The organism is Klebsiella sp. M5al (assembly GCF_002090195.1).
Lineage (GTDB): Bacteria > Pseudomonadota > Gammaproteobacteria > Enterobacterales > Enterobacteriaceae > Klebsiella > Klebsiella grimontii.
Genome location: NZ_CP020657.1, coordinates 4,756,337 through 4,871,425, shown reverse-complemented (window position 1 = coordinate 4,871,425; position 115,089 = coordinate 4,756,337). Strand labels below are relative to the sequence as shown.

The window sequence follows — 115,089 nt, the reverse complement described above, 5'->3', positions numbered from 1 at the left end:
CCGGAGGTGCTGTTCGACAACGGCAAAGCGCGGCTGATTCGTCGTCGCCAGACCATTGAAGAGCTGTTGGCGCTTGAGCTGCTGTAAAGTGGTACCCGAAGGCCTTTTGCGTTTCTGTCGGGTGGCGGCTGGCGCCTTACCCGCCCTACAGGGGATTGCGGATTTTTGTAGGCCCGGTAAGGCGTTAGCCGCCACCGGGCGATTCCAGCTAATTATTTGTAATACGGGCCGGTTGTCACCGACTCGCGCAGCACCAGCTTGCCGGTAAACGGCGGTATGGTCTCGATCGGCTGACCGTTGGCAAGCTTAATGGCCTGATCGATAGCGGTGGTGATCATGTTGTCGATCGGCAAATAGACCGTCGATAGCCCCGGCTCCAGCCATTTCGCGCTCGGCGCGTCATCAAAACCAAACAGCGAAATATCCTGCGGGATCCGCAGCCCTGCCTGATGCAGCGCTTTCGACGCGCCCAGCGCCATATCATCGTTACAGGAAAACAGCGCGCTAAACGGCGTCTTCTCTTCCAGCAGCTCGCAGCACAGCTCATAGCCGCGGCTCATGGTGGAGTCACCGTATTTCACTTTCGCCGGATCCCACTTGATGCCGTGCTTTTTCAGCGCGTTACGATACCCTTCCAGGCGGGCTTTGCCCGTCGGCGTGTGCATCGGCACGGTTAAACAGGCAATATCGCGATGGCCCTGGGTAATCAGGTACTCCACCGCCTGGAACGCCGCATCCTGCTGTTCGAAGAACACGCAGCGCTCCCGCGCCTGGCTAACGTCGCGGTTAATCACCACCAGCGGCATGGCGATGGACTCAATCAGCGACATGATCTTCTTTTCGCTCATATGGCGGGTGTAGAGCACGATGGCGTCGCACTGGCGATCGGCCAGCATCTGCACCGCCTCTTCTTCACGCTCCGGCGCATCGTGGCCGTCGGTGACGATCAGCTGTTTGCCCCAGGCTTCCGTCTGGCGGGAGGCCTGCTGCAGCAGGCGACCAAAATAGAAGCCGTCAAAGGTGGAAACCACCAGACCGATGCTGTTGCTGGTGCGGTTCGCCAGCGAGCGGGCGAGAAAGTTAGGCCGATAGCCCAGCTCTTCCATCGCCTTAAAAACCTGTTGGCGGGTGCTCTCTTTCACCTGACCCGTGCCGTTCAACACGCGGGAAACCGTCGCTTTAGAGACGCCTGCGCGAATTGAGACATCCAGCATTGTAGCCATTCATCCGATTCCTGATATCACGTGGTAACCCGCAGTTTATCACAGACATTCAGGGGGATATGGCCTCATGGCGCGGCAAAAAAACCATCGCGATCACGCTTTTACAGGAATTGATCGGGTGGAAAGTAAAACCGCCAATGCGGTATGCCAATTATCACCTTTCTGGAATACCAATGAGCGGGTTGGGAGCTTAATCACAGAACTTATTTTCACCAGTCGCTATTTTTTGGTATGCCAATAGGTGTTTGGCTGTACACCTGGTGCGCTATAAGCCCTTAAACCTGAGGTATCCTCTATGGCATTGCAGGACAAACTGATCGACTCACTGGGGAGTTTCGCCACGAAATTCAACAGCTACCGCTATATCATGGCGATAAAATCCGCTTTTATTACCCTGATGCCGGTGATCATCGTTGGCGCCTTTTCGGTGCTGATTTCCAATATGGTGCTGGATCCGAAAAACGGGCTCGCCAGCTTTCAGGCGCTCTCGTTTCTGGCGGCGCTGAAACCCATTACCAGCGCCATCAATTACGCCACCCTTAACTTTCTCAATATTGGCGCGGTCTTTCTTATCGGCATCGAACTGGGGCGGATTAACGGCATCAAGAGCCTGTTCCCCGGTCTTCTGGCGGTGATCTGCTTTATCTGCGTCACGCCAACCACCGTCGAGATGATGGTCGACGGCCAAATGCATGAAGTGAAAGATGTGCTGCTGCGCCAGTTCTCCGATACCCGCAGCCTGTTCCTCGGTATGTTTATCGCCATTCTGTCGGTGGAGATCTACTGCTGGCTGGAGGGCCGCAAGGGGCTGAAGATCAAGATGCCGGATACCGTGCCGCCCAACGTCTCGGCGTCATTTTCCGCGCTGATCCCGGCCATTATCACCACCACGGTGATTGCCACCTTTGGCTTTATTTTCCATCAGGCCACCGGCATGTACCTGTATGACGCGGTCTATCAGGTGGTGCAGCAGCCGCTGGAACGCGTGGTGCAAAGCCTGCCGGGGATCCTGCTGCTGATGTTTGTCGCGCAGCTGTTCTGGGTTATCGGCATCCACGGCAACCAGATGATCAAACCGATCCGCGAACCGCTGCTGCTGGGAGCGATCGCCGTCAATATGAGCGCCTTTGAGCAGGGCAAAGAGGTGCCGAATATCATCACCATGCCGTTCTGGGATGTTTATATGAGCATCGGCGGATCGGGGCTGACGATTGGCCTGCTGATCGCGGTCATGATCGCCACCAAACGCAAAGAGATGAAAGAGATCGCCAAGCTGTCGATTGGACCGGGCCTGTTCAACATCAACGAACCGGTGATTTTCGGCATGCCGATCATGCTCAATCCGATCCTCGCGATCCCCTTTATTATCACACCGCTGGTGACCGGCAGCATCGGCTACTTCGCGACCGCCGCCGGTTTTGCCGGTAAAGCGGTGGTGATGGTGCCGTGGACCACGCCGCCGCTGATCAACGCCTGGCTCTCCACGGCGGGTTCGATGGGGGCGGTGGTGACGCAGCTTATCTGCATCCTGACCGCGGTGCTGATCTATCTGCCGTTCGTCAAAATTGCCTCCCGCCGCGCGGAAAACGCCCAGCGCCAGGCGGAAAACACACCCACTAGCCAACAGATATGAGGACACGATGACGACAGTAAGGATGGCGATCCCCCACGACTTTATCCTCGGTGCCGCCGCTTCGGCGTGGCAAACCGAGGGCTGGAGCGGCAAAAAAGAGGGCCAGGACTCCTGGCCGGATCTGTGGTACAAAAACGACCGCCACGTCTGGCATAACGGCTACGGCCCGGCGGTGGCGACCGATTTTATCAACCGCTTTCGCGAAGACGTGCAGCTGATGAAGCTGGCGGGGCTGACCCACTACCGCACGTCGATTAACTGGTCGCGCTTTCTCACCGATTATGAAAACGTCACGGTCGATGAAGACTATGCGGCGTACTACGACCAGCTCTTCGATGAACTGCTGGCCAACGGCATCGAGCCGATGATCTGCCTTGAGCATTATGAACTTCCCGGCTATTTGCTGGAGCAGTACGGCGGCTGGGCGTCGAAAAAGGTGGTTGAGCTGTTTGTGCAGTACGCGGAGAAAGTGTTCGCCCGCTATCACCACCAAGTCACGCGCTGGTTTACCTTCAATGAACCGATCGTCGTGCAGACCCGCGTTTATCTGGATGCGCTGCGCTGGCCTTACGAGCAGAACACCGGCACCTGGATGCAGTGGAATCACCACAAGGTGCTGGCGACGGCAAAAGTGGTCCGGCTGTTTCGCGAGAAAGGCTATCGCGGCACGGTCGGCTGCATTCTTAACCCGGAGGTCACCTACCCGCGTTCAAACGCGCCGCACGACGTGCGCGCCGCCGAACGCTACGATCTGTTTTATAACCGGGTTTTCCTCGATCCGCTGGTCCACGGCGTCTACCCGCCCGAGCTGTTGAACCTGCTCGAACAGCACCACGTCTCATGGGATTATGACGCGCAAGAGCTGGCGCTTATCCGCGAAAACACCGTCGATGAGCTGGGGATTAACCTTTACTACCCGCATCGCGTCAAAGCCCCCTCGCGCGCCTGGCATCCGCAGACGCCGTTCCACCCGGCTTACTATTATGAGCCCTTTGAGCTACCGGGGCGGCGGATGAATAGCTCTCGCGGCTGGGAAATTTATCCGCAAATCGTTTTTGATATGGCGATGCGGATCAAGCAGGACTATCGCAATATTCCGTGGTTTGTGGCGGAAAGCGGCATGGGCGTGGAAAACGAAGGGCAGTTTCGCAATCGCGAAGGCGCCATCGCCGACGACTACCGGATCCGTTTTATCAGCGAGCATCTGTGGCAAACGCTGCGCGCGAGGGAAGCGGGGGCCAACTGTCACGGCTACATGCTGTGGGCCTTTACCGACAACGTTTCGCCGATGAACGCGTTTAAAAATCGCTACGGGCTGATTGAAATCGATTTACAAAATAATCGTGCCCGGCGGCCCAAGGCTTCCGCCAGCTGGTTCCGTAAGCTAGGCGAGAGTCGCGAATTGACGCTGGATATTGACGATGAGTGGCGCTAGGCGGACGGAAATTTTGCTAAGATAGCGGCCGATATTGACTCGCAGGTTCATAACGCACAGGTGATATTGTGGAGAAGGCTATCATTCCGCCGGAAAAGAAACCCTACCAGGAAATAGGTGATGATTTACGCGCACAGATTGCGCAGGGGCGCTACCCCATCGGGTCGCGCCTGCCGCCGGAACGCAATATCGCCGAGACCTACGGCGTGAGCCGGACCATCGTCCGCGAAGCGCTGCTGATGCTGGAGCTGCAGGGGACGGTCGATATTCGCCAGGGCTCCGGGGTGTACGTCATGCGCATCCCGCACGAGGACGATAGCGAGGAAGAACAGATGCTGAGCAGCGACGTCGGGCCGTTCGAAATCCTGCAGGCCCGCCAGCTGCTGGAGAGCAATATCGCCGCCTTTGCTGCCAAAATGGCGACCCGCGCCGATATCGATAACCTGAAGCGCATTATCGAGCAGGAGCAGCGGGCCATTGCCGCCAACGATACCAGCCAGGATAACGCCCGTCTGTTTCACCTGGTGCTGGCCGGGGCGACGCAAAATCAGATGCTGCTGGCGACGGTCGAGCGTATCTGGCTGCAGATGGACAGCAGCCCGCTGTGGCAGCAGTTCAACGTGCATATCGCCAGCCGGGCGTACCGGCTGAAGTGGCTCGGCGACCGGCAAACGCTCCTCGCCGCTCTGCGCCGACGCGATGTGATGGGGGCCTGGCAGGCAATGTGGCAGCATCTTGAAAACGTCAAAAACAGCCTGCTGGAGCTCTCCGATGAAGACGCGCCGGACTTTGACGGCTATCTGTTTGAATCGGTCCCAATTTTTCAGGGGAAGCTGGTGTGATCATTCAGCCCCTCCACGCCGCGCCGCAGCACGCTTCACGGGTGACGGAATGGCTATGGCAGGTTTTTGGCGGTGAAACGCTGCCGCAGGCGTTCTTCGCCAGCATTGTCGGGCATAGCCAGACCCCGGGGGCGCTGCCGATAACCTTTATTGCCGCTGAAGGGGAGATGCTGCTGGGCACCGTCGGCCTGTGGCGCTGCGATTTAATCAGCCGTCAGGATCTCTATCCGTGGATGGCGGCGCTCTACGTGGCTCCTGAAGCGCGCGGGCGGGGGCTGGCGGGGAAACTACAGCAGCACGTTATCGGCTATGCCCGAACGCAGGGCTATAGCGAGCTGTTTCTCTACTCCGCCTGCCGCGATTTTTATGAACGTTTCGGCTGGCAGTATATCGGCGAAGGCCTGGATTATCCGGCCGTCGCCGTCAGTTTATACCGCTACGATTTATCGCTATCGAGAGGCGCAATCACCGAGTGACGGCGGACCAGCGTGGGGCTGAAAAGATGGGTAATCTCCGGCGGCGGGCGATGTTCCGCCAGCGCTAACGCCAGCTCCGCGGCCTGCGTCGCCATGGTGACAATCGGATAGCGTACGGTGGTCAAACGCGGGCGCACGTAGCGCGAAATCAGCACATCATCAAAGCCAATCAGCGAAATCTCGCGCGGCACATCAATCCCGTTATCGTTTAATACGCCCATTGCGCCGGCGGCCATTGAGTCGTTATAGCAGGCGACGGCGCTGAAGTTTCTGCCGCGGCCCAGCAGCTCGGTTATGGCCTGTTCTCCACCGCTCTCATCGGGTTCGGCAAAGGTCACCAGGCGATCGTTACACGGCAGATCGCTCTCTTTTAACGCCGCGTAGTAGCCCTGCAGGCGGTCTTCGGCATCGGAAATAGCGTGGTTTGAGCAGAGATAGCCGATGCGGGTGTGCCCCTGCTGAATCAGGTGGCGGGTCGCGAGCCATGCGCCGTAGCGGTCATCCAGCGCAACGCAGCGCTGCTCGAAGCCGGGGAGGATGCGGTTAATCAGCACCATGCCGGGAATTTGCTTCATCAGCGAGGCCAGTTCGTCATCGGGGATGATTTTGGCGTGGACCACCAGCGCGGCGCAGCGGTGGCGAATCAGCTGTTCGATCGCCTGGCGCTCTTTATGGAGGTTGTGATAGCCGTTACCGATCAGCAAAAAATTACCGGTATTGTAGGCGACCTGCTCGACGGCTTTCACCATCGCGCCGAAGAAGGGGTCGGAGACATCACCTACCACCAGGCCGACGGTTTCCGTTGACTGCTGCGCCAGCGCGCGGGCGTTGGCGTTGGGATGATAATTTAGCGTTTCCATCGCGGCGCCTACCGACTGGCGCGACGCTTCGCTGGCTTTCGGTGAATTGTTGATAACGCGGGAGACGGTAGCGACGGAAACTCCTGCGAGCCGGGCTACATCCTTAATAGTCGCCATACCAGGCCTTTTTTAGGGTAAGCGTTTACATAACGTTTATGTTACGGGAAAGCGCGGCAGATTCAAGGCTTGCGACTTTTGGGTTCATGCAATTGTGACGCAGATTAGCGTTGCGGGTGAAATAGTTACCCACAGGCGAGCGGAGAATGATTCCGGGAAACGACAATTCACACCTTTGCTTACACTTTGCGATTGGCTGTTGCGAATGTTCGCTGGTTTACCCATTCATTGCATTGATACTCTGGCTATCCCAGAGGTATTGATAGGTGGAGTCAACTTCAGGTTGACCACTTAATTACACCAGCCTGCGCAGATGCGCAGGTTTTTTTTTGCCCGCCGTTGGCCATTGTTACAGTTCGCGAAAAAAGTAATAACTGGTTGCACTTAGGCTCATTCACTTGCGTTTTATGGCTGGCGCCAGCGGCGGAAAAAACGAGACAATCAGGATCCCAGAGGTATTGATTGGTGAGTTTTTTAAGTACGCTTTTCGTACTGATTATCTTGCACCGACCTGCGCGGATGCGCAGGTTTTTTTTGTCCTGAATTCCGCTCCTCCTGGTGCATTTTCCGCCCCTTCTCATGTAACCTGCTTTGACTGATTAACCGGTCAAACGGAGTTGTTATGCTTTTGGGATTTTTTAGACTGCTTTTCAAAGGATTGTATCGGGTAAGGCTTACCGGTGACACGCAGGCGTTGTACCAGCAAAAGGTACTGATCACCCCAAACCATGTCTCTTTTATTGACGGCGTACTGCTGGCGCTTTTCCTGCCGGTGCGCCCGGTCTTCGCGGTCTATTCCTCAATCAGCGATCGCTGGTTTATGCGCGCGCTAAAGCCGATTATTGATTTTGTGCCGCTGGACCCGACCAAACCGATGTCGATAAAGCATCTGGTCCGCCTGATTGAGCAGGGGCGTCCGGTGGTGATTTTCCCGGAAGGGCGAATCTCGGTGAGCGGTTCACTGATGAAAATTTACGACGGCGCCGCCTTTGTGGCGGCGAAGTCACAGGCGACTATTGTGCCGCTGAGAATCGAAGGCGCTGAATTAACTCCCTTCAGCCGCCTGAAAGGGCTGGTCAAACGCCGTATGTTCCCGCGCATTCAGCTGCACCTGCTGCCGCCGACGCATCTGCCAATGCCCGATGCGCCTCGCGCCCGCGAGCGGCGTAAAATTGCCGGTGAAATGCTGCATCAGATCATGATGGAAGCGCGGATGGCGGTGCGCCCGCGCGAAACGCTGTATGAGTCGCTGCTGGCGGCCCAGGACCGCTTCGGCGCGCGCAAAAACTGCGTGGAAGATATCAATTTTCAGCCGGACACCTACCGTAAGCTGCTGACCAAAACCCTCTTCGTGGCGCGCATTCTGGAAAAATACAGCGCCCAGGGCGAAAAAATCGGCCTGATGTTGCCGAACGCCGGAATTAGCGCGGCGGTGATTTTCGGCGCGATTGCCCGCGGGCGGATCCCAGCGATGATGAACTATACCGCCGGGGTCAAAGGCCTGAGCAGCGCCATTACCGCCGCGGAAATCAAAACCATCTTTACCTCACGCACCTTCCTCGATAAAGGCAAACTCTGGCACCTGCCGGAGCAGCTGACCCAGGTGCGCTGGGTGTTCCTCGAAGATTTAAAAGGCGACGTCACCGCCGTCGATAAGCTGTGGATTTTTGCTCACCTGATGATGCCGAAGCTGGCTCAGGTTAAGCAGCAGCCGGAAGACGCGGCGATGATCCTCTTTACCTCCGGCTCGGAAGGCAATCCGAAAGGGGTGGTGCATAGCCATAAAAGCCTGCTGGCCAACGTCGAACAAATTAAAACCATTGCCGACTTTACCGCGAATGACCGCTTTATGTCGGCGCTGCCGCTGTTTCACTCCTTTGGCCTGACGGTTGGCCTACTGACGCCGCTGTTTACCGGCGCGGAAGTGTTCCTCTATCCCAGCCCGCTGCATTATCGCGTGGTGCCGGAGCTGGTGTACGACCGAAACTGTACCGTGCTGTTCGGCACCTCCACCTTCCTTGCCAACTACGCCCGCTTCGCAAATCCGTATGATTTTTACCGCCTGCGCTACGTTGTCGCCGGGGCGGAGAAGCTGCAGGAGAGCACGAAGCAGATCTGGCAGGACAAGTTTGGTCTGCGCATTCTTGAAGGCTACGGCGTCACCGAATGCGCGCCGGTAGTCTCGATCAACGTGCCGATGGCGGCGAAAGTGGGCACCGTTGGCCGAATTCTGCCGGGGATGGATGCGCGTCTGCTGGCGATGCCGGGAATTGAAGAAGGGGGCCGTTTGCAGCTTAAAGGGCCAAACATTATGAACGGCTATCTGCGGGTGGAAAATCCTGGGGTACTGGAAGCGCCAGCGGCGGAAAATCAGCACGGCGAAGTTGAGGCCGGCTGGTACGACACCGGAGATATCGTCAGCTTTGACGAGCAGGGCTACGTGCGGATTCAGGGCCGCGCGAAGCGCTTTGCCAAAATCGCCGGTGAGATGGTGTCGCTGGAGATGGTCGAACAGGTGGCGCTGGCGGTTTCGCCGGACAAAATGCACGCTACGGCGATTAAACAGGATGCCAGCAAAGGCGAGGCGCTGGTGCTGTTTACTACCGATAATGAACTGAATCGTGAAAAACTGCTGCGCTATGCCCGTGAACACGGCGTACCGGAGCTGGCGGTACCGCGCGACATTCGCTGGCTCAAGCAGCTCCCGGTTCTGGGCAGCGGCAAGCCGGACTTTGTCACCCTTAAAGGCATGGTTGAACAGACGGAAGATTCGGATGAGTGAGTCAGTACACACTAACGGTTCGCTGTATTCGAAAGGGATGATGGCGGTTATCTGCGCCCAGTTTCTTTCGGCGTTTGGCGATAACGCGCTGCTGTTCGCTACCCTGGCGCTGATGAAGCAGCTGTTCTATCCGGAGTGGAGCCAGCCGGTATTACAGATGTTGTTTGTGGGCGCTTACATTCTCTTCGCGCCGTTTGTCGGACAGTTTGCCGATAGCTTTGCCAAAGGGCGGGTAATGATGGCGGCTAACGGCCTGAAGCTGGTCGGCGCGGGCTGTATCTGCTTCGGCGTGAATCCGTTTATTGGCTATACGCTGGTGGGTATCGGCGCCGCCGCCTATTCTCCGGCTAAATACGGCATTCTCGGCGAGCTGACCACCGGCGATAAGTTAGTGAAAGCGAACGGCCTGATGGAGTCATCGACCATTGCGGCGATCCTGCTCGGCTCAATGGCGGGCGGTATCCTCGCCGACTGGCACGTCGTGGCGGCGCTCAGCGTCTGCGCGGTGGTGTACGCCGGGGCGGTGGTCGCCAACCTGTGGATCCCGAAGCTGCCGGCGGCTCGTCCCGGACAGTCGTGGCGCTTCAGGCCGATGACCCACAGCTTCTTTAGCGCCTGTACGACGCTATGGCGCAACGGTGAGACGCGCTTTTCGTTAGTCGGCACCAGCCTGTTCTGGGGGGCGGGCGTGACGCTGCGCTTTCTGCTGGTGCTGTGGGTCCCGGTGGCGCTGGGCATTACCAGCAACGCCATGCCGACTTACCTTAACGCGATGGTGGCGGTGGGGATCGTACTGGGGGCCGGCGCGGCGGCGAAGCTGGTGACGCTGGAAACGGTGTCGCGCTGTATGCCTGCCGGGATATTGATTGGCGTGGCGGTTATCTTTTTCGCCATCCAGCAGGCGCTGCTGCCGGCGTTTGCTCTGCTGCTGCTGCTCGGGGCGTTCGGGGGCTTCTTTATCGTGCCGCTGAACGCGCTGCTTCAGGAGCGCGGCAAACATACGGTTGGTGCGGGCAACGCTATCGCGGTGCAAAACCTCGGTGAAAACGTGGCGATGCTGCTGATGCTGGGCCTCTATTCGCTGGCGGTGAGCATCGGCATTCCTGTCGTCGGCGTGGGGATTGGCTTTGGTACGGTGTTTGCTCTGGCGATCGCCGCCCTGTGGATTTGGGGACGGCGTAAATAATCTCCCGGAGGCGGCGCGTTGCGCCTGCCCGGGCTACAAAACCGCACGAACGTGTAGCCCGGACAGATGCGCAGCATCGCCTCCGGGAAAGCGGCCAGCGCGGTTGCGCAATTTCGTCGCCCGGGTACGGGAAATATCCCCGGCTAAGCGCAGAGGGAGTAGCCCGTATAAGGCGTTAGCCGCAATCCGGGCGCTTTTACGGCCTTACGGCGCCGGGTAGGTATAAACCTGATGCACCGCTTCAATCTCGGCTAAAACCTCTGCGCTCAGATCCAGATGCAGGCTTTCGACATTGGTCTTAAGCTGCTCCATGGTCGTTGCGCCGAGCAGGGTGCTGGCGACAAAAGGCTGACGACGCACGAAGGCCAGCGCCATCTGCGCCGGATCAAGATTGTGCCGCCTGGCGATATCGACATAGGCCGCCACTGCGTTTTGCGTTTGCTCGCCGCTGTAGCGCGTAAAACGGCTGAACAGCGTATTGCGCGCGCCCGCCGGTTTCGCGCCGTTGAGGTATTTCCCGGTCAGCGTACCGAACGCCAGACAGGAATAGGCCAGCAGCTCAACGCCCTCATACTGGCTGACTTCCGCCAGCCCCACTTCATAGCTGCGGTTCACCAGGCTGTACGGGTTCTGAATCGTCACGATGCGCGGCAGATCGTGCTTATCCGCCAGATGGAGATAGCGCATCACGCCAAACGCCGTTTCGTTGGAGACGCCAATATAGCGAATCTTACCGGCGCGCTGGAATTCGGCCAGCGCGTCCAGCGTATCCAGCAGGGTGACGACCGGCGCGGAATCGGCCCAGGTGTAGCCCAGCTTGCCGAAACAGTTGGTCGGGCGCTGCGGCCAGTGGACCTGATAGAGGTCGAGATAATCGGTCTGCAGACGCTTCAGGCTGTCGTGCAGCGCATCGCGGATGTTTTTGCGATCCAGCTTGTGGTCAGGACGAATGCTGCTGTCGTTATTGCGGGCAGGGCCGCTGACTTTAGAGGCGACAACCAGCTTTTCGCGATTGCCGCGCTTCGCCAGCCAGTTGCCGACGTAGGTTTCCGTCAGGCCCTGGGTTTCCGGGCGCGGCGGGACGGGATACATTTCAGCGACATCAATCAGGTTAATGCCCTGACTAACCGCGTAATCGAGCTGCTCGTGCGCGTCTGCCTCGCTATTCTGCTCACCAAACGTCATTGTGCCCAGCCCCAGCGTGCTGATCTCAAGAGAACTGTGTGGGATACGGTGATACTGCATAGCCGGCTTCCTTTTTTTATCAACAAGGTCAGGCGTTCCCCGACAAAGGAATATAAAAATGGCAGAGGGGGAGAAAAAGGGGAAGTAAAAAATCAAAAAAGCCGGGTTGACGCGCTCCGGCCCGCTTAATCCTGGCGGGCAGATCCGGTATGTCCCGACTCTTTTCTTAAATCTGAAGAATAATGAAAGCTGCTCAACCCGGCGATAAAGGAGACATCGCTGCCTGTCGGCGGGTCTTAACGTTTAATAATCTGCGAAACGTCGTCACGATTGATCTGCATTTTATTACCCTGCTGATCTTCGTAGCTGATAAGGCCGGTATCGTCATCTATGGCGGGCTTACCGTCGGTCAGAATCATGCGACCATCTTTGGTTGCCATGACGTAATCGCTGCTGCAACCGGAAACCGAGAACGCCAGTCCTACGGCGGAAATCAATACTGCCCATTTTTTCATCGTTATCACCCCTATTATAGCCGCACCTCGCACCAGTATATTAATAGCCTGATTTATGAGACATAAAAAGCAGTTAAGTCTTAAAAAAGGATTGCAGCCCGTTTCAGGGCTGCATTTTAGCGGGCTACAGCGGATTTTTTTTATTGCGCAGCAGGTTGAGGCTTTCAACCGCAATCGAAAAGAACATCGCGAAGTAGATGTAGCCTTTCGGTACGTGCACGTCGAAACTTTCGAGCATCAGCGTGAAGCCGACGAGGATCAAAAACGACAGCGCCAGCATTTTCACCGAAGGATGGCGGTCAACAAAATCGCCTATCGGACGGGCGGCGACCATCATCACCAGCACCGCGATGACCACTGCAGCCATCATGATAAACAGATGGTCTGACAGCCCGACGGCTGTGATCACCGAATCAAGACTGAAAATAATATCCAGCAGCATAATCTGCACGATGGCGCCCATAAAGGAATGGACGTTGGTTTTCAGCCCTTCTTCTTCACCTTCGATCGATTCGTGAATCTCTTTACTCGCCTTCCAGATCAGGAACAGCCCGCCCAGCAGGAGGATCAGATCGCGAAACGAGATCTCCTGGCCTAGCACGGTAAAGAGCGGATTGGTGAGCTTGACGACCCACGCGATTGACGCCAGCAGCGCCAGACGCATGATCATCGCACCCATTAGCCCAATGCGGCGAGCGTGAGCCCGTTGCGCCGTGGGCAGCTTAGCGACCACCAGAGAGAGGAAAATAATATTATCGATCCCGAGCACTATCTCCAGCAGCGTCAGCGTACCAAGCGCCAGCCAGGCGTTAGGATCGGTTACCCATGCAAATAACATCGTTCAAAGTCCTGCAAAATAGAAAGATGCGATTATATGCAACCGTCACGACAGAACAAAAAAATAATCATCTGCAGGCCGTTATTTAGGAGGAGAGAAGAAAATGGCGGGCCAGCAGGGCGGCGGTAAAGTTTTTCTTCAGGTAGAAACCGCGCGGTAAGGTGAGGATCGGCTCGCCGCGGGCGCCTACGGCCTCGGTCAGCGCTTTGCTGTTTGCCGCTTTCGGGCGCAGCTGCAGCACTTCGCCGTGGCGGGCGGTAATGCGTTCGACCTGGCCAAGCACGATCAGATCCATCAGCTCTTCCCAGTCCATCCGCAGTTGGCGATCTTCTTCTTCGCTGGGGCTCCACAGCAGCGGAGCGCCGACGCGGCGATCGGCCAAAGGGATCGTACGCTCGCCCTCTACCGGCACCCACAGCACGCGCTTGAGCTTATGGCGCACGTGGCTGCTCTCCCAGGTCACGCCGCTGTTGCCGGTGAGCGGCGCGACGCAGACGAAGGTGGTTTCCAGCGGGCGGCCTGAAGAATCGATGGGGATCGTTTTCAGCTCGACGCCGAGGGCGGCGAAATCCTGCTCCGGCTTGCTGCCTGCGCTGGCGCCCAGCCATATCTCCAGCAGAATGCCGATCCAGCCTTTATCGCGTTTTAAATCGCGCGGAATCGGAATCCCGGCAAGCTGGGCCAGTTCACCCAGCGAATAGCCTGCCAGCTGCTGCGCCTGAGCCAGAAGCTGCTCCTGGCTTTGCGGAGGGGATAAGAGCGGCGCGATGGTCGGCATAACGTAAAACCTCTGACTAAAAAGTGAGCAGTAATTTCATCCGTTGTGGATAGAGTTTACCTTTTCTTGAGTAAGTATGACAATTTGATGATTCGTATGACTTTTTTTTCGTTTTTTTGCCGCGGTGAAAATGGTGAAACGGGGTTTTCCAGAACTGGTCACCGACAATGAACAGGATCTTACACCCTGTTATCCACAGAAAAATGGGATAACTGGGGAAAAGCCCCACTACTGTTTCCATTTACAGCCTTGACGTGAGAGGAAAATCGAGTTTTTAGACAAAATATGCCCAGCTCGCTTGCGTAATCTGTGGATAAAACCAACATTGCTCGATCTTTCATCAGTTCCAGGATCGCTTATGTGATGATCATCACGTTATACTGTGAATTATGAAATTTAAACATGCTAACATAATGAAAATTAGGTCATTATTATTAAGGGTTATGACTACGCCGTTCGGATGATTCCGGGTTTTCCCTGGTTAATTCCATACTTCTTCACAACTCTATCCACAGAAAAAGTGAATAAAATCGTCCGGGTATGGCTTTCGCTGTTTATAACTCTGGGTATTACTGTGAGTTATTCAAATGTTATTCGAACTCATCGCTCTCACAGAGTGGTTTACCGTTTCCAGCGAGTGTGAAACAATCATTCACATTGAAGCTTATTTTGAGGTAGTCCGGTGATTGATGACGATGGCTACCGCCCAAATGTCGGTATTGTAATCTGTAATCGCCAGGGCCAGGTTATGTGGGCCAGGCGCTATGGTCAGCACTCGTGGCAGTTCCCGCAAGGGGGCATAAATCCAGGAGAATCAGCAGAGCAGGCGATGTATCGGGAATTGTTCGAAGAAGTGGGGTTAAGCCGTAAAGATGTGCGGATCCTTGCTTCAACCCGTAACTGGTTGCGTTACAAATTGCCTAAACGTTTGGTGCGTTGGGACACAAAGCCGGTATGTATCGGCCAGAAACAGAAGTGGTTTCTCCTGCAATTGATCGGCAGCGATGCGGATGTCAATATGCAAACCAGCAGTACACCTGAGTTTGATGGCTGGCGATGGGTAAGCTACTGGTACCCGGTGCGCCAGGTGGTGTCGTTTAAGCGCGACGTATACCGCAGGGTGATGAAAGAGTTCGCCAGCGTCACAATGGCGCTGGCGGAAAGCACGCCTAAGCCGCAAAGCGCGCCTGCATATCGACGTAAAAGAGGTTAAGCCACGCACATTATGCTCACTCGGTTGCGAGAAATAGTCGAGAAGGTCGCGAGTGCGCCGCGTTTAAACGAGGCGCTGGATATCCTGGTCACCGATATCTGCGCCGCGATGGAGACGGAAGTCTGTTCGGTTTATCTGGCTGACAATGACCGACGCTGTTATTACCTGATGGCGACGCGCGGGTTGAAAAAGCCCCGCGGGCGCATCGTTGCGCTCGCTTTTGACGAAGGTCTGGTGGGCCTGGTGGGCCGCCTGGCGGAACCCATTAACCTCGCCGACGCGCAAAAGCACCCCAGCTTTAAATACATTCCCGCAGTAAAAGAGGGCCGTTTTCGCGCCTTCCTCGGCGTGCCGATTATCCAGCGGCGTCAGCTGCTCGGCGTGCTGGTCGTACAGCAGCGCGAACTGCGCCAGTTTGATGAAAGCGAAGAGTCATTTCTGGTCACCCTGGCTACGCAAATCGCCGGCATTCTCTCTCAGTCCCAGCTAAACGCGCTGTTTGGTCAATATCGTCAGACCCGCATCCGCGCGCTGCCCGCTTCGTCAGGCGTGGCGATTGCCGAAGGCTGGATGGACGTCAGCCTGCCGCTGATGGAGCAGGTGTATGAAGCCTCGACGCTCGATACCGCTTCCGAGCGCGAGCGGCTGACTGGCGCGCTGGAAGAGGCGGCGAACGAATTTCGCCGCTACAGCAAGCGCTACGCTGCCGGCGCGCAAAAAGAGACGGCGGCCATCTTTGACCTCTATTCGCACCTGCTTTCCGACGCGCGTCTGCGCCGCGAACTGTTCGCCGAAGTCGATAAAGGCGCGGTGGCCGAATGGGCGGTGAAGAAGATTATCGAGAAGTTTGCCGAACAGTTTGCCGCGCTCAGCGACGGCTATCTGAAAGAGCGCGCGGGCGATCTGCGCACGCTGGGCCAGCGGCTGCTTTTCCATCTTGATGATAGTATTCAGGGGCCAAACACCTGGCCGGAGCGTATCGTACTGGTGGCGGATGAACTGTCGGCCACCACCTTAGCGGAGGTTCCTCAGGATCGTTTAGCCGGCGTGGTGGTGCGCGATGGCGCGGCCAACTCGCATGCCGCGATTATGGTGCGCGCGCTGGGGATCCCGACGGTAATGGGCGCGGATATTCAGCCTTCGCTGCTGCACGGGCATACCCTGATTGTCGACGGCTATCGCGGCGAGCTATTGGTCGACCCGGAGCCGGTGCTGCTGCAAGAGTATCAGCGCCTGATCAGCGAAGAGAACGAGCTTAGTCGCCTGGCTGAGGACGATCTTGAACGCGCTTCTGAACTGAAAAGCGGCGAGCGGGTAAAAGTGATGCTCAACGCGGGCCTCAGCCCTGAGCACGAAGAAAAGCTCGGCAATTTCGTCGACGGTATCGGCCTTTACCGTACCGAAATCCCCTTTATGCTGCAAAGCGGCTTCCCGTCTGAAGAGGAGCAGGTTGCCCAGTATCAGGGCATGCTGCAGATGTTCAACGAGAAATCGGTCACCCTGCGCACGCTGGATATCGGGGCGGATAAACAGCTGCCGTATATGCCGATCAGCGAAGAGAATCCGTGCCTTGGCTGGCGCGGAATTCGGATCACGCTCGATCAGCCGGAGATCTTTCTGGTGCAGGTCCGCGCGATGCTGCGCGCCAACGCGGCGACCGGAAACCTCAGTATCCTGCTGCCGATGGTCACCAGTCTCGATGAAGTGGATGAGGCCCGTCGCCTGATCGATCGCGCCAGCCGCGAAGTGGAAGAGATGATCGGCTACGCCATTCCCCGTCCGCGTCTCGGCGTGATGCTGGAAGTGCCGTCGATGGTGTTTATGCTGCCGCAGCTGGCGAATCGCGTCGATTTTATCTCCGTTGGCACCAACGACCTGACCCAGTACATTCTGGCGGTGGATCGCAACAATACCCGGGTCGCCAGTATGTACGACAGCCTGCATCCGGGCGTTTTGCGGGCGCTGGCGATGATTGCCCGCGACGCCGAGCGTTTTGGTATCGACCTGCGCCTGTGCGGCGAAATGGCGGGCGATCCGATGTGCGTGACGATCCTGATCGGGATGGGCTATCGCCATCTGTCGATGAACGGTCGTTCGGTGGCGAGGGTGAAATATCTGCTGCGGCGTATCGATATTAATGAGGCTCAGGAGCTTTCCCAACGTAGCCTGGACGCGCAGATGACCGCCGAAGTGCGCCATCAGGTCGCGGCTTTTATGGAGCGACGCGGACTCGGCGGCCTGATTCGCGGCGGCCGGTAGCGGAGTCTACAGTTTGCGGGTTGGGTAGCCCGGACAGGCGCAGCGCGCCGCCTCCGGGAATGCTCAGCCGCGTATTCGCATTCGTATACATATCTTTTACATGTCCGGCGCGGATCGCCCTTCGCGCTTATGCTATCATTCGCAGCCTTTGGAGCGCCCGTTTCAAACGCGCGCGAACGATCCCCGCTGTCCACTTTCGGCGGAATAACAAGTGTTTATGGTGACAGATGAATAGTGGCTACCTGCATTTTCCGGAGTTTGATCCGGTAATTTTTTCCATTGGACCGGTCTCCCTCCACTGGTACGGCCTGATGTACCTGGTCGGGTTTATTTTTGCGATGTGGCTGGCCACCCGTCGGGCCAATCGTCCGGGCAGCGGCTGGACAAAAAACGAAGTGGAAAACCTGCTGTACGCCGGCTTCCTCGGGGTTTTCCTCGGCGGGCGTCTTGGCTATGTCTTCTTCTACAACCTGCCGGTGTTCCTCGACGATCCGCTCTATCTGTTCCGCGTCTGGGACGGCGGTATGTCCTTCCACGGCGGCCTGATCGGCGTGATTCTGGTGATGATCATTTTCGCCAAACGCACCAAGCGCACCTTCTTCCAGGTTTCCGACTTCATTGCGCCGCTGATTCCGTTTGGCCTCGGCGCCGGGCGTCTGGGCAACTTTATTAACGGCGAACTGTGGGGCCGCGTCGATCCGAACTTCCACTACACCATGATTTTCCCCGGCTCTCGGGCGGAAGATCTGGCGCTGCTGCCGTCGCATCCTGAGTGGCAATCGCTGTTCGATACCTACGGCGCGCTGCCGCGTCACGCTTCGCAGCTCTATGAGCTGGCGCTGGAAGGCGTCGTGCTGTTCCTGATCCTGAACCTGTTTATCCGCAAGCCGCGTCCGGCCGGTTCGGTTTCCGGTCTGTTCCTGATTGGCTACGGTTTGTTCCGCATCATCGTGGAGTTCTTCCGCCAGCCCGATGCGCAGTTCACCGGCGGCTGGGTACAGTACATCAGCATGGGGCAGATTCTTTCGATCCCGATGGTGCTTGCGGGTATCATCATGATGGTCTGGGCGTACCGTTGTCGTCCGCAGCAACAAAATTCTTGAGGAACCATGAAACAGTATCTTGATTTGATGCAGAAAGTGCTCGACGAGGGCACGCAAAAAAATGACCGCACCGGTACCGGCACCGTCTCTATCTTCGGCCACCAGATGCGTTTTAACCTGCAGGAAGGATTCCCGTTGGTGACGACCAAGCGCTGTCATTTACGCTCCATCATCCATGAACTGCTGTGGTTCCTGCAGGGTGACACCAACGTGGCGTATCTGCACGAAAACAACGTCACCATCTGGGACGAGTGGGCGGATGAAAACGGCGATCTGGGGCCGGTCTACGGCAAGCAGTGGCGTTCCTGGCCCGCGCCGGACGGCCGTCATATCGACCAGATTAGCACGGTGATGGAACAGCTGAAAAACGACCCGGATTCGCGTCGGATTATCGTCTCGGCATGGAACGTCGGCGAGCTGAACAAAATGGCGCTGGCCCCGTGCCACGCGTTCTTCCAGTTCTACGTCGCCGACGGCAAGCTCTCCTGCCAGCTCTATCAGCGCTCGTGCGACGTGTTCCTCGGCCTGCCGTTTAATATCGCCAGCTACGCGCTGCTGGTGCATATGGTGGCGCAGCAGTGCGACCTCGAAGTGGGCGACTTTGTCTGGACCGGCGGCGACACGCACCTGTACAGCAACCACATGGAGCAGACGCACCTGCAGCTGAGCCGCGAACCGCGCGCGCTGCCGAAGCTGGTCATCAAACGCAAGCCGGCTTCGATTTTCGACTACCGTTTTGAAGACTTCGAAATCGAAGGCTACGACCCGCACCCGGGGATTAAAGCGCCAGTGGCGATTTAACCCGGAAGTGACGACGAAAACCGGCGCCTGCGAGCGCCGGTTTTTTTATGCGCCAGCCAGGCCAAACGGTGCGGTAACCCACTGCCAGACGGCGTTTTTGCGAGCAGGTTTCCTGCGTCTCTGCAACCCGTTGCAATACCATAAATACTCTCCGAAGCGCGACGCAAACCCGTATTTTACCGTTCGAATAAAGCCTCAATGCTGCGCATACTCGGGCCATGAACAGAGAACATGGCTACACCCTGATTGAAACCCTGGTCACGATGGTCGTGGTCGTCATTCTTGGCGCCAGCGGGCTGTACGGCTGGCAGAGCTGGCAACGGCAGCAGCGCCTGTGGCAAACCGCCTGTCAGGTCCGCGACTACCTGGTGCTGCTACGCGATGACGCCAACTGGCACAACCGCGATAGAGTGTTAAGCATCGGCCAGGGCGCGGCGGGCTGGTGCCTGAGCGCCAGCGTGCCGATGGCCGACTGTAGCGTCAGGAACGCCTTCACGCTGCAGCCGCTCTGGCCGGAGGTTTCGCTCAGCGCGATGACGCCGGGGCTGGGATTTTATGGCCTGCGTAATACCGCCTGGGCCGGACATATCCGCCTGCAAAGCGCGGCCGGCGGCTGGAACATAATCGTTTCAAATTGGGGACGAATCCGCCTCTGTCGCGGCGAGGAGACGGCATCATGCCTGTAACATGCCGCGGTTTTTCGCTACCGGAAACGCTGATCGCGATGGCTATCAGCTCCGTGCTGCTGCTCGGCAGCGCGCGTTTTCTCCCGGCGCTGCAGTGGGCTACGCTTCGCCAGACCCGCCAGCAGTCGCTGGAAAACGAGCTCTGGCAGCGAATCTACACCGTAGCGAAGCATCTGCAGCGCGCCGGCTATTGCCGTGGCTTCTGTCGCGGGCAGGCGCTATATATCGCAGGCGGCGGTGATTGCCTGCTGGTGAGTTGGGACGGCAACAGCGATGGCGTCTGGAATAGCGCGCCGCCGTCGGAAGCGGATACCACCGGGTTCCGCCTGCGCGACGGCGCGCTGGAAACCCTGCGCGGAGCTAGCGCCTGTAGCGGTAAGGGCTGGGAGAAAATGACCAACCCGGCGGCGATTCAGGTCACCGCGTTTCAGGTGACGCGCCTGGAGAGGGCGGGCTTCTCGCCGGAATTATCGATTACGCTGGCGGCGCACTCGGTCGCCGACCCGCAAATCCGCGCGCGGGCGGAATACGCCGTGACGGGATATAACCTGTGAATCGCCAGCGCGGGCTCTCTTCGCTACTGATGGTGCTGCTGCTGTTAGCGCTCGGCAGTTTATTACTCCAGGGGCTGAACCAGCAGCAGCGTTCGCTGTTAGCGCAGACGGCCAGCGAAACGCAGGCGCTTCGCGATGCCGCCGGCGCGCAATCCGCGCTGCAGTGGGGGAAGGGGCTCTCCTGGCCGCTGCGGGAAGCGGTGAGCTGTCAGCAGGAGGTCGCGCTCGGCTGGCGCGCCTGCCTGCGGATCTTCAGCGACGCCTCGGTGTTGCTGATCGGCGGCAGCGGCGACATGCTGCTGTGGCAAACCGGCGCGGTTGAACAAAACCGGGTCCGCTTTTCGCCTCACGGCTGGAGCGATTTTTGTCCGTTAAAGGAGGCGAGCTTATGTCAGATGCCCTGAGGCGGCAGAGAGGGTTTAGCCTGCCGGAAACGCTGCTGGCGCTGGTGCTGCTGATCGTGACCGTGACCGCGCTGGCGGGCTATCAGCGCGGGCTGGCCAACGGCTTTATGCAGCTCAACCAGTACCGTCAGCTGTGGCGCGATGCGTGGCGATTCGCTCAGCTTAGCCCACCGGTGATTCCCGCGAATCGCCAGATATCCCGTATGCAGACATCGGTGCAAAGATGTGTCAGCATCACGGTAACGATCACCATGCCCGCAGCCAGGCGGGCGCAGATGACCCGGCTGCATTGCCCGGTCAGTCAGTAGCCAGGAGCGAATATGTTAAGGGTGTACCACTCAAACCGTCTGGATGTGCTTGAAGCGTTGATGGAGTTTATCGTCGAGCGCCAGCGGCTGGATGACCCTTTTATGCCGGAAATGGTGCTGGTGCAGAGTACCGGGATGGCGCAGTGGCTGCAGATGACGCTGGCGCAGCGCTTCGGCATCGCGGCCAACATTGAGTTCCCGCTGCCCGCCAGCTTTATCTGGGATATGTTCGTGCGGGTACTGAAAGATATTCCCGGAGAAAGCGCGTTCAGCAAGCAAAGTATGAGCTGGAAACTGATGACCCTGCTACCGCAGCGGCTTGATGATGAATCCTTTACGCTACTGCGCCACTACCTGCACGACGATAGCGACAAGCGTAAGCTGTTCCAACTGGCCGCCAGAGTCGCCGATCTCTATGACCAGTATCTGGTTTATCGCCCCGAGTGGCTGATGCGCTGGGAGGCCGACCAGCGCGTGGACGGCCTGGGCGATGCGCAGGAGTGGCAGGCGCCGCTGTGGAAAGCGCTGGTGGAATATACCGCCGAGCTGGGCCAGCCGCTGTGGCATCGCGCCAATTTGTACCAACGCTTTATCAGCGCGCTTGAAGCGGCCGAAGAGCCGCCTGCCGGGCTGCCGTCGCGAGTCTTTATCTGCGGGATTTCGGCGCTGCCGCCGGTATACCTGCAGGCGCTACAGGCGTTGGGTAAGCATGTCGACGTCTATGTCCTCTTCACCAACCCGTGTCGCTATTACTGGGGCGACATTAAAGACCCGGCATTTCTCGCGAAGCTGCTGTCCCGCCAGCGGCGCCACCACCGCGAAACGACGCGGGCGCTGCCGCTGTTTCGCGATACGGAACAGGCTCCGGGGCTGTTCAACGACGCCGGGGAGCAGGATGTGGGTAATCCGCTGCTGGCCTCCTGGGGCAAGCTGGGGCGCGACTATATTTATCTGCTGGCGGGTCTTGAGCGCTATGAAGAGCTGGACGCCTTTGTCGATATCGCGCCGGATAACCTGCTGCATAATCTGCAGGCGGATATTCTTGAGCTGCGCAATGCGGCGGTGGCCGGTCGCAGCGCCGAGGAGTTTGCCAACAGCGGCAGCAAGCGGCTGCTGGCCGCGGACGACCGCAGCCTGACGATTCATGTCTGTCACAGCCCGCAGCGCGAGGTTGAGGTGCTGCACGATCGGCTGCTGGCGATGCTGGAAGAGAATCCCGAACTCACCCCGCGCGATATTATCGTCATGGTGGCGGATATCGATAGCTACAGCCCCTATATCCAGGCGGTCTTCGGCAGCGCCAGCGGCGAGCGCTGGCTGCCGTGGGCGATATCCGACCGGCGCGCCCGCGAATCGCATCCGGCGCTGCAGGCGTTTATCACTCTCCTTTCGCTACCCGACAGCCGCTTCGCCAGCGAAGACGTGCTGGCGCTGCTCGACGTTCCGGTACTGGCCGCGCGCTTTAACATCGACGAAGAGGGGCTGCGCTACCTGCGCCAGTGGGTTAACGAATCCGGCGTACGCTGGGGAATGGATGACGACAACGTGCGTGAGCTCGACCTCCCGGCGACCGGCCAGCATACCTGGCGCTTTGGTCTGACGCGTATGCTATTGGGCTACGCCATGGACAGCAGCGAAGGGGAGTGGCGCTCGGTTCTGCCTTATGATGAGTCGAGCGGGCTTATCGCCGAGCTGGTGGGCAACCTGGCGTCGCTGCTGATGCAGCTCAATCTCTGGCGTCGCGGGCTGGCCCAGGATCGCCCATTAGCCGAGTGGCTGCCGGTATGCCGCGACCTGCTAAACGACTTCTTCCTTCCGGACAGCGAAACGGAGGCCGCGTTGGCGCTGATAGAACAGCAGTGGCAGGCGGTGATTGACGGCGGCGTCGACGCGCAGTATGGCGAAACGGTACCGCTGTCGCTACTCCGCGATGAGCTGTCCCAGAGGCTCGATCAGCAGCGTATCAGCCAGCGCTTTCTTGCCGGCCCGGTCAATATTTGTACCCTGATGCCGATGCGTTCGATTCCTTTCAAGGTGGTCTGCCTGCTGGGGATGAACGACGGCGTTTATCCGCGCACCCTGGCGCCGCTGGGCTTCGATTTAATGAGCCAGAAGCCGCAGCGCGGGGACCGTAGCCGTCGCGATGACGACCGCTATCTGTTTCTTGAAGCCCTGATGTCGGCCGAGCAGAAACTGTACATCAGCTATATCGGCCGTTCTATTCAGGATAACAGTGAACGCTATCCCTCCGTTCTGGTCCAGGAGCTGGCGGACTACATCGGCCAGAGCCACTGCCTGGAAGGGGACGAAGAGCTGGACTGCGATGCCAGCGAACGGCGGGTCAAAGAGCACATCACGCATCTGCATACACGCATGCCTTTCGATGCCGCTAATTTTCTGGCCAATGAAGATCAAAGCTATGCCCGGGAATGGCTGGCGGCCGCAAGCCAGCAGGGGGAAGCGCACGGCGCGTTCATCCAGCCGCTGCCGACGCCGGACATCGATCACTTACCTTTCGAACAGCTGCTGCGCTTCTGGCAGCACCCCGTTCGCGCCTTCTTTCAGCAGCGGCTGCGGGTGAATTTCCGCTCGGAGGAGAGCGAGATCCCCGACGATGAACCTTTTATCCTCGAAGGGCTGAGCCGCTATCAGCTGAACCAGCAGCTGCTCAACACCCTGATTGAAGAGCAGGACGCCTCGGTGATGTATCGCCGTTTCCGCGCCGCCGGCGAGCTACCCTACGGCGCTTTCGGCGAGCTGGCCTGGGAAACCCAGCGTCAGGAGATGCAAAACCTGGCCGAACGGGTAATCGCCTGCCGCCAGCCGGGGCAAAGCATGGAAATCGATCTGCAATGCAACGGAGTCAACATAACTGGCTGGCTGCAGCAGGTACAATCCGACGGTTTGCTGCGCTGGCGGCCTTCGCTATTAAGCGTGGCCCAAGGGATGCAACTTTGGCTGGAGCATCTTGTCTATTGTGCTAGCGGCGGTACCGGCGAAAGTCGGCTGTTTGTGCGTAAAGAGGGCGAGTGGCGTTTTCCTCCGCTGGCGCAGGAGCAGGCCCAGGGCTACCTCAACGATCTGGTTGACGGCTACCTGCAGGGAATGTCCAAACCGCTGCTGCTGCTGCCGGAAAGCGGCGGCGCATGGCTAAAAGTCTGTTATGACGCCGAAAAGGATGTCATGTTAATGGACGAAGAGACGCAGCAAAAAGCGCGCAGTAAATTTCTTCAGGCTTATGAAGGGAACATGGTGGTCAGCGGTGAAGGCGCCGACGTCTGGTATCAGCGCCTGTGGCGCACCCTGGAACCAGAATACTATGAAGAGATCCTGACGCAAACGCAGCGTTATTTGTTACCGGTGTTTCGTTTCCATCAGTCCGAATAACATTGTAATAGTATAAAAATTGCGCACTGGACGGCTGTTCATTTATGATGCGCAACGAATCACGGACTGATGTTTTATAAAGGCTGCCTATTGTGCAGCGCCAGGTTTGTTAATGATGAGGTCCGTGAATGCCCCGCAGTTTATGGTTCAAGGTTATTGTTTTACTGGCCGCCCTCTGGGCGCCGTTAAGTCAGGCAGACACCGGATGGCAACCGATCCAGGAAACCATCCGTAAAAGCGACAAAGATACCCGTCAATATCAGGCGATTCGCCTCGATAACGGCATGGTGGTTTTGTTGGTTTCCGATCCCCAGGCGGTAAAATCGCTGTCGGCGCTGGTCGTTCCCGTGGGATCGCTGCAGGATCCCGCCGAGCATCAGGGGCTGGCCCACTTCCTGGAGCATATGACGCTGATGGGGTCGAAAAAGTATCCCCAGCCTGACAGCCTCGCCGAGTTTCTCAAAATGCACGGCGGCAGCCACAACGCCAGCACCGCGCCGTATCGCACCGCCTTCTATCTTGAAGTGGAAAACGATGCCCTCGACGGCGCGGTCGATCGCCTGGCCGACGCCATCGCCGCGCCGCTGCTGGATAAAAAATATGCCGACCGCGAGCGTAATGCGGTCAACGCCGAGCTCACGATGGCGCGTACCCGGGACGGGATGCGGATGGCGCAGGTTAGCGCGGAAACCATCAACCCGGCGCACCCCGGCTCGCAGTTTTCCGGCGGTAACCTTGAAACGCTGAGCGACAAGCCCGGCAAACCGGTGCTTGATGCCCTGCACGCTTTCCGCGATAGCTGGTATTCCGCAAACCTGATGAAAGCGGTGATCTACAGCAACAAGCCTTTGCCGGAGCTGGCGAGCATCGCGGCGGCCACCTACGGTCGCGTACCGAACCACGATATCAGCAAACCGGAGATTACCGTTCCGGTGGTGACCGATGCGCAAAAGGGCATCATCATTCACTACGTCCCGGCGATGCCGCGCAAAGTGCTGCGCGTGGAATTCCGCATTGATAACAATAGCGACAAGTTCCGCAGCAAAACCGATGAGCTGGTGACCTACATGATCGGTAACCGCAGCCCCGGCACGCTCTCCGACTGGCTGCAAAAGCAGGGGCTGGTTGAAGGCATTCGCGCGGACTCCGACCCGGTGGTCAACGGCAACAGCGGGGTGCTGGCTATATCCGCGACCCTGACGGACAAAGGGCTGGCGCACCGCGATGAAGTTACCGCGGCCATCTTCAGCTACCTCAATCTGCTGCGCAGCCAGGGGATTGATAAACGCTATTTTGATGAACTGGCCCACGTGCTGGCGCTCGACTTCCGCTACCCGTCCATCAACCGCAATATGGATTACGTCGAATGGCTGGCGGACACCATGATCCGCGTGCCGGTCGAACATACCCTGGACGTGGTCAACATTGCCGATCGCTACGATCCGCAGGCGATAAAAGACCGCCTGGCGATGATGACGCCGCAAAACGCCCGCATCTGGTACATCAGCCCGAAAGAGCCGCATAACAAGACCGCCTACTTTGTCAATGCGCCCTATCAGGTGGATAAAATCAGCGAGCAGACCTTTGCCGACTGGCAGCAGAAGTCCAGCGCCATCGACCTCAAGCTGCCGGTGCTGAACCCCTATATTCCGGATGATTTCAGCTTAATCAAAAGCGACAAGGCTTACCCGCATCCGCAGCTGATCGTTGATGAACCGACGCTGCGGGTGATTTACGCGCCGAGCCAGTATTTCGCCAGCGAACCGAAAGCGGATATCTCGCTGGTGCTGCGCAACCCGCAGGCGATGGACAGCGCCCGCCGCCAGGTGATATTTGCGCTCAATGATTACCTGGCGGGTATCGCGCTCGACCAGCTCAGCAACCAGGCGGCGGTCGGCGGCATCAGCTTCTCTACCGGCGCGAATAACGGCCTGATGGTTAACGCCAACGGCTATACCCAGCATCTGCCGGAGCTGTTTAACGCCCTGCTCGACGGCTACTTCAGCTATACGCCAACCGAAGAACAGCTGGAGCAGGCCAAATCCTGGTACGCCCAGATGATGGATTCGGCGGATAAAGGCAAAGCCTACGATCAGGCGATCATGCCGATTCAGATGGTTTCGCAGGTACCGTACTTCCAGCGTGAAGAGCGGCGGGCGCTGCTGCCGTCGATCGCCCTGAAAGAGGTGCTGGAGTACCGCGCTAATCTCAAAGCGAAGGGGCGACCGGAGCTGATGGTCATCGGTAATCTCACCGCCGATCAATCCACCGCCATGGCGCGGCAGATCCAAAAACAGCTGGGCGCCGACGGCAACGAGTGGTGCCGCAACAAAGATGTGCTGGTCGACCGCAAACAGCTGGCGATTTTTGAAAAAGCGGGCAACAGCACCGATTCCGCGCTGGCCGCCGTCTTCGCGCCGCCGAACGTTGACGAATACGCCAGCTCCGCAGCCAGCTCGCTTCTCGGGCAAATCGTCCAGCCGTGGTTCTATAACCAGCTGCGTACGGAAGAACAGCTGGGCTACGCGGTCTTCGCCTTCTCGATGAACGTTGGCCGCCAGTGGGGGATGGGCTTCCTGCTGCAAAGCAACGATAAGCAGCCGGCTTACCTCTGGCAGCGTTTCCAGGCCTTCTTCCCCACGGCGGAAGCCAAACTGCGGGCGATGAAGCCGGAAGAGTTTGCGCAGATTCAGCAGGCGGTGATTGGCCAGATGCTGGAGGCGCCGCAGACTCTCGGCGATGAAGCATCGAAGCTGAGCAAAGATTTCGATCGCGGTAATATGCGCTTCGATTCACGTGATAAAGTAGTGGCTCAGATTAAACTGCTGACGCCGCAAAAGCTTGCCGACTTCTTCCATCAGACGGTGGTGGATCCGCAGGGCATGGCAATTCTCTCCCAGGTTTCCGGTAGCCAGAATGGCAAGGCGGAGTACGCGCATCCTCAGGATGGCAAAGTCTGGGAGAACGTCAGCGCATTGCAGAAATCCTTACCCCTGATGCGAGAGAATGAATGACCGACACCGCTGAGTCTCTTGACCCCCTGCGCTTGCCCCTGACCGGCGAGCGTCTGATAGAAGCCTCTGCGGGCACCGGAAAAACCTTTACCATCGCCGCGCTCTATCTGCGGCTGCTGCTGGGGCTGGGCGGTGAATCCGCTTTTCCCCGGCAGGTCAGCGTGGAAGAGCTGCTGGTGGTGACCTTTACCGAAGCGGCGACCGAAGAGCTGCGCGGGCGTATTCGCAGTAACATCCATGAGCTGCGTATCGCCTGCCTGCGCGACAGCGCCGACAACTCGCTTTACGCCGGGCTGCTGGCGGAAATTGCCGATAAAACCCAGGCCGCGCAAACGCTGCTGCTGGCCGAACGCCAGATGGACGAAGCTGCGGTGTTTACCATTCACGGCTTCTGCCAGCGAATGCTGAGCCTCAATGCCTTTGAGTCCGGCATGCTGTTCGAACAGCAGCTGATTGAAGACGAATCCCGCCTGCGCTATCAGGCCTGCGCCGACTTCTGGCGTCGCCACTGCTACCCGCTGCCGCGCGAAATCGCGGCGGTTATCCACGAAGCGTGGAAAGGACCGCGCGACCTGCTGAAATCCATCGACCGCTGGCTGCAGGGGGAAGCGCCGCAGCTTAAATCTCCACCGTCGGCTGATGAAACGCTGGCCGAACGCCATCAGCAAATTATCGAGCGTATCAACGCGCTGAAGCAGCAGTGGCTGGCGCAGGTGGGCGAGGTTGAGGCAGTGCTGGAAAACTCGGGCCTCGACCGGCGCAAATTCAATCGCGGCAACCAGGGGAAATGGCTGGAGAAAGTGACCGCCTGGGCCGAGGAAGAGACCCTGAGCTACCAGCTTCCGGATGCGCTGGAAAAGTTCTCCCAGGCCTTCTTGCTTGAGCGTACCAAAGCCGACGGCGCGCCGCCGGTACACCCGCTGTTCAGCGCGGTAGAAGCGCTGCTGGCGTCACCGTTAACCTTGACCGATCTGGTGATCGCCAGGGCGATGGTTGAAATCCGCGAAGCGGTCGCGCGGGAGAAGCGCCGCCGCGGCGAGCTGGGCTTTGACGATATGCTCAGCCGCCTGGATGACGCTCTGCGCGGGGAGAGCGGCGAAGCGCTGGCCAGCGCGATTCGCCAGCGCTTTCCGGTGGCGATGATCGACGAATTTCAGGATACCGACCCGCAGCAGTACCGCATCTTTCGCCGCATCTGGCGGCGTCAGGCGGACACCGCGCTGCTGCTGATTGGCGACCCCAAACAGGCTATCTATGCCTTCCGCGGCGCGGATATTTTCACCTATATGAAGGCGCGCGGGGACGTCACTGCCCATTATACGCTCGACACCAACTGGCGATCCGCGCCGGGGATGGTTGACAGCGTCAATCGCCTGTTTAGTCTCAGCGATAACCCCTTTATGTTCCGCGAAATCCCGTTTATGCCGGTGAAGTCGGCCGATAAAAACCAGGGGCTGCGCTTTACCGTCGATGATGCTGCGATACCGGCGATGAATATCTGGCTGATGTCGGGCGAGGCCGTGGGCGCGGGGGATTACCAGACGTTTATGGCTCAGCTCTGCGCGGCGCAAATCCGCGACTGGCTCAGCGCCGGCCAACAGGGCAAGGCGCTGCTGTGGCGCGGTGAAAAAGCCGAGCCGGTTCGGGCTTCAGACATCACGGTGCTGGTGCGTAATCGCCAGGAAGCGTCTTTAATCCGCGATGCCCTCCAGCTGCTGTCGATTCCTTCCGTGTACCTCTCCAATCGCGATAGCGTGTTTGAAACGCCGGAGGCGCAGGAGCTGCTGTGGCTGCTACAGGCGGTGCTGGCTCCCGAGCGCGAAAATACGCTGCGCAGCGCGCTGGCGACGTCGATGTTTGGTCTTAACGCGCTGGATATCGAAAATCTCAATCACGACGAACGGGCGTGGGATGAGCTGGTTGAGGAGTTTAGCCGCTACCGGCAACTCTGGCGGCAGCGGGGCGTCATGCCGATGCTGCGCGCGCTGATGAGCGCGCGGCGCATCGCTGAAAATCTGCTGGCGACCAACGGCGGCGAGCGACGCCTGACCGATATTCTGCATATCAGCGAGCTCCTGCAGGAGGCGGCGAACCAGCTGGAGAGCGAACATGCGCTGGTGCGCTGGCTGGCGCAGCATATCGCCGAACCGGACAGCAACGCCTCCAGCCAGCAGATGCGGCTGGAAAGCGACAAGCATCTGGTGCAGATCGTCACCATCCATAAATCGAAAGGGCTGGAGTATCCGCTGGTCTGGCTGCCGTTTATCGCGCGGTTCCGTAAGCAGGATCAGGCGTTTTATCACGACAGAAGCTCCTTTGCCGCCGTTCTTGACCTGGGCCAGGATGAGGGCAGCATGGCGCTGGCGGAGGCCGAGCGTCTGGCCGAAGACCTACGTCTGCTTTACGTCGCGCTGACCCGCGCGGTCTGGCACTGTAGCCTTGGCGTGGCGCCGCTCAGCACCCGACGCAGCGACAAACCCGGCGCCAGCGATTTTCATCACAGCGCGCTGGGCCGCCTACTGCAGGATGGGGAAGCGATGGATGCCGCGGGGCTGATGGCGCGCCTGCAGGCGTTCTGCAGCGGGGACATTGCCCTGCAGCTGCCGGATATGGCGGCGCAGACGCCGTGGCAGGCTCCGCAGGCGGCGCTGCCGCCGCTTTCAGCCCGTATGCTCGAGCGGTCGGTGACCGATGACTGGCGGGTCACCAGTTACTCCGGCCTGCAGCAGAATGGACACAGCGCGGCGCAGGACCTTCTGCCGCGACTGGACGTCGATGCCGCCGGCGTCGGTGAGGTCGTGGAGGAGCCGCAGCTTACGCCGCACCAGTTCCCGCGCGGTGCGTCGCCGGGGACGTTTCTGCACAGTTTGTTCGAAGATCTCGATTTTACCCAGCCGGTTCCCGCCGACTGGATGGCGGGAAAACTCCAGCTGAGCGGCTTCGAGGAAAAGTGGACGCCGGTGCTAACCGCATGGCTCGACGGCGTGCTGCGAACCCCTCTGCCTGGCGCGGAGATCGCCCTCAATCAGCTTAGCGCGCGTGATAAACAGGTGGAGATGGCGTTTTATCTGCCCATCGAACAGCCGCTGGATCCCCTGCGTCTGGATGCGCTGATTCGGCAGTACGATCCGCTCTCCGTCGATACCCCCACGCTCGATTTTCGCCAGGTGCGCGGTATGCTGAAAGGCTTTATCGACCTGGTGTTTCGCCACAACGGCCGCTACTACCTGCTGGATTACAAATCCAACTGGCTTGGGGAAAACCGCGAGGCCTATACCCAGGAAGCGATGAGGCAGGCAATGCGTTCGCATCGTTACGATTTGCAGTATCAGCTCTATAGCCTGGCGCTGCACCGCTATTTACGCCACCGTATTGCCGATTATGATTACGAACGCCATTTCGGCGGCGTTATTTATCTCTTTTTGCGCGGCATGGACGGGCAGGACGGCGGGCAGGGGATCTTCACCACCCGACCGGCGCTGCCGCTGATTGATGGCCTCGATGCGCTGTTTGCCGGGGAAACCCAGGAGGTTGTGCTATGACCATGGATGAACTGTTGCTGCAGGCGGTTGAGCAGCGCCTGCTGCGCCCGCTGGACGTTCAGTTTGCGCTCATGGTGGCGCAGGAGGCGCACCCGGCGGTGAAGCTGACCGCCGCCATTCTCAGCCGCGATGCCGGAGAGGGGCACGTCTGCCTGCCGATTTCACGTCTTGCCGACGATGAGCTCCTGAGCGCAAAGACAACGGCTCTGAGCGAGCAAATCCTTGAACTAACCGGCGCTGCGGAGAGCTGGTTGCCGCTGCTGCTCGATTCGGAAGCGGTGAGCCGCGGTGAGCGGCCGACGCCGATGATCCTCTGCGGCGAACGGCTCTATCTCAACCGCATGTGGCGCAACGAATTAACCGTCGCGCGCTTCTTTAACGAAGCCAATCAGGTGCTGGAGGTAGATGAAGCCCGGCTGGCCTCGACGCTCGACGCGCTGTTTCCGCCAGGGGATGAAATCGACTGGCAAAAGGTCGCTGCCGCGGTTGCCCTGACCCGACGGATTTCGGTGATCTCCGGCGGCCCCGGGACCGGTAAAACCACCACCGTCGCCAAACTGCTGGCGGCGCTGATTCAAACCAACGCCAGCCCGCGCTGCCGTATTCGTCTGGCGGCGCCGACCGGTAAAGCCGCCGCGCGCCTGACCGAATCCCTCGGCGCGGCGCTGCGCCGCCTCCCTCTTACCGACGAACAAAAGGCGCTGGTGCCGACCGAAGCCAGTACCCTCCATCGCCTGTTGGGCGCGCAGCCGGGGAGCCAGCGGATGCGCTATCATGCCGGGAACCCGCTGCATCTTGACGTACTGGTGGTGGATGAAGCCTCAATGATCGACCTGCCGATGATGTCGCGTCTGATCGACGCGCTGCCTGAACACGGGCGGGTGATTTTCCTTGGCGACCGCGATCAGCTGGCTTCGGTAGAGGCCGGCGCGGTGCTGGGAGATATTTGCGCGTGGGTTAATGCAGGGTTCACCCCGGCGCGGGCGGCGCAGCTTGGCCGCTTGACCGGTCAGCCGGTGCCGGCAGGCGAAAGCGAGATTGCCGGCGCCCTGCGCGACAGCCTGTGCCTGCTGCAAAAAAGCTACCGTTTTGGCCGCCACTCCGGTATCGGCCATCTGGCCTGGGCGGTGAACAGCGGTGAACGCCGCGCGGTCAGGGAGACGCTGCGTCAGTCGTTCGACGATATCGCCCTGCATCCGCTGAGCTCCACCGAGGAGTATGAAGCGATGCTCGTTCAGGCGCAGGCGGGCTACGGCCGTTTTCTGCAGCTGCTGCGTGAACGGGCCGAGCCCGCAGAGCTGATTGCCGCCTTTAGCGAGTTTCAGCTACTGTGCGCGCTGCGCGATGGCCCTTATGGCGTCAGCGGCGTGAACGAACAGCTGGAGCAGATGCTGAACCGCAAGCGGGCGATTGCTCTGCCGCGCCATTCGCGCTGGTATGAAGGCCGTCCGGTGATGATTTCCCGCAACGACAGCGCGCTGGGGCTGTTTAACGGCGATATCGGTATCGCGCTGGAAAGAGACGATGGCCTGCGCGTTTGGTTCCCGATGCCCGATGGCAGCATCAAGTCGGTACAGCCAAGCCGTCTGCCGGAGCACGATACCGCCTGGGCGATGACGGTGCATAAATCGCAGGGGTCGGAGTTCGATCACGCGGCGCTGATTCTGCCATCGCGCAGCGTGCCGCTGGTGACCCGCGAGCTGGTTTATACCGCTATTACGCGTGCCAAACGGCAGCTGTCGATCTATGCCGATGAGCAGGTGCTGACCCAGGCGGTTGTCGCACGTACCGAACGGCGCAGCGGCCTGGCGGATATCTTTTCCGCCCGGTGATGTTATCCCCGGTCAGCCGTGCGCTTTCCGGGGGAGAGAATCAGGCCAGGTCGGCCATCAGCACCTTGGAGCGGCGCTGATAGTTGTACATCTCTTTTTTGCTTTCCGGCAGCAGGTCGACGTCGACCGGCGTAAATCCGCGCTCCTGGAACCAGTGAATGCTGCGGGTCGTGAGCACAAACAGCTTGCTGAGGCCCATTTGCTTCGCCTGCGCGGCAATACGCTCGAGCAGCACTTCGCCGCGCGATGAGCTGCGGTAATCCGGATGCACCGCCACGCAGGCCATTTCGCCGATCTTCTCTTCCGGGAAAGGATAGAGCGCGGCGCAGGCGATAGTGGTGTTGTCGCGCTGAATAATGGTGAATTTATCGATTTCCATCTCCAGCTGCTCGCGCGAGCGCCGCACCAGAATACCCTGCTGTTCCAGCGGGCTAATCAGCTCAAGGATGCCGCCGATATCGTTAATGGTGGCGCGGCGGATCTGCTCGGCGCTCTCCATCACTATCTGGGTGCCGATACCGTCGCGTGAGAATAACTCCTGCAGCAGGGTGCCGTTTTCCTGGTAGCTGATCAGGTGGCAGCGACGCACGCCGCTGCGGCAGGCTTTTACCGCGCCGCGCAGGAAGCGCACGGTGCCGGAGCTGTAGTCTTCGTCCGCTTCTATCTCTTCAACCCGCGCCTGGGCTTCGTTGGGGAACAGCTCGGGGACGATCTCGCCATCCTGGTTGTAAACGCCCTGCGATGAACAGAAGCCAATCATTTTTTCGGCTTTCAGCTTAATCGCCAGCTGGGTGGCAATCTCTTCGGAGGTCAGGTTAAAGCTTTCGCCGGTGACCGACACCGCAACCGGGCCCATCAGCACGATCGCGCCGTTATCCAACTGGCGGTGAATAGCTTCTTCATCAATGCGGCGAATGCGCCCGCTGTGGCAGTAATCCACGCCGTCATCCACGCCTAACGGCTGCGCGATAATGAAATTGCCGCTGACCACGTTGATGTGGGCGCCCTGCAGCGGCGTATTGTTGAGGCTCATCGACAGGCGCGCGGTAATTTCCAGCTGCAGCATACCCGCCGCCTGCTTAACCAGCTCAAGCGTTTTGGCGTCAGTCACTCGGGTTTGTTTGTGATAAACCGGCTCATGGCGATGCTCCGCCAGGTTGGCGTCAATCTGCGGACGAGCGCCATAGACCACCACCAGGCGAATGCCCAGACTGTGAAGAAGACCAATGTCGTTGACAATACTAGAGAAATTATCATGCTCAATGGCTTCTCCGCCCAGCATGATGACAAACGTTTTACCCCGATGGGCGTTAATATAGGGGACAGAATGGCGGAATCCCTCTACCAGTTCGGTGCGACGTTCCTTCACCATGACACAACCTCAATGCATGATTATTCGTAATTACTGTATTTTTATTCTGTTTTACCGGCAAACGCAAGCCCCAATTTTGGGCGGAGCCAGGAAAAAGGTGTGAGCCAAATCAGGGTGTCAAAGATTGTTTACCCTTTTATTGATGACAGGTTATACGCCTTTCGTTAAAGTTTCCGGTCAATCTGTTTGTTTTCAATACGAATGATTTCTTACTGCTTGGGAGTGGCATGTCGGGATACAAGTCAGGATTAAGCCGCCGCCGTTTTTTACAAGGGGCGGGCGCCATGTGGTTAATGAGTGTGAGCCCGGTTGGCCTGGCTGCCGCGGCGCAGGTGGTTGCCGTACGCGTCTGGCCATCGTCGACCTACACCCGCGTGACCGTGGAGTCCAACCATATCCTGAAATATCGGCAGTTTGCGCTCAGCAATCCTGAACGTCTGGTGGTGGATCTGGAAGGGGTTAATCTCAATTCCGTACTTAAAGGCATGGGGGGGCAGATTCGCGGCGACGACCCCTATATTCAATCCGCCCGCGTGGGGCAGTTCGATCCGCAAACCGTACGCATGGTGTTTGAGCTAAAACAGAACGTGAAACCGCAGCTGTTCGCGCTGGCTCCGGTCGCCGGGTTTAAAGAGCGTCTGGTTATGGACCTCTATCCCGCTAACGCCACCGACGTACAGGATCCGCTGCTGGCGCTGCTTGAAGATTACAACAAAGGCGATCTTCAGCGGCAGGTTCCGCCGGCGGAGAGCGGGCCGAAACCGGGTAAAGCCGGGCGCGATCGGCCCATTGTTATCATGCTCGATCCCGGCCACGGCGGCGAAGACTCCGGCGCGGTGGGGAAATACCGCACCCGCGAGAAAGACGTGGTGCTGCAGATTGCCCGACGGCTGCGCGCGCTGATCGAGAAAGAGGGTAATATGAAGGTCTATATGACCCGCAACGAGGACGTCTTTATCCCGTTGAAGGTGCGCGTCGCCAAGGCGCAGAAGCAGCGCGCCGACCTGTTTGTCTCTATTCACGCTGATGCCTTTACCAGCCGTCAGCCCAGCGGATCGTCGGTGTTTGCCCTGTCAACCAAAGGGGCCACCAGTACCGCAGCTAAGTATCTGGCGCAGACCCAGAACGCCTCGGATCTGATCGGCGGCGTCAGCAAAAGCGGCGACCGCTACGTCGACCACACGATGTTCGACATGGTGCAGTCGCTGACCATCGCCGACAGCCTGAAGTTCGGCAAGGCGGTGCTGGAAAAGATGGGCAACATTAATAACCTGCACAAGAATCGGGTTGAGCAGGCGGGCTTCGCGGTGCTGAAGGCGCCGGATATTCCATCGATTCTGGTGGAAACCGCGTTTATCAGTAATGTCGAAGAAGAGCGTAAATTGAAAACGGCGAAATTCCAGCAGGAAGTAGCAGAGTCGATTCTGGCAGGGATTAAAGCCTACTTCGCCGACGGCGCGACGCTGGCAAGGCGAGGGTAACGCAACAGGAAAAGTACATGGCTCTACTGAAGAGCGCCCACGGCGGCAATATCCGCGAGGCCGCCGCGCTATTGGGCATCTGTGCGGAACAGCTGCTGGATTTTAGCGCCAATATCAATCCGCAGGGGATGCCGGAAAGCTTAAAGCGCGCCATCATCGACAATATGGCCTGCGCCGAACGCTATCCTGACGTTGAGTATCAGCAACTGCACCTCGCGCTGGCGGAACACCATCACATCCCCGCCTCGTGGATCCTCGCCGGAAACGGCGAAACCGAAGCGATCTTTACGCTGGTTCAGGGCCTGAAGCCGCGCCAGGCGATGATCGTCACCCCCGGCTTTGCCGAATACCGCCGGGCGCTGCAGTCGGTGGACTGCACGGTGCGGGAGTTTCTGCTGCGTGAAGAGGATGGCTGGCAGCTCACCGGGACGATTCTCGACGCTCTGACGCCGGATCTGGACTGTTTGTTTCTCTGCACCCCGAACAACCCAACCGGTCTGCTGCCCGAGCGCCGTCTGCTGGAACTGATTGCTGAACGCTGTAAGTCGCTGGGAATCGCCCTGATTCTCGATGAAGCGTTTATCGATTTTATCCCCGATGAGACGGGATTTATTCCGCTATTGAGCCACAACCCGCACGTGTGGGTGCTGCGTTCGCTGACTAAGTTTTATGCTATTCCCGGTCTGCGCCTTGGGTATCTGGTCAATGGCGATGCGCGGGCGGTAGCGCGAATGCGCGAGCGCCAGATGCCGTGGTCAATCAACGCCTTTGCCGCGCTGGCGGGGGAAATCATTCTCCAGGATAGCGTCTATCAGCAGAAAACCTGGCGGTGGCTGGCGGAAGAGGGGCAGCGCTTTTACCATCAGCTGCGCCACGTTCCCGGTCTGACGGTCTATCCCGGGCAGGCAAATTATCTGTTTCTGCGCTGCGAGGTGCCGGATCTGGATCTGCAATACGCGATGCTGCAACAGCGCATCCTGATCCGCAGCTGCGCCAACTACCCGGGGCTTGACGGGCGCTACTTCCGCGTCGCGATCCGCAGCCAGCAGGAGAATACGCAGCTGCTGACGGCTTTCAGGCGGGTTTTTAACGGGTAGATGTTCCGAGCGTCTGCCGCCATTGTTCGTCTGCAGTTCTTCCCGGTGGCGCTGCGCTGACCGGGCTACGGGTTCACCGTCGTCTGCGGACCGGTAGCCCGGACAGATGCGCAAGCATCGCCTCCGGGGAGGTATGGCTGCGGCAGAGTTAGCGCAGTTCGACGCCGCCCTGCACCATGCGCAGCAGATGCTGCCGGGGCCAGAGCTCGCTAAGCCTCGTTTCCTGCAGCCGCCGCTGCAAATACTCAATATCGTGACGCTGGCGGTCGAGCATCAGGCCGACCACGCTGCCGCTGTGCGCCACGTTAATGCCGTATAAATCGCACTCTTCCACCAGCGCCCGCAGCGTATCAAACCCCGGCTTCGGCAGCAGATGCTGGCTGGCGATGGCGCTAAGCGTCGCCGCCTCGCCCATCCGTCGGGGGTCATTGGTCTGACAGGCCTGCTGAACTTTCTCCCAGGCCTGATGCAGCGCGGCGGAATGGGCGTGCAGCTTTTCAAGACGGGGAAGGCGGTGGTAATCGGTGGTCAGCAGCGTGGCGGGGCTTTCCAGCACCAGCAGATCGAGCTGAGGCTGGCAGCCGCAGGTAATTTGCGTGGCGGCGGTATTGTGATCGAATAGCGTCAACTGGCGGAACAGGGTGCTGTCGGTGGGCTCCAGGGAAACGCAGAGCCGGGCGAGGGTGGTTTCATCCAGCGGATGGCCGAGATGATGCGCGGTGGCCACCGCCGTCGCGGCGATATCCGCGGTGCTGCTGGCCATCCCTTTGGCGACCGGAATCGTGGAGCAAATATCGATCCGAATCTCTTTGCCTAGCTCCGCCGGATAGCGCCAGTAGCCCAGCAGCCGGTCGACCATCGCCCGCGACAGCGGGCGTTCATCTGCGCGAGGCGAACCGTAGTCCACCTCGACGGTGCTGTACCAGTCAACGGGGCAGGAGACCAGCTTCTCGCTGCCGAGGATCCAGCCCTGGATGAGTTCCCCACAGGAGGCGGGGCATTGCGCTACGGCCACATATTCACCTATTGCTCAGGTTTCCAGGGCGCATAGTGTCATGCCGATCCCGCTATTACCATGATTCACCGCAACTTGCCGGGCGGCGAAATCAGGCTGAAACGGTTAAGGTTTCCGCCGCGGGCAGCGCGAGGCGCATCACGTCGCGGGCAATCATCAGCTCTTCATTAGTATTAATGACCGCCACTTTGACCAGCGCATGCTCGGCCTGGATAAAGGTGGCGTTGTGCTGGTTTTTCTCTTCATCGACCGACAGCCCGAGGAAATTCAGGTTATGGCAGATGGCGCTCCTGGCGCGGGCCGAGTTTTCGCCGATGCCGCCGGTAAAAATTAGCGCATCAATTCCGCCCATCTGCATGATATAGCTGCCGATGGTAGCGCGAATGCGCTCGGCAAACAGCGCCAGCGCCAGCGCCGCCCGACGATTACCGCCGTCCGCCGCCTGTTCGACATCGCGATAATCGTGCGAGACGCCGGAAACCCCCAACAGGCCGGATTCGTTATTCAGCAGCTGATTCAGCTGCTCCGGCGTTTGCCCCTCATGCAGCGCCAGCCACGGTAAAATCGACGGATCGATATCGCCGCTGCGGGTGCCCATCATCACCCCGGACTGCGGCGTAAAGCCCATTGAGGTATTCACCGAACGCCCGCCTTTGATTGCGCAAACGCTGCTGCCGTTGCCGAGATGGCAGCACACCACGCGCAGGGCGCTCAGCGGCACGCCCAGCTTTTCCGCCAGCGTCGCGCTGACGTACTTATGGCTGGTGCCGTGGAAGCCGTAGCGGCGAATGCCCAGCTCGCTGTAGTAGCGCCACGGCAGCGGATAGATAAACGCGCGCTCATCCAGCGTCTGGTGAAAAGCGGTATCAAACACCGCTACCGATGGCGTATCGGGCAGCAGCTGGCGGAAGACTTTGATTCCCAGGGCGTTAACCGGGTTATGCAGCGGAGCCAGTTCGGCCAGACGCTCGATTTCCGCTAAGCTTTCATCGGTTACCGGCGTCGAATCTTTAAAGCGCTCGCCGCCGTGCGCCACGCGGTGGCCAACGCCGTCAATATCCTGCAAACTCTCAATAATGCGGTAGCCGAGGAGCTTTTCCAGCAGCAGCGTGACGGCTTCGCGATGATCGGCGATCGGCGCCGACTCCTGCCATTTCTGCGCCGGCGTTTTGAGGGTCACCTGAGCGTTTGCCATGCCGATACGTTCAATCAATCCCTGGCAGAGCGTCTCGCCCTGCGGCATCTCCAGCAGCTGGAATTTTAACGATGAGCTGCCGGCGTTAATGGCCATTATTTTGTAAGACATAAGGGTTCCTTCGAATTCAGAAAATCCAGCACCGCGTCGAGACCCGAATTGTTCAACGCGCTGGTAACAAAAATCTGCCCGGCGCCAGCCTGCGTAAGCCACTCCGCGATGAGCGATATCCGCTGAGGGTCGGCGAGGTCGGCTTTGGTGACCAGGCCAATCGTCGGGCGATTCATCGGGGCGGTAAACCCCGGAGAAAACGGCGACCACTGGGCGTCGGCATTCAGTACCAGCGCGATAACGTCAGCCTCGCAGGCGCTGGTCAGCAGGGCGCTATACAGGCAGCGGTTCTCCAGATATTCCCCCGGCGTATCGATGGCCATCGGCGACCATTCAATGGCCTGGGTTTTCTTATAATGGAGCGCTTCGCCGCGCAGGCCCTGGGTTAGCGAGGTCTTGCCGCACTGACTCGGGCCGATAAACATCAGACGCTTCATCGCGCTACGTCCGGGTTATTGAGCAGGTAGTAAACTGCATCATCTCGCCCAGGGTGCGCGTCACCTGCTTGAGGGCATATTCCACGGCGGAAACGTCGCCGGTCAGCACCACGGCGCCGGTAAAACGGTCGAGAAAACCGATCTCCACCGCGCCGGATTTGGTGGCGATATCGCAAGCGATAATCGACGCCTCGCTGGGGGTAATGGTGAGGATGCCAATGGCGGAAACCGCATCCTGCAGACCGAGCTTCTTAAAGAGATCTTTCCCTGGATTGGCAATCAGGTGCGCGAGGGTGACCTGTTTCCCCGGCACGTACTCCTGAATCATGCGATCCGTTGTCGGCTGTCTTTCCATTATCCCTCCACCATCTGTCGCCACATCGCTTCATGCGGGCGCGGGATCACCGAACGATAAACCAGCAGCCCTTTTTCGCCCGCGCTTTCGCTGGCGACCGTAACCGCGTTATTGACGTCGGAAACGTCGCCCGCCACCACCATGTAGCATTTACCGCCGATGCCGAAGGCCATATGCACCCGCACCAGGGTGACGTTTGAGCCTTTTACCGCCCGATCGGCGGCGCTGATGCAGGCCGCAACGCTCCAGGTTTCAACGATGCCGACCGCCTGGCGCTTGTCCACGCTGTTCAGGCCGCTGATGGCCGGCAGTACGCTGGGGTGAATATTCGCCAGCACCAGGCTGTCGACGAGCATTTCGCCGGCCTGCGACGCGCCGGTTTCAATGGCCTGTTGGATAGCGCCGATATCCCCGCCGAGCATCAGCAAAAACTTACCCGGACAGATAGTCTTGCTGACCAGCAGATTGACGTTGGCGCTTTTCAGCATCGCATCGCCGAGCTCCATTCCTTTGGCAATGCTGGTGAGTTCTAAAATTCCTATAGCCTGAGACATGGTTAACCTCTTACCACCGTGATGGCCTGTTCGCTGATGGCCGCAACCACGCCGTCGATGCTGGCGTGAATCGGCGCGCCTAACGCGCCTGCCGGGATATCGGCAACGCATTGCCCGCGTGTGACGCTTTCTCCCACTGCAACGTTGGCTACCGCGCTGGCGCCGATATGCTGGCGCAGCGGCAACGTTACGGTTTCGACCGCCGGTTCGTCTTCCACCAGCGGCGCCTCCTGATACCAGGGGCTTAGCCCCAGTTTGGCGATCAGCCGCTTCACCGGCACCAGGCGATACTTCGCCATCTCATCGGCCGGATAGAGCGGCCCTTCGTAGCGCTGGTTTTGCGCCCGCAGCTCGCGTTTCAGCATCCGGTTGATGCGCATCGGCGAGATCCCCACCGGGCAGGCCACGCTTTCGCAGACGTTGCATTCCGAGCAGGTGAGGGCGCTCAGCAGCAGCTGCGGCGTGGCGGCCTGGTGAAAGTTCACCGCCCGCACCAGCAGGTGCGGAGAGAGTTCGTGGCCGATCAGATGTCGCGGGCAGAGATCGGTACACAGTCGGCACTGCTCGCAGACGGTGCGGGCGACGGAAAGTACCGTGCGCTCATCCTGCATCCGCCGCTGAATAAGCGGATGGCTTTTCGGCAGCACCAGCAGGCCGCCGGTGGTTTTGGTCACCGGATTATCGAGAGAGGTAATCAGCCCGCCCATCATCGGGCCGCCGTTAATAAAACCGGGGTCGTCGACCGTCGCGCCGCCCGCCAATGCCAGCACTTCGCGCAGCGGCATGCCGATAGGAACGGTGACGGTCAGCGGCCTGGCGACTGCGCCGTTAACGGTCAGCGTTCGGCGGGTGACCGGAAACTGCTGTTCGACCGCGCGGGCAATGTTAAGGACCGTTTGTACGTTATTGACCACCACGCCAACGCTGGCCGGCAGCGCGGCGGGCGCGACCCGGCGGCCGGTCGCTAGCCAGATAGTCAGCACCTCATCGCCCGCCGGATAGACATCCGGCAGAATATGCAGGCGGATACCGGCAGGCAGCAGCGGGGTGAGGGCGTCGATAGCCCGGCGGTACTTCTCTTTCAGGGCGATCACCCCTTCGCGCGCGCCGGTTGCCGTCATTGCGTACTGCACGCCGCGGACAAGGCGCGAAGCCTGCTGCCACATCAGCTGCTGGTCGACCTTGAGCATCGGTTCGCACTCGGCGGCGTTGACCAGGAAAATTTCTACCTGCGCCTGTAGCTTCACGTGGGCGGGAAATCCCGCGCCCCCCGCGCCGACCACGCCCGCCGCGCGAACGCGCTCGCGGATGTCATCGGCGCTCAGGGCCATTTCAACAGCGTTGACGGCGCGACTCATAGCAGTTCCTCCAGCAGTTCCCGAATCTCCTCGGCGCTGGCCGGGCGAGGATTGGTGCGTAGCGTGACGTCAGCCAGCGCGGCCTGCACCATGGCCGGAATACGCGCGGAAAACTCAGAGCGTCCTTCTTTCAGCGCGATCGCCAGTGACGGCAGCGCGCAGCGTTGCTTGAGTCGTTCGATTTGCTGGATCAGGGCATTGATCGCCGTGACGTCGTTGGCCTCTGCCGGGCAAAATCCACAGGCTTTGGCCAACCGCGCGTAGCGTTTGCCAGCACGGGGAACAGCGGCGTTAAAGCGGATAACCGTGGTTAACAGCAGCGCGTTGGCCAGGCCGTGCGGCAGATGAAACTGTCCGCCAAGCTGGTGGGCGATGGCGTGGTTAAGCCCCAGCCCCGCCTGGCTGAACGCCATGCCGGCGAGCGTCGAGGCGTTGTGCATTTTCCCGCGCGTCGCCACGCAGTCGCCTTTTTCCACCGCGGTGGGCAGATACTGAAACACCAGTTTGGCGGCTTTTTCCGCCAGCGCGTCGGTAAAGTCGCTGGCGTGCGGAGAGACCCACGCCTCCAGCGCGTGTGTTAACACGTCCATGCCGGTGTTGGCCGTAATCTGCGGCGGCACGCTGACCACCAGTTCCGGGTCAAGGATCGCCATATCCGGGTACAGCGCGTTGTTGAACAGCGGGTACTTGATGCCTTTATCCGGGTCGCTAATCACGCAGGCGCTGGTCACTTCTGAACCGGTACCGCTGGTGGTCGGTATCGCCACGCAGGTTTCGATGCTGATGCCGCTCTGCTGGCTGAACCAGACGATAGCTTTCGCCGCATCCATTGCCGATCCGCCGCCGAAGCCGATGACCACCTGCGGTTGCAGGGCCTGCATTTGCGCAATGCCCTGTACCACGGTGTGGATAGTGGGGTCCGGGGTTATCTCGCTAAAGACGCTAATGCGGTTATCTGCGGGCAACGCGTTGCGCAGGGTCTCCAGCAGCGGCGAGCGCGCAAGAAAGCCATCGCAGATAATCCAGATGTGCTTGTTGGTAAAGCGCTTGAGCGCCGCCAGGCTACCCTGACCGCTGTACAACCGCGTTTGTAGTGAGAAAGTCTTCATCGCGACCTCGGTTAGCGAATGGAAAAGCCGTTGGTCAGCACGCAGCGACGGGAACGTGCAAACGTGCGCGCCGAGGTTGTTCCTTCTCCGGTTGGCGTGGCAATAGTAAAGGTGGTAAAGCCTTCTCCACCGACGCCGATCCCGGCATAAGAGGGGCCGTTCTTAACGAATATCGAGGTTTGCAGAGTGCGGGCCGCGAGGTTCAGGCGCGAGACGTTTTGCGAGTGCATAATGGCGGTATGGTGCAGGCCTTCTTCAACCTTCAGCGCCAGCGCCAGCGCGCTATCGAAATCGCTGACTTTGACCACCGGCAGCATCGGCATCAGCTGTTCGCTGGTGACCCACGGATCGTCAGCGTTGACGATAGCGATCAGCAGGCGCGGCGCTTTCGCCGGAACGGCGATCCCGGCGGCTTCCAGCATCGCCGACGGGCTTTTGCCGACCAGCTTCTTATTGGCCAGGCCTTCAGGCAGGCAGGCGGCGCGGAGTTTATCGGTATCGGCCGGGCTCAGCAGCAGCGCGCCGAAGGCTTGCATTTGTTGCACCAGACGTTCGGCGACGCTCTCCACCACAATCAGGCTCTTCTCGGCAATGCAGGGCAGGTTGTAATCGAACGAGGCGCCGTTGATGATATCCTCCGCCGCTTTGACCAGATCCGCCGTTTCATCGACGATGCAGGGCGGGTTGCCCGCGCCGGCGCCAATCACTTTTTTACCGCTCTTCATGCCCATTGCCACAATGCCGGGGCCGCCGGTAATAGCGAGGACCGCAATGCGCGGATGGGCCATCATCTGCTGGGTGGCTTCAAACGTCGGTTCCGCCACGGTGACCACCAGGTTGCGAATGCCGCAGCAGCGGAAGGCAATCTCTTCAATCAGGCTGATGAGCTTGAGTGAGACCTTTTTCGCCCCCGGATGCGGGCTGAAGTAGACGCTGTTGCCCGCCGCCAGCATGCTGATGCTGTTGTTGATGATGGTCTCCGTTGGGTTGGTGCTCGGCGCGACCGACCCGATTACGCCAAACGGCGAATATTCAAACAGCACCATACCGCCGTCGCCGGTCAGCGCGGTGGTGGTGAGATCTTCCACGCCGGGGGTGTTGTCCAGCGCAGCCTTGTTTTTCAGGTATTTGTCTTCTTTGTTGCCCATGCCCGTTTCATTGGCGCTCTCTTCCGCCAGCGCGGCCAGCAGCGGCGTCAGCTCCTGGCGCATTGCGCTGATTATGGCGCTGCGGGTTTTCAGCGGGCACTGCTGATAACGTAAGAACGCCTGGTGCGCAGCGTCGATAGCCTCGCTGACGGACTGAAATATCCCTTTGCCCTGCGGCTGCTCCGGCGTTTGCGCCGGGGTTAACTGTTCGCTAAGAATGGTGCGAATAAGGGTTTCGAGTTCAGAAGTATTCATTGATGAGTTCCCACGTTAATGGCCGCGATGGCGGTCCGTGCTATGTCCATGTCCTGCTCAACGCTGCCGCCGCTGATGCCAAGACCCCCGATTAATAAGCCGTCGCGCCACAGGGCGTAACCGCCGCCAAAGGTGACCACTTTTCCCTGCAAATGCGTTTCGAGGCCATAAAGCGCGGCGCCCGGCTGAACCACATCGTTCAGCTCATGGGTCGCCGTTTTCATCGCCACCGCGGTCCAGGCCTTTTTCGGCGCCAGTTCGCTGCTGACCAGCAGGGCGTCCGGCATCCGCCAGGTCACGGTTTCGGTGCCGTGGGCGTCAACGATGCTGATCACCACCGGCACCTGTAGCTGCTGCGCGCGCTCGACGGCGGCGCGGGTGAGCTGGTGTAGATCGTGGAATGAGAGGGCCACGGGCGTCGTCTCCTTGCTGCGGCTCGGCTGGCTGGCGGCCAGATAGCGCCGGCTTATTTCACGGATAAGGTTGTTCTGGTGCGCGTCGCTATCTTCGGCGCGGGCCAGGGCGTACAGGCAGTCTGATAAGCGATTGATGTAGCGCATCAGCACCTGGCGCACGTTGACTTCCGCCGTCAGCTCCACCAGGCGGCGTTCGGCCCGGCGGGCCAGCGTGCGGGCAAAATGCAGGCGGCTCGCGGCTTCGCAGCGGCCGGGTAAAATAAAGCTGTGCAGCGGTTCAACGCGGGCCATGGCCCGATCGATGGCGGCTTCCAGGGCGGAAATCTCTTCGCTGCTGATGTAGCGCTGTTTAGGCGACGGCCGTTCGCTGTCGCTGGCCAGCTCGGCGCTAAACCAGAAAATTTGCTGCTGGATGGCCTCGAGCAGGGCGCGGTGGTTTTCATCCGCGGCGGCGCAGGCGCACAGGCTCAGCGCGGCGTTCAGCTCGTCCAGCGTGCCGTAGGCTTCAACCCGCGGGTGGGTTTTGCTCACCCGCTGGCCGGTAAAGAGTGAGGTGGTGCCAGCGTCACCCGTTCGGGTATAAATCGCCATAGTCGCTCCTTAACGTGAAAGCGTATCGACAATGCCGACAACGGCGAGGTCGATGGCCTCGTTTGGCCCGGAAAAAACGTGCCTGGCGCTGGAGCCGCCGCTGAGCAGAACCAGCTCGCCGACGCCTGCGCCGACGGAGTCCACGGCGACTTCATCGCCGGAGGTGGGCGAGGCGGGAAGTTCGCCATCGGCGCTGACCCGCCGCACCAACAGAAGCTTTTTCCCGACCAGGGAAGGCGATTTTTGCGTGGAGACAACCGCGCCCGTGACTCGTGCCAGATGCATGATTTACTCCTGCTTAATTAATTGAATATTCCGCGCGCGCGCCGCGTCGCGCGCCAGGGCGGTCACGAGGCATTTGCGCTGAATAACCAGACGCCCCTGATCCAGCGGCGCGACGTCGCGATAGCTGAGCACCGAACCTGCGTGCAGAACCAGCGGCAGCCCGCGTTCATCGGCAAAGGTCAGCGGCAGGCGAGCCAGTTTTTTAACCGGGATAACCGGCAGCAGCTGGCCGTGCAGGGTGAGCTGCACGCGGATGCCGAAAGCCAGCGCGTCGTGAATATTACGAACGGCGGCATCGTCGGTGTCCGCCTCCGCCAGCTGGTTCAGCAGCGGCAGGTCGACGAGCAGAACGCGCAGCGACGCGTGCTGGCAGAACAGACTCCGGCAGTCGGCATCACGTAGCTGCGCCACGCTCAACGTCGCCGTGCTTTCGGCGCGCCGCTGCAGCCGGGAGACGATCGTCTCCACAATGCGCTGCAGAAGTTCGCCGTTCATCGCGGGCCTACCAGCCGGGCAAAGGCCTGCGGGCTATCGGCTCCAGCGGCGTTAGCCTCATCGGTATCAATGTGCATTTCGAGGCGCATATCCGGCGAAACGCGAACCGCCACGTTGTTGAAGATCAGCCCGCGCTCGTCGCCTTCAATGGCCACCGACACTCTGTCGCCGTGGGCGACCCGCAGGATCAGCGCATCGAGCGGCGACATATGAATATGCCGTTGTGCGACGATAACCCCTGACGTCAGCTCCAGCTCGCCAAAAGGGCTGACCAGGCGGATGCCCGGCGTGCCCTTCAGGTTGCCGGACATTCTCAGCGGCGCCGCAACGCCCAGGGTTCTGGCATCGGTACGCGAGATTTCCACCTGGCTTACCGAGCGCAGTGGGCCGAGCAGGCGTACATTTTTCAGCTGCCCCTTCGGCCCCACCAGAGTGACGGTTTGCTCCGCGGCGTACTGTCCCGGCTGCAGCAGCGCTTTTTTCTCGCTGATGGGATGGCCGGGGAACAGGCGTTCGTAATCCGCCGCGGACAGATGGATATGACGATTTGAAACCCCCAGCGGGATGGGCCGCAGGCGCATCTCGTCGAGAACTTTACTGACCGTTGATTCCAGAAGCTGTTTATCCATTACGCCTCACCTCGCTTGCCGGGATGAATGCAAAGCGAGCGCGGCTCGCCTTTCTGGCGCGGACATTTCGGGTCCAGACACAGGTTGCAGCTAACCAGCCCCTGTTCCTGCGGGAGCTCTTCTGCTGGCGCTTCAGAAACGACATCCGCCGTTTCTGACTCTTCAGGCTCAGGTTGCATGACGGAGAGCGGGGGCGTCTGCGCGCGCAGGATCCCTTCTCCTGGCCTGGCGATGACTTTGTGGGCCACCAGGCCGTTTCGCTGTTCGGCAAACTGCGCACCGGTGGTGATAGCCGCCTGCACGGAGGCCACATCACCGGTAATTTTAATCACCGTCCAGCCTGAACCATTGGTCTTTTCGAGGGCGACCAGCGTGATAGAAGCGGATTTCGCCATGATATCGGCGCAGCTGATAGCCAGTGCCAGACCACAAACTTCAAGTAATCCCAGTGATTGCTTCACGCGGTGCTCCTTATTCGCCATCAATCAGGCTGATTTCGGTAAAATGGCCTCAACGTCGCTGTGCGGACGCGGGATCACGTGGCAGGATTTCACTTCACCCACCACGCTTGCCGCCGCGCTGCCCGCGTCCACCGCCGCTTTAACCGCGCCGACGTCGCCGCGAACCATCACGGTCACCAGACCCGAGCCAATTTTTTCGTAGCCAACCAGCTGCACGTTGGCGGATTTCACCATGGCGTCGGCGGCTTCAATAGCGCCCACCAACCCTTTTGTTTCAACCAGTCCCAGTGCGTTATTCATTCTGCCGTTCTCCTGTTGCTTAGCGATTCAGATCCCGGAAAGGGATCCCTTTGACCAGCCGTGCCGCGTTATTTCCGGTGTTACGATGGGCCTGACTGTCCTGATGATGCATCAGCGTAAAAAGCGGCGCCGATGCGGGTAAATTCTTGTAGTGCACGACCAGCGTATGGCGGTCGCAGGCGATGCCCACCAGCAGCGGCGAGCTGCGCGCCGCCTGCCAGGCGCTGTCCACGACTTCTCCGGCCGGATGATGCTGAAGCAGGAAAGGGATGCCTTCCTCTTCAATGCCCAGCAGCACTTCGCGCCACAGGCCGTCGCAGCTGGCGATGGCGGTAATGACGATGGCCGGGGCGCTGTGATTACTGTCCATGCGCGAACTCCTTGTGCCAGGAGAGAATCAGCCCGGTGGCCACCGCGTTTCTCGGGCCTTCGCTGCCGCGAATATTTCCGCGCCCGGCAACCAGGCGGTAGTGCGCCAGCGCATCAGTGACCAGCTGCGGGACTTCGAAATCCAGCGACGAACCGCCCACCAGCACCACGAACGGAATATCGCGAATGTTGCCGGTGGGGCTGACCTGACGCAGCGCGCGCAGGGCGTTGGTGACAAAGACCCGCTCTTTGGCGCTACGGCGAATGGCACGCACTTTTTCCAGCGCTAAGTCGCCGGGCAGCGGCACCAGTTCGCCCGGCTTTACCACGCAGACGCGGGCGAAGACGGCCGGGGGCAGCGGCGTAGAGAAAAACTGCACGCTGCCGTCCTCGTGGCGCAAATGGAACAGGCTTTCCACCTTAGCCAGCGGGAACTTCTTGATCTCTTCCGCCAGATAGCGGTCCTCCAGCCCCAGCTCGCGGGCAATAATCATCGTCACCATATCGCCTGCTCCGGCGAGGTGGGTGGCGATGATTTCGCCTTTAGGGTTGATGATGGAGGCATCGGTGGAGCCCGCGCCGAGGTCGAGGATCGCCAGCGGTCGGGTGGTGCCCGGCGTGGTCAGCGCGCCCAGGATGGCGGCTTCGGCCTCGGCGCCGCCGATCTGCACGTCGATATTGAGCTTCTGCTCAATCTCGCGGGCGATCATCGCCATCTGCAGGCGATCCGATTTCACCATCGAGGCGATGCCGACGGCCTGCTCCAGCGAGAACTCCCCAGCCAGTCCGCCGGTGACGCTCACCGGTACCGAGGTATCGACGGCCAGCAGATCCTGAATGAAAATCTCGCTGCTCGGCTTGTTGGTCAGCTCGGCCATGGTCTGGCGCACGTGCTCCAGCATGCCGCCGATATTGGTGCCGGACTCACCGGTGACGTTATCGAGCCTGCCGCAGCCGTCGACCGCTTTCATGATGGCCTCGGCGCCGGCGGCTACATCCACGCGCACGCTGCGCCCCTGGGCCAGCAGCGCCAGGTTACCGGCGGGGATCGCCCGCGCTTTAACGTCGCCGGATGGCGTTTTGACCACCACGGCGGAACGATTGCCAATCAGCGCCCGGGCCATCGGGACGATGTTTTTGGTCTCCTCGGCGTTGAGGTTGAATACGGTGGCGATACCGTAAGGGTTGGAGAGGGTTTCGATAACCTTCCCCGGGACGGCGACCTCAATAGCCGCCAGCATTCCCAGCGGAATGCGGTCGATGTACAGCACTTCGTCAACGATCGGCAGCGGTTTTTCCAGCCGGTTGCTGACCAGCACGCCATCGTCGCGTTGCAAAATGACGCCGGTAATCTGATACCCGGCGCGCAGGGAGGCGTTGATAACGTTCGCGATATCGGCAAAATCGAAGGCCGATGACACCACCAGGATATAGGGGGCCTCCGCCGGGCGGGTTAACAGCTCCTGCGGCGTAATAGTGATGCCAACGCCAAGCCCCACGCCGCCGGGCGTTTTCGGGTTATGGCCGATCATGGTCGACTCGGTGATGATGGTTTCGGTAATGGTTTCCATCGCCACATCGCCAATCACCGGCGTGGCTTCGTTAATGCGAATGAGCGAAATATCGCCGACGCCGATCCCGGCGCGCTTTGCCACGAGGGCAAGCGCTTCCTGGATCCCGAACACGTTACGCAACGTGCCTTTGATCCCGGTGGTTTCCGCCAACGCGCTATGCGTAATCGTCAGCGCGCCAGCCTCATCCAGAGTCGCCAGGGCGACTTCCGTCGATGAGTTGCCGATATCAATGCCAGCTATATATCGCATCACCGCCCCCTGTAGTTAATCGTCGCCTTTGAGTTTTTTACGCTCGACGTACAGCGTGGCCGCTTCGCGAACGAAAGCTGCGCAAATCTTCGCCTGATAGCGGCTTTCGAGATCGTCGGCGATAGCGAGCAGCTCCTCTTTCGTTGAACGGTAGGGGCGAAGGGCGTTGTAGATTTCAAGAATGCGATCGTCCGGTACCGCGGTCAGCTCGGCGGCGCGTTCGAAGTTCATCGCCAGCCGGTCGCGGCCCGCGTCTTTGGCGATCGACGCCTGTAAGCGCAGGGTTTCCGGGGTAATACGCATATCCTGAGCGGTGACTTTATTGCTCAGCACGTTTTCCAGCGTAAAGTCGTCCAGCGTTTTATTGGTGGCGGTTTTCACCCATTCCGGGTGCTTGTTCGCCAGCGGGTAGTCGCTGACCCTGGCGCTACGGGATGCGCCGCCAGCCGCCGGAGCCGCCGCTGGCGCCTCGCCCTGCAGGCTGTTCATGCGGCTCAATACGTCGCGAACCATCGATTCAATTGCGTCGGTATTCATGGAGTTATCCTTTATCAAAGCGCCACGCGCAGTTCCTGCGGGTTTTTACCCGTCACCACGTACTTGGTCTCTTTAATGTGCAAAATGGCCGATTTCGCCTGGTACTTCGGCCGCGCCATCTGGTCATTCAGCGTCGGGACCGGCTGCGGCGATTCGCGTTTCGCATAGCGGGCGGCGTTCTTACCAATCTGACGGTAGGTGTCCAGGGTCAGCAGCGGCGCCTGTGGGAACAGCTCCAGGTTGGAGAGCGGCGGCAGCCCCTGCTGGTGGATAACCGTTGTGCCTTTCGACTGGATGCCGATAGAGATGCCGGAGCCGCTCAGGCGATTGCCCTCAACGGCGACGAAGGCCACGTCGGAGGATTTAAAGCAGCGAATCACGCGCGCTTTAATGCCTTCTTCTTCAATACCAGCAATCACTTCGCGCAGAATGCTTTTGTGCGGGATGCCGACGATATTGACGGTCTGCGCCAGGCCGAACGCCGGGCCGACGGCGATAATCACTTCGTCCTGCTGGGTTCCCTGGCGTGCTTCGCCCACTTCGGTCAGGAAACCGTCGCCAGCAGGCGCAGCGGAGGCCGCCGGCGCATTAAACGAGACCGGTTTATCGCTGCCCTTCATTTCGCTAAGCACGTCTTCAATTATCTGGCGCAGCAATTTTTCATTAATTTCCATTTCTCACCCCTTAATCAATCTCGTTGGGATCAAGAGCGCCAGGGATGTTTTTAATCTCTTCCCAGCGTTCGCCCTGCAGGCGATAGCCCGTTGCCGGACCGGCATAATCGTTAACGTCGTTGACGGCTGACAGCACCTGTCCGTCGCCGACGATAATCGCGGAGGTATGCAGATAGTCCCCGGTCAGCTTGGCCTTCTGGATGTTGAGCATGTCCTGGGCCACGTCGGTAAACCCGCCCTGCGCCAGCGCTTTCACCACTTCCAGACCGTTGCGGTTTTGATTGATGATTTCCTGGGCGAACTTGATGTCTTCGACGATATTGCGCTCCGGCATATCTTTCGAACCGTGGGCATAGGTCGCGGCTTCAACTTCTTCATCGGTAATCGGCGGCAGCCCCATTCCGGCAAATACGGCCTGCAGCGCGCGGGCGGCTTTGTTACGGATGGCGATGACGTCCTCTTCACGCACCGGACGCAGACCGCCGTCCACCTTCAGGTCGCGCTGGATAACGTTGTAGTCGTCAAAGTCTTCGGCATCTTCGTTGGAGCCAGCGAACATGTTGTCGTAGTTCGGCACCGCGGAATAACCGGAAGAGATGAAGTCGGTTCCCGGCAGGAACTGCATCAGCAGACGCGCGGTGCGACGCATATCGGAGTGGGTAAAGGTCTGGTCGTTACTGGAGGCGCATTCCAGATCCAGCGACGAGCAGATCAGGTTTTCCGCCAGCACCGCGCGAATGCCTGACGGCACCGCGGACGGCACGCCGATGCAGCTTACCGAGCCGTTTTGCAGCCCCTGAACGCCGGCGGCTTTGGTGATGTAGATGCAGCGCGCTTCCAGATAAAGCATGGATTTGCCTTCGGCGTAGCCCATCTGCACTTCCGAGCCGGAGCCGGAGGTGAAGCGCATTTTCAGGCCGCGAGAGGCGTAGGACGAGGCCAGGAAGCCCTTCGACCACGGCGTGTCGTCGCCATCGGTAAAGACCGGCTCGGTGCCGTAGACGGAGATGGTTTCGGCGTAGCAGGTATGGCCCAGCATGCCAAGCTTCAGCTCGGTGGCTTCTTCCAGCGAGCACTGAGTCAGCACGCCCGGACGGCCTACCTGCGAGCCCACCAGCAGCGCGATGGCGTTGAACGGCGCATAGCGCGCTACCGCAACGGTGGTTTCCTGTTCGTCAAATCCGCGCCATGCGCCTTCGGCGGCGTCGGCGGCAATTTGTACCGGGTTATCTTTGACGTTGGTGACGTGGGCCTGCTGGGACGGGGTGCGGCGGGCGCGCATTTTCTGCATCGCCATCATCATCTCGACCACGTTCATATGCGAAACCACTTCGACGATTTTCGCCGGCGTCATCGCGGTGGTCAGCGGGACGATTTCGCTGCGTTTGACGTTCGGATCGCACAGCATATTGGCCAGCTTGACCGAATCCATCGCCATCACTTCTTCAGCGCGGTTCAGATTGATGCCGTAGCGGGCGATAAAGTGGTCGATCAGGTCGAATTCGCTTACCGGTTTCCCGTCCAGCTCGGTTACCGCGCCGTTAACGATTTTAATCGACGGTTTCGGGTCGTTCGGGCTTTCCATTGCGATAAAGCCTTCTTCGATCCACTCCTTAACGAAGCCGTCCTGATTCACAGGGCGTTTCGCCAGTGCTTCAAATCTTTTCGATCTCATGAATCAGCCTCGTGGGTATCAGATGTAGGACGGGCGATCGTTTTTCGGTTCAGCACCGAGGGTCGCAAGAACGGTTTTGCCGATTTCGCGCGCCGAGATGACCGCCTGGCGGACCGCGCCGGAGTCGCCGGAAATCACCAGAATGGCTTCGTTACTGAAGCTGGTGCCGTGCGCCGGGGAGCTATAGGCCACGACTTCAACGTTGGCTGACTTCAGCGCGGTATCGGCCATCAGCACGCCAACGGAGGCCGGAGCGCCAACGATGATGCCGCAGGCGCGGCCAATCGGCGCGCCGAACGCTTTTTCCAGGGCGTAGCTGGCGCGAGCGGTGTACTGCAGCTCGATATGCCCGGCTTCGTTGCCGTAAACATCGCCGAAGGTGCGGTCGAGCTCTTTCAGCGCGACTTCGATACCGCGCTTAACGTCGGAAACGTCGTTGCCGCCTAAAATAATCAGCGAACCGTGGCCCGCGCCGCCTTTGGTATCGCGCGGAAGCTCAATGCTGACCACTTCGGTGTTGGTGGCCTTCACCGCTTCATCCGCCGCCATAATGTGCGGGCCAGCGCCGGTGCGGGCGCCGAGAATGCCGATGGAGCGATAGCGTTTTTCCAGCTTCATCGCGTCCAGCAGGGCGGTATCGACGTTGGCGATCACCAGGCCCAGGGTGTCGCCAATGGCGGTCCCGACAAATTCCGTTAAACTGCAGCTTTTTTCTGCCATAGCCGTCTCTCGTATTGGATGGTTTTCAGTAGGGATGGCCTGTTGTTCCGGCGTTGCCACACGGGCAATCACCTGAGCCATGATCTGTTCAACCAGCTCATTGCTGCTCATTGGCTAATTCCCTTCGGTAAGATTTTTTCTACATCGGTGTGAGGGCGTGGGATGACGTGTACGGCTTTCACTTCTCCCACGTTACGTGCGGCGGCGGCACCGGCATCGGTGGCCGCTTTTACCGCGCCAACGTCGCCGCGCACGATGACGGTGACCAGCCCGGAGCCAATCTTTTCATAGCCCACTAACATCACATTGGCTGACTTCACCATTGCATCAGCGGCCTCTATGGCTGCGGTTAAGCCTTTGGTTTCTACCATTCCTAGTGCTTCTTGTTGCATAAAGACCTCGCATGGAGTGTTCCGATAGTTGGGACTATAAGAAGATGCGAGGAAAAAGAATGGCTGACTTGAATTTGATGATGAAAAAATAGTGGGCGTTGGATAATATAAAATTGTCGTTTATAAATTTAATATGATGATTTTATTATCTATTTTTATTTTATCTTATGTGATTATCTTGTTTTGTATATTCCATATTTACAAATTTGTTTATGACGGATTAAATTTTATCTGCTATGCGAGGAAAACGAATTTGTGATGTTTGTTGGAAAAAGAGGAGTTGGTTTTAGCAATATTTTTGCATGCCAAAGGGACCGGTTAATTACAGAATCTACGCGTCAGCGTAGCTTTCCCGGCTTATTCCATGACAATAATTTGTTATTGATGCCCGAATTTTCCGGGGCCGCCGTCGGCAGGTTGCCAACAATTTGTGGAGCGGAGTTCATATAGTGATGCTCGTTGTACTCTACTGCCAGCAGGAGGTTGGCTGGTCAGGACACGAACTCTGCTAAGAAGGTGTCACCATGAATGATTCGTTAAAAGCGCAATGTACCGCCGAGTTTCTGGGCACCGGGCTATTTTTGTTTTTCGGCATCGGCTGCCTGAGCGCGTTGAAAGTGGCGGGCGCGAGCCTCGGGCTATGGGAAATATGCATTATCTGGGGGCTGGGGATCTCGCTTGCCGTCTATCTGACGTCGGGAATATCCGGCGGCCATCTCAACCCGGCGGTGACCGTGGCGTTATGGCTATTTGCCTGCTTTCCCGGACGTAAAGTTTTCCCCTATATCGTTTCACAGGTCGCAGGCGCCTTTGGCGGCGCGGTGCTGGCCTATGTGCTGTACAGCACTATGTTTACCGAGTTTGAATCCGCCCACCATATCGCTCGCGGCAGCGTAGAGAGCCTGCAGCTGGCGAGTATTTTCAGCACCTACCCGGCGGCGTCGCTGAGCATCTGGCACGCGGCGCTGGTTGAAGTGGTGATCACCTCCATGCTGATGGGGATGATTATGGCGCTGACCGACGACGGCAACGGCGTACCGAAAGGGCCGCTGGCCCCGCTGCTGATCGGCCTGCTGGTGGCGGTGATTGGCGCCTCAACCGGGCCGCTGACCGGCTTCGCGATGAATCCGGCGCGTGATTTTGGACCGAAGCTGTTTACTTGGATGGCGGGCTGGGGCGATATCGCGATGACCGGCGGAAGGGATATTCCGTATTTTATCGTACCGATTATTGCGCCGCTGATCGGCGCCTGCCTCGGCGCGGCGATCTATCGTTATCTGATCGGGAATAACTTACCGTGTAATACCTGTAAATTAGAGGATTAATGTATCGGCTGAAATAGCTAAAAAATTTCATGAACCGGTATCACGAACTGGCCAAAAACGTCTCCCACGGATGGGAGACTTTTGCTATCGTAATATTCTTTTATCGTTGGCGGTAAATGATGATGAAAGGAAGTGAATATTAAAGAAATGTTTTATTTATAACAAAAAATTAACTGAGAGGTTTTATCATGATTTCTGCGAGCACACTGAACTCAGAACTCATTAATAAAATCGCACAGGATTTTGCGCAGGCCACCAGTCTGGCGGTTGTGGTTGTCAATATTCACGGTGATGAAATATCCGAACTGTTTAATTTCACCCCTTTCTGCCAGCTGATGCGCCAGCATCCCCAGCACAGCACCCGCTGCCGAATGAGCGACCGCTGCGGCGGCCTCGAGGCCTCGAAAACCGATGCGCTCTGTATCTACCGCTGCCACGCCGGGTTAACCGATTTTTCCATTCCGCTGGTTATCGCCGGACACCTTGTGGGCTTCGTGCTTTGTGGCCAGGTGCGCTTAAGCAATGACGTTGAGCTGGTGGATATCCTCAACGTCGACGACCGCTGGCAGGCTGACCCCGAGCTGCTTAAAGCGTTCCGCGACGTGCCGGAGATGGACTACTCAAGAGTGATTGCCTCTGCGGATTTACTGAAGCTGATCGTCGAGAACTGCCTGAAAAAGCAGCTTAATTTTGTAGTGATTAAAGACAATCCGCAGCAGCCTGAACCCGCGCGCGCCAGCCGGGCGGTGAGTCCTCACGACAGTAAAATGAAGAAGGCGCTGCGCTACATTGACGCCCATTTATCCGACGAGCTGCGCCTGGAAGACGTCGCCGCCCACGTTTATCTCAGCCCCTACTATTTCAGTAAGCTGTTCAAAAAATATCAGGGAATCGGCTTTAACGCGTGGGTGAACCATCAGCGGATGGTGAGCGCCAAAGAGCTGCTTTGCCACAGCGACTGGAGCATCGCCAGCATCGCGCGAAATTTAGGATTTTCGCAAACCAGCTATTTTTGCAAAGTTTTTCGCCAGGCTTATCAGGTGACTCCGCAGGCCTATCGCCAGCAAATTAACGCCAGATCACAAACTGAGTCAATTTAAATGACAATATTTTGTTATTGCCGATTTTTGATATGTCCTCGTATCTGGCTCATTATAAAATGAAAATATCTCATTCAGAGCAATAAATTGTCATAGCGCAACAAAATAATAATGAGTGAGCGATAAGCTGCACCAGTTTTTATTTATTTGATGGGATAGAGTGATACCTGAAACGATTTTCAGAGCGCCATCGGCGTAATGAAGCATCCTTTGCAAACGACGGGAGTCATCCAGCTTCCGTAAGATGTACATGAAAGCATTCGAGCCGGGCAGTCCCGCTCGAATCACGACGGACTAAACCGACAGGCGCCAGGGAAGGGGGTGTGAATCCCCCGCAGCCCCCGCTGCTGTGATGCTGACGAACCCATATTTAGCCACTGATCCGCTTACCGGATTGGGAAGGATGGGGGAGGACGACGCTAAGCCAGAAGACCTGCCTGTCGGTAATAATCAACAACTTCGGTGGGAAGTGGGTTGCTCAGATGCGTACAGTCGAAAGACTGGGAATGCACGCAGCCCTACCACCCGGCACAGGATCGGGGTATGGCAGCCAGGCAGCACGCATTTATTCTCGCAGGTACCGGCAGCGGTTGTGGTAAAACCACCGTTACGCTTGGCCTGCTCAGCCTGTTGAAGCAGCGCGGCATGCGGGTGCAGCCGTACAAAGTCGGCCCGGACTACCTCGACACCGGCTGGCACACCGCCGTCAGCGGCGTCGCTTCATGCAACCTCGACGGCTTTATGCTCCCGGAACCGGTGCTTAACGCGCTGTTTTGCGAACGGATGCAGCGGGCGGATATCGCGGTTATTGAAGGCGTAATGGGGCTGTATGACGGCTTCGGCGCCGACCCCGGCTACTGCAGCACCGCCGCGATGGCCAAACAGCTCGGCTGTCCGGTTATTCTGCTAGTGGATGGCAAAGCGGTTTCCACCTCTATCGCCGCCACGGTGATGGGATTTCAGCACTTCGACCCCAGCCTGAACATCGCGGGCGTTATCGTCAATCGCGTCAACAGCGAAACCCATTATCAGCTTCTCAAAGGCGCCATTGAACGCTACTGCGGGCTGCCGGTGCTCGGCTACGTACCGCGAGTGGAAGGGGTGGCGTTACCCGAACGCCATCTGGGGCTGGTTACCGCCCGCGAGTCGCTGGTGAACCAGCAGCCGTGGCGCGATTTTGCCCACATGCTGGCGCAAACCCTGGATATTGAAAGACTTCTTACCCTCAGCCAGCTCAGTTCATTACCCGCCGGGGAGTGGCCGCCGCTGCCGCGCCCTGATGCTGGCGCAGGCCTGACGCTGGCGCTGGCCGACGACGAAGCCTTCAACTTTTACTACCCGGATAACCTCACGCTGCTGGAGCGCTGCGGGGTGAATATCGTGCGCTTCAGCCCGCTGCACGATAGCGAGCTTCCTCCGTGCCAGATGATTTGGCTCGGCGGCGGCTATCCGGAAATTCACGCCGCCGCGCTGGCGGCCAATACGCCGATGCTGGCGCAGCTGCAGGAGGCGCACCGACGTGGCGTGGCGATTTACGCCGAATGCGGCGGTCTGATGTATATCGGCAGCACCCTTGAAGATGCCAGCGGTGAGATCTATCCGATGGCCAACCTTATTCCCGGCCATAGCAAAATGGGCAAACGGCTGACCCGCTTTGGCTACTGCGAGGCGCGGGCGATGCGGCAAACTCTGCTGGCGGCGCCCGGCGAAACCCTGCGCGGGCACGAGTTTCACTACTCGGATTTTACCCCCGAGTCCCCGGCGGTCCTGGCCTGCCGCAAAGTCCGCGACGGCATCACCCTTCAGCAGTGGTCGGGCGGCTGGCAGGTGGGCAACACGTTCGCCAGCTATCTGCACCTGCACTTTGCGCAGCGTCCCATGATGCTTAACCACTGGCTGGCTGCGGCAAGGAGCGCGCTATGACGCTGCTGGCCTGGGGCGTTGCCTGGCTCCTTGATTTTATTATCGGCGATCCGCAGAGCTGGCCGCACCCGGTGCGTTGGATTGGTAACCTGATCGCCGCCGTTCAGCGCGGCGTGCGCCGCTACTGTCACAGCGATGTGGCCCTGCGCCTCGGCGGCGCGGTGATGTGGCTGGTGGTGGTCGGGCTGACGTGGGGCGTCTCCTGGGGCGTGCTGACCCTGGCGCAGGCGGTCCATCCGTGGCTTGGCTGGCTGGTTGAAGTATGGATGATTTTCACCGTGCTGGCCGGACGCTGTCTGGCGCAGTCGGCGCGGGACGTAGAGCATCCGCTGCGCGCGGGCGATCTGGCGGAGAGCCGTATCAAACTCTCCTGGATTGTCGGGCGCGATACGTCGCAGCTTGAAGCGCGGCAGATTAACCGCGCGGTGGTGGAGACGGTGGCGGAGAACACCGTCGACGGCATTATCGCGCCGCTCTTCTTTCTGCTGCTGGGCGGCGCGCCGCTGGCGATGGCCTATAAAGCGGTCAATACCCTGGACTCGATGGTTGGCTATAAGCACGAAAAATATCGCGCGATCGGCATGGTCAGCGCCCGCCTCGATGATGTCGCCAACTTTATCCCCGCGCGCCTGAGCTGGCTGCTTATTAGCCTCGCCGCTCTCCTCTGCGGTGAAGCGGGCGGGCGCGCGCTGCGCATCGGCTGGCGCGACCGCTACAACCACAGCAGCCCGAACTGCGGCTGGTCGGAAGCGGCGGTCGCCGGGGCGCTCGGCATCCGGCTTGGCGGCCCTAACGATTATTTTGGTCAGCGCGTGGAGAAGCCGTGGATCGGCGACGCGACGCGCGATATTTCCGTAGACGATATTCCCCGAACGATTCGACTGATGTGGGTGTCTTCGACCCTGGCGCTGGCGCTGTTTATGGCGGTCCGGTACTGGCTGGTCGGCGCAGCCTGAGGACAAATGAATGCACTATATCCAGCAACCGCAGGCGATTGAGGCGAAAAGCTTCGACATTATTGGCGACATTATTGCGCAGACCCGCCCGGACTACCGCTTTGCCAGCCCGCTGCACGAAGCCATTATCAAGCGGGTGATCCACACCACCGCCGATTTTGACTGGCTGGATATTCTGTGGTTTTCGCCCGACGTTCTTCCGCGCTTGAGCGCCGCCCTGAGCCAGCCCTGCACGCTTTATACCGATACCACCATGGCGCTCTCCGGGATCAATAAAACCCTGCTGGCGAAATTCGGCGGCGAGTGCCGCTGCTATATCAGCGATCCGCGGGTGGTGGCGGAGGCCAAGGCGCAGGGGATGACCCGCTCGATGGCGGCGGTCGATATCGCGGTCGCCGAAGAGGGCGAGAAGGTGTTTGTTTTCGGCAATGCGCCCACCGCGCTGTTTCGTTTGCTGGAGCATGACGTCGCGGTCAACGGCGTGATTGGCGTGCCGGTCGGTTTTGTCGGCGCGGCGGAGTCGAAAGAAGCCCTGACGCAGAGTGGCCTGCCGGGTATCGCCGCGCTGGGTCGTAAAGGCGGCAGCAACGTCGCCGCCGCCATCGTCAACGCCATTTTGTACCACTTACAGGGGGCGCGATGAGCGAGCAATCCTTTGACACCCCGGTGTGGCATAACGGCAAGGCGCTGCGCAAAGGCTATACCACCGGATCCTGCGCGACGGCGGCAGCCAAGGTCGCAGCGCTGATGGTGATGCGCCAGCATCTGATTCATCAGGTCTCCATTGTTACCCCTTCCGGCGTCACCCTGTGCCTTAACGTCGAGTCGCCGCACGTCGAAGGGCAGCAGGCGATCGCCGCCATTCGTAAAGACGGCGGCGACGATGTTGACGCCACCCACGGGATGCTGATTTTTGCCCGCGTGACGCTCGACGATTCCGGCGAGATTACCCTGCGCGGCGGCGAAGGCGTCGGCACGGTCACCCGCAAAGGCATCGGCCTGCCCATCGGCAGCCCGGCGATTAACCGCACTCCGCGCCATACCATTGAGTCGGCGGTGCGCGAAGCGATAGGCCCGTCGCGCGGGGCCGAAGTCGAGATTTTCGCCCCGGAAGGCGAGGCGCGGGCGCAGAAAACCTATAACTCGCGGCTCGGGATCCTGGGCGGCATCTCGATTATCGGTACCACCGGTATCGTGACGCCGATGTCGGAGGAGAGCTGGAAGCGTTCGCTGTCGCTGGAGCTGGAAATTAAGCGCGCGGCGGGGCTGGAGCGAGTGGTGCTGGTGCCGGGCAACCACGGCGAGCGCTTCGTCCGCGAGCAGATGGGCATCGATTCGCAGGTGGTGGTCACCATGAGCAACTTCGTCGGCTACATGATTGAAGAGGCCGTGCGCCTCGGGTTCCGCCAGATTGTGCTGATCGGCCACCCTGGCAAGCTGATTAAAGTCGCCGCCGGGATCTTCCACACCCACAGCCATATCGCCGATGCGCGGATGGAAACCCTGGTCGCGCATCTGGCGCTGCTGGGCGCGCCGCTGGCGCTTTTGCAGTTGGTGAGCGAATGCGATACCACCGAAGCGGCGATGGAGCACATCGACGCGTACGGTTTTCAGCATATCTATCACCATCTTGCCGAACGCATCTGCCTGCGGGTGATGCAGATGCTGCGCTTTACCAAAGCGCCGCCCGTCTGCGACGCCATCATGTTCTCCTTTGATAACAAGGTCCTCGGCAGCAATCGGCCGATCGCCGAGATTGCGCGGGAGATGTCATGTTAACGGTGGTTGGCATGGGCCCGTCGGGCCTGCATCTGATGACGCCGGCGGCGCGGGACGCGGTCGCCAGTGCGGACGCGCTGGTGGGCGGCAAGCGGCATCTGCAGCAGTTCCCTGAGTTTGACGGCGAACGGTTTGCGCTGGGGGCCAATATCGCCGAACTGCTGGTCTGGCTCGGCGAGCGTGACGCGCAGAAGGTGGTGGTGCTGGCCTCCGGCGACCCGCTCTTTTACGGCATCGGTACGCGGCTGATAGCCCACTTTGGCATCGATCGCGTGCGCATTATTCCCGGCATCAGCGCGGTGCAGTATCTCTGCGCGAAGGCCGGTATCGATATGAACGATATCTGGCTGACCAGCAGCCACGGGCGAGACGTCTGTTTTGATGAGCTGGCGCGCCAGCGCAAGGTGGCGATGGTGACCGACGGGCGCTGCGGGCCGCGGGAAATCGCCGCCCAGCTGGCGGCGCGGGGAAAAGGGTATCGCTGGATGGTGATTGGCGAAAATCTGGCGATGGATAACGAGCGGATCCGCTGGCTACCGGTCAGTGAGGTCGACGGTGAATATGAGATGAACGCGGTGGTGATCCTCGATGAAAGATGAGCTTTTTCTGCGCGGCGAGAAGGTGCCGATGACCAAAGAGGCGGTTCGCGCGCTGGCGCTGGCCAAACTTGAACTGCACCGGGCAAGCCACCTGATTGATATCGGCGCCGGTACCGGCAGCGTGTCAATTGAGGCGGCGCTGCAGTATCCCTCGCTGCAGGTGACGGCGGTCGAACGCAACCCCGCGGCCCTGCAGCTGCTGGACGAAAACCGCCAGCATTTCGCCTGCGGCAACATTGAGATCCTGCCCGGCGAAGCGCCGATGGTGATCACCGAACGCGCCGATGCCATTTTTATGGGCGGCAGCGGCGGCCGCCTCGACGCGCTCATTGACTGGTCGTGGCAGCAGCTCTACCCCGGCGGTCGTCTGGTGATGACCTTTATCCTCCAGGAGAACCTGAACGCCGCTCTCGACTATCTGCGGCTGAAGGGAATCGAACAGGTTGATTGCCTGCAGCTGAACGTTTCAGCGCTGACAACGCTTGGCAGCGGCCACTATTTCAAACCGAATAATCCCGTTTTTGTTATCGCCTGTCAGAAGGAAGAAAACCATGGCTGAGACATTTGATCCCCGTAGTGTGTGGTTCGTTGGCGCAGGGCCGGGCGACCGTGAGCTGATTACCCTCAAGGGCTACCGCTTGCTCCAGCAGGCCCAGGTGGTGATCTACGCCGGGTCGCTGATAAACACCGAGCTGCTGGAGTATTGTCCGCCTGGCGCTGAGTGCCACGACAGCGCCGAACTGCATCTGGAGCAAATTCTCGACCTGATGGAAGCCGGGGTTAACGCCGGGAAAACGGTGGTGCGTTTACAGACCGGAGACGTGTCGCTGTACGGCTCGGTACGCGAGCAGGGCGAAGAGCTGACTAAACGCGGCATCGACTGGCAGGTGGTGCCGGGCGTCAGCGCGTTTCTGGGCGCCGCGGCGGAGCTGGGCGTCGAATACACCGTCCCGGAAGTCTCCCAGAGCCTGATTATTACCCGCCTCGAAGGGCGCACGCCGGTGCCGGAGCGCGAGCAGCTTGAGTCGTTTGCCAGCCACCAGACCTCGATGGCGATTTACCTCTCCGTGCAGCGTATTCATCGGGTAGCGGAGCGCCTGATTGAAGGCGGTTACCCGGCAACCACGCCGGTAGCGGTGATCTATAAAGCGACCTGGCCGGAAAGCCAGACCGTACGCGGCACCCTGGCGGATATCGGCGACAAGGTGCGCGAGGCGGGGATCCGCAAAACGGCGCTCATTCTGGTCGGGAATTTCCTGGGCTCTGAGTATCACTACTCAAAACTCTACGCGGCGGACTTTAGCCATGAATACCGTAAAGCCTGAATCAATCGCGCTTTTTTGCCTGACCCCAGGCGGCGTCCGGCTGGCGAAACGGCTGGCGGCGATGCTGCCGTTAACCTGTTTTACCAGCGAGAAGCTGCTGGAGGAGGGGTTTCTTCCCTTTGAAAACGGTTTTGCCAGCGCCGCGCGCGAGGCCTTCAGCAGCTATTCGGCGCTGATCTTCATCGGCGCCACCGGGATCGCGGTACGCGTGCTGGCCCCGCTGGTGAATGACAAGTTCAGCGACCCGGCGGTGGTGGTGATTGACGAGCGCGGCCAGCACGTTATTAGCCTGCTTTCCGGCCACGCGGGGGGCGCAAATGCCCTGAGCCGCTATCTGGCCGGGATGCTCGGCGCCGATCCGGTGATCACCACCGCCACCGACGTCAACGAGATGGCGGCGCTGGATACCCTGGCGTTCCAGCTTAATGCCCGAATGGTCGACTTCCGCGCGGCGGTGAAAACCGTCAACCAGATGTTGGTCAGCCATCAGCGCGTCGGCCTGTGGTGGGACGACGAGCTGGATGAAGACGTCAGCCGCTGCGACCGGCGTGGATTTATCACCGTGACCGATTTGCACCAGCTTCCTGAGCTGGACGCGCTGGTCTGCGTCACCCTGCGCAACGAACTGCCGGCGATCGCCGTGCCGCACTGGAAGCTGGTACCGCAGCGGGTGGTCGCCGGAATTGGCTGCCGTCGCGATACGCCATTCCCGCTGTTAGCGACGCTACTGGCGCGCCAGCTTGAGGCGCAGCGCCTCGATCCGCTGGCGCTGAAAGCCATCGGCAGCGTCACGCTGAAGAAGCACGAGCAGGGGCTGATTCAGCTGGCCTCCTGCTGCCGCGTGCCGTTTGAAACCTTTACCGCTGATGCGCTGCGCGAGCATGAGCATCACTTTCCCGCTTCATCGTTCGTCAGAAACACCGTCGGCGTGGGGAGCGTATCCGGCCCGGCGGCCTGGCTGCTGAGCCATGGGCAACTGTTGGGCGAAACCCTGCGCGAACAGGGCGTCACTATTACTTTGGGAGTTTCACACTGATGTTAAGCGTAATCGGAATCGGCCCTGGCTCGCAGTCAATGATGACCATGGAGGCCATTGAGGCGCTGCAGGCGGCGGAAATCGTCGTTGGCTATAAAACCTACACCCACCTGGTGAAAGCCTTTACCGGCGATAAGCAGGTGATCAAAACCGGGATGTGCAAAGAGATTGAACGCTGCCAGGCGGCGATTGAGCTGGCGCAGGCCGGGCATAACGTGGCGCTGATCAGCAGCGGCGATGCCGGTATTTACGGCATGGCCGGACTGGTGCTTGAGCTGGTCAGCAAGCAGAAGCTGGATGTGGAAGTTCGCCTGATCCCGGGGATGACTGCCAGCATCGCCGCCGCCTCGCTGCTGGGCGCGCCGCTGATGCACGACTTCTGCCATATCAGCCTCAGCGACCTGCTGACCCCGTGGCCGGTGATTGAAAAGCGCATTGTCGCCGCCGGGGAAGCCGACTTCGTGATCTGTTTTTACAACCCGCGCAGCCGCGGCCGCGAAGGGCATCTGGCGCGCGCTTTTGAGCTGCTGTCGGCCAGCAAAAGCGCGCAGACCCCGGTGGGGGTAGTGAAGTCCGCCGGACGTAAAAAGCAGGAGAAATGGCTGACCACCTTAGGGGAAATGGATTTTGAACCGGTCGATATGACCAGCCTGGTGATCGTCGGCAATAAAGCGACCTATATCCAGGATGGCCTGATGATCACCCCGCGGGGCTACGTGCTGTGAGTGAGGTGCTGGTGATCGGCGGAACCAGCGACGCGCGGGCGCTGTGCCAGCAGCTTGACGCGGCGCAGGTTCGCTACACCCTGTCGGTGGCGACACCGACCGGCCAGCAGCTGGCGGGCGATATTCGCGGGCGGGTGCGCTGCGGGCGTCTTGAGCCGGAGGAGATGATCGCCTGGCTGAAGGCCAACCGGACCCGCTGGGTGATCGATGCTTCGCACCCCTACGCCGAAGCGGTAAGCCGCAATATCGTCCGGGCCTGTGAAACCGCCGGCGTGCTGCTGAGCCGCTATCAGCGCCCTGAACAGCTGAGCGGCCTGACGCATCCGCTGCTCTATACCGTGGAGAGCATTGAACAGGCCTGCGAGGTCGCGCGGCGCTTCGGTCCGCGCGTGCTGCTCACCACGGGCAGCAAAGATCTGGCGCGCTGGCGGGCGGGATTAGGCGAAAAAACGCTGCTGGCCCGGGTGTTGCCGGTAGCCGATGTCATCGCGCAGTGCGCCGCGCTGGGGTTCGGCGTTGGCGAGATCTTCGCCCTGTGTGGGCCGTTCAGCGCCGAGTTCAACGCCGCTTTCTACCGCCAGTGCCGGGCCGATGTGGTGATCACCAAGGCCTCCGGCGCCGAGGGCGGCTATCAGGAAAAAGTACAACCCTGTCTGGATGCCGGTATCCCCTGCATCGTGATTACGCGCCCGGCGCCGCTGGTGACCGGTGAAGAATTACTGGAAAGTCAGGCTGCCTTTGCCCGGCGCTTAGCGCGCTGGCTGGCCGCTGCTTAAGGAGTCAGAAATGAAAAAAGCGCTTCTGGTGGTCAGTTTTGGCACCAGCTATCCCGACACCTGTGAAAAAAACATCGTCGCCTGCGAGCGCGAGCTGGCGGCCAGCTGCCCGGACCGCGACACGTTTCGCGCCTTTACCTCCGGGATGATTATCCGCAAGCTCAAACAGCGCGACGGCATTGAGATTGATACCCCGCTGCAGGCGTTGCAGAAGCTGGCCGAGCAGGGCTACCAGGATGTGGCGATTCAGTCGCTGCACATTATCAACGGCGATGAGTATGAAAAGATCGTCCGCGAAGTGCAAAGCCTGCGCCCGCTGTTCCTCCGCCTGACGCTGGGGGCGCCGCTGCTGAGCAGCCATAACGATTACGTCCAGCTGATGCAGGCGCTGCGCCAGCAGATGCCGCCGCTTGCCGCCGATGAAACGGTAGTTTTTATGGGACACGGCGCCAGCCATCACGCTTTCGCCGCCTACGCCTGCCTGGACCATATGATGACGGCGAAGGGGTTTCCGGCGCGGGTCGGCGCGGTCGAGAGCTATCCGGAGGTCGATATTCTTATCGACAGCCTGCGCCAGCAGGGGGTGAAGGGCGTGCACCTGATGCCGCTGATGCTGGTGGCCGGCGATCACGCCATTAACGATATGGCCTCGGACGAAGAGGATTCCTGGAAAACGCTGTTCAACGCCGCCGGTATCACGGCGACGCCGTGGCTGAACGGACTGGGAGAGAATCCGGCGGTGCGCGCGATGTTTGTCGCCCACCTGCGGCAGGCGCTGAGCCTGGCGATGGAGGAGGCGGCATGAGCGGCAAACTGTACGCCCTGAGCACCGGCCCCGGCGCCGCCGATCTGATCACCGTGCGCGCGGCGCGGGTGCTGGGCACGCTGGACATTCTCTACGCGCCCGCCGGACGTAAAGGCGGCGACAGCCTCGCGTTCTCCATCGTGCGCGAATATATCGGCGAACAGACCGAAGTGCGCTGCTGCCATTTCCCGATGAGCGCCGACAGCGCGGAAAAAGAGGCGGTGTGGGACGAGGTCGCCGCCGCGCTGGTTCAGGAAGTGGAAGCGGGCAAGCAGGTCGGGTTTATTACCCTTGGCGACGCCATGCTGTTTAGCACCTGGGTGTTCTTACTCCAGCGCATCGGCTGCCCGGAGTGGCTGGAGATTGTGCCCGGCGTCACCTCTTTCGCCGCCATTGCCGCGCGTTCAAAAACGCCGCTGGCCATGGAACAGCAGTCGCTGGCGGTGATCTCCTGCACCGCGCCGGAAACGGAAATCGAGCAGGCGCTGCGCCAGCATGAAAGCCTGGTGCTGATGAAAGTCTACGGGCGCTTTCCCCGCATCAAAGCGCTGCTGGCGAAAAACGGCCTGCTGGATGCCGCGCTGATGATGTCCGAAGCCACGCTGCCGGGCGAGCAGTGCTGGCGTCATTTGACTGAAGTCAGCGACGACCAGCCGCTGCCCTATTTCTCGACCATTCTGGTCAACAAACAGTGGGAGTATGCAGAATGAAACTTGAACAACAGCTAAAACAGCTGTCTTTCAGCGGCTTAGCTGCGGCGCTATTGCTGATAGTGGTGCCCGAAAAGGCTTTCGCGATGCACATCATGGAGGGGTTTTTACCGCCGATGTGGGCCCTGGCGTGGTGGCTGCTGTTTTTACCCTGCCTGTGGTACGGGCTGGTTCGCCTGCGCCGTATCGTGCAGGAAGATAATAACCAGAAGGTGCTGCTGGCGCTGTGCGGGGCGTTTATTTTTGTCCTCTCGGCGCTGAAAATTCCTTCCGTCACCGGCAGCTGTTCGCACCCGACCGGCGTCGGCCTGGCGGTGATTCTCTTCGGGCCGGGCGTGGTGGCGATCCTTGGGGCCATCGTGCTGCTGTTCCAGGCGCTGCTGCTGGCGCACGGCGGGCTGACGACGCTCGGCGCGAACGGCATGTCGATGGCGGTCATCGGGCCGGTGGTCGGCTATATGGTATGGAAAATGGCCTGCCGCGCGGGCATTCGTCGCGATGTCGGGGTGTTTCTCTGCGCCATGCTGGCGGATCTGGTGACCTACTTTGTCACCTCGGTCCAGCTCGGCGTGGCCTTCCCGGATCCGACTGCCGGCGCGACCGGCTCGATCGTCAAGTTTATGGGGATCTTCTGCCTGACCCAGATCCCGATCGCCATTGCTGAAGGGCTGTTAACCGTCATGATCTACGACCAGTTGACCAAACGTCAGCTAATTACCGCACAGGGGCATTAACATGAAAAAGACGCTGATATTGTTAGCCATGGTGGTGGCGCTGGTGATCCTGCCGTTCTTTGTCGATCACGGCGGCGAGTTTGGCGGCTCGGACGGCGAGGCGGAGAGCCAGATTCAGGTGGTCGCGCCGCATTATGAGCCGTGGTTCCAGCCGCTGTATGAACCGGCAAGCGGGGAGATTGAGAGCCTGCTGTTTACGCTCCAGGGCTCTCTTGGCGCGGCGGTGATATTCTATATTCTGGGCTACAGCAAAGGCAGACAGCGCCGTGATGACCGGGTTTGACCGACTCAGCTACCAGAGCCGCTGGTTTCACGTCGCGCCGGAGCGCAAGTTCCTGTTCTGGCTGCTGCTGATGGGGCTGGCCTTTACCCTGCCACCGCTGGGGCAGGGTATCGAAATGGCGCTGATTGCCGCCTTAACCTGCTGGCTGCTGCGGGTCTCGCCGTGGCGCTGGTGCCGCTGGATGGCGCTGCCGTTTGGCTTCCTGCTGATCGGGGTGTTGACCATTCTGTTTAGCGTCAGCCGCGATCCGCAGGATCTGCTGGTGAGCCTGCCGCTGGGCGGCGTCCGGCTGGGCATCACATCGGAGGGGCTGACGACCGCCAATCAGACCTTCTGGCGCAGCCTGGCGGCGCTGGCGTCCACCTTCTGGCTGGTGCTGAATCTGCCGTTCCCGCAGCTTATTGTGCTGCTCAAGCGTGGGCGGGTGCCGCGGCTGCTGACCGAGCAAATCCTGCTGACCTGGCGCTTTATTTTTATTCTGTTAGACGAAGCGCTGGCGATTCACCGTGCGCAAACATTACGTTTTGGCTACCGTAGCGTGCCGAAGGGCTATCGTTCGCTGGCCATGCTGGTAGGACTGCTGTTTACCCGGGTGATGATCCGCTACCAGCAGATGAGCACCACGCTGGATATCAAACTGTATCAGGGTGATTTTCACCTCTAAGGATAAGTATGCTTGCCACGACCGATCTCTGGTTTCGCTATCAGGACGAGCCGGTGCTGAAGGGGCTGACGCTGGATTTTTCCCATCACGCGGTGACCGGACTGGTGGGGGCGAACGGCTGCGGAAAATCGACGCTGTTTATGAATCTGAGCGGTCTGCTGCGCCCGCAGAGCGGGGCGGTGCAGTGGCAAGGAAAACCGCTGGACTACAGCAAGCGCGGCCTGCTGGCGCTGCGCCAGCAGGTGGCGACCGTTTTTCAGGACCCGGACCAGCAAATCTTCTATACCGATATCGACAGCGATATTGCCTTTAGCCTGCGTAACCTGGGGGTTGCGGAAGAGGAAATCGCCCGGCGGGTGGACGATGCGCTGACTCTCGTCGATGCCCAGGGGTTTCGTCACCAGCCGATTCAGTGCCTGAGCCACGGGCAGAAAAAGCGCGTGGCGATAGCCGGGGCGCTGGTGCTGCAGGCGCGCTACTTACTGCTCGACGAGCCGACGGCGGGGCTCGATCCCTCGGGGCGCGCGCAGATGATCGACATCATTAAGCGCATTGCCGATCGGGGCAACCACGTGGCGATCTCCAGCCACGATATCGATCTGATCTATGAAGTTAGCGATGCGGTTTACGTGTTACGCCGCGGCGAAGTGCTGGCGCACGGCGAACCCGGCGAGGTGTTTGCCCGCAGCGAACTGATGGCCCAGGCCGGGCTTACCCAGCCGTGGCTGGTGAAGCTGCACGCGCAGCTCGGGCTGCCGCTGTGTAAAACCGAAGAAGAATTTTTTACGCGGATGCGAAGCAACGCGATGAAGGAGGCGTCATGACGCTGGCAATTATGTTACAGGGCACCGCTTCTGACGTCGGTAAAAGCGTGCTGGTCGCGGGGCTGTGCCGTATTTTTTATCAGGACGGTCAGCGCACCGCGCCGTTTAAATCGCAGAATATGGCGCTCAATTCCGGTATTACGCCGGATGGCAAAGAGATGGGCCGGGCGCAGATTTTCCAGGCCGAAGCGGCGGGGATTACGCCGGATGTGCGCATGAACCCGGTGCTGCTCAAGCCGACCAGCGACCGCAAAGCGCAGGTGGTGCTGATGGGCAAGGTGGCGACCGATATGGACGCGGTGAGCTATCACGAATATAAGCCGCGCCTGCGCGAACAGATCCTCTCGGTCTATAACAGCCTGGCCGCCGAACATGATGTGCTGGTGCTGGAAGGGGCGGGCAGCCCGGCAGAGATCAACCTGCGCGATCGCGACATCGTCAATATGGGCATGGCCGAGATGGCGCAGTGCCCGGTGATCCTCGTGGCGGATATCGATCGCGGCGGCGTATTCGCCTCTATCTACGGCACCCTCGCGCTGCTGCACGGCCACGAGCGCGCGCGGGTCAAGGGGGTGATTATCAACAAATTTCGCGGCGACGTGGCGCTGCTCTACTCCGGGATCGAGCAGATAGAAGCGCTCACCGGCGTCCCGGTGCTCGGCGTGATGCCGTGGCTGGACGTCGATCTCGAAGATGAGGACGGCGTGGCGCTGCAAAAAGGTAAATATCTGCGCACCGACAGGCGCGACATTGAGATTGCCGTGGTTCAGCTGCCGCACATCGCCAATTTTACCGATTTCAACGCGCTGGCGGCGCAGCCGGACGTCCGCGTCCGCTACGTTCGCCAGCCGCAGGAGCTGGCGGGCGTGGATATGATTATCCTGCCGGGCAGTAAAAACACGCTCGGCGATCTGCGCTGGCTGCGCGAAAGCGGTATGGCGCACGCGGTACTGCAGGCCCGGCGTCATGGCGTACCGGTGCAGGGGATCTGCGGCGGCTACCAGATGCTCGGCGAAACCATTATTGATGAGGTGGAGTCGGGGCTTGGCACGCAGCCGGGGCTGGGGTTGCTCAATACCGTCACCCACTTTGCGCAGCACAAAACCACGACCCAGGTGACGGCGACCCTGGCCCCAGGGCTGCCGGCGTGGCTGGCGGCAACGGCGGGGCTGGCCGTACGCGGCTATGAGATCCATATGGGCGAAACCGAGCTTCGCGACGGCTGCCGTTCGCTGATGCAACTCCATAAAAACGGGCTGAGCGTAGCGGACGGCGCGGTCAGCGATGACGGCCTGGCGTTTGGCACCTATCTGCACGGCCTGTTTGATAGCGATGAATTTACCCGCGCGCTGGTTAACGGCCTGCGCCAGCGTAAAGGGCTGGCGGCGCTGGATAGCGATTTCGAATATGCGCAGTATAAATCCCGCCAGTTCGATCTGCTGGCCGACGCGATGCGCCAGCATATCGATATCGAAAAAATCTACGCCATCATGCGCCAGCATCAGGAGCCCATATGCTGACTTTAGTCACCGGCGGGGCGCGCAGCGGTAAAAGCCGTCATGCCGAAGCGCTGATTGCCCATGCCCCGCAGGTACTGTACATCGCCACCTCGCAGATCTTTGATGACGAGATGGCGGCGAGGATCCAGCACCACCGCGACGGCAGGCCCGCACACTGGTGCACCGCCGAGCGCTGGCAGCAGCTTGATGAGCTGATAACGCCGGATATCGCCCCGCAAGAGGCGATTTTGCTGGAATGCATCACCACCATGGTGACCAACCTGCTGTTTGCGCTGGGCGGCGACAGCGCACCGGACGGCTGGGATTATGCGGCGATGGAACGGGCGATCGACGCCGAAATCGACGTCCTGATCGCCGCCTGCCAGCGCTGTCCGGCCCGCGTGGTGCTGGTGACCAACGAAGTGGGGATGGGGATTGTGCCGGAGAATCGTCTGGCCCGCCATTTCCGCGACATCGCCGGGCGCGTCAACCAGCGTCTTGCGGCGGCGGCGGACGACGTCTGGCTGGTGGTGTCGGGCATCGGTGTGAAAATCAAGTAAATCAGGCGCTCCGTACCGGGAGTTATTCTTCCTGCTGGCTCTGCCCTGAGCCAGCCAACATGACGAGAACCTCTATGCAAAGCTTAACCTCTCTACTGGGTGCGATCCCTGCGCCTGATGAAAACGCGATGGCGCGCGCCCGGCTTCATATTGACGGCCTGCTGAAGCCGCCCGGAAGCCTTGGACGCCTTGAAGATCTTGCCGTACAGCTGGCGGGCATGCCCGGCCTTGACGGCGTCCCGCAGGTGAAAAAGAAGGCGCTGCTGGTGATGTGCGCCGACCACGGCGTGTGGGACGAAGGGGTCGCCATCTCGCCGAAAGCGGTCACCGCGATTCAGGCGGCGAATATGACGCTAGGCAAAACCGGCGTTTGCGTACTGGCGGCGCAGGCGGGCGCGAAGGTGCACGTCATTGACGTCGGGATCGATGCCGAGCTTATTCCGGGCGTTATCAACATGCGCGTGGCGCGCGGCTGCGGCAATATCGCCGTCGGTCCGGCAATGCGCCGCGGCCAGGCGGAAGAGCTGCTGCTGGAGGTGATGCGCTATACCCGAGGGCTGGCGCAGGATGGCGTGACGCTGTTCGGCGTCGGGGAGCTCGGGATGGCGAATACCACCCCGGCGGCGGCGATTGTCAGCGTCCTGACCGGCAGCGATGCCCAGGAGGTGGTGGGGATTGGCGCTAATCTGCCGTTGGCGAAAGTCGCTAACAAAGTGGAGGTGGTGCGTCGGGCAATTGCCGTCAATCGACCCGACCCGAATGATGGCCTGGACGTGCTGGCGAAAGTGGGCGGTTTTGATTTATTGGGGATGACGGGCGTGATGCTGGGCGCGGCCTCCTGCGGCCTGCCGGTGGTGCTCGACGGCTTCCTCTCCTACGCGGCGGCGCTGGCGGCGTGCCGAATTGCGCCGGAAGTGAAACCCTATCTAATCCCGTCCCACTATTCGGCGGAGAAGGGCGCGCGTACGGCGCTGATGCATCTCGAACTGGAGCCCTACCTGAATATGGGGATGCGTCTGGGCGAAGGCAGCGGCGCGGCGCTGGCGATGCCGATCGTGGAAGCGGCCTGCGCGATGTACCACGAGATGGGCATGCTGGCGGCGAGCAATATTGTTTTGCCGAAGGGCTGAGAAAGGCATTAGGGAGCGGCGCTGCGCCGTTCCCTGAATCAGGCATAAGATTTTGCGGAGCGCAGAAACAAAAAAACACCCTTGAGGGTGTTTATGATGTTGGTTGCGGGGGCCGGATTTGAACCGACGACCTTCGGGTTATGAGCCCGACGAGCTACCAGGCTGCTCCACCCCGCGTCCGTCTTTACTCTTCATCGAGTAAACTTGCATCAGATTTTAATTGGTTGCGGGGGCCGGATTTGAACCGACGACCTTCGGGTTATGAGCCCGACGAGCTACCAGGCTGCTCCACCCCGCGTCCGTCATTACTCTTCCATCGAGTAACGTTACTTCTCTGATTTTAATTGGTTGCGGGGGCCAGATTTGAACTGACGACCTTCGGGTTATGAGCCCGACGAGCTACCAGGCTGCTCCACCCCGCGTCCGTGGAAGCGCACTATACTCCGCTAACGTTTTGATGCAACCCTTTTTGACAGAAATCGTCGATTTTGTAAAAAATGGTGCATACAGAAGCACTTCCCGCTTGTTTTTTGCGCAAAACTGCCTTTGCGGTGCCTAAGCGCATTTCATTAGCCCTGGCGGTTTGTTATCTTCATCACGCACCCAGGCTTAGCAGCATAAAGAAGAGATACCATGAAAGGACGTTGGGCAAAATATGCAGTAACAGGCGCGATGCTGGCAATGCTGGCCGCCTGTTCCTCAAAACCGACCGATCGCGGTCAGCAGTATAATGAAGGTAAACTCACCCAGCCGTTTTCACTGGTTAACCAACCTGATGCGGTCGGCTCGCCGATTAACGCCGGCGACTTCTCCGAGCAGGTGAGGCAGATTCGTAGCGCCTCTCCGCGTCTCTATACCAGCCAGAGCAACGTCTACAATGCGATTCAGGAGTGGCTGCGTTCCGGCGGCGACACCCGCACGCTGAGCCAGTTTGGTATCGACGCCTGGCAGATGCAGGGGACGGATAACTACGGTAACGTTCAGTTTACCGGCTACTACACGCCGGTGGTGCAGGCGCGTCATACTCGCCAGGGCGAGTTCCAGTACCCGATTTACCGGATGCCGCCGAAGCGCGGCAAGCTGCCGTCCCGCGCCAGCATCTACGCCGGCGCTCTGAGCGACAACTACATCCTGGCCTACAGCAACTCGCTGATGGATAACTTCATCATGGACGTGCAGGGCAGCGGCTACATTGACTTTGGCGACGGTTCGCCGCTGAACTTCTTCAGCTATGCCGGGAAAAACGGCTGGCCCTATTACAGCATCGGTAAAGTGCTGATCGACCGCGGCGAAGTGAAGCGCGAAGATATGTCGATGCAGGCGATCCGCGAATGGGGCGAAAAGCACAGCGAGGCGGAAGTCCGAGAACTGCTGGAGCAGAACCCGTCGTTCGTCTTCTTTAAACCGCAGTCCTTCGCGCCGGTGAAAGGCGCCAGCGCGGTGCCGCTGATTGGCCGCGCGTCGGTGGCCTCCGACCGTTCCATTGTTCCTGCTGGCACCACGCTGCTGGCGGAAGTGCCGCTGCTGGACAATAACGGTAAGTTCAACGGCCAGTACGAGCTGCGTTTAATGGTGGCCCTTGACGTTGGCGGCGCGATTAAAGGCCAGCACTTCGATATTTACCAGGGCATTGGTCCGGATGCCGGACACCGTGCCGGCTGGTATAACCACTATGGCCGCGTATGGGTGCTGAAAAACGCGCCGGGCGCGGGCAACGTCTTTAGCGGCTAGTACTCATGTTCTTTTCCCCGGTCGCGCTGCGCTTACCGGGGCTACGGTAGCCCGGGTAAGGCGCTTGCGCCGCGGCCCGGGAATATCCACTTATTCTGAGGTTTTATGTCTGTTGTAATCAGCGATGCCTGGCGCCAGCGTTTTGGCGGCACGGCGCGTTTATATGGTGAAAAGGCGCTGCAATGTTTTGCCGACGCGCACGTCTGCGTGGTCGGCATCGGCGGCGTGGGCTCCTGGGCGGCGGAAGCGCTGGCGAGAACCGGGATTGGCGCGATTACCCTTATCGATATGGATGACGTCTGCGTGACCAACACCAACCGTCAGATCCACGCGCTTGGCGGTAACGTTGGCCTGGCGAAAGCCGAGGTGATGGCGGAGCGCATTCGCCTGATCAACCCCGAGTGCCGGGTCACGGTGGTGGACGATTTCGTCACCCCGGAAAACGTCGCCGAGTATCTTGGCGTTGGCTTTAGCTACGTGATTGACGCCATCGACAGCGTGCGCCCGAAAGCGGCGCTAATCGCTTACTGTCGTCGCCATAAGGTTCCGCTGGTGACCACCGGCGGCGCGGGCGGGCAAATCGATCCGACGCAAATTCAGGTCGCCGATCTGGCGAAAACCATCCAGGATCCGCTGGCGGCAAAGCTGCGCGAGCGTTTGAAGAGCCAGTTCGGGGTGGTGAAGAACAGCAAAGGTAAGCTCGGCGTGGATTGCGTGTTTTCCACCGAAGCGCTGGTTTATCCGCAGGCGGACGGCAGCGTGTGCGCGATGAAAAGCACCGCTGAGGGGCCGAAGCGAATGGATTGCGCATCCGGCTTTGGCGCCGCGACGATGGTAACCGCGACCTTTGGTTTTGTCGCCGTCTCCCACGCGCTGAAGAAAATGCTGGCGAAGGCGGAGCGGCTGACGGCGTAGGCCCTCATTGCGGCAAGACGGTAGCCCGGACAGGTGCGCAGCACCGCCTCCGGGATTGTTCACGGGCGCCATCGCAAAAATGTCTTTCCGCAGCAGGCGCTTTCCCCGGAGGCGGCGCGTTGCGCCTGTCCGGGCTACTTCAAAGAGCGTAAACCTCGCGGGCGGCGGCGAGCACCGCTTCGCTCAGGGCGTTGAGTCCCTGACTGCGCGAGGCGCTCAGCTGGCCGCGCAGCCCCAGCGCATCAAACAGCGCCAGCGGATCCTGCGCCAGCAGCTCGGCGGCGCTTTTACCTTCAACGGCGGCCAACAGCACCGCCAGCATGCCGCGCACGATACGGCCTTCGCTATCGCCGAAGAAATGCAGCTTGCCCTCGGCATCAACGGAATATCCCAGCCAGACGCGGTTTTCACACCCGGCAATCTCTTTGGCTCGCGCTTTCAGGTCGTCCGGCAGCGCGGGAAGCTGCTTGCCCAGTAAAATCAGCTGACGGTATTTATCCTCCCACTGGCTGAGCGGGGTAAACGTCTGGCGTAAAGTCTCTTCGGTGATGCGGGTTCCAAAAGGGTGAGAAGTCGTCATTAGTCCACCAGAATTTCCAGAGCGCGGTCAACGGCGTGCACCAGCGCGTAAACATCGTCTTGCGTATTATAAGGCGCGAAGGAGGCCCGCAGAGTGCCGCTGACGCCAAGCGCCGCCAGCAGTGGTTGAGCGCAGTGCTGACCGGCGCGCAGCGCGATACCCGATTCCGCCAGCAGCGTCACCATATCGCTATGGTGAACGCCGTCAAAATCAAACGCCAGCAGGCTGGCATCCTGACAGCGGAACGAGCGAAAGCCCGGACGTTTCGCCAGCTCGTCTTCCGCCAGCGTGGCCAGGCCGCGGCACCAGTTTTCCGCCTGCGCGATATCCGTCTCCTCCAGCCACTCCAGCGCCGCGCTCAGGCCAATCACCCCGGCGATATTTGGCGTCCCGGCCTCGAAGCGCCAGGGGACGGGCTGGGTTTTGAAGCCGTCGAAGGTGACTTCGGTAATCATTTTTCCCCCGCCGAACCACGGCGACATCTCCGCCAGCCGTTCGCGTTTGCCATACAGCGCGCCGATGCCGGTCGGCCCGTAGAGCTTATGGCCGGAAAAAGCATAAAAGTCGATATCCAGCGCCTGGACGTCCGCCGGGAAATGCACCGCCCCCTGCGCGCCGTCGACCATCACCACCATCCCGGCAGCGTGGGCCTGGCGAATCGCCAGCGCCAGGTCCGGGCAGCCGCCGGTGACGTTGGACATCTGGCCAATCGCCAGCACCCGGCTGCGCGGCGTGATGAGCGCGCCAAGCGCCGCCACGTCCGGCAGACGGTTGCCCGCCAGCGGCAGCTTCACCACCCGCGCGCCGGTTTGCTCTGCAACCATTAACCACGGCACCAGGTTGGCGTGATGCTCCGCTTCGCTGACGATAATCTCATCGCCGGGTTTCAGCCGCGGGCGCACGTAGCTCTGCGCCACCATATTAATGGCTTCGGTGGTGCCGCGCGTCCAGACGATATCTTCGCCGGATGGGGCATTAAGCAGCGCCGCCACGCGTTCGCGCGCGTTTTCATAGCGTTCGGTTAGCTGCCGGGCGGCGGCGAACTGGCTGCGGTGGACGTTGCCGGCGCTGAGGCGATAGAACTGGTCGCTGGCCTCAATGACCGCCAGCGGTTTGAGCGTTGTCGCGGCGCTATCAAGATAGACGCCGGCGTCGGCCAGCGCCGGGAACTGGGCGCGAAATTGGACGGGGTTGAATGCGTTCATGAGATTCCTCGTATCGATACCAGGATCGTCGCGCAAATCGGCGGGTGATACAAGGTTTGTGCTAACGACTGGAATTTTCTGAATATGACTTCGGGGGGGTAAAAGATGGTTATGCTGAATAGTGTTGGATTTGCGTTTTAACCTGGTACAGAACGAATCATAAACAGTATAAATAGTCGAAAGGAGAGAAAGATGAAAATGAATAAGACTGCCGCAATTATTTCTGCCTGTGTGCTGACCCTCGGCCTGAGCGCCTGCTCCTCTAACTACGTGATGCATACCAACGATGGGCGCACCATCGTGACCGACGGCAAACCGCAAACGGATAATGATACTGGCATGATTTCGTACAAAGATGCCTGGGGTAACAAGCAGCAGATCAACCGTTCTGATGTAAAACAGCTGGGAGAGCTGGATAAGTAATTGGTTTTTAGCAGGCAAAAAAAAGCACCGCGCAGTGCGGTGCTACATTAAATCACTATGGACAGACAGGGTAAATGTACAGGAAGTGAAAAGGGGTAGCTTCGCTACCATGGTCCGCAAACCCGGACCAATTGCAAACACAACAACACAACATCACAACCGTAAGCCAAAAGCTTGTTGGAACACGCATTCCAAAAAAAGCTCTTCGTTCCGGCTCAGGAAGTGCCGCCACTATAGGTATTTGCTGGTAGAAGCTCAACGGACAAATTATAATAGCTCAGATAAAAAAAACTAATAGGTTAACTATTGTTTCCTGTTTGTTAAATTGCCTTAACATCTAAGCCAGAATAACTATGTCCAAGCGTTTGCCACCTCTGAATGCATTACGTGTTTTTGATGCTGCCGCCCGTCATCTTAGCTTCACTCGCGCCGCCGATGAGCTTTTTGTGACGCAGGCCGCAGTCAGCCACCAAATCAAGTCCCTGGAGGATTTCCTCGGCCTCAAGCTGTTCCGTCGACGCAATCGTTCTCTTCTTTTGACAGAGGAGGGGCAGAGCTATTTTCAGGATATTAAAGAGATTTTCTCGCAGCTCACCGAGGCGACCCGCAAGCTTCAGGCGCGAAGCGCAAAAGGGGCCTTAACCGTCAGTATGCTCCCCAGTTTTGCCATTCAGTGGCTGGTGCCGAGACTCACAAGCTTTAACTCAGCTTATCCGGGAATCGACGTCAGAATCCAGGCCGTGGACCGTCAGGAAGATAAGCTGGCCGACGATGTCGACGTGGCGATTTTTTACGGCCGCGGCAACTGGCCGGGGCTGCGGGTGGAAAAACTGTACGCCGAATATCTGCTCCCGGTGTGTTCCCCGCTGTTGCTCACCGGTGATAAAGCGTTGAAAACGCCTGCCGATCTGGCGCAACATACCCTGCTGCACGACGCTTCCCGCCGCGACTGGCAAACTTATACCCGTCAGTTGGGTCTAAACCATATCAATGTTCAACAGGGACCTATCTTTAGCCACAGCGCAATGGTGCTGCAGGCGGCAATCCATGGACAGGGGGTTGCGCTGGCCAACAATGTGATGGCGCAGTCCGAGATTGAGGCAGGCCGTTTGGTCTGTCCGTTTAATGATGTTCTGGTCAGTAAGAATGCGTTTTATCTCGTTTGTCATGACAGTCAGGCAGAACTGGGTAAAATAGCCGCCTTCCGCCAGTGGATTCTGGCAAAAGCGGCTAATGAACAAGAAAAATTTCGCTTTCGTTATGAACAATAAATCATCGTAGGGTAAACACATGACCAGCCGTTTTATGCTGATTTTCGCCGCGATAAGCGGTTTTATCTTTGTGGCTTTGGGCGCTTTTGGCGCGCACGTTTTAAGTAAAACGATGGGCGTTGCGGAAATGGGCTGGATCCACACCGGCCTGCAGTATCAGGCATTCCATACGCTGGCGATCTTTGGCCTGGCGGTGGCGATGCAGCGCCGCATCAGCATCTGGTTTTACTGGAGCAGCGTCTTTATGGCGCTCGGTACCGTTCTTTTTAGCGGCAGCCTCTACTGTCTGGCGCTCTCGCATTTACGCCTGTGGGCGTTCGTTACGCCGGTCGGGGGCGTCTGCTTCCTCGCCGGTTGGGTATTAATGTTAATTGGTGCAATTCGTCTGAAACGTAAGGGCGTTGTTCATGAATAAAGTTGTCCTCTATTGTCGCCCTGGGTTTGAGAAAGAGTGCGCAGCAGAAATTACCGATAAGGCCTCGCGCCTTGAGGTGTTTGGTTTTGCCCGAGTCAAAGACGACTCCGGCTATGTGATTTTTGAGTGCTATCAGGCCGAAGACGGCGAAAAGCTGGTGCGCGAACTGCCGTTCAGCTCGCTGGTGTTTGCCCGCCAGATGTTTGTGGTTGGCGAACTGCTGCGTGACCTGCCGCCGGAAGACCGGATTTCCCCGATCGTCGGTATGCTGCAGGGCGTGGTGGAGAAGGGCGGCGAGCTGCGCGTGGAAGTGGCCGATACCAACGAAAGCAAAGAGCTGATGAAGTTCTGCCGCAAGTTTACGGTACCGCTGCGCGCGGCGCTGCGCGAGGCGGGCGTGCTGACCAACTATGAAACGCCAAAACGTCCGGTGGTCCACGTATTCTTTATCGCGCCGGGCTGCTGCTACACCGGCTATTCGTTGTCTAACAACAACTCGCCGTTCTATATGGGCATTCCGCGCCTCAAGTTCCCGTCCGATGCGCCAAGCCGTTCGACTCTCAAGCTGGAAGAGGCGTTTCACGTCTTTATCCCGGCGGATGAGTGGGATGAGCGCCTGGCGAACGGTATGTACGCGGTGGATCTCGGCGCCTGCCCCGGCGGCTGGACCTATCAGCTGGTGAAACGCAATATGTGGGTCTCCTCGGTGGATAACGGTCCAATGGCGCAAAGCCTGATGGATACCGGGCAGGTGACCTGGCTGCGTGAAGACGGCTTCAAGTATCGCCCGACGCGCAGCAACATCTCGTGGATGGTGTGCGATATGGTGGAGAAGCCGGCGAAAGTGGCGGCGCTGATGGCGCAGTGGCTGGTGAACGGCTGGTGCCGCGAAACCATCTTTAACCTGAAGCTGCCGATGAAAAAACGCTACGAAGAGCTATCGCGCAACCTGGCCTATATCCAGGAACAGCTCGACGAGCACGGTATCAACGCGCAGATCCAGGCACGCCAGCTGTATCACGATCGCGAAGAGGTAACGGTTCACGTTCGCCGCCTGTGGGCTGCCGTCGGCGGTCGCCGCGACGAACGCTAGTTTGCCCGCTTTTGTAGGCCGGATAAGGTGTTAAGCCGCTATCCGGCGCTGCAAATAGCCGTTATGACTGCGACACGTCCGAAACAATATGCGTCACATCATCCAGATGGCCGATCCGCGCCTCTCCTGAGCGATTAAACTTGCTCTTATCAATCAGCAATAACGATTGCGACGCCCGCTTAAGCAGCAGCGATTTGAACTCGGCGTTCACCGTGTTTGAGTCCCAGAGCGCGCCCTCGCTGTCGATGCCTTCGCAGGAAAAAATGAACAGGTCGATCTCCAGCGCTTTGAGCTGCGAGATAAGCGACGCGCTGACGTAGCAGCCATATTTTCGCTGGAGCGTACCGCCGGAGCAGGTGAGCTGAATATTCTCGCGCTTGCTCAGCTCCTGGCAAATCGGCTGGCTGTTGGTAAAGACGTGAAGGTCGATATCGGGCAGCTGGCGGGCCAGATACCAGCAGGTGGAGCTGGCGTCGAGGGCGATCGTCATTCCAGCTTCTATCCACGCAAGGGCTTCGCGGGCGATATCCGCTTTGTGCGCGTAGTGGCTTTTCAGACGGATATGAAAAGGATCGCCGCTGTCCCGGCTTTGCCGGTGAATGACTTTTGCCCGGCCGTGGTTACGCAGCACTTTCCCCTGGGACTGGAGCTCGCTGAGATCGCGGCGGATGGTTTCTCGGCTGACGTTGAGCTGTAGCGATAAGGCTTCGGTGGTCAGGCTGTTATGGTTAATGAGCAGGTCTAGTATCGCTTGCTGTCGTGCCGCTTTCATTTTTCTCACCCTGGCGTTCGCTGAGCGCCCGCATCAGACGGGCGCTCCGGCATGAGATTACGGCGTTACTCCTTTTTTTAAAAGAATATTCCCGTACTTAGCGCGCTCACCTGTGATAACGATCGCAAAGGCTTTTTGCGCCCGCTCGTAGAAAGCAAAGCGGTCGATGCGGGCGATCTCCGGGCAGGGCGCGGGGCGGGAAAGCGCCTCGCGGTAGCGCGTTTCCACCTGCGGGTCGAGGGAGTCGCCCGCCACGGCGGCCATCATCACCAGCGGCGGAGCGTAGCTGTCTAACTCAAACAGCGGAATAATCGCTTGCAGCAGGTCGCTGACCAGCAGGCCGTCGGCGCGAATCACCTGGGGCCCCATGCTGTGCACCGGGAAGTGGGCATCGGAAAAAATAATCTCATCGCCGTGCCCCATTTCCGCCAGCACCTTCAGTAGCTCCGGCGATATTAACGGGGAAATCGTTTTTAGCATCTCATACTCCCTCAATCAGTTCGGGTTCGGTTTGCGGGTAAAAATAGCGATACTGATAGCTCACTTGCGCTCGGGCCTGCTCCGGGCTGCTGAATTCACCGACGCCATACCAGCCAAACATGGCGGCGCCGGCGACGGTGGTTTCGGCGTCATCCAGTACTTTAATCGGGATATCCAGCCTGTTGGCTTTGATCTGATTCCACAGCGCGTTGCGGCTGCCGCCGCCGACCAGCAGCAGTTCGCTGGCGTTAAAGTGACCGATTTTTTGCAGCGTTTGTAGGTTGTTCGCCAGCTGTTCGGCTAATCCCTCCAGCGCGGCGAGGTAGAAGTGACCGCGAGTGGTATTCAACGTGATGCCCTGCCAGCCCGCGTTTGGGCTGGATAGCAGGTCGCACTGCATCTTCACCTTCTGAGCGCCGTCGGGGAGGGCACGGGCCTCGTCAATCAACGTTTGCCACGGCGTTTCAGGCGTCCACAGCAGCTGGCGTACCCATTCCAGCACGCCGGAGGCCAGCCACTGCATGCCCGGGTTATAGCGTCCCGGCTGGCTATCCAGCTCGCAGGTGGAGCCCGCATAGTGGCTGAGCAGCGGCGTGTTCACCTGGGCGCTGCGCACCATCAGGATTTCCCAGGTGCCGGACGACAGCACAGGTTCATCCTGCTCCGCGCCCGCGCCAAACAGCGCGAACTGGGTATCGTGCCCGGCGGAGATGACCGGAATGCCGACGGCTAAACCCAGCATCTTCGCGGCATCGCTTTGCAGCGTGCCGATCTGCTGGCCCGCTTCAACGAGCCGGGGAAACAGGCGGCGCGGCAGCCCCGTCGCCTGCAGGATCTGCGTGCTGAAATCCCGCTGATGGATATCCAGCATCTGGCTGGTGCCCGCCATGGTGATATCGGTTGTGAATTCCCCGGTCAGACGCTGGTTGAGAAGCGAGGAGATGAACAGCCAGGCGCGGGCTTTCTCCAGCAGCTGCGGGTGGTTCTCTTTCAGCCAGATCAGCTTATACAGGGTGTTGAAGGCAAATGCGCCGACGCCAGAGATCTGCTGGAGCTGCTGCGCGGGCATAAAACGGCTGATATTGTCCATCACCGCCGCGGTGCGCGGACATTTCCAGCTGATGACCGGATAGAGCAGCTTGCCCTGTTCATCCACCAGCGCGCCGTCGACGCCGAAGGTGGTGACCGTGATGCCGCGAACCGTGCAGGATGAGAGCGGGTCGCTAATCTGCCGGCAGCACTCGGCGAAGCGTTGCAGGATCGCCTCCAGCGACCATTGGTGCCAGGCGCTGTTCTCCACGGCGATATCGCTGGCGTTGGTCGTTGCGGCGCGGGCGATAATGTTCCCCCGGCGGTCAACCGCAATCGCCCGCACGTTGGTGGCGCCGCAGTCGAGGACCAGGATGACGTCTTTTTTCATCGTTAACTCCATAAACGTCGCCGGATGGCGCCGCGCTTATCCGGCCTACGGTTCTGTAGGCCCGGTAAGCCTGCGCCACCGGGCAAAGCCGTATTAACGCTTATACAGCGGGCCGTAGTTCTGGCAGGCGCGGTAATCCTGGCCTTCGCTATCCATCCCGTGGGCAGACCAGCTGGAGGGGCGGTAGATTTTCGCCTCTTCTACGTTATGCATGCAGACCGGGATCCGCAGCATCGACGCCAGGGTGATAAAGTCGGCGCCGACGTGCCCGATGGTCAGCACGCCGTGGTTAGCGCCCCAGTTCGCCATCACCGAGTAGACGTCGGAGAACGGGCCTTTACCGGTCAGACGCGGCGCAAACCAGGTGGTTGGCCAGGTGGAGTTGGTGCGGGCATCGAGCTGGTCATGCATCGCTTTCGGCAGCTCTACGCTCCAGCCTTCGGCGATTTGCAGTACCGGGCCAAGACCTTTGATGATATTCACGCGGGTCATGGTGAACGGCACGCCGCCTTCGGTCAGGAAGCGGGAGGAGAAGCCGCCGCCGCGGAAATATTCATGAATCGCCGGGCACCATTCGGTGGCCGCCAGGCAGGCGTCGGCCTCCTGCTGGCTGATTTCCCAGTGCGGTTTCATGGTTGGCTTGCCATCAGCATCGCGCTGTTTGCAGGCGCCGTCGAGCGCCGCCGAACCGGAGTTGATCAGGTGGATGATGCCGTGCTCCGCCAGCCCGGTGAGCGGTTGGCCGGTGACGCGCTCTACCGCTTCCGGCGACCAGTAGGTGCGCACGTCGGCAAATACCTGGGCGGTGCCGGTCAACTGGTGGCCCATCAGCATCGCCACGCCGTTGAGGCTGTCGTTTTCGGTGGCGACGACAAAGGGTTCGCGTACGCCATTCCAGTCGAACGAGCTATTGAGCAGCGCTTCGGCGGTATCGCCGTTGGGGTATTGATCGGTCCAGTGGCGCTGGCCCTGAAAACCCGCGGCAATGGCGTTGTAGCCCAGCGACTCTTCGACCAGCCCTTTTTCCGCCAGCTTGCTGTTGCCCTGCATCATGTCGCGGATGCACATCGCCATCAGCAGGCTCTCTTTCAGCACCGCGCGGCTCTGTTCGGCGTTGCGCTTATACTGCTGCGCGTTCTGGTCTTCGCCGTAGCGGAAGTTTTTATCCGCCCACGCCAGCGCCATTTCCAGCTCGCTTTCATCATAGATTTTCTGGTCGATGCGGCGGCGCAGTTCGGTCATGTCCACCGCCTGCACCTTCATGCCGAGCCAGGACTCGAAGAAGTTGTGATCGACGATAGAACCGGCGATACCCATCGACACGCCGCCGACGGAAAGATAGCTTTTGCCCTTCATGCTGGCGACCGCTAAGCCGGCGCGGGCAAAGCGCAGCAGTTTTTCTTCGACATCCGGCGGAATGGTGGTGTCGTCGGCGTCCTGTACGTCGTGGCCATAAATGGAGAATGCCGGAATACCCTTCTGGCTATGCGCCGCCAGCGCCGCCGCAAGGTAAACCGCACCGGGGCGCTCAGTGCCGTTAAAGCCCCAGATGGCTTTTGGCCGCAGCGGATCCATATCGATAGTTTCGCTGCCGTAGCACCAGCACGGAGTGACGGTAATGGTGACGCCGACGTTCTGGCTGCTGAATTTCTCTTCGCAGGCGGCGGACTCCGCCATACCCGCGATGCAGCTATCGGCGATGACGCACTCAATCTGCGCGCCGCAGGCGTGACGCAGTTTTTCCGCGATCAGCGCGGCGGTGGCTTTCGCCATGTTCATGGTTTGCTCTTCCAGCGACTCGCGTACCCCCATGCGGCGTCCATCGATCACCGGGCGGATGCCAATTTTCGGTAAGCTGATTTTTTTCATTACAGATTCCTCACGTTATTCGGATAAATGTTTAGTTAGCTGCCGTTTGCGAACGGAAACGGGCGAAGATGAAGATGACGGCAAAGCACAGCGCCGGGACCAGTTCGGCGGTGGGAATGTTGCCGGCGGCGTCGCTGACAAAGCCCATCACTGGAGTGACGATCCCGCCGCCAATAATGGTCATGACGATAAAAGAGGAGCCGTATTTGGTGTCCTGCCCCAGGTTTTTGATGCCCAGCGAGAAGATGGTCGGATACTGAATGGACATAAAAGCGCTGCACAGCGTCAGAGCCAGCAGACCCACGTGGCCGCCGGTGAAAGCGGAAATCAGGCACAGGATCATGGAAAGCAGGGCGTAGGCCGCCAGCACTTTATGCGGCGCGAAGCGGCTGATGAGCCAGGTACCGGAGAAGCGACCGATAAAGAAGCACACCATGGTGCCGGTCAGATAGTTGGCGGCGAAACCGGGCGTCATGCCGGGGATCTCTTCGATAGCGTAGCGAATCAGATAGCTCCAGCAGGCGGTTTGCGCGCCGACGTAGCAGAACTGCGCCAGCACCGCCCAGCGCCAGTGGCGAACGCGGACCAGGCGAGCAAGGGAAGCGGAGAAGGAACTCTGGGTGGCGTCACTATGGTCGTCGCTCTGCAGGGCTGGAAATTTGGTTAACATAATCAACAGAGCGACCAGTAAGACAACCGCGACGATGATCATATAGGGGGTTTGCACCGAGAGCACCAGGCTGTGCTTATAGGCGCTAAGCTGCTCCGGAGCCATTTTATCGAGCACATCCTGCGATTGATGCGGCACATTAGACAAAATAAGACTTTGCCCAAAAACCACTGCAATAATGGCGCCAAAGGAGTTAAAGGTCTGTGCCAGATTAAGCCGGAAGTGACCGCCGCTTTCTGGGCCTAAAACGGTAACAAACGGGTTTGCCGCGGTTTCTAAACACCCTAAGCCCGCAGCAATAATAAACAGGCCAATCAGAAATAAGGTGTAATTCATGACCTCGGCGGCGGGCCAGAATAGCGCGGCGCCAAAAGCATATAAGAACAGTCCGGTAATAATGCCGGCTTTATAACTTAACTTTTTCATCAAAATCCCGGCCGGAATAGGGATGACGAAATAGCCGAAATAAAAGGCGGATTGAATCAGCCCGGCCTGAAAATTAGTCAGCGTAAAGGCTTGTTGAAATTGTGGTAATAAAATATCGTTGAGATTATTTGCGACCGCCCAAAGAAAAAATAACGAGCACAGCAGGGCGAAGGGAATAATGTAGCGCTTGCTTTTCCCTGTCTCTACCGCACGAAAACTCTGCGTTTGTATTGTTGTGTTTCCCATAGCATCCTCATTGGTTCAGAAGCGTGTTCAGCGGCCGGTTTATACCCACCAGACCACAATAATCAGGTGAGCTCTTGCGGCGACGTCAACAGTGAAATAAACATCACGGAATGAACTCATGAAGGCATTTTCAAATTAAAAACGCCTTTTAATATGATGGCGGTCACATTTAGTATCCACTCGGTGCTTTTATGTGATTATCATCACTTTAATAATCAGAAAAACATGACCGTTTGAGAAAGTTAATTCTAAAACCCACAGGTTGAATGCCCGATTTAATTTATAATAAGGAAAACGGTCAGTTGTTAAAACTATCAGCAAAATGCCCGTTTTTAAATCTATTAGTAAGAACGGGCATTTTTCATCGGGCAAAAACGAGAGAGCGCTTTTTTTTACCCTGAAATAAGTGAGGGGTATCACAGAACCGGTGAATGTAAATTCCTTTCTGATTATTCGGGATGAAGATGATGGGCAATTATTCGAGTTATTCAACAGCGTCGCGCGTCTTATCCGGCGAGCCGTCTGTTGTCGTATTGCGCATGATAAAGAGAGGTAAAGAATGGAACGAAATAGACTGGCCCGGCAGATTATTGATACCTGCCTGGAAATGACCCGGCTGGGGTTAAATCAGGGGACCGCCGGCAACGTGAGCGTGCGTTATCAAGGGGGAATGCTGATCACGCCGACGGGTATTCCTTACGAGAAGCTGACGGAGGCGCACATTGTGTATATTGATGCCGAAGGTCAGCATGAGCAGGGCAAACTGCCGTCCAGCGAGTGGCGTTTTCATCTGGCGGCCTATCAGACCCGCCCTGACGCTCACGCGGTGGTGCATAATCACGCGGTTCACTGCACGGCGGTGTCGATTCTCAACCGTCCCATTCCCGCCATTCACTATATGATTGCGGCGGCGGGGGGCAACTCTATCCCCTGCGCGCCCTACGCCACGTTTGGTACCCGCGAGCTGTCTGAGCATGTGGCCGTGGCGCTAAAAAACCGCAAAGCGACGCTGCTGCAGCACCATGGCCTAATCGCCTGCGAAGAGAACCTGGAGAAAGCCCTGTGGCTGGCGCATGAAGTCGAGGTGCTGGCGCAGCTCTATCTCAGCACGCTGGCGATTATCGATCCGGTGCCGGTTCTTGATGACGAGGCCATCGCTGTTGTGCTGGAGAAATTCAAAACCTACGGATTACGTATCGAAGAGTGATGCCGTAAGCGAAGGTTTCTGCCGACGGCTTGCGGGAAATTCAGCGACTCTGCGCTCGGCTCCCGGGGGCGGCGCTTGACGCGCCTTGCCCGGGCTACGGGTTTACCGCCGGCTGCGATCCGGTAGCCCGGACTACGTGCTCACCGCCGTCTACGGAGCGGTAGCCCGGACAGATGCGCAGCATCGCCTCCGGGAAGCCGTGCGCTCTCTGGACCCAACGCTACCGGGCCAGCCGCAGCTGCTGCAGATTGCCGTCCAGCTGTAAATCGGTTTGCAGGCGCGCGATTTCCCGGCAGGTGAAGGCCATCTCTTGCTGTTCTTCCAGCTTCTTGCGCCACTTCTCCGGCACGTCCGCCAGCCGCGCGTAGATTCCTTCCAGATCCTGAAAATCGGTTAACAGCTGGGCGGCGCTTTTTGGGCCAATCCCCGCCACGCCGGGAACCTTTGAGCTGCTGATGCCAGCCAGCCCCCAGTAGTCAGGCAGCTGTTCCGGCGTCACGCCGAACTCTTTGGCGATAAACGGCGCGTCGAGCCAGCGCTTCTGGAAATAGTCGCGGATGCGAATCGTCGGCGACAGCAGCTGGCAGTAGCCTTTGTCGGTTGAAACGATGGTTGCCTGATGGCCGGCCTGCGCCACTTTGACCGCCAGGGTCGCGGCGAGATCGTCAGCTTCGCTGCCGCTGAGCGCCCAGCAGCGAAACCCGCGCAGCTCAAACGCCGCCCGCAGCGCCGGCATTTCCGCTTCGAGGGTCTCCGGCATCGGCGCGCGCCCGGCTTTATAATCGGGCAGGCGCTGATGCCGCCAGCCGTGGCCGCGGTCTTCATCATCAAATACCGCCACCACGTGGGTCGGCTGGCTATGAACCACCAGCTGTTCGAGCGCATGCAGGCAGGTATCGACGCAGGGTGACCCCTGCACCGCATGGATGCGGCGAATCAGATTAAGTGCGTCGACGATTAGCAAATGAACGGCCACGGATCCCCCTTATTCTCAACGTCTTTTAGGGTAACACCACCGCGCGGATGAGGCTATTGGCGCCAGGGAAATCAGGAAGATGCCTCGCAGTTTCCGGCTAACCAACGTGCATCAGCGGGCGGGGATCGCTATGAGTGGCCTCGCCGTACCAGACCGCCTCGCGCACCGATACCGGTTTGTGGATAAGGCCCAGCGCGTAAAAACGATCGGCGATACTTTGCTGGGCGCGAATCACGTTGAGATCCATCGGCCGCGGGCGATGGCTGCGGCGCGCCAGGGCTCGGGCCAGAGAAGCGGCGTTAAGCCCCAGCTCGGCGGAGAGCAGTCCGACGGCTTCCTGCCGATGCTGGTCGATAAACTGTCCGGTTTGCGTCAGTTCGGCCAGCAGGCGCTGCATAATATCGCTATTGCGGCTGGCGTAGTCGCGGCGCGACAGGTAGAACTGGTGGTTATTGACGCGCCCCTCGCCGCTGGCGACAACCCGTAGTTCACCGCTATATTCCGCGTCGCTGAGCAGCGGATCCCACATCATCCAGGCGTCCACCGCCAGGTAATCGCTGGCGGTCAGCGGGTACTTCGGCGGAATGTAGACCACTTTGACGTCGTTTAACGCCAGCCCGGCCTCTTCCAGGATATGTAGCAGCAGCCAGTGCACGTTAGAGCCTTTATTCAGCGCGATACGCTTGCCGCGCAGGTCGCTAAGGGTGCGAATATCGCTGTGCTGCGGGACGACCATCGCCACGCTTTGCGGCGCGGGCGGTTCCCAGGCGACGTAGACCAGCTCGCTGTTAGTGGCCTGCGCGAAAACCGGCGGCGCTTCGCCGGTGGTGCCAAAATCGATTTCATCGCAGGCCAGCGCGTGCAGCAGCTGCGGCCCGGCGGGGAACTCGCTCCACAGTACGCTGACGCCGCGGCTGGCAAAGGCTTGCTCAAGACTTTGCCGCGCTTTCAGGATGCCAAGATTGCCAAAGCGCTGGAAGCCGATGCGCAGTTCCCGGTCACGAGAGACCTTTTTGACCGCCGCGCTGTAGAGGGGCTCCTGACGGCGGCGGCTTTTGATGATGCCCAAATTTGCCAACTGCGTGCGCAGCGCGTGGCGGCTGATACCGAGCAGCGCTGCGGCCTGGCTTTGATTATCGTCACTGTGGGCCATCGCGCCGCGTATCAACGCCCCGGTGACCCTTTCCCACAGCGGTTCGCCCGGCAGGGAAAGCTGACGACGAATAAAATCGTCGAGTTCATTATCGCCAACTGCCGAGGGCTCGTTGTTCAGCGTCGTCAGCCGCAGCTGGGCGGGGCCGATCTCCTCTTCTTTACTCAGCAATACCGCGTTATGCAGAGTGTTCTCCAGCTCGCGAATATTGCCCGGCCAGGGGTACTCCATCAGCCTTGCCAGCGTCTCCGGGGCCAGACGGCGAATCGGACGACCCAGACGGCGGGCGTAGAGCGAGAGAAAATGGTCCGCCAGCACCGGAATATCCTGGCGACGCTGGCGCAGCGGCGGCAGCGGCACGATGGCGATATTCAGCCGGTAGTAGAGGTCTTCGCGGAAACGACGCTCGCGGATGGCCTGCATCAGATCCACGTGGGTGGCGGCGATTACCCGCACATCGACCTTAACGGCCTTGCGTGAGCCGACGCGGGTGATTTCGCGCTCCTGCAGGACGCGCAGCAGTTTCACCTGGAGCGCCAGGCTAAGCTCGCCGATTTCATCGAGCAGCAGCGTGCCGCCTTCCGCCGCCTCGAACCAGCCGGGATGGCTTTGTACCGCGCCGGTAAACGCCCCTTTTTCATGGCCGAACAGCTCCGCTTCCGCCAGGCTCTCGCTGAGCGCGCCGCAGTTGACGGCCAGGAACGGCCGTTGGCGGCGCGGGCTATGGTGATGCAGATAGCGGGCGACAACCTCTTTACCGGTGCCGGTTTCGCCGACGATCAGCACGGTCGCCTCGGTGGGGGCCAGTTTATCCAGCAGGCTCTGAAACGCTTTTGACGCCGGGTCGATCAGCGTGGGCGTTGAGGATGGAAATTCAGGATTCAGCATGGTTGACCTCCGACTTTTAATGCCCTGAACTTATCCTGTGCCGGGGTTGGAAACCAGAGGGCTAGCCCGTCGCGCTGTTGCAAAAGCCGCAGCCCGGACGCATTGTCTGCTGCATTTGCAACAGCGGTATACGGTTCTGTTTTATCTAACTGACTGATTTTGTTTTGTTAATTTTTCGTTCACCATTGGCACGATTATCGCTAACACTCATATAACCAAATTAAAACAACTCTTCGATAAATATCGGATATGGTTATATAGGAAATCGATAATGACGCAAAAAGCCGACGATAAAATCAACGTGTTCTGGTTTCTGCCCACCCACGGCGATGGCCGCTACCTGGGCACCGCGGAGGGCGGGCGACCGGTTGATTTGCCTTACCTGCAGCAGGTGGCGCTGGCGGCCGACAGCCTGGGCTACTACGGTGTGCTGATCCCGACGGGAAAAAGCTGCGAGGACTCCTGGCTGGTGGCCTCGGCGCTGGCGCCGCTGACCCGTCGCCTGCGCTATCTGGTGGCCGTTCGTCCGGGCCTGCAGCCGCCGACGCTGGCGGCGAGGATGGCGACGACGCTCGACCGTCTGTCGGGCGGTCGGCTGCTGATTAACGTCGTCACCGGCGGCGATCCGGTGGAAAACAAAGGCGACGGTATTTTCCTCAGCCACGGCGAACGCTATCAGGTCACCCGCGAATTTCTCGACGTCTACTCGCGCCTGCTGAAAGGCGAAAAGGTGGACTATCACGGCGAGCATATCCACGTGGAAGGCGCGGAAGTGCTGTTTCCGCCGGTACAGGAAAACGGTCCGCCGCTGTTTTTTGGCGGCTCCTCTGAGGAAGCCATCGACGTTGCCGCCGATCAAATCGATACCTATCTGACCTGGGGAGAGCCGCCGGCGCTGGTGGCCGAAAAGCTGGCTGTAGTGCGCGAGCGCGCCGCCGCCCGGGGCCGCACGTTGCAGTACGGGATTCGTCTGCATGTGATTGTTCGCGAAACCGAAGAGGAGGCGTGGGCCGCCGCCGATCGGCTGATTTCTCACCTTGATGACGAGACCATCGCCCAGGCGCAGAAAATTTTTGCCCGTATGGACTCCACCGGCCAGGCGCGCATGAGCTCGCTGCATAAAGGATCGCGCGACAATCTGCGCATTGCGCCGAACCTGTGGGCGGGCGTAGGGCTGGTGCGCGGCGGGGCGGGAACGGCGCTGGTCGGCAATCCGCAGCAGGTGGCAGAGCGCATTCGTGAATATCAGGCGCTCGGTATCACCAATTTTATCTTCTCCGGCTACCCGCATCTGGAAGAAGCCCATCGTTTCGCTGACCTGGTCATGCCGCTATTGCCGCTGGCAGGCCACGATCAGCCGAAGGCGCGTAGCGTCAATACCGGCCCGTTCGGCGAAACTATCGGCGGCGATAAGCGTCCGGTGAAACAGGTCAGCGCAAGCTGAGGAGGCGCGTATGTTACTGCGGTTTCTGAAGGCGGTGGGCTATGCAAACTGAACCGCACGTGGCGATCGTCGGCGGCGGATTTAGCGGCGCGGCGGTGGCTATTCATCTCCTGCGCCTGGCGCCGGCTGGCGTGCGGGTCACGCTGCTGGAGCCGCGCGAGGTGCCCGGCGCGGGCGTGGCCTACTCCACGACCGAACCGAGCCATCGGATTAACGTTCCCGCGGCGCGGATGCAGCTTGCCGGGGAAGAGGAGGGCGCGTTCGACCGCTGGTACCGCAGCCAGCCTGCTTTTGCTGATGATCCGCAGGCTCTGCTGGAAGACGGCGCTGTCTATCCGCAGCGCGGCCAGTTTGGCCGCTACGTCGCCCAGCGTTTCGCCGAGGAGGCGAGCGCCAGCGGCGGGCGGCTGACGCATCTGCGCGAGCAGGCGCTAAGGTTTAAAGATGGTGAGATTATCACCGATGGCGGTCATCGGCTGCCGGCCGATCTGCTGGTGCTGGCCATCAGCCATCCGCCGCCCTCGCTGCCGTCGCTGGCGACGCCGTTCGCGACCCATCCGGCGCTCATCGCTAACCCCTGGCGAACGGGCGTGCTGGACGCTATCGCGCCGCAGGCGAGCGTCGCGGTCATGGGCACCGGCCTGACGATGGCGGATACCATCGCGACGCTGACGCGGCTGGGACATCGGGGGCCGATAACGGCATTTTCACGCCGCGGGCTCCTCTCCCGCAGCAACCTGAGCGGCAGCGCTGACCCTTGGGAAGGCGAGTATGCCCACGGATCGCTGCGCCAGCGGCTGCGGCAAATCCGCCGGGATATCGACCGCGCCGCGGAGCGGGGGCAGGCCTGGCAGGTGGTGCTGGACGCGGTACGTAATCAGGGGCAGGAGATCTGGCAGGCGCTGTCGGTGGCCGATCGTCAGCGCTTCCTGCGTCATTTACGCAGCTACTGGGACGTTCACCGCTATCGTATCGCTCCCCAGGTCGCCGGGATTCTTGAGCAGCGCCAGCGCGACGGCAGCCTGCGGGTGCTGGCGGCCAGGCTGACGGCGCTGGCAGACGACGCGCAAAAATTGACGCTAACCCTCTCGCCCCGGGGCGGTGAAGCGCAGTGGGTGAGCGTTGACCATTTTATTTTAACTACCGGCCCGGCGCACGGGGCCCTCACCGACAGCCAGCCGCTGCTGCGCCAGCTGAGCCAGGAGGGGCTGATTCGCGCCGACGCGTTTGGCCTCGGACTGGACGTCGATCGCCGCTCGCGGGCGATTGGCCGGGAAGGGCGGGCCGCGCCCAATCTGCTGGTCTCCGGACCCGCCGCGCGGGCCCGTTTCGGTGAACTGATGGGGCTACCGCAGGTGGCCGACCATGCCGCCGCCGTAGCCGCCGAAGCATTGCTGGCGCTGGGCATTAAACAATCCGCCCGATGTCCGGCGTTCTGAACGCCTTTTATCCCCTGATTCCCTTAATGATTATGCGCGCGTCCCGACAGCGGGGCGCGCCGTGGAGAGCGCTATGTCATCACAACGTGAAATTCGTCTGAACGCTTTTGATATGAACTGCGTCGGCCATCAGTCGCCGGGGCTGTGGGCCCATCCGCGCGACCGCTCCTGGCAGTATAAAGACCTTGAGTATTGGGTCGACCTGGCGCGTCTGCTGGAGCGCGGCAAGTTTGACGGGCTGTTTATCGCCGACGTGCTGGGCGTCTATGACGTGCTGAACGGCAACGGCGATGCGGCGCTCCGCCAGGCGGCGCAGGTGCCGGTCAACGATCCGCTGGCGCTGATCACGCCGATGGCGCTGGTGACGGAGCATCTCGGATTCGGCCTGACCGCTTCGCTCTCCTTTGAACATCCCTATCCGTTCGCTCGCCGCCTGTCGACGCTCGACCATCTGACAAAGGGGCGAGTGGGCTGGAATATCGTGACCTCCTATCTGGAGAGCGGGGCGCGTAATATTGGCCAGAAAGCGCAGACCGACCACGATGCCCGCTACGACTACGCCGATGAGTATCTGGAGGTGGTTTATAAATTGCTGGAAGGGAGTTGGGAGGATGGCGCGGTGCTGCGCGACAGGGAACGTAAGATCTTCAGCGATCCGCGAAAAATTCATCCGATTAACCATCAGGGCAACTTCTTTTCGGTGCCGGGGATCCACCTCTGCGAGCCATCGCCGCAGCGTACGCCGGTGCTCTATCAGGCGGGCGCCTCCAGCCGCGGCAAGCAGTTCGCCGCCGGCCATGCCGAGTGCGTATTTGTCGGCGCGCCATCGAAAGTACTGCTGAAAAAGACGGTGGCGGATATTCGTCGTCGCGCCGAGGAGGCCGGGCGCGATCCGCGTAGCATCCTGATCTTCAATATGCAGACGGTCATCGTCGGCGAAACCGACCGTGAAGCCCAGGCGAAATGGCAGGAGTATAAACCGTACGTTAGCTACGAAGGGGCGCTGGCGCTGCTCTCCGGCTGGACCGGCATCGACCTTGGTCAGTATCAGCCGGATCAGGTGCTGGAGTATCTGCATACCAACGCGATTCAGTCGATGGTGGAGGCGTTTTCCACCGCCGATCCGAATAGCCAGTGGACCGTGCAGAAGCTGGCGGACTGGGCGGGAATCGGCGGCTTCGGCCCGCTGGCGGTCGGCAGCCCGCAAACGGTCGCCGATGAGCTGCAGTCCTGGGTCGAGGAGACCGACGTCGATGGCTTTAACCTCGCCTATGCGGTGACCCACGAAACCTTCCGCGACGTGGTGGATTTGCTGGTCCCGGAGCTGCAAAAGCGCGGCGTGTTTAAGCAGGAGTATCGCGAAGGAACCCTGCGCGAGAAGCTGTTTGGCGCTGGCGCGCGGCTGGCTGCGCCACATCCGGGCGCAGGCTATCGTCGTGGCGAGCAGGTCGCGGTCGCGAGCGAAGAGAAGGTGAGTTAATTCCCTCTCCCCGAAGGGCGAGGGGGCGAGGGGGCGGGAGTGCGGGGAGGTGTTTTTTCCCGGAGGCGGCGCTTGACGCGCCTGTCCGGGCTACGGGTCCACCGTCGTCTGCGGGCCGGTAGCCCGGGTAAGGCGCCTGCGCCGCGACCCGGGAAGAGAAGGCTTACTGCTTATCCAGCGACCAGGTTGCGCTGCGCACATCGACTTTCACCGGCAGCAGGCCGATGCGGGTGAAGGTATCCGCCAGCGCCTGCTGTTCGTTATAGACCGCAGGGGTCATGCGCTCGGCGCCGTAGGGCAGACGCGCCAGCGTTTTCAGCCAGATAGCCTTATCCAGCCCGGTTGAGGTGGAGAGGATCCCGGCGGCATCGTCCTGATGACCGTTGGCCCATTCGCTCAGTTTACCCAGCTCATCCACCACCTGCTTTGCGGTATCCGGATACGTATCGGCAAATTTGCGGCTGGCCAGGTAGAAGGTGTAGTGCGGCACTAGCCCTTCGGCATTGCGAATCTGTCGCGCTTTGGCGTTGGTTTCCACTTCGGCGAGGAACGGATCCCAGATAACCCAGGCGTCAATGGCGCCGCGCTGGAAGGCGGCGCGGGCGTCAGCAGGCGGCAGATAGACCGGCGTGATATCTTTATAACTCAGCCCGGCTTTCTCCAGCGCGGTCACCAGCAGATAGTTCACGTCGGAGCCTTTATTGAGCCCCACGCGCTTGCCCTTAAGGTCGGCGACACTCTTAATCGCCGAGTTTTCCGCCACCACGATGGCTTCGGTTTTAGGATTCGCCGGCGAGTGGGCTAAATAGACCAGATCCGCCTGCGCCGCCTGGGCAAAGGCCGGCGGCGCATCGCCGGTGGCGGCGAGGTCGATGCTGCCGACGTTCAGCCCTTCCAGCATCTGCGGTCCGGCGGGGAATTCAATCCAGCGTACGGCGATACCCTGCTTTTTGAAGCTTTCATCGAGGGTGCCGCGATATTTCAGCAGCGCGAAGATATTGGCTTTCTGATAACCAATATTCACGGTCTCCGGCGCTTTCGCCAGCGCGGAAGTGGATAAGCCAGCCAGCAGGAGCAGCAGCGCCGGGCGGGATAATCTGAGCATGATTTGTTCTCCTTGAGCGGTTTTCCGTAAGGTAACAAATCGTCTTTATAACTAATAAATAACTAAATTATCATTTATATAACATAAATGAAGGCAGAGGGCAGGGGGAAGAAAGCCCGGCATGCCGCAGCATACCGGGAGGGGGAACGTTAATCGCAGGCGACAATCTTCATTGCCAGGCCGCCGCGCGAGGTTTCACGATATTTGGCGTTCATATCTTTGCCCGTTTCGTACATGGTCTCGATGACTTTATCGAGGCACACCCGCGGCTCGCTGGTGCGGCGCAGGGCCATACGCGCGGCGTTGACCGCCTTGACCGCTGCGATAGCGTTACGTTCGATGCACGGCACCTGCACCTGGCCGGCAACCGGATCGCAGGTGAGACCGAGGTTGTGCTCCATACCAATTTCCGCCGCGATGCATACCTGACCCGGACTGCCGCCCAGCAGTTCAGCCAGACCGGCCGCCGCCATTGAACAGGCTACGCCGACTTCACCCTGGCAGCCCACTTCGGCGCCGGAAATTGAGGCGTTCATCTTATAGAGCGAGCCAATGGCGCTGGTGACCAGCATATAGCGCGCCAGCGAGTTGGCGTTCACTTTGCGGATGAACTTGTCGTAGTAGGCCAGCACCGCAGGTACGATACCGCAGGCGCCGTTGGTCGGCGCGGTCACGACGCGCCCGCCAGCGGCGTTCTCTTCGTTAACCGCCAGGGCGAACATGTTAATCCAGTCAACGACCGCCATCGGGTCGCTGTTGGTGTTGTCCTGGCTTACCAGCATCCGGCGCAGCGCGGCGGCGCGACGGGGAACCCGCAGCTTGCCCGGCAGAACCCCTTCGGTGGTGATGCCGCGCTCAATTCCGCTGCTCATCACCTCCCAGACCGCAGCAAAATGCTGCTCCAGCGCTTCTTTACTGTGCAGCGCCAGCTCGTTTTGCATCATCAGGCCGGAGAGCGATAGCCCGCTTTCGCGGCAGTGGCGCTGCAGGTCGGCGGCATTTTTATACGGATAAGGGACGGCGACTGGCGCTTCGGCGGTCACGCCGAAATGGTCTTCGTCGACGATAAACCCGCCGCCGATGGAGTAGTACGTCTGGCTGTAGAGAATCTTCTCGCCGCCGAGAGCGGTAATACGCATGCCGTTCTCATGCCGCGACAGGTTGTCGGCGTGGAAATTCATGCACCGATCGACCGGGAACGCCACTTCCTGCTGGCCGTTCGCTAGCATCAGGCGGCCATGGGTGTTGACGTCCTGGATAAAGCCGGGAATCGCGTCGATATCGACGGTATCCGGCAGGTTGCCCGCCAGGCCCATAATAATCGCGATGTCGGTATGGTGGCCTTTACCAGTCAGGGAAAGGGATCCGTAGACATCGACGACGACTTTGGTTACCTCGGGAAGCAGCCCGCGCTCAATAAGATCGTCCGTGAATTGTTTGCCCGCTTTCATCGGTCCAACGGTGTGGGAGCTGGAAGGGCCAATGCCGATTTTAAAAATATCGAATACGCTGATCATGATGCATCCAGTGCTGTCGGGAGGCGCGCCGCCGTTAAGCGGCGCGGGGGATATTAGCTAAACAGAGAATAGAAAATCGCGGAGATAGCAATCAGGCCCATAATCACCACGAATACGTTGCTGACGTGGCCGCTGTATTTGCGCATCGCCGGGACTTTCTGAATCGCGTACATCGGCATCAGGAACAGAATCATGGCGATAATCGGGCCGCCCAGGGTTTCGATCATCCCAAGGATGCTTGGGTTCAGCGTCGCCACAATCCAGGTGGTGACCAGCATGAACAGGGCGGTGATTTTGTTCAGTTTGTTGATTTCGATGGACTTGCCTTTACCGCGCAGGGATTTAATCACCATGCCGTTAAAGCCTTCGCGAGCGCCAAGGTAGTGGCCGAGGAAGGATTTGGTGATGGCGATCATCGCAATGATCGGTGCCATCCAGGCGATGACCGGCGCGTTAAAGTGGTTCGCCAGATAAGACAGAATCGAGATGTTCTGATCTTTCGCCGCCGCCAGATCCGCCGGAGAGAGGCTCAGGACGCAGCTGAAGACGAAGAACATCACGGTCAGCACCATCATGATGTGCGCGCGGGCCAGAATGCTGGAACATTTTTTCTCCGCGCCCTGGCCGTACTCTTCGCGTTTAGCGACGGCGAAGGAGGAGATGATCGGCGAGTGGTTAAAGGAGAACACCATCACCGGAATCGCCAGCCACAGAGTCATCCACAGGCCGTTGCCGGTCGCGGTCGCGCTGCTCAGGGAGAGGGTCTCCAGCGCCGCGCCGTTCCACTGCGGGATCAGATAAAAGGCCAGGATCATCAGCGCGACCACGAACGGGAACACCAGTACGCTCATCGCTTTCACAATCATCTGCTCGCCGAAGCGCACGATGGTCATCATGCCGACAATCAGAATCAGGGAAAGAATGGCGCGCGGCGGCGGCGTGATGTGCAGCTGGTGCAGCATAAAGCTTTCGACGGTATTGGTGATCGCCACGCTGTAAACCAACAGAATCGGGTAGATGGCGAAGAAGTAGAGCAGGGTAATCAGCTTACCTGCGCCGACGCCGAAATGCTCTTCGACCACTTCGGTGATGTCCTCACCCGGATTCTTACCGGACAGCACGAAACGGGTCATCCCGCGGTGGGCGAAGAAGGTCATCGGGAAGGCCAGAATCGCCATGATGATCAGCGGGATCATACCGCCGACGCCGGCGTTGATCGGCAGGAACAGGACGCCCGCGCCGATAGCCGTGCCGTACAGGCCCAGCATCCACATGGTGTCCGTCTTGCGCCAACCGCTACGGGTAGCATCCGAAACGATGGTGCTGGTTTGAGTGGTTTCCATCTGTATCTCCTGGAGGAAGCAACAAAATCTATTGAATAAAAAAGACTAAATAATATGAAATTCGTTTGTTTACGGTTTTTTAGGCATTTTCTCCGTAACAATTGGTGCGGGAAGATACATTTATATGGTGAATGCATCAGTGATCGCGATCTCAAATGCAATAATCCACTTTAAATGTAAGCAATTTTAGTCCAACAGCCTGTTTCTGGGGATCAGCCAGAGATTTGTGGCGCGGAGGCTATCATTTTCAGCATATGAGAGAATAGTGGCGGGACGTAATAACGAGGTTTTTACTGTAAAAATGCGATGTTCTCGACGTTTTTACGTTAAAAGTCGTCTTTCCTGGTGATATTTATTGCTGTTTTTGGAAACGCAAACGATTGGCTTTTGTGAGAGTGGTGCTAAAAATTCATAAAAGGAATGATTTATCTGGAAAGCGTACGGGCGAATAGATAAGAGAAAAGGGGGAATGCGGCAGGGCGGGAAAAATAGCCCGGGGGCGTAAGCCGCCGCCCGGGAGAAGAACAGAAGATAACTCAGGAACAGATTTCGTAGCAGGGGATGTAGGCGGTGCCGCCCGGCAGCTTCATACGATGCTGCGCCACGAAGCCCTGCAGCAGGTCATCCATGCGGCGCATCATCGCCGGATCGCCGTGAATCTTATACGGGCCGAATTTCTCGATAGCCTGGATACCCACCTCTTTAACGTTACCGGCAACGATACCGGAGAAGGCGCGGCGGAGATCCGCTGCCAGCACTTCCACCGGCTGGTCCGGATAGAGTTTAAGGTTGGCCATATTGTCGTGGGTGGGATCGAACGGCATCTGCAGGTCCGGCGCAATACGCATCGACCAGTTGAAGCTGTAGGCGTCTCCGGTTTCGCGGCGGTTCTCTTTGACCATCGGCATCGCTTTTTTCATCTGACGGGCAACTTCCGCGGCGTCGTCGATGATAATGCGATAGTGACGACGGGCGGATTCGCCCAGCGTATGGACGATAAACTCATCCAGCACGCGGAAATAATCGGCGCTCTCTTTTGGCCCGGTGAGGATCAGCGGCAGAACTTGCGACTTGTTCGACGGGTGCATCAAAATGCCCAGCAGATAGAGCAGCTCTTCCGCCGTGCCCACGCCGCCCGGGAAGATGATGATGCCGTGGGCGATACGCACGAACGCCTCCAGACGTTTTTCGATATCCGGCATGATGATCAGTTCATTCACCAGCGGATTCGGCGGCTCGGCGGCGATAATCGACGGCTCGGTCATCCCGATAAAGCGGCTGTCTCTGTAACGCTGCTGCGCGTGGCCGACGGCGGCGCCTTTCATCGGCGCTTCCATCGCGCCCGGTCCACAGCCGGTGCAGATGTTAAGCTCGCGCAGACCCAGCTGGGTGCCGACGCGGCGGGCGTACAAATATTCGTTTTCGTTAATCGAGTGGCCGCCCCAGCAGACAATCATATTTGGCGCTTCGCCAACGTGCAGGGCGCGGGCGTTACGCAAAATGGAGAAGACCAGGTTGGTGATATGCACCGAGCTTTCAAGATCGAGATTCGGGAAGCGGACGGTGTTGTGGATCTGGCCGTAGACGAACAGGATATCGCGCAGTACGGCAAACAGGTTGGCCTGCAGGGAACGGATAATACGCCCGTCAACGAAAGCGTCTTCCGGCGGGTTGATCAGTTCCAGCTTCACGCCGCGTTCGCGACGCAGCACGTTAATATCGAAGTTTTCAAAACGAGACAGAAGCTCCTTGCTGTTATCGGTCAGGCTCCCCGAGTTGAGCACAGCAAGCGAGCAGTTGCGAAAGAGTTGATACAGGTCACTGCTGGCGGTGCGTTTAAGCATATCCACTTCCAGCTGCGACAGCATATCCATTGAACCAAGCGGGCTAACGTGTGTAATCAAGTGAACTCCTTACAGGACGATTATCGTCTTCCTGTGATTACAATAGCCCTGCTGATGGCGTTTTCACAACCTTGCGCGCGGGTTAACGCACGCAAATTGTGAAAATGTTGATTATTGGCGGGCGAGGCGACCGGTGGCCGGCACAAAATCGGTGTTGCTGCGCCACGGGTTGATGTCGAGACCGCCGCGTCGCGTGTAGCGCGCGTAAACCGAAAGGGCTTCCGGCTGGCAGAAACGCTGAATATCGTTGAAGATGCGCTCTACGCACTGCTCGTGGAATTCGTTGTGATGGCGGAATGACACCAGATAGCGCAGCAGCTTTTCGCGATCGATTTTCGCCCCGCGATACTGAATCTGCACCGAGCCCCAGTCTGGCTGGTGGGTAATCAGGCAGTTGGACTTCAGCAGATGGCTGACCAGGGTCTCTTCGACCACTTTGCCGCAAGCGGCGTCCTGCAGGTAATCGGCGCTGAACTGGTAGTTATCGATTTCAATATCCTGGTCGTCGATGCAGGTGCCGTGCAGATGGGCCACCGGCTGGCCTTCGAGCTCATCGAGGCGATACAGCGACACCTTCACTTCTCCTTGCGCACAGGCGCTGAGATCGCGCGCCAGCGTCGCCTCGACCGCCTGCCAGTCAGCAAAGCGCGTCTGGTTAAAGCTGTTGAGATAGAGCTTAAAGCTTTTTGATTCCACCAGGTTAACGGTGGTGTCGCTGAGCTCGACGTGGCCCACGGCCACCTGCGGCAGACCTTTGGCGTTCAGCCAGGAGAGCTCGTACAGCGTCCAGATATCGGCGCCGTGAAACGGCAGGTTATCGGCGTGCAGATCCAGCGGGTCGCGGTTCAGGCTGCGCGGGACGCCCTGAAGCAGGCTGGCATCGTAGGTATCGCGGTAATCGGTTGATTTTCCGAGCGTCAGGCCGGCCAGCGCCTGATGATTATCGTAAGAAGACATGTTTCACCATAGTTAAAGCGGTTACACTATATGCCAAGTGTATCCTGTCTAACGTGAAGAGAGAAACCGGTGGATCAGCAAACCGCAGAAGCGCTACAAGCATTTACCCAACGTTACTGTGAGGCGTGGCAGCAGCAGCGTTCCAGCCTGCCGCGCAGCGAAGAGCTTTACGGCATCCCGTCGCCGTGCGTCAACGGCACGGATGATGACGGCGTTTTCTGGCAGCCGCAGCCGTTTTCATTAGAACAAAATATTCACGCGGTTGAACGGGCGCTGGAGATTGTGGTACAACAACCGCTTCATGCTTATTATACCACTCAGTTTGCCGGTGATATGCAGGCGCGTTTCGCCGATGAAACCATGACGCTGCTGCAAACCTGGAGCCCGGACGATTTCCAGCGGGTGCAGGAAAATCTGATCGGTCATCTGCTGGTGCAAAAGCGTTTGAAGCTGTCGCCGACCCTGTTTATCGCCACGCTGGACAGCGAACTGGATGTCATTTCGGTCTGTAATATGAGTGGTGAAGTGATCAAAGAGACCCTTGGCACCCGCAAACGCACGACCCTTTCCCCCTCGCTTGCGAGTTTCCTCAATTCCCTTAAGCCTGTTCTGTAATCCAGACTACCCAAACTTTTGTGAGAGATCTCTTACAAGACCTGTAAGAGATCGTCATCATTTAAGCCGATCCTTCAGGGACCGTATTTTAAGAAATATATTATTTTTCAATTGGTTAATTATTTTCTCATTAATCATACTGACGATTAATCTTAAGATATTGTCTTAACAAGGGTTGTAAGACGGGGCGGAATCAGGGATTCTATGTACATCGACAGGGAGTTGATAAACGAAGTGAACATCAGGATGATGACGCTTCTACAGGACCCGCCAGGATGGCGTTGCAAGGACAGGCTTCAGGATGAAGCACAGGATAACGCAGGATTGCGTAAAAGGACACCTCCAGGAAGGAGAACGAGAGCCGAGCAGGATGTTCGGTGGATCAGGAAGATCAGGATAGACTTAAGGATGAGTTATTTCGCATCGGGGTGGTGTGAAAGCAGGATGCAACTGTTTATGGATGAACATGGTCAGGAGACCTCAGGAAAAGTTTTCAAGGACGAGCAGGGAGCACCAATGTAGCTGGATTGCTGCAAAACGAACCGGGAGCACTGTTTTATACAGTGCTCCCTTTTTTTATTTCTCGTCTGAATTTGCTATTCTGCGCCGGTTTTCAACTCACCGAGGTTTCCCATGACTCTTGATCATCGCGTGCGCGAGCGCCTGCTCGCCATTGAAGCGCTGCTGCGCGAAACGGAACACTGGCAGGATAGCGCCCCCGATAGTCGCGCGTTTGCCAGCGAACAGCCGTTTTGCCTCGACACCATGGAGCCGCTTGAATGGCTGCAGTGGGTATTGATTCCGCGTATGCGCCAGCTGCTGGAAAGCGGAATGCCGCTGCCGCAGAACTTCGCCGTTGCCCCCTATTATGAGATGGCCCTCGATAACGCTCATCCCGTACGCGAAAGGGTGCTGGCCGAACTGCTCCTGCTGGATGCGCTGTTTGCCGGCGACGAAGCCTGATGCTGGAGATTTTATATCAGGACCAGTGGCTGGTCGCGGTAAACAAACCTTCGGGCTGGCTGGTGCACCGTAGCTGGCTGGATCGTGATGAAAAGGTCGTGGTGATGCAGACCGTGCGCGATCAGATAGGCCAGCACGTGTTCACCGCTCACCGCCTCGACAGGCCGACGTCCGGCGTGCTGCTGATGGGGCTATCGAGCGAAGCGGGAAGATTGCTGTCGCAGCAGTTCGAGCAGCATCAAATGCAGAAACGCTACCATGCGATCGCTCGCGGTTGGTTGAACGACGAAGCGGTGCTTGATTACCCGCTGGTTGAGGAGCTGGATAAAATCGCCGATAAGTTCGCTCGCGAAAATAAAGACCCGCAGCCGGCGGTCACCCATTACCGCGGCCTGGCGACGGTAGAGATGGCGGTGGCGACCGGACGTTACCCCACGACCCGCTATAGCCTGGTGGAACTGGAACCGAAAACCGGACGTAAACATCAGCTGCGACGCCATCTTGCCCATCTTCGCCATCCGATTATCGGTGATAGCAAACATGGCGATTTGCGGCAGAATCGCAGCGCGGCAGAGCATTTTGGCTGCGATCGGCTGATGCTGCACGCCAGCCAGCTCTCGTTAACGCATCCCTTTACCGGCGAACCGCTGGTCATTCGCGCCGGTCTTGACGACGTCTGGATGCGCGCGCTGTCGCAGTTTGGCTGGCGCGGCCTTCTCCCGCTAAATGAAAGGGTTGAGTTTGCCGACGACTGCGGTCAGGATGAAGAGATACAGGTCAATTCAGGGAGCTAGTCATGGCGGAAGTCGGAATTTTTGTCGGTACGATGTATGGAAATTCGCTCCTGGTCGCCGAAGAGGCGCAGGCTATTTTGAGCGGGCTGGGTCATCGGGCGAAAGTCTTTGAAGATCCTGAAGTCAAAGACTGGGAGTCCTATACCGGGAAATATGCGCTGGTGGTGACTTCGACCACCGGGCAGGGCGATTTACCGGACAGCATTGTGCCCTTGTACGAAGGCATCAAAGATATGTATCAGCCGCATTTACGCTATGGCATTATCGCCCTGGGCGATAGCACCTACGCCAACTTCTGCGGCGGCGGTTTGAAGTTTGATGCGTTATTGCAGGAGCAGGGCGGCTCGCGCGTGGGCGATATGCTGATGATTGACGCCAGCGAAGATCCGGAACCTGAAAGCGTCTCTAACCCATGGGTAACGCAGTGGGCGACGCTGCTTGATTAAAAAGTTTCGCCCTCTCCCTACAATAGAGGGCGCCCCTTTTTTACTGATGTTCAATGCCAGTGCCAGATTAACGGTCAAAAAGATCGTACCAATTCTCCGTGCGCCTGGCTTCGGGCATTTGCCTTAAAACCTGTGTCATGCCAGGGTCTTTACCGGGCTATTTCACGGGGTCAAGAGAGTTGTTTCACACTCCTGTCTTTTGTACCGCCCTCTCCACCTCTCAACGGGCGCGGTTTTTCATTTCCGTGAACCATCCCCCATCTCGTTAGGCATACGCCATAAATCAGATTTACTCAGCCGGTGAAAGCTGTGTATTTGCACGGTGAGCCCGTCAGCCCCTCTTTTTATACTTTCCCTGCCAGTTCCCAATGCAGTGCCAGATATAACGAAAACAATGAAAAACACTAACACGTCATTCTGAGTACCCTACAGGTTGTGCTGTTCAGAATGAACGTAGCTAACGCTATGATTCAGGAGTGCAACAATGAGTTCATTAAGTCAGGCGGCGAGCGGCGCTGAAAAGCGCACCAATGCTCGCTACTGGATAGTGGTGATGCTGTTTATCGTCACATCCTTCAACTACGGCGACCGCGCCACCTTATCCATTGCCGGATCGGAGATGGCCAAAGATATTGGTCTTGACGCCGTCGGCATGGGTTATGTTTTCTCCGCGTTCTCATGGGCCTACGTTATCGGCCAGATCCCAGGCGGCTGGCTGCTTGACCGCTTCGGTTCAAAACGCGTCTACTTCTGGTCCATTTTTATCTGGTCCATGTTTACCCTCCTGCAGGGCTTCGTCGATATCTTTAGCGGCTTCGGCATTATCGTCGCGCTGTTTACCCTGCGTTTCCTTGTCGGCCTGGCCGAAGCGCCATCTTTCCCCGGAAATAGCCGTATCGTCGCGGCCTGGTTCCCGGCCCAGGAGAGGGGCACGGCGGTGGCTATCTTTAACTCCGCGCAATACTTTGCCACGGTTATTTTTGCGCCGATCATGGGTTGGCTGACCCATGAGGTGGGCTGGTCGCACGTGTTCTTCTTTATGGGCGGCCTCGGGATTATCATCAGTTTTGTCTGGCTGAAGGTGATTCATGAACCGAACCAGCATCCGGGCGTGAACCAAAAAGAGCTGGATTACATCGCCGCAGGCGGCGCGCTGATCAACATGGATCAGGCGGCGGCCAAAGCCAAAGTGCCGTTTAGCGTAAAATGGGGGCAAATCAAGCAGCTGTTGGGTTCCCGCATGATGATTGGCGTCTATATCGGCCAATACTGCATCAACGCTTTAACCTATTTCTTTATCACCTGGTTCCCGGTTTATCTGGTGCAGGCGCGCGGGATGTCGATTCTGAAAGCCGGTTTTGTCGCGTCGGTGCCGGCGATCTGCGGCTTCGCGGGCGGGGTGCTCGGCGGGATTATTTCCGACTGGCTGATGCGGCGTACCGGCTCGCTGAACATCGCGCGTAAGACGCCGATCGTGATGGGGATGCTGCTGTCGATGGTGATGGTGTTCTGTAACTACGTTAACGTGGAGTGGATGATCATCGGCTTTATGGCGCTGGCCTTCTTCGGTAAAGGCATTGGCGCGCTGGGCTGGGCGGTGATGGCGGATACGGCGCCGAAAGAGATCAGCGGCCTGAGCGGCGGACTGTTCAATATGTTCGGCAATATCTCCGGCATCGTGACGCCAATTGCCATCGGCTACATCGTCGGCACCACCGGTTCGTTTAACGGCGCGCTGATTTATGTGGGGGTCCATGCGCTGGTGGCGGTGCTGAGCTATCTGGTGCTGGTGGGCGATATTAAGCGTATCGAACTGAAACCTGTGGCAGGACAATCATCATGACGACGCAATCGAGCCCCGTAATCACGGACATGAAGGTTATCCCGGTGGCCGGGCAGGACAGTATGCTGCTCAATATCGGCGGCGCCCATAACGCGTATTTCACCCGTAATATCGTGGTGCTGACTGACAGCGCCGGCAATACCGGCGTCGGCGAAGCGCCCGGCGGCGAGGTGATTTATCAGACGCTGGTGGATGCTATCCCGATGGTTTTGGGCCAGGAAATCGCCCGCCTGAACAAAGTGGTTCAGCAGGTGCATAAAGGCAATCAGGCTGCGGATTTTGACACCTTTGGCAAAGGCGCCTGGACGTTCGAACTGCGGGTGAACGCGGTGGCGGCGCTGGAAGCAGCGCTGCTGGATCTGCTGGGCAAAGCGCTCAACGTGCCGGTTTGCGAACTGCTCGGGCCGGGCAAGCAGCGCGATGCGGTGACCGTGTTGGGCTATCTGTTCTACGTAGGCGATCGTACGAAGACCGATCTGCCCTATCTGGAAAGCACGCCGGGCAGCCACGCGTGGTATCGCCTGCGTCATCAGCAAGCGCTGAACAGCGAGGCGGTGGTGCGCCTGGCGGAAGCCGCGCAGGATCGCTACGGCTTTAAAGATTTTAAACTGAAAGGCGGCGTGCTGCCCGGCGAGCAGGAGATCGAAACCGCCCGCGCGCTGAAGAAGCGTTTCCCGGATGCGCGTATTACGGTCGACCCTAATGGCGCCTGGCTATTGGACGAAGCCATCGCCCTGTGTAAAGGGCTGAACGATGTGCTGACTTACGCCGAAGACCCCTGCGGCGCCGAGCAGGGCTTTTCCGGCCGCGAAGTGATGGCGGAGTTTCGCCGCGCCACCGGTTTGCCGGTGGCAACTAACATGATCGCCACCAACTGGCGTGAAATGGGCCATGCGGTGATGCTGAACGCCGTGGATATTCCGCTGGCCGATCCGCACTTCTGGACCCTTTCCGGCGCGGTGCGCGTGGCGCAGCTGTGCGATGACTGGGGCCTGACCTGGGGCTGCCACTCCAATAACCACTTTGATATTTCACTGGCCATGTTTACCCACGTCGGCGCGGCGGCGCCGGGTAACCCCACGGCCATCGATACCCACTGGATTTGGCAGGAGGGAGATTGCCGCCTGACCAAAAATCCGCTGGAGATTAAGCACGGAAAAATCGCGGTTCCGGACGCGCCAGGACTTGGCGTTGAGCTGGACTGGGAGCAGGTACAGAAGGCGCATGAGGCCTATACAAGGCTGCCCGGCGGCGCGCGTAATGACGCTGGCCCGATGCAGTACCTGATCCCTGGATGGACTTTTGACCGTAAACGCCCCGTTTTCGGCCGCCACTGATTTGAATAAGGACTTAACTATGAGCGCACAATTTTCGACCCCCGTTGTTTCTTCTATGCAGGTCATTCCGGTCGCGGGCCACGACAGCATGCTGATGAACCTGAGCGGCGCGCACGCCCCGTTCTTCACGCGTAATATCGTGGTGATTAAAGATAATTCCGGCCATACCGGCGTCGGCGAAATCCCCGGCGGAGAGAAAATCCGCAAGACTCTCGAAGATGCGATCCCGCTGGTAGTCGGTAAGACGCTGGGTGAGTATAAAAACGTGCTGACCGCCGTGCGCAATACTTTCGCCGACCGCGACGCCGGTGGGCGCGGTTTGCAGACCTTCGATCTGCGTACCACAATACACGTAGTGACCGGGATCGAAGCGGCGATGCTGGATCTGCTGGGCCAGCATCTTGGCGTGAACGTGGCGTCTCTTCTGGGTGATGGTCAGCAGCGCAGCGAAGTGGAAATGCTCGGCTATCTGTTCTTCGTCGGCAACCGTAAAGCCACGCCGCTGCCGTATCAGAGCCAGCCGGATGACAAATGCGACTGGTATCGCCTGCGTCATGATGAAGCGATGACCCCGGATGCGGTGGTGCGCCTGGCGGAAGCGGCGTATGAGAAATATGGCTTTAACGACTTTAAACTGAAAGGCGGCGTGCTGGCCGGGGAGGAGGAGGCGGAATCTATCGTCGCGCTGGCGAAGCGCTTCCCGCAGGCGCGCGTAACTCTGGATCCGAACGGCGCGTGGTCGCTGAATGAAGCGATCAAGATTGGTAAATATCTGAAGGGATCGCTGGCCTATGCGGAAGATCCATGCGGCGCTGAGCAGGGCTTCTCCGGTCGTGAAGTGATGGCGGAGTTCCGCCGCGCCACCGGTCTGCCGACGGCGACCAATATGATCGCGACCGACTGGCGTCAGATGGGCCATACGCTGTCGCTGCAGTCGGTGGATATTCCGCTGGCGGATCCGCACTTCTGGACCATGCAGGGTTCCGTCCGTGTGGCGCAGATGTGCCATGAGTTTGGCCTGACCTGGGGCTCGCACTCTAACAACCACTTTGATATCTCGCTGGCGATGTTCACCCATGTTGCAGCGGCGGCGCCGGGGAAAATTACCGCCATTGATACTCACTGGATCTGGCAGGAAGGCAATCAGCGTCTGACCAAAGAGCCGTTTGAAATTAAAGGCGGGATGGTACAGGTACCGGCAAAACCGGGTCTGGGCGTAGAGCTTGATATGGATCAGGTGATGAAAGCCCATGAACTGTATCAGAAACATGGCTTGGGCGCGCGCGATGACGCTATGGGCATGCAGTATTTAATCCCGAACTGGACGTTTGATAACAAGCGTCCCTGCATGGTGCGCTAAGGAAATATCGGTCCCTTCGGGGGCCGATTGACCGCACGGCATCGGGTCATCGTTCATTTTAAGGACAGCTTATGAAGATAGTGATCGCACCGGATTCATACAAGGAGAGCCTGAGTGCGCTGGATGTTGCTACCGCGATAGAGCAAGGTTTTCGAGAAATTTACGCCGATGCGGAATATGTCAAACTGCCGGTCGCCGACGGCGGCGAAGGGACCGTCGAAGCCATGGTCGCCGCAACGCAGGGATGCCGGATAGCGGTCACCGTCACCGGTCCGCTCGGCGAGCCGGTGGACGCTTTTTACGGCCTGTCGGGCGATAAACAATGCGCGTTTATCGAAATGGCGGCGGCAAGCGGCCTGGAGAGCGTGCCGCCGGCGCGGCGCAATCCTTTGCTGACCACTTCGTGGGGGACCGGCGAGCTGATTCGCCACGCGCTGGATGCGGGCGTGACGCAAATTATTATCGGCATCGGCGGCAGCGCGACGAACGACGGCGGGGCCGGAATGGTACAGGCGCTAGGGGCGAAGCTGCTGACTAAAGATAACCAGCAGATTGCCGCTGGCGGACGCGCGCTAGAGAACCTCGCGCGCATCGACGTTAGCGAACTGGATAAGCGCCTGGCCGGCTGTCGTATCGACGTCGCTTGCGATGTCACCAATCCGCTGACGGGGCCCGAGGGCGCGACGGCGGTATTTGGGCCGCAGAAAGGGGCGACGGCGGAGATGATCCCCTGTCTGGATAGCGCGCTGGCCCATTTTGCCGAGATTATCCATCGCGATTTAGAACTGGATGTGCTGCATCTTGAAGGCGGCGGCGCGGCGGGAGGAATGGGCGCGGGCCTGTACGCCTTCTGCGGCGCAAAACTACGGCCGGGCATTGAGATCGTGACCGACGCTCTGCACCTTGCTGATATCGTGGCGGATGCGGACCTGGTGATTACCGGCGAAGGGCGTATCGATAGCCAGACGGTGCACGGCAAGGTGCCGGTTGGCGTGGCGAGGGTGGCAAAACGCTATAATCTGCCGGTCATCGGCATTGCCGGAAGCCTGACGTCTGACGTCGGCGTCGTGCATCAGCACGGCCTGGATGCGGTATTTAGCGTGATTTATTCAATCTGTACGCTGGATGAGGCGCTGGAAAATGCCGCCGAAAACGTGCGTATGACGGCGAGAAACGTTGCCGCCGTGCTGAAAATAGGGCGGCTATTATAGGTTATCCCCCGGTCGCGAAGCGCGGACCGGGGCATGCGTTTTAAATTCCCAGTAGCTTACAGGCTTCCCGCGCGACGTTGTCCATTTCATCCAGCAGCTCCAGAAACTCCGGTTCCAGCTCCTCGGCGGCGGTGCCCGCGCGCAGCTGACTCTCAATGGTGTGACACAGTTTCTTCAGACGCGGTACGCCGCTATAGCTACAGCTGCCGTGCAGCTTATGCACTAAATCCAGCACCCCTTCCGGCTGCTCTCCCACCAGCTGTTCTTCCACCTTGTTACGCACTTCAGGCATAAAGGCGAGCAGCATTTGCAGCATTTCCCGCGCCAGGTCCGGTTTCATCGCCGCCTGACGCAGCGCCAGCTGCCAGTCGAGGGTGACATTATGATTGATGGGCGGCTCCGCAGGCTCCGCGGCGGCCTGCGGGAGCGCCGCCTTTCCCGGCTGATAGCGCAGCAGCAGACTGTGGAGCTTATCTTCCTCAATGGGTTTCGCCAGATAGTCGTTCATTCCCGCTTTGAGTAATTTCTCACGCTGCCCCTCGAGGGCGTGGGCCGTCACGGCGATCACCGGCGTTTGCTGCTGATGGGGGAGCTGGTGAATCAGTTCGCAGGCGCGGATACCGTCCATTTCCGGCATTTGAATATCCATCAGAATCAGATCCTGCTGCGTTTCTCTGGCTCGTTCGACGGCTTGCTGACCGCTGTCGCAGAGGATGACATGCTGGACTAAGTCCTCCAGCAGCGCGCCGATGAGCTTGAGATTCGCCGGATTGTCATCAACGGCCATGACCGTCATCGGTAGCTTCTTACTATCGGCATGCGGCGGCAGAATCGTCGGCTGCGCATGGCAGGAGGCCGTCAGCGCCGGCAGTAAGCGCGTTGAGGTTAATGGCTTAAGCAAACAGGCGGCGATGCCGTCCTGGCGCAACGTTTCGGCGCTGACCTGAGCGTGGCACGGTAGGGCCAGCACCAGGTGATCGGCAAGCTTGCTGGCCCTTGCCAGCTTATCGCGATGCTGGCTCAGGTCGCGTATGGATACCGGAATCCCTGCCAGCAGGATATCGTAGTGGGCATCCGGTAGGGCCGTCATCGTCGGACTATAGACCACCTCCAGCGGCGTTGTCGCCAGTAGCTCCATCGTGCTCTGCGCCGCCGCCGCGTTGGCTTCAATATAGGCCAGCTTTTTGCCCGCCAGGCACTGCGTTGGCACGCTATCGGGAACCGCGTTGGGGTTGAGGTCGAGGCTGATATGGAACCAGAACGTCGAGCCGCGGTTAGGCTGGCTATGGAAGGAGATATCGCCGCCCATCTCCTTCACCAGGCGCTGGGTGATGACCAGCCCGAGGCCGGTTCCGCCGTGGCGACGGGAGATGCTGGCGTCGGCCTGGCGGAACGCCTGGAACAAACGCGACTGATCGCGTTCCGGAATGCCGATACCGGTATCGTGGATCTGGACTTCGATTTGGACGCGTGAGTTGCTGATGGCGCGCTGTTCCACCAGCACGTCAATATTGCCGTGTTCGGTGAACTTGATGGCGTTGCCCATCAGGTTGGTAATAATTTGCTGCAGGCGCAGCGGGTCGCCAATGACGTTATCCGGCACATCATTTTTGATATTCAGCGTCAGCTCCAGCCCTTTGTCGTGCGCCGAGTGCGCCAGCAGCGTAACCACCTCGTCCAGCGAGGTGCGCAGCAGGAACGGGATGCTCTCCAGAATGAGCTTACCGGCTTCAAGCTTAGAGAAGTCCAGAACATCGTTAATAATGGCCAGCAGATTGTTAGCGGAACGCTCGATGGTGGTCAGATGATCGCGCTGGGTGGTATTTAAATCAGTTTTCAGCGTCAGGCGCGTAAAGCCAATGACGCCGTTGAGCGGCGTGCGCAGCTCGTGTGACATATTGGCGAGGAATTCGGATTTGATACGCGCCGCTTCCTGCGCGCGTTTTTTCGCCAGGTCCAGTTCGACGTTCTGGATTTCCATCTGCTCAAGCGTTTCCCGCAGATCGGAAGTGGCCTGATCGACATTGTGTTGCATCTCTTCGTGGTAGGCCGCCAGCGACATCGCCATGGAGTTGATGCCGTTTTTCAGCATATCCAACTCGCCGAGCATAAAGCCTTCAACGCGGCTATCAAGCTGGCCGCGGCGGATGCGGTCAACGGTATTCACCATGTTGCGGATCGGCCCGGTCACGTCGCGCATGAGTCGCCAGCCGAAGATCAGCGCAATACCGATACAGAACAGCATCATCACGCTGGAGATAAAGATTTCTTTGTACTGCTGCAGCCGCACCGATTTGAGATCCAGCTCCAGCGCCACGTAGCCGAGCATATTGCCCGGCATCTTGGCATCGCTTCCCGGTGATTCATCCGGTGAATAGCTTTCCGAGATGATGGGGGTACGCAAAATCATCAAATCGCCGTGACGAATCACGCTTAAACGGCGGGGAAAGGGGACCCCTTTTGGCAGCTGCAATTCGCCGGGATCGAGCTGAAAATTAGAGGTGACAAACAGCCTGTTGTGCGAGTCGTAGATGGAAATGGCGCGCACAATATCGGAGTGGCGGCGATGAAGTACGCTGATAAGCTGCCCGATTGACTCGCGGTTTTGCAAATTCATGCCATATTCACTGGAGACCGCCAGCGGTTCGATAATACTGGCTCCGGCATCCTCCAGCTGGCGCTGTAGGTCGTTATAGCGGTGTGCGACGAAGAAAATACTGAGCAGCAGACCGATCAGGACGGTGGGCGCCAGAATAAGAATCATCATGCGGGCACGAAGGCTGTAGTTGGTCATGCGGTTCCATTATGGGAGAATATATACATCATCCTTACAGGCTGCTGAGGCATTGGTTACGCTGGCTCACCCTGAAAGAACTCGTGTATAGAGTCAGTATATTTAATTGAGACAAATCTCTACGATGGCGCAATTCTACTCTGCAAAACGGCGTGTGACGACGCGCCAGATCATAACCGTTACAGTAAATGACCTTGATCCCTTTGGACAGGGCGTTGCGCATCACCAGGGTAAGGCGCTGTTTGTTAGCGGTTTATTACCGCAAGAGCAGGCCGAAGTGGTCCTGGTCGAGGATAAAAAACAGTATGCCCGCGCGCAGGTTAAACGTCGTCTTAGCGACAGCCCGCAGCGGCAGGCGCCGCGCTGTCCGCATTTTGGTATCTGCGGCGGATGTCAGCAGCAGCACGCCAGCGTTGAGCTGCAGCAGCAGAGCAAACGCGCCGCCCTCGCGCGGTTAATGAAGCGCGATGTTGATGACATTATAGCCGCTTCGCCGTGGGGCTATCGTCGCCGGGCGCGTCTGAGCTTGAATTATCAGCCAAAGACCCAACAATTACAGATAGGCTTCCGGAAGGCCAACTCCAGCGAAATTGTTGATGTGGTGCAGTGCCCCGTTTTGGTGCCCGCTTTTGGTGCGCTACTGCCCGCGGTACGAGAATGTCTCAGCGGATTGCAATCGCTGCGTCAGCTTGGCCACGTGGAGCTGGTGCAGGCGGACAACGGCCCGCTGATGGTTTTACGCCATACCGCGGCCCTTCCGGCAGCAGATAAAGAAAAGCTGGAACGTTTTTCGCAATCTCACGGTCTTTCCCTGTATCTCGCCCCGCAAAGCGAGATACTGGAACATATTCGCGGGGAAGCGCCCTGGTATACGTCCGACGGTCTACGCTTAGTGTTCAGTCCGCGCGACTTTATTCAGGTCAACGACGGCGTAAACCAGCTCATGGTGCGTACGGCGCTGGAATGGCTGGATATCCAGCCTCAGGATCGCGTGCTGGATCTCTTTTGCGGCATGGGCAATTTTACCCTGCCGCTGGCAAAACGCGCGGCGCAGGTGGTTGGCGTGGAAGGGGTTCCCGCGCTGGTCGTGAAGGCGAGAGAGAACGCGGCATTAAACGCGTTACACAATGTGACTTTCTTTCATGAAAACCTGGAAGAGGACGTTACCCGCCAGGCGTGGGCGAAGCACGGTTTTGATAAAGTCCTGCTCGATCCGGCGCGCGCCGGCGCGGCGGGCGTGATGTTACATATTATAAAATTAGCGCCGCGTCGGGTGGTGTATGTTTCTTGTAACCCGGCGACGCTGGCGCGCGATAGCGACGTTTTATTGCAGGCGGGATATACCATTCAACGCCTGGCGATGCTGGATATGTTCCCGCATACCGGACATCTGGAATCAATGGTGTTGTTTGAGCACAACAATTATTCAAATCGCATTGAAGCGGCATCCTCAGGAGCAGGTGACTGAGATAAAAGACGAAAGCCAACGTTGACGCGGTTTGAAGGATGAAGTGTAAAAGTTGAGGCTTGCCGACTTCGGCAGGCGGTCCCTTAAGGAGAGGACAATGGTTGCGGTAAGAAGTGCACATTTAAATAAAGCTGGTGAATTTGACCCGAAGAAATGGATCGCGAGTCTGGGAATTTCCAGCCAGCAGTCGTGTGAACGCTTAGCCGAAACCTGGGATTATTGTCGAGAGAAAACGCAGGGGCACCCGCAGGCCGACCTCCTGCTGTGGCGCGGCGTGGAGATGGTGGAAATTCTCTCCATGCTCAGCATGGATATCGACACGCTGCGGGCGGCGATGCTGTTCCCTCTGGCGGACGGCAACGTCGTCAGCGAAGAAATTATGCAGGAGAGCGTCGGCAAATCCGTCGTTACCCTGATCCACGGCGTGCGGGACATGGCCGCGATACGCCAGCTTAAAGCCACCCATACCGATTCGGTCTCCTCTGAACAGGTGGATAACATCCGCCGCATGCTGCTGGCGATGGTTGATGATTTCCGCTGCGTGGTGATTAAGATCGCCGAGCGTATTGCCCATCTGCGCGAGGTGAAAGATGCGCCGGAAGATGAGCGCGTGCTGGCGGCGAAAGAGTGTACCAATATCTACGCGCCGCTGGCCAACCGCCTGGGGATCGGCCAGCTCAAGTGGGAGCTTGAGGATTACTGCTTCCGCTATCTGCACCCGGCGGAATATAAGCGGATTGCTAAATTAC

Annotated in this window: 105 protein-coding genes, 3 tRNA genes and 1 riboswitch (2 of these 109 only partly in view); of the genes, 62 read left to right on the top strand and 46 right to left on the bottom strand. The window is 59.2% G+C overall.

The genetic code is table 11. The features are described from left to right. On the top strand, positions 1-87 hold the 3' end of the coding sequence (gene lysA / locus BWI76_RS23360) for a diaminopimelate decarboxylase (protein WP_024358556.1). Its footprint begins 1,176 nt before the window's first position; only the last 87 of its 1,263 coding nucleotides appear in the window; its start codon lies off the left edge, out of view; it ends in the stop codon at positions 85-87. A 125-nt stretch (positions 88-212) separates the two neighbouring features. Here the strand turns inward: lysA and BWI76_RS23355 are convergent, their stop codons facing one another. After that, positions 213-1,214: a LacI family DNA-binding transcriptional regulator gene (locus tag BWI76_RS23355; RefSeq protein WP_171820851.1), complete on the bottom strand. Its 1,002-nt coding sequence runs from the start codon at positions 1,212-1,214 to the stop codon at positions 213-215. 304 nt (positions 1,215-1,518) lie between these two features. Between BWI76_RS23355 and BWI76_RS23350 the strand changes: the two genes are divergently transcribed. From BWI76_RS23350 to BWI76_RS23335, 4 genes are all read left to right on the top strand, one after another. After that, positions 1,519-2,856 carry a PTS sugar transporter subunit IIC gene (locus BWI76_RS23350; protein ID WP_004132963.1) on the top strand — a complete coding sequence of 446 codons (1,338 nt, stop codon included), beginning with the start codon at positions 1,519-1,521 and terminating at the stop codon, positions 2,854-2,856. 7 nt (positions 2,857-2,863) lie between these two features. After that, complete coding sequence (locus tag BWI76_RS23345) at positions 2,864-4,291, top strand: glycoside hydrolase family 1 protein (protein WP_004132965.1); 1,428 nt, start codon at positions 2,864-2,866, stop codon at positions 4,289-4,291. A gap of 68 nt (positions 4,292-4,359) precedes the next feature. Further along, a complete protein-coding gene (locus tag BWI76_RS23340) occupies positions 4,360-5,133 on the top strand; it encodes a GntR family transcriptional regulator (protein WP_004105268.1) in 774 nt (257 codons plus the stop codon). Next, positions 5,130-5,609, top strand: coding sequence for a GNAT family N-acetyltransferase (locus tag BWI76_RS23335; protein WP_004132975.1), 480 nt, complete (start codon positions 5,130-5,132; stop codon positions 5,607-5,609). The genes BWI76_RS23340 and BWI76_RS23335 overlap by 4 nt, the downstream gene beginning before the upstream one ends. Here the strand turns inward: BWI76_RS23335 and galR are convergent. Then, positions 5,570-6,586: an HTH-type transcriptional regulator GalR gene (galR, locus tag BWI76_RS23330; RefSeq protein WP_004132976.1), complete on the bottom strand. Its 1,017-nt coding sequence runs from the start codon at positions 6,584-6,586 to the stop codon at positions 5,570-5,572. The two genes, BWI76_RS23335 and galR, sit on opposite strands and share 40 nt — an antisense overlap. Before the next feature lie 622 nt (positions 6,587-7,208). On the opposite strand from galR, the gene aas reads away from it, so the two are divergent. After that, the gene (gene aas, locus BWI76_RS23315) at positions 7,209-9,368 is read left to right on the top strand and encodes a bifunctional acyl-ACP--phospholipid O-acyltransferase/long-chain-fatty-acid--ACP ligase (RefSeq protein ID WP_004132978.1); all 2,160 of its coding nucleotides are present in this window, start codon (positions 7,209-7,211) and stop codon (positions 9,366-9,368) included. Beyond that, entirely contained in the window at positions 9,361-10,554 is a 1,194-nt protein-coding gene (gene lplT / locus BWI76_RS23310) for a lysophospholipid transporter LplT (protein ID WP_024358551.1), read from the top strand. Before aas ends, lplT begins: the two co-directional genes overlap by 8 nt. A gap of 204 nt (positions 10,555-10,758) precedes the next feature. Here the strand turns inward: lplT and BWI76_RS23305 are convergent, their stop codons facing one another. The 4 genes from BWI76_RS23305 to mutH all read right to left on the bottom strand — a co-directional run bounded on the left by BWI76_RS23305 (position 10,759) and on the right by mutH (position 13,870). Then, the gene (locus tag BWI76_RS23305) at positions 10,759-11,799 is read right to left on the bottom strand and encodes an NADP(H)-dependent aldo-keto reductase (protein ID WP_004132981.1); all 1,041 of its coding nucleotides are present in this window, start codon (positions 11,797-11,799) and stop codon (positions 10,759-10,761) included. Positions 11,800-12,035: 236 nt separating this feature from the next. Further along, a complete protein-coding gene (locus BWI76_RS23300; RefSeq protein ID WP_004105255.1) occupies positions 12,036-12,254 on the bottom strand; it encodes a YgdI/YgdR family lipoprotein in 219 nt (72 codons plus the stop codon). Positions 12,255-12,378: 124 nt separating this feature from the next. Then, the gene (locus tag BWI76_RS23295) at positions 12,379-13,092 is read right to left on the bottom strand and encodes a TerC family protein (RefSeq protein ID WP_004132983.1); all 714 of its coding nucleotides are present in this window, start codon (positions 13,090-13,092) and stop codon (positions 12,379-12,381) included. Between the two features lie 85 nt (positions 13,093-13,177). Beyond that, positions 13,178-13,870, bottom strand: a complete 693-nt coding sequence (mutH, locus tag BWI76_RS23290; protein WP_004124598.1) for a DNA mismatch repair endonuclease MutH — start codon at positions 13,868-13,870, stop codon at positions 13,178-13,180. Between the two features lie 682 nt (positions 13,871-14,552). Between mutH and rppH the strand changes: the two genes are divergently transcribed. The 12 genes from rppH (at position 14,553) to recD (ending at position 32,973) form a co-directional block, all read left to right on the top strand. After that, the gene (gene rppH, locus BWI76_RS23275) at positions 14,553-15,083 is read left to right on the top strand and encodes an RNA pyrophosphohydrolase (protein WP_004124593.1); all 531 of its coding nucleotides are present in this window, start codon (positions 14,553-14,555) and stop codon (positions 15,081-15,083) included. A 12-nt stretch (positions 15,084-15,095) separates the two neighbouring features. Continuing rightward, on the top strand, positions 15,096-17,342 hold the full coding sequence (gene ptsP / locus BWI76_RS23270; RefSeq protein ID WP_024358549.1) for a phosphoenolpyruvate--protein phosphotransferase: 2,247 nt from the start codon (positions 15,096-15,098) through the stop codon (positions 17,340-17,342). Positions 17,343-17,569: 227 nt separating this feature from the next. Next, positions 17,570-18,445 (top strand): prolipoprotein diacylglyceryl transferase, encoded by an 876-nt coding sequence (gene lgt, locus BWI76_RS28245; protein WP_004124587.1) that lies wholly within the window; start codon positions 17,570-17,572, stop codon positions 18,443-18,445. A gap of 6 nt (positions 18,446-18,451) precedes the next feature. After that, the gene (gene thyA / locus BWI76_RS28240) at positions 18,452-19,246 is read left to right on the top strand and encodes a thymidylate synthase (RefSeq protein ID WP_004124584.1); all 795 of its coding nucleotides are present in this window, start codon (positions 18,452-18,454) and stop codon (positions 19,244-19,246) included. Between the two features lie 218 nt (positions 19,247-19,464). Then, a complete protein-coding gene (locus BWI76_RS23260) occupies positions 19,465-19,932 on the top strand; it encodes a prepilin peptidase-dependent protein (protein WP_004132686.1) in 468 nt (155 codons plus the stop codon). Next, positions 19,923-20,486 carry a prepilin peptidase-dependent protein gene (locus tag BWI76_RS23255; protein WP_004132688.1) on the top strand — a complete coding sequence of 188 codons (564 nt, stop codon included), beginning with the start codon at positions 19,923-19,925 and terminating at the stop codon, positions 20,484-20,486. Before BWI76_RS23260 ends, BWI76_RS23255 begins: the two co-directional genes overlap by 10 nt. After that, entirely contained in the window at positions 20,483-20,890 is a 408-nt protein-coding gene (locus BWI76_RS23250; protein ID WP_004132690.1) for a DUF2509 family protein, read from the top strand. Before BWI76_RS23255 ends, BWI76_RS23250 begins: the two co-directional genes overlap by 4 nt. Then, positions 20,875-21,198 (top strand): prepilin-type N-terminal cleavage/methylation domain-containing protein, encoded by a 324-nt coding sequence (locus BWI76_RS23245; RefSeq protein ID WP_004132691.1) that lies wholly within the window; start codon positions 20,875-20,877, stop codon positions 21,196-21,198. The genes BWI76_RS23250 and BWI76_RS23245 overlap by 16 nt, the downstream gene beginning before the upstream one ends. Before the next feature lie 12 nt (positions 21,199-21,210). Beyond that, positions 21,211-24,585 (top strand): exodeoxyribonuclease V subunit gamma, encoded by a 3,375-nt coding sequence (recC, locus tag BWI76_RS23240; RefSeq protein ID WP_004132693.1) that lies wholly within the window; start codon positions 21,211-21,213, stop codon positions 24,583-24,585. A gap of 128 nt (positions 24,586-24,713) precedes the next feature. Then, on the top strand, positions 24,714-27,599 hold the full coding sequence (gene ptrA, locus BWI76_RS23235; protein WP_049090129.1) for a pitrilysin: 2,886 nt from the start codon (positions 24,714-24,716) through the stop codon (positions 27,597-27,599). Then, positions 27,596-31,141: an exodeoxyribonuclease V subunit beta gene (gene recB / locus BWI76_RS23230; RefSeq protein WP_004132697.1), complete on the top strand. Its 3,546-nt coding sequence runs from the start codon at positions 27,596-27,598 to the stop codon at positions 31,139-31,141. Before ptrA ends, recB begins: the two co-directional genes overlap by 4 nt. Further along, positions 31,138-32,973 carry an exodeoxyribonuclease V subunit alpha gene (gene recD, locus BWI76_RS23225; protein ID WP_024358544.1) on the top strand — a complete coding sequence of 612 codons (1,836 nt, stop codon included), beginning with the start codon at positions 31,138-31,140 and terminating at the stop codon, positions 32,971-32,973. The genes recB and recD overlap by 4 nt, the downstream gene beginning before the upstream one ends. Before the next feature lie 40 nt (positions 32,974-33,013). Here recD and argA read toward each other — a convergent pair whose 3' ends face one another. After that, positions 33,014-34,345 carry an amino-acid N-acetyltransferase gene (gene argA / locus BWI76_RS23220; protein ID WP_064371635.1) on the bottom strand — a complete coding sequence of 444 codons (1,332 nt, stop codon included), beginning with the start codon at positions 34,343-34,345 and terminating at the stop codon, positions 33,014-33,016. 227 nt (positions 34,346-34,572) lie between these two features. On the opposite strand from argA, the gene amiC reads away from it, so the two are divergent. After that, the gene (gene amiC / locus BWI76_RS23215) at positions 34,573-35,826 is read left to right on the top strand and encodes an N-acetylmuramoyl-L-alanine amidase AmiC (RefSeq protein WP_004124560.1); all 1,254 of its coding nucleotides are present in this window, start codon (positions 34,573-34,575) and stop codon (positions 35,824-35,826) included. Between the two features lie 17 nt (positions 35,827-35,843). Continuing rightward, positions 35,844-36,923: a threonine-phosphate decarboxylase CobD gene (gene cobD / locus BWI76_RS23210; RefSeq protein WP_024358542.1), complete on the top strand. Its 1,080-nt coding sequence runs from the start codon at positions 35,844-35,846 to the stop codon at positions 36,921-36,923. 148 nt (positions 36,924-37,071) lie between these two features. Here cobD and BWI76_RS23205 read toward each other — a convergent pair whose 3' ends face one another. The 21 genes from BWI76_RS23205 to pduA all read right to left on the bottom strand — a co-directional run bounded on the left by BWI76_RS23205 (position 37,072) and on the right by pduA (position 53,827). Further along, positions 37,072-37,938, bottom strand: a complete 867-nt coding sequence (locus BWI76_RS23205) for an L-threonine kinase (protein ID WP_004133635.1) — start codon at positions 37,936-37,938, stop codon at positions 37,072-37,074. A gap of 91 nt (positions 37,939-38,029) precedes the next feature. Continuing rightward, positions 38,030-39,244, bottom strand: coding sequence for an acetate/propionate family kinase (locus tag BWI76_RS23200; RefSeq protein ID WP_004133637.1), 1,215 nt, complete (start codon positions 39,242-39,244; stop codon positions 38,030-38,032). Next, entirely contained in the window at positions 39,229-39,681 is a 453-nt protein-coding gene (pduV, locus tag BWI76_RS23195) for a propanediol utilization protein PduV (RefSeq protein WP_004133638.1), read from the bottom strand. The genes BWI76_RS23200 and pduV overlap by 16 nt, the downstream gene beginning before the upstream one ends. A gap of 4 nt (positions 39,682-39,685) precedes the next feature. Further along, positions 39,686-40,036 carry a propanediol utilization microcompartment protein PduU gene (gene pduU / locus BWI76_RS23190; RefSeq protein WP_000441103.1) on the bottom strand — a complete coding sequence of 117 codons (351 nt, stop codon included), beginning with the start codon at positions 40,034-40,036 and terminating at the stop codon, positions 39,686-39,688. Beyond that, a complete protein-coding gene (gene pduT, locus BWI76_RS23185; protein WP_004124543.1) occupies positions 40,036-40,590 on the bottom strand; it encodes a propanediol utilization microcompartment protein PduT in 555 nt (184 codons plus the stop codon). The genes pduU and pduT overlap by 1 nt, the downstream gene beginning before the upstream one ends. A 2-nt stretch (positions 40,591-40,592) precedes the next feature. Beyond that, positions 40,593-41,948 (bottom strand): cobalamin reductase PduS, encoded by a 1,356-nt coding sequence (pduS, locus tag BWI76_RS23180; RefSeq protein ID WP_049090125.1) that lies wholly within the window; start codon positions 41,946-41,948, stop codon positions 40,593-40,595. Continuing rightward, positions 41,945-43,057, bottom strand: a complete 1,113-nt coding sequence (pduQ, locus tag BWI76_RS23175) for a 1-propanol dehydrogenase PduQ (protein WP_049090124.1) — start codon at positions 43,055-43,057, stop codon at positions 41,945-41,947. Before pduQ ends, pduS begins: the two co-directional genes overlap by 4 nt. 11 nt (positions 43,058-43,068) lie before the next feature. Beyond that, on the bottom strand, positions 43,069-44,460 hold the full coding sequence (gene pduP / locus BWI76_RS23170) for a CoA-acylating propionaldehyde dehydrogenase PduP (protein ID WP_004133639.1): 1,392 nt from the start codon (positions 44,458-44,460) through the stop codon (positions 43,069-43,071). Continuing rightward, a complete protein-coding gene (gene pduO / locus BWI76_RS23165; RefSeq protein WP_064371634.1) occupies positions 44,457-45,467 on the bottom strand; it encodes a two-domain cob(I)yrinic acid a,c-diamide adenosyltransferase PduO in 1,011 nt (336 codons plus the stop codon). Before pduO ends, pduP begins: the two co-directional genes overlap by 4 nt. 9 nt (positions 45,468-45,476) lie before the next feature. Continuing rightward, positions 45,477-45,752, bottom strand: a complete 276-nt coding sequence (gene pduN / locus BWI76_RS23160) for a propanediol utilization microcompartment protein PduN (RefSeq protein WP_004133641.1) — start codon at positions 45,750-45,752, stop codon at positions 45,477-45,479. A gap of 3 nt (positions 45,753-45,755) precedes the next feature. Further along, the gene (pduM, locus tag BWI76_RS23155; protein ID WP_049131151.1) at positions 45,756-46,247 is read right to left on the bottom strand and encodes a microcompartment protein PduM; all 492 of its coding nucleotides are present in this window, start codon (positions 46,245-46,247) and stop codon (positions 45,756-45,758) included. After that, complete coding sequence (locus BWI76_RS23150) at positions 46,244-46,876, bottom strand: phosphate propanoyltransferase (RefSeq protein WP_004133643.1); 633 nt, start codon at positions 46,874-46,876, stop codon at positions 46,244-46,246. Before BWI76_RS23150 ends, pduM begins: the two co-directional genes overlap by 4 nt. Beyond that, positions 46,876-47,358 (bottom strand): BMC domain-containing protein, encoded by a 483-nt coding sequence (locus BWI76_RS23145; RefSeq protein WP_098141055.1) that lies wholly within the window; start codon positions 47,356-47,358, stop codon positions 46,876-46,878. The genes BWI76_RS23150 and BWI76_RS23145 overlap by 1 nt, the downstream gene beginning before the upstream one ends. Positions 47,359-47,361: 3 nt before the next feature. Continuing rightward, on the bottom strand, positions 47,362-47,637 hold the full coding sequence (gene pduJ, locus BWI76_RS23140) for a propanediol utilization microcompartment protein PduJ (RefSeq protein WP_001057755.1): 276 nt from the start codon (positions 47,635-47,637) through the stop codon (positions 47,362-47,364). Positions 47,638-47,656: 19 nt separating this feature from the next. Further along, complete coding sequence (gene pduH / locus BWI76_RS23135) at positions 47,657-48,007, bottom strand: propanediol dehydratase reactivase beta subunit PduH (RefSeq protein WP_049090120.1); 351 nt, start codon at positions 48,005-48,007, stop codon at positions 47,657-47,659. After that, a complete protein-coding gene (gene pduG / locus BWI76_RS23130) occupies positions 47,997-49,829 on the bottom strand; it encodes a propanediol dehydratase reactivase alpha subunit PduG (RefSeq protein WP_064343161.1) in 1,833 nt (610 codons plus the stop codon). The genes pduH and pduG overlap by 11 nt, the downstream gene beginning before the upstream one ends. Before the next feature lie 15 nt (positions 49,830-49,844). Then, positions 49,845-50,366 carry a propanediol dehydratase small subunit PduE gene (gene pduE / locus BWI76_RS23125; RefSeq protein ID WP_004133648.1) on the bottom strand — a complete coding sequence of 174 codons (522 nt, stop codon included), beginning with the start codon at positions 50,364-50,366 and terminating at the stop codon, positions 49,845-49,847. 14 nt (positions 50,367-50,380) lie between these two features. Continuing rightward, a complete protein-coding gene (gene pduD / locus BWI76_RS23120; RefSeq protein WP_004124509.1) occupies positions 50,381-51,040 on the bottom strand; it encodes a propanediol dehydratase medium subunit PduD in 660 nt (219 codons plus the stop codon). Between the two features lie 10 nt (positions 51,041-51,050). Then, a complete protein-coding gene (gene pduC / locus BWI76_RS23115) occupies positions 51,051-52,715 on the bottom strand; it encodes a propanediol dehydratase large subunit PduC (RefSeq protein ID WP_004124506.1) in 1,665 nt (554 codons plus the stop codon). An 18-nt stretch (positions 52,716-52,733) separates the two neighbouring features. Next, the gene (gene pduB / locus BWI76_RS23110) at positions 52,734-53,546 is read right to left on the bottom strand and encodes a propanediol utilization microcompartment protein PduB (protein WP_004133650.1); all 813 of its coding nucleotides are present in this window, start codon (positions 53,544-53,546) and stop codon (positions 52,734-52,736) included. Continuing rightward, on the bottom strand, positions 53,543-53,827 hold the full coding sequence (gene pduA / locus BWI76_RS23105) for a propanediol utilization microcompartment protein PduA (RefSeq protein WP_001183618.1): 285 nt from the start codon (positions 53,825-53,827) through the stop codon (positions 53,543-53,545). The genes pduB and pduA overlap by 4 nt, the downstream gene beginning before the upstream one ends. Before the next feature lie 524 nt (positions 53,828-54,351). On the opposite strand from pduA, the gene pduF reads away from it, so the two are divergent. The 21 genes from pduF to cobT all read left to right on the top strand — a co-directional run bounded on the left by pduF (position 54,352) and on the right by cobT (position 72,580). Continuing rightward, positions 54,352-55,152: a propanediol diffusion facilitator PduF gene (gene pduF, locus BWI76_RS23100; RefSeq protein WP_004105118.1), complete on the top strand. Its 801-nt coding sequence runs from the start codon at positions 54,352-54,354 to the stop codon at positions 55,150-55,152. 188 nt (positions 55,153-55,340) lie between these two features. Then, a complete protein-coding gene (gene pocR / locus BWI76_RS23095; RefSeq protein ID WP_004133653.1) occupies positions 55,341-56,252 on the top strand; it encodes a transcriptional regulator PocR in 912 nt (303 codons plus the stop codon). Positions 56,253-56,539: 287 nt separating this feature from the next. After that, positions 56,540-56,708, top strand: a riboswitch (cobalamin riboswitch). A gap of 87 nt (positions 56,709-56,795) precedes the next feature. Beyond that, positions 56,796-58,175, top strand: coding sequence for a cobyrinate a,c-diamide synthase (locus tag BWI76_RS23090; protein WP_004133655.1), 1,380 nt, complete (start codon positions 56,796-56,798; stop codon positions 58,173-58,175). Next, positions 58,172-59,131, top strand: coding sequence for an adenosylcobinamide-phosphate synthase CbiB (cbiB, locus tag BWI76_RS23085; RefSeq protein ID WP_004133656.1), 960 nt, complete (start codon positions 58,172-58,174; stop codon positions 59,129-59,131). The genes BWI76_RS23090 and cbiB overlap by 4 nt, the downstream gene beginning before the upstream one ends. A 10-nt stretch (positions 59,132-59,141) precedes the next feature. After that, positions 59,142-59,774, top strand: coding sequence for a cobalt-precorrin-8 methylmutase (locus tag BWI76_RS23080; RefSeq protein ID WP_004133657.1), 633 nt, complete (start codon positions 59,142-59,144; stop codon positions 59,772-59,774). After that, positions 59,771-60,910 (top strand): cobalt-precorrin-5B (C(1))-methyltransferase CbiD, encoded by a 1,140-nt coding sequence (gene cbiD, locus BWI76_RS23075; RefSeq protein WP_004133661.1) that lies wholly within the window; start codon positions 59,771-59,773, stop codon positions 60,908-60,910. The genes BWI76_RS23080 and cbiD overlap by 4 nt, the downstream gene beginning before the upstream one ends. Next, positions 60,904-61,509 carry a cobalt-precorrin-7 (C(5))-methyltransferase gene (locus BWI76_RS23070; protein ID WP_004133663.1) on the top strand — a complete coding sequence of 202 codons (606 nt, stop codon included), beginning with the start codon at positions 60,904-60,906 and terminating at the stop codon, positions 61,507-61,509. Before cbiD ends, BWI76_RS23070 begins: the two co-directional genes overlap by 7 nt. Next, a complete protein-coding gene (locus BWI76_RS23065) occupies positions 61,499-62,068 on the top strand; it encodes a decarboxylating cobalt-precorrin-6B (C(15))-methyltransferase (protein ID WP_004133665.1) in 570 nt (189 codons plus the stop codon). Before BWI76_RS23070 ends, BWI76_RS23065 begins: the two co-directional genes overlap by 11 nt. Next, entirely contained in the window at positions 62,061-62,834 is a 774-nt protein-coding gene (locus tag BWI76_RS23060; protein WP_004124472.1) for a cobalt-precorrin-4 methyltransferase, read from the top strand. Before BWI76_RS23065 ends, BWI76_RS23060 begins: the two co-directional genes overlap by 8 nt. Then, positions 62,815-63,870: a cobalt-precorrin 5A hydrolase gene (cbiG, locus tag BWI76_RS23055; RefSeq protein WP_004133670.1), complete on the top strand. Its 1,056-nt coding sequence runs from the start codon at positions 62,815-62,817 to the stop codon at positions 63,868-63,870. Before BWI76_RS23060 ends, cbiG begins: the two co-directional genes overlap by 20 nt. Next, positions 63,870-64,595, top strand: coding sequence for a precorrin-3B C(17)-methyltransferase (locus BWI76_RS23050; protein WP_004124467.1), 726 nt, complete (start codon positions 63,870-63,872; stop codon positions 64,593-64,595). Before cbiG ends, BWI76_RS23050 begins: the two co-directional genes overlap by 1 nt. Beyond that, positions 64,592-65,371: a cobalt-precorrin-6A reductase gene (locus BWI76_RS23045; protein ID WP_004133679.1), complete on the top strand. Its 780-nt coding sequence runs from the start codon at positions 64,592-64,594 to the stop codon at positions 65,369-65,371. Before BWI76_RS23050 ends, BWI76_RS23045 begins: the two co-directional genes overlap by 4 nt. 10 nt (positions 65,372-65,381) lie before the next feature. After that, the gene (gene cbiK / locus BWI76_RS23040) at positions 65,382-66,176 is read left to right on the top strand and encodes a sirohydrochlorin cobaltochelatase (protein WP_004133681.1); all 795 of its coding nucleotides are present in this window, start codon (positions 65,382-65,384) and stop codon (positions 66,174-66,176) included. Then, the gene (locus BWI76_RS23035; RefSeq protein WP_004133682.1) at positions 66,173-66,886 is read left to right on the top strand and encodes a cobalt-factor II C(20)-methyltransferase; all 714 of its coding nucleotides are present in this window, start codon (positions 66,173-66,175) and stop codon (positions 66,884-66,886) included. The genes cbiK and BWI76_RS23035 overlap by 4 nt, the downstream gene beginning before the upstream one ends. Continuing rightward, positions 66,883-67,620, top strand: a complete 738-nt coding sequence (cbiM, locus tag BWI76_RS23030) for a cobalt ECF transporter S component CbiM (protein ID WP_004124457.1) — start codon at positions 66,883-66,885, stop codon at positions 67,618-67,620. The genes BWI76_RS23035 and cbiM overlap by 4 nt, the downstream gene beginning before the upstream one ends. 1 nt (position 67,621) lies before the next feature. Next, complete coding sequence (locus tag BWI76_RS23025) at positions 67,622-67,903, top strand: energy-coupling factor ABC transporter substrate-binding protein (protein WP_004133685.1); 282 nt, start codon at positions 67,622-67,624, stop codon at positions 67,901-67,903. Further along, positions 67,890-68,567, top strand: coding sequence for an energy-coupling factor ABC transporter transmembrane protein (locus tag BWI76_RS23020; protein WP_049085251.1), 678 nt, complete (start codon positions 67,890-67,892; stop codon positions 68,565-68,567). Before BWI76_RS23025 ends, BWI76_RS23020 begins: the two co-directional genes overlap by 14 nt. A gap of 8 nt (positions 68,568-68,575) precedes the next feature. Beyond that, the gene (locus BWI76_RS23015; RefSeq protein WP_004133686.1) at positions 68,576-69,391 is read left to right on the top strand and encodes an energy-coupling factor ABC transporter ATP-binding protein; all 816 of its coding nucleotides are present in this window, start codon (positions 68,576-68,578) and stop codon (positions 69,389-69,391) included. Continuing rightward, positions 69,388-70,911 carry a cobyric acid synthase gene (locus BWI76_RS23010; protein ID WP_064371633.1) on the top strand — a complete coding sequence of 508 codons (1,524 nt, stop codon included), beginning with the start codon at positions 69,388-69,390 and terminating at the stop codon, positions 70,909-70,911. The genes BWI76_RS23015 and BWI76_RS23010 overlap by 4 nt, the downstream gene beginning before the upstream one ends. Beyond that, the gene (cobU, locus tag BWI76_RS23005) at positions 70,905-71,450 is read left to right on the top strand and encodes a bifunctional adenosylcobinamide kinase/adenosylcobinamide-phosphate guanylyltransferase (protein ID WP_064371632.1); all 546 of its coding nucleotides are present in this window, start codon (positions 70,905-70,907) and stop codon (positions 71,448-71,450) included. Before BWI76_RS23010 ends, cobU begins: the two co-directional genes overlap by 7 nt. 74 nt (positions 71,451-71,524) lie before the next feature. Then, positions 71,525-72,580 (top strand): nicotinate-nucleotide--dimethylbenzimidazole phosphoribosyltransferase, encoded by a 1,056-nt coding sequence (cobT, locus tag BWI76_RS23000; RefSeq protein WP_049085253.1) that lies wholly within the window; start codon positions 71,525-71,527, stop codon positions 72,578-72,580. Between the two features lie 100 nt (positions 72,581-72,680). Here the strand turns inward: cobT and BWI76_RS22995 are convergent. The 3 genes from BWI76_RS22995 to BWI76_RS22985 form a co-directional block, all read right to left on the bottom strand. Continuing rightward, positions 72,681-72,757 (bottom strand) — tRNA-Met (locus BWI76_RS22995). Between the two features lie 44 nt (positions 72,758-72,801). Next, a tRNA-Met gene (locus tag BWI76_RS22990) sits at positions 72,802-72,878 on the bottom strand. Between the two features lie 47 nt (positions 72,879-72,925). Beyond that, positions 72,926-73,002 (bottom strand) — tRNA-Met (locus BWI76_RS22985). Positions 73,003-73,213: 211 nt separating this feature from the next. Between BWI76_RS22985 and mltA the strand changes: the two genes are divergently transcribed. Both mltA and tcdA read left to right on the top strand, forming a co-directional pair. Continuing rightward, a complete protein-coding gene (gene mltA / locus BWI76_RS22980) occupies positions 73,214-74,311 on the top strand; it encodes a murein transglycosylase A (protein ID WP_004124438.1) in 1,098 nt (365 codons plus the stop codon). 105 nt (positions 74,312-74,416) lie between these two features. After that, the gene (gene tcdA / locus BWI76_RS22975; protein ID WP_004133704.1) at positions 74,417-75,226 is read left to right on the top strand and encodes a tRNA cyclic N6-threonylcarbamoyladenosine(37) synthase TcdA; all 810 of its coding nucleotides are present in this window, start codon (positions 74,417-74,419) and stop codon (positions 75,224-75,226) included. Between the two features lie 139 nt (positions 75,227-75,365). Here the strand turns inward: tcdA and csdE are convergent, their stop codons facing one another. Next, complete coding sequence (gene csdE, locus BWI76_RS22970) at positions 75,366-75,806, bottom strand: cysteine desulfurase sulfur acceptor subunit CsdE (protein ID WP_004132798.1); 441 nt, start codon at positions 75,804-75,806, stop codon at positions 75,366-75,368. Beyond that, positions 75,806-77,011 carry a cysteine desulfurase CsdA gene (gene csdA, locus BWI76_RS22965; RefSeq protein ID WP_004132800.1) on the bottom strand — a complete coding sequence of 402 codons (1,206 nt, stop codon included), beginning with the start codon at positions 77,009-77,011 and terminating at the stop codon, positions 75,806-75,808. Before csdA ends, csdE begins: the two co-directional genes overlap by 1 nt. A 198-nt stretch (positions 77,012-77,209) precedes the next feature. Between csdA and BWI76_RS22960 the strand changes: the two genes are divergently transcribed. From BWI76_RS22960 to rlmM, 4 genes are all read left to right on the top strand, one after another. Further along, complete coding sequence (locus tag BWI76_RS22960; RefSeq protein WP_004132801.1) at positions 77,210-77,434, top strand: YgdI/YgdR family lipoprotein; 225 nt, start codon at positions 77,210-77,212, stop codon at positions 77,432-77,434. Between the two features lie 353 nt (positions 77,435-77,787). After that, positions 77,788-78,705, top strand: coding sequence for a glycine cleavage system transcriptional regulator GcvA (gcvA, locus tag BWI76_RS22955; RefSeq protein ID WP_004114967.1), 918 nt, complete (start codon positions 77,788-77,790; stop codon positions 78,703-78,705). A gap of 19 nt (positions 78,706-78,724) precedes the next feature. After that, a complete protein-coding gene (locus BWI76_RS22950; RefSeq protein WP_004105073.1) occupies positions 78,725-79,120 on the top strand; it encodes a DUF423 domain-containing protein in 396 nt (131 codons plus the stop codon). Continuing rightward, positions 79,113-80,213, top strand: coding sequence for a 23S rRNA (cytidine(2498)-2'-O)-methyltransferase RlmM (gene rlmM, locus BWI76_RS22945; RefSeq protein WP_004124420.1), 1,101 nt, complete (start codon positions 79,113-79,115; stop codon positions 80,211-80,213). The genes BWI76_RS22950 and rlmM overlap by 8 nt, the downstream gene beginning before the upstream one ends. Before the next feature lie 61 nt (positions 80,214-80,274). Here rlmM and fucR read toward each other — a convergent pair whose 3' ends face one another. The 5 genes from fucR to fucP form a co-directional block, all read right to left on the bottom strand. Next, positions 80,275-80,985, bottom strand: coding sequence for an L-fucose operon activator (gene fucR, locus BWI76_RS22940; RefSeq protein WP_004870054.1), 711 nt, complete (start codon positions 80,983-80,985; stop codon positions 80,275-80,277). A 57-nt stretch (positions 80,986-81,042) separates the two neighbouring features. Next, positions 81,043-81,465, bottom strand: a complete 423-nt coding sequence (gene fucU / locus BWI76_RS22935; RefSeq protein WP_004870057.1) for an L-fucose mutarotase — start codon at positions 81,463-81,465, stop codon at positions 81,043-81,045. Position 81,466: 1 nt separating this feature from the next. Beyond that, positions 81,467-82,885 carry an L-fuculokinase gene (gene fucK, locus BWI76_RS22930; protein WP_004870061.1) on the bottom strand — a complete coding sequence of 473 codons (1,419 nt, stop codon included), beginning with the start codon at positions 82,883-82,885 and terminating at the stop codon, positions 81,467-81,469. A 93-nt stretch (positions 82,886-82,978) separates the two neighbouring features. Next, complete coding sequence (gene fucI / locus BWI76_RS22925; protein WP_004870066.1) at positions 82,979-84,754, bottom strand: L-fucose isomerase; 1,776 nt, start codon at positions 84,752-84,754, stop codon at positions 82,979-82,981. Between the two features lie 31 nt (positions 84,755-84,785). Beyond that, on the bottom strand, positions 84,786-86,096 hold the full coding sequence (fucP, locus tag BWI76_RS22920) for an L-fucose:H+ symporter permease (RefSeq protein WP_004870069.1): 1,311 nt from the start codon (positions 86,094-86,096) through the stop codon (positions 84,786-84,788). 559 nt (positions 86,097-86,655) lie between these two features. Between fucP and fucA the strand changes: the two genes are divergently transcribed. After that, positions 86,656-87,303, top strand: a complete 648-nt coding sequence (fucA, locus tag BWI76_RS22915) for an L-fuculose-phosphate aldolase (protein WP_004124398.1) — start codon at positions 86,656-86,658, stop codon at positions 87,301-87,303. Between the two features lie 220 nt (positions 87,304-87,523). Here fucA and xni read toward each other — a convergent pair whose 3' ends face one another. Beyond that, positions 87,524-88,279 (bottom strand): flap endonuclease Xni, encoded by a 756-nt coding sequence (xni, locus tag BWI76_RS22910; RefSeq protein WP_004870073.1) that lies wholly within the window; start codon positions 88,277-88,279, stop codon positions 87,524-87,526. Between the two features lie 97 nt (positions 88,280-88,376). Beyond that, complete coding sequence (locus BWI76_RS22905; protein WP_049086128.1) at positions 88,377-90,320, bottom strand: sigma-54-dependent Fis family transcriptional regulator; 1,944 nt, start codon at positions 90,318-90,320, stop codon at positions 88,377-88,379. Positions 90,321-90,591: 271 nt separating this feature from the next. Here BWI76_RS22905 and ssuD point away from each other — a divergent pair, with 271 nt between their 5' ends. The 3 genes from ssuD (at position 90,592) to BWI76_RS22890 (ending at position 94,683) form a co-directional block, all read left to right on the top strand. After that, positions 90,592-91,764 carry an FMNH2-dependent alkanesulfonate monooxygenase gene (ssuD, locus tag BWI76_RS22900; protein WP_004870076.1) on the top strand — a complete coding sequence of 391 codons (1,173 nt, stop codon included), beginning with the start codon at positions 90,592-90,594 and terminating at the stop codon, positions 91,762-91,764. A gap of 41 nt (positions 91,765-91,805) precedes the next feature. After that, positions 91,806-93,203, top strand: coding sequence for an FAD/NAD(P)-binding protein (locus BWI76_RS22895; RefSeq protein ID WP_049086129.1), 1,398 nt, complete (start codon positions 91,806-91,808; stop codon positions 93,201-93,203). A gap of 73 nt (positions 93,204-93,276) precedes the next feature. After that, positions 93,277-94,683, top strand: coding sequence for an LLM class flavin-dependent oxidoreductase (locus BWI76_RS22890; RefSeq protein WP_049086130.1), 1,407 nt, complete (start codon positions 93,277-93,279; stop codon positions 94,681-94,683). Between the two features lie 163 nt (positions 94,684-94,846). On the opposite strand, the gene BWI76_RS22885 is transcribed toward BWI76_RS22890, so the two are convergent. The 5 genes from BWI76_RS22885 to queF form a co-directional block, all read right to left on the bottom strand. Then, positions 94,847-95,788 (bottom strand): aliphatic sulfonate ABC transporter substrate-binding protein, encoded by a 942-nt coding sequence (locus tag BWI76_RS22885; protein ID WP_004137265.1) that lies wholly within the window; start codon positions 95,786-95,788, stop codon positions 94,847-94,849. Positions 95,789-95,937: 149 nt separating this feature from the next. Next, positions 95,938-97,305 carry an L-serine ammonia-lyase gene (locus BWI76_RS22880; protein ID WP_004137267.1) on the bottom strand — a complete coding sequence of 456 codons (1,368 nt, stop codon included), beginning with the start codon at positions 97,303-97,305 and terminating at the stop codon, positions 95,938-95,940. A 53-nt stretch (positions 97,306-97,358) separates the two neighbouring features. Further along, positions 97,359-98,648 carry an HAAAP family serine/threonine permease gene (locus tag BWI76_RS22875; protein WP_004137269.1) on the bottom strand — a complete coding sequence of 430 codons (1,290 nt, stop codon included), beginning with the start codon at positions 98,646-98,648 and terminating at the stop codon, positions 97,359-97,361. Between the two features lie 536 nt (positions 98,649-99,184). Next, positions 99,185-100,552: a nucleotide 5'-monophosphate nucleosidase PpnN gene (gene ppnN / locus BWI76_RS22870; RefSeq protein WP_004124374.1), complete on the bottom strand. Its 1,368-nt coding sequence runs from the start codon at positions 100,550-100,552 to the stop codon at positions 99,185-99,187. Positions 100,553-100,663: 111 nt separating this feature from the next. Beyond that, positions 100,664-101,509: an NADPH-dependent 7-cyano-7-deazaguanine reductase QueF gene (queF, locus tag BWI76_RS22865; RefSeq protein WP_049085088.1), complete on the bottom strand. Its 846-nt coding sequence runs from the start codon at positions 101,507-101,509 to the stop codon at positions 100,664-100,666. 69 nt (positions 101,510-101,578) lie between these two features. Here queF and syd point away from each other — a divergent pair, with 69 nt between their 5' ends. From syd to BWI76_RS22820, 8 genes are all read left to right on the top strand, one after another. Continuing rightward, positions 101,579-102,124 (top strand): SecY-interacting protein, encoded by a 546-nt coding sequence (gene syd / locus BWI76_RS22860; protein ID WP_004137273.1) that lies wholly within the window; start codon positions 101,579-101,581, stop codon positions 102,122-102,124. Between the two features lie 633 nt (positions 102,125-102,757). Beyond that, positions 102,758-103,087: a YqcC family protein gene (locus BWI76_RS22855; protein ID WP_004137278.1), complete on the top strand. Its 330-nt coding sequence runs from the start codon at positions 102,758-102,760 to the stop codon at positions 103,085-103,087. Then, positions 103,087-103,881, top strand: a complete 795-nt coding sequence (truC, locus tag BWI76_RS22850) for a tRNA pseudouridine(65) synthase TruC (protein WP_024358510.1) — start codon at positions 103,087-103,089, stop codon at positions 103,879-103,881. Before BWI76_RS22855 ends, truC begins: the two co-directional genes overlap by 1 nt. A 2-nt stretch (positions 103,882-103,883) precedes the next feature. After that, entirely contained in the window at positions 103,884-104,327 is a 444-nt protein-coding gene (locus BWI76_RS22845; RefSeq protein WP_004137281.1) for a flavodoxin, read from the top strand. Between the two features lie 484 nt (positions 104,328-104,811). Further along, on the top strand, positions 104,812-106,170 hold the full coding sequence (gene gudP / locus BWI76_RS22835) for a galactarate/glucarate/glycerate transporter GudP (protein WP_004124361.1): 1,359 nt from the start codon (positions 104,812-104,814) through the stop codon (positions 106,168-106,170). After that, entirely contained in the window at positions 106,167-107,507 is a 1,341-nt protein-coding gene (locus BWI76_RS22830; protein WP_004137283.1) for an enolase C-terminal domain-like protein, read from the top strand. Before gudP ends, BWI76_RS22830 begins: the two co-directional genes overlap by 4 nt. A gap of 19 nt (positions 107,508-107,526) precedes the next feature. Next, the gene (gene gudD / locus BWI76_RS22825) at positions 107,527-108,867 is read left to right on the top strand and encodes a glucarate dehydratase (protein WP_004137284.1); all 1,341 of its coding nucleotides are present in this window, start codon (positions 107,527-107,529) and stop codon (positions 108,865-108,867) included. 71 nt (positions 108,868-108,938) lie between these two features. After that, a complete protein-coding gene (locus BWI76_RS22820; RefSeq protein WP_004137285.1) occupies positions 108,939-110,078 on the top strand; it encodes a glycerate kinase in 1,140 nt (379 codons plus the stop codon). Positions 110,079-110,118: 40 nt separating this feature from the next. Here BWI76_RS22820 and barA read toward each other — a convergent pair whose 3' ends face one another. Further along, the gene (barA, locus tag BWI76_RS22815) at positions 110,119-112,872 is read right to left on the bottom strand and encodes a two-component sensor histidine kinase BarA (RefSeq protein ID WP_049085089.1); all 2,754 of its coding nucleotides are present in this window, start codon (positions 112,870-112,872) and stop codon (positions 110,119-110,121) included. Positions 112,873-112,996: 124 nt separating this feature from the next. Here barA and rlmD point away from each other — a divergent pair, with 124 nt between their 5' ends. After that, positions 112,997-114,340, top strand: a complete 1,344-nt coding sequence (rlmD, locus tag BWI76_RS22810; protein WP_004137287.1) for a 23S rRNA (uracil(1939)-C(5))-methyltransferase RlmD — start codon at positions 112,997-112,999, stop codon at positions 114,338-114,340. Between the two features lie 97 nt (positions 114,341-114,437). After that, positions 114,438-115,089, top strand: the 5' portion of a protein-coding gene (gene relA, locus BWI76_RS22805) for a GTP diphosphokinase (protein WP_004137289.1). 1,586 nt of this gene lie beyond the right edge of the window; the window shows 652 of its 2,238 coding nt (coding positions 1-652); its start codon is at positions 114,438-114,440; the stop codon falls past the right edge of the window.

Bases quoted from the DNA above. Each gene is read 5' to 3' on its own strand.
- amiC (WP_004124560.1), top strand. From the start codon at position 34,573: ATGTCGGGATACAAGTCAGGATTAAGCCGCCGCCGTTTTTTACAAGGG.
- pduV (WP_004133638.1), bottom strand. From the start codon at position 39,681: ATGAAGCGTCTGATGTTTATCGGCCCGAGTCAGTGCGGCAAGACCTCG.
- aas (WP_004132978.1), top strand. From the start codon at position 7,209: ATGCTTTTGGGATTTTTTAGACTGCTTTTCAAAGGATTGTATCGGGTA.
- pocR (WP_004133653.1), top strand. From the start codon at position 55,341: ATGATTTCTGCGAGCACACTGAACTCAGAACTCATTAATAAAATCGCA.
- BWI76_RS23345 (WP_004132965.1), top strand. From the start codon at position 2,864: ATGACGACAGTAAGGATGGCGATCCCCCACGACTTTATCCTCGGTGCC.
- BWI76_RS23145 (WP_098141055.1), bottom strand. From the start codon at position 47,358: ATGGCGAATAAGGAGCACCGCGTGAAGCAATCACTGGGATTACTTGAA.
- pduG (WP_064343161.1), bottom strand. From the start codon at position 49,829: ATGCGATATATAGCTGGCATTGATATCGGCAACTCATCGACGGAAGTC.
- BWI76_RS23010 (WP_064371633.1), top strand. From the start codon at position 69,388: ATGACGCTGGCAATTATGTTACAGGGCACCGCTTCTGACGTCGGTAAA.
- pduS (WP_049090125.1), bottom strand. From the start codon at position 41,948: ATGAGTCGCGCCGTCAACGCTGTTGAAATGGCCCTGAGCGCCGATGAC.
- recC (WP_004132693.1), top strand. From the start codon at position 21,211: ATGTTAAGGGTGTACCACTCAAACCGTCTGGATGTGCTTGAAGCGTTG.
- rlmD (WP_004137287.1), top strand. From the start codon at position 112,997: ATGGCGCAATTCTACTCTGCAAAACGGCGTGTGACGACGCGCCAGATC.
- pduE (WP_004133648.1), bottom strand. From the start codon at position 50,366: ATGAATACCGACGCAATTGAATCGATGGTTCGCGACGTATTGAGCCGC.
- BWI76_RS23350 (WP_004132963.1), top strand. From the start codon at position 1,519: ATGGCATTGCAGGACAAACTGATCGACTCACTGGGGAGTTTCGCCACG.
- BWI76_RS22820 (WP_004137285.1), top strand. From the start codon at position 108,939: ATGAAGATAGTGATCGCACCGGATTCATACAAGGAGAGCCTGAGTGCG.
- fucR (WP_004870054.1), bottom strand. From the start codon at position 80,985: ATGAAAGCGGCACGACAGCAAGCGATACTAGACCTGCTCATTAACCAT.
- ptsP (WP_024358549.1), top strand. From the start codon at position 15,096: ATGCTCACTCGGTTGCGAGAAATAGTCGAGAAGGTCGCGAGTGCGCCG.
- tcdA (WP_004133704.1), top strand. From the start codon at position 74,417: ATGTCTGTTGTAATCAGCGATGCCTGGCGCCAGCGTTTTGGCGGCACG.
- pduH (WP_049090120.1), bottom strand. From the start codon at position 48,007: ATGGACAGTAATCACAGCGCCCCGGCCATCGTCATTACCGCCATCGCC.
- BWI76_RS23025 (WP_004133685.1), top strand. From the start codon at position 67,622: ATGAAAAAGACGCTGATATTGTTAGCCATGGTGGTGGCGCTGGTGATC.
- pduB (WP_004133650.1), bottom strand. From the start codon at position 53,546: ATGAGCAGCAATGAGCTGGTTGAACAGATCATGGCTCAGGTGATTGCC.
- cbiM (WP_004124457.1), top strand. From the start codon at position 66,883: ATGAAACTTGAACAACAGCTAAAACAGCTGTCTTTCAGCGGCTTAGCT.
- mutH (WP_004124598.1), bottom strand. From the start codon at position 13,870: ATGCCGACCATCGCGCCGCTCTTATCCCCTCCGCAAAGCCAGGAGCAG.
- csdE (WP_004132798.1), bottom strand. From the start codon at position 75,806: ATGACGACTTCTCACCCTTTTGGAACCCGCATCACCGAAGAGACTTTA.
- BWI76_RS22950 (WP_004105073.1), top strand. From the start codon at position 78,725: ATGACCAGCCGTTTTATGCTGATTTTCGCCGCGATAAGCGGTTTTATC.
- pduN (WP_004133641.1), bottom strand. From the start codon at position 45,752: ATGCATCTGGCACGAGTCACGGGCGCGGTTGTCTCCACGCAAAAATCG.
- cbiB (WP_004133656.1), top strand. From the start codon at position 58,172: ATGACGCTGCTGGCCTGGGGCGTTGCCTGGCTCCTTGATTTTATTATC.
- cbiK (WP_004133681.1), top strand. From the start codon at position 65,382: ATGAAAAAAGCGCTTCTGGTGGTCAGTTTTGGCACCAGCTATCCCGAC.
- BWI76_RS23150 (WP_004133643.1), bottom strand. From the start codon at position 46,876: ATGGATAAACAGCTTCTGGAATCAACGGTCAGTAAAGTTCTCGACGAG.
- recB (WP_004132697.1), top strand. From the start codon at position 27,596: ATGACCGACACCGCTGAGTCTCTTGACCCCCTGCGCTTGCCCCTGACC.
- pduJ (WP_001057755.1), bottom strand. From the start codon at position 47,637: ATGAATAACGCACTGGGACTGGTTGAAACAAAAGGGTTGGTGGGCGCT.
- BWI76_RS23020 (WP_049085251.1), top strand. From the start codon at position 67,890: ATGACCGGGTTTGACCGACTCAGCTACCAGAGCCGCTGGTTTCACGTC.
- BWI76_RS22830 (WP_004137283.1), top strand. From the start codon at position 106,167: ATGACGACGCAATCGAGCCCCGTAATCACGGACATGAAGGTTATCCCG.
- cobU (WP_064371632.1), top strand. From the start codon at position 70,905: ATGCTGACTTTAGTCACCGGCGGGGCGCGCAGCGGTAAAAGCCGTCAT.
- BWI76_RS23080 (WP_004133657.1), top strand. From the start codon at position 59,142: ATGCACTATATCCAGCAACCGCAGGCGATTGAGGCGAAAAGCTTCGAC.
- BWI76_RS22875 (WP_004137269.1), bottom strand. From the start codon at position 98,648: ATGGAAACCACTCAAACCAGCACCATCGTTTCGGATGCTACCCGTAGC.
- mltA (WP_004124438.1), top strand. From the start codon at position 73,214: ATGAAAGGACGTTGGGCAAAATATGCAGTAACAGGCGCGATGCTGGCA.
- BWI76_RS22855 (WP_004137278.1), top strand. From the start codon at position 102,758: ATGACTCTTGATCATCGCGTGCGCGAGCGCCTGCTCGCCATTGAAGCG.
- argA (WP_064371635.1), bottom strand. From the start codon at position 34,345: ATGGTGAAGGAACGTCGCACCGAACTGGTAGAGGGATTCCGCCATTCT.
- pduT (WP_004124543.1), bottom strand. From the start codon at position 40,590: ATGTCTCAGGCTATAGGAATTTTAGAACTCACCAGCATTGCCAAAGGA.
- pduC (WP_004124506.1), bottom strand. From the start codon at position 52,715: ATGAGATCGAAAAGATTTGAAGCACTGGCGAAACGCCCTGTGAATCAG.
- fucK (WP_004870061.1), bottom strand. From the start codon at position 82,885: ATGAAAAAAGACGTCATCCTGGTCCTCGACTGCGGCGCCACCAACGTG.
- gudP (WP_004124361.1), top strand. From the start codon at position 104,812: ATGAGTTCATTAAGTCAGGCGGCGAGCGGCGCTGAAAAGCGCACCAAT.
- BWI76_RS22885 (WP_004137265.1), bottom strand. From the start codon at position 95,788: ATGCTCAGATTATCCCGCCCGGCGCTGCTGCTCCTGCTGGCTGGCTTA.
- BWI76_RS22905 (WP_049086128.1), bottom strand. From the start codon at position 90,320: ATGCTGAATCCTGAATTTCCATCCTCAACGCCCACGCTGATCGACCCG.
- cobD (WP_024358542.1), top strand. From the start codon at position 35,844: ATGGCTCTACTGAAGAGCGCCCACGGCGGCAATATCCGCGAGGCCGCC.
- BWI76_RS23255 (WP_004132688.1), top strand. From the start codon at position 19,923: ATGCCTGTAACATGCCGCGGTTTTTCGCTACCGGAAACGCTGATCGCG.
- pduD (WP_004124509.1), bottom strand. From the start codon at position 51,040: ATGGAAATTAATGAAAAATTGCTGCGCCAGATAATTGAAGACGTGCTT.
- truC (WP_024358510.1), top strand. From the start codon at position 103,087: ATGCTGGAGATTTTATATCAGGACCAGTGGCTGGTCGCGGTAAACAAA.
- pduF (WP_004105118.1), top strand. From the start codon at position 54,352: ATGAATGATTCGTTAAAAGCGCAATGTACCGCCGAGTTTCTGGGCACC.
- pduM (WP_049131151.1), bottom strand. From the start codon at position 46,247: ATGAACGGCGAACTTCTGCAGCGCATTGTGGAGACGATCGTCTCCCGG.
- BWI76_RS23090 (WP_004133655.1), top strand. From the start codon at position 56,796: ATGGCAGCCAGGCAGCACGCATTTATTCTCGCAGGTACCGGCAGCGGT.
- fucA (WP_004124398.1), top strand. From the start codon at position 86,656: ATGGAACGAAATAGACTGGCCCGGCAGATTATTGATACCTGCCTGGAA.
- cobT (WP_049085253.1), top strand. From the start codon at position 71,525: ATGCAAAGCTTAACCTCTCTACTGGGTGCGATCCCTGCGCCTGATGAA.
- ssuD (WP_004870076.1), top strand. From the start codon at position 90,592: ATGACGCAAAAAGCCGACGATAAAATCAACGTGTTCTGGTTTCTGCCC.
- galR (WP_004132976.1), bottom strand. From the start codon at position 6,586: ATGGCGACTATTAAGGATGTAGCCCGGCTCGCAGGAGTTTCCGTCGCT.
- pduA (WP_001183618.1), bottom strand. From the start codon at position 53,827: ATGCAACAAGAAGCACTAGGAATGGTAGAAACCAAAGGCTTAACCGCA.
- BWI76_RS23065 (WP_004133665.1), top strand. From the start codon at position 61,499: ATGAAAGATGAGCTTTTTCTGCGCGGCGAGAAGGTGCCGATGACCAAA.
- BWI76_RS22845 (WP_004137281.1), top strand. From the start codon at position 103,884: ATGGCGGAAGTCGGAATTTTTGTCGGTACGATGTATGGAAATTCGCTC.
- fucP (WP_004870069.1), bottom strand. From the start codon at position 86,096: ATGGGAAACACAACAATACAAACGCAGAGTTTTCGTGCGGTAGAGACA.
- lgt (WP_004124587.1), top strand. From the start codon at position 17,570: ATGAATAGTGGCTACCTGCATTTTCCGGAGTTTGATCCGGTAATTTTT.
- csdA (WP_004132800.1), bottom strand. From the start codon at position 77,011: ATGAACGCATTCAACCCCGTCCAATTTCGCGCCCAGTTCCCGGCGCTG.
- BWI76_RS23260 (WP_004132686.1), top strand. From the start codon at position 19,465: ATGAACAGAGAACATGGCTACACCCTGATTGAAACCCTGGTCACGATG.
- fucU (WP_004870057.1), bottom strand. From the start codon at position 81,465: ATGCTAAAAACGATTTCCCCGTTAATATCGCCGGAGCTACTGAAGGTG.
- BWI76_RS22880 (WP_004137267.1), bottom strand. From the start codon at position 97,305: ATGATCAGCGTATTCGATATTTTTAAAATCGGCATTGGCCCTTCCAGC.
- BWI76_RS23200 (WP_004133637.1), bottom strand. From the start codon at position 39,244: ATGTCTTACAAAATAATGGCCATTAACGCCGGCAGCTCATCGTTAAAA.
- BWI76_RS23300 (WP_004105255.1), bottom strand. From the start codon at position 12,254: ATGAAAAAATGGGCAGTATTGATTTCCGCCGTAGGACTGGCGTTCTCG.
- BWI76_RS23305 (WP_004132981.1), bottom strand. From the start codon at position 11,799: ATGCAGTATCACCGTATCCCACACAGTTCTCTTGAGATCAGCACGCTG.
- BWI76_RS23015 (WP_004133686.1), top strand. From the start codon at position 68,576: ATGCTTGCCACGACCGATCTCTGGTTTCGCTATCAGGACGAGCCGGTG.
- barA (WP_049085089.1), bottom strand. From the start codon at position 112,872: ATGACCAACTACAGCCTTCGTGCCCGCATGATGATTCTTATTCTGGCG.
- gcvA (WP_004114967.1), top strand. From the start codon at position 77,788: ATGTCCAAGCGTTTGCCACCTCTGAATGCATTACGTGTTTTTGATGCT.
- pduP (WP_004133639.1), bottom strand. From the start codon at position 44,460: ATGAATACTTCTGAACTCGAAACCCTTATTCGCACCATTCTTAGCGAA.
- pduO (WP_064371634.1), bottom strand. From the start codon at position 45,467: ATGGCGATTTATACCCGAACGGGTGACGCTGGCACCACCTCACTCTTT.
- BWI76_RS23050 (WP_004124467.1), top strand. From the start codon at position 63,870: ATGTTAAGCGTAATCGGAATCGGCCCTGGCTCGCAGTCAATGATGACC.
- BWI76_RS22960 (WP_004132801.1), top strand. From the start codon at position 77,210: ATGAATAAGACTGCCGCAATTATTTCTGCCTGTGTGCTGACCCTCGGC.
- BWI76_RS23295 (WP_004132983.1), bottom strand. From the start codon at position 13,092: ATGTTATTTGCATGGGTAACCGATCCTAACGCCTGGCTGGCGCTTGGT.
- queF (WP_049085088.1), bottom strand. From the start codon at position 101,509: ATGTCTTCTTACGATAATCATCAGGCGCTGGCCGGCCTGACGCTCGGA.
- rlmM (WP_004124420.1), top strand. From the start codon at position 79,113: ATGAATAAAGTTGTCCTCTATTGTCGCCCTGGGTTTGAGAAAGAGTGC.
- BWI76_RS23035 (WP_004133682.1), top strand. From the start codon at position 66,173: ATGAGCGGCAAACTGTACGCCCTGAGCACCGGCCCCGGCGCCGCCGAT.
- BWI76_RS23060 (WP_004124472.1), top strand. From the start codon at position 62,061: ATGGCTGAGACATTTGATCCCCGTAGTGTGTGGTTCGTTGGCGCAGGG.
- BWI76_RS23070 (WP_004133663.1), top strand. From the start codon at position 60,904: ATGTTAACGGTGGTTGGCATGGGCCCGTCGGGCCTGCATCTGATGACG.
- gudD (WP_004137284.1), top strand. From the start codon at position 107,527: ATGAGCGCACAATTTTCGACCCCCGTTGTTTCTTCTATGCAGGTCATT.
- recD (WP_024358544.1), top strand. From the start codon at position 31,138: ATGACCATGGATGAACTGTTGCTGCAGGCGGTTGAGCAGCGCCTGCTG.
- thyA (WP_004124584.1), top strand. From the start codon at position 18,452: ATGAAACAGTATCTTGATTTGATGCAGAAAGTGCTCGACGAGGGCACG.
- pduU (WP_000441103.1), bottom strand. From the start codon at position 40,036: ATGGAAAGACAGCCGACAACGGATCGCATGATTCAGGAGTACGTGCCG.
- ptrA (WP_049090129.1), top strand. From the start codon at position 24,714: ATGCCCCGCAGTTTATGGTTCAAGGTTATTGTTTTACTGGCCGCCCTC.
- BWI76_RS23245 (WP_004132691.1), top strand. From the start codon at position 20,875: ATGTCAGATGCCCTGAGGCGGCAGAGAGGGTTTAGCCTGCCGGAAACG.
- BWI76_RS22895 (WP_049086129.1), top strand. From the start codon at position 91,806: ATGCAAACTGAACCGCACGTGGCGATCGTCGGCGGCGGATTTAGCGGC.
- lplT (WP_024358551.1), top strand. From the start codon at position 9,361: ATGAGTGAGTCAGTACACACTAACGGTTCGCTGTATTCGAAAGGGATG.
- BWI76_RS22890 (WP_049086130.1), top strand. From the start codon at position 93,277: ATGTCATCACAACGTGAAATTCGTCTGAACGCTTTTGATATGAACTGC.
- cbiD (WP_004133661.1), top strand. From the start codon at position 59,771: ATGAGCGAGCAATCCTTTGACACCCCGGTGTGGCATAACGGCAAGGCG.
- pduQ (WP_049090124.1), bottom strand. From the start codon at position 43,057: ATGAAGACTTTCTCACTACAAACGCGGTTGTACAGCGGTCAGGGTAGC.
- cbiG (WP_004133670.1), top strand. From the start codon at position 62,815: ATGAATACCGTAAAGCCTGAATCAATCGCGCTTTTTTGCCTGACCCCA.
- fucI (WP_004870066.1), bottom strand. From the start codon at position 84,754: ATGAAAAAAATCAGCTTACCGAAAATTGGCATCCGCCCGGTGATCGAT.
- BWI76_RS23355 (WP_171820851.1), bottom strand. From the start codon at position 1,214: ATGCTGGATGTCTCAATTCGCGCAGGCGTCTCTAAAGCGACGGTTTCC.